At 37.9% G+C, this 115,343-nt stretch carries 74 protein-coding genes and 1 tRNA gene (1 of these 75 cut by a window edge); 37 read left to right on the forward strand and 38 right to left on the reverse strand.

Annotated elements, in window-relative coordinates; all coding sequences use genetic code 11:
- Positions 1 to 178: 178 nt before the first annotated feature.
- From surE to dnaG, 4 genes are all read right to left on the reverse strand, one after another.
- A complete protein-coding gene (surE, locus tag MM236_RS00495) occupies positions 179 to 964 on the reverse strand; it encodes a 5'/3'-nucleotidase SurE (RefSeq protein ID WP_241272959.1) in 786 nt (261 codons plus the stop codon).
- A 5-nt stretch (positions 965 to 969) separates the two neighbouring features.
- Positions 970 to 1,605 carry a hypothetical protein gene (locus MM236_RS00500; RefSeq protein WP_241272960.1) on the reverse strand — a complete coding sequence of 212 codons (636 nt, stop codon included), beginning with the start codon at positions 1,603 to 1,605 and terminating at the stop codon, positions 970 to 972.
- Positions 1,606 to 1,673: 68 nt separating this feature from the next.
- Positions 1,674 to 2,891 (reverse strand): bifunctional 3,4-dihydroxy-2-butanone-4-phosphate synthase/GTP cyclohydrolase II, encoded by a 1,218-nt coding sequence (locus MM236_RS00505; protein ID WP_241272961.1) that lies wholly within the window; start codon positions 2,889 to 2,891, stop codon positions 1,674 to 1,676.
- An 87-nt stretch (positions 2,892 to 2,978) separates the two neighbouring features.
- The gene (gene dnaG / locus MM236_RS00510) at positions 2,979 to 4,922 is read right to left on the reverse strand and encodes a DNA primase (RefSeq protein WP_241272962.1); all 1,944 of its coding nucleotides are present in this window, start codon (positions 4,920 to 4,922) and stop codon (positions 2,979 to 2,981) included.
- A gap of 497 nt (positions 4,923 to 5,419) precedes the next feature.
- On the opposite strand from dnaG, the gene MM236_RS00515 reads away from it, so the two are divergent.
- The 6 genes from MM236_RS00515 to MM236_RS00540 all read left to right on the forward strand — a co-directional run bounded on the left by MM236_RS00515 (position 5,420) and on the right by MM236_RS00540 (position 12,891).
- Positions 5,420 to 6,514, forward strand: a complete 1,095-nt coding sequence (locus MM236_RS00515) for an Mrp/NBP35 family ATP-binding protein (RefSeq protein ID WP_241272963.1) — start codon at positions 5,420 to 5,422, stop codon at positions 6,512 to 6,514.
- 69 nt (positions 6,515 to 6,583) lie between these two features.
- Positions 6,584 to 6,826: a NifU family protein gene (locus MM236_RS00520; RefSeq protein ID WP_241272964.1), complete on the forward strand. Its 243-nt coding sequence runs from the start codon at positions 6,584 to 6,586 to the stop codon at positions 6,824 to 6,826.
- A gap of 19 nt (positions 6,827 to 6,845) precedes the next feature.
- The gene (locus MM236_RS00525) at positions 6,846 to 9,914 is read left to right on the forward strand and encodes a M43 family zinc metalloprotease (protein ID WP_241272965.1); all 3,069 of its coding nucleotides are present in this window, start codon (positions 6,846 to 6,848) and stop codon (positions 9,912 to 9,914) included.
- A gap of 54 nt (positions 9,915 to 9,968) precedes the next feature.
- Positions 9,969 to 10,742, forward strand: a complete 774-nt coding sequence (locus MM236_RS00530) for a PASTA domain-containing protein (protein WP_241272966.1) — start codon at positions 9,969 to 9,971, stop codon at positions 10,740 to 10,742.
- Positions 10,743 to 12,584, forward strand: coding sequence for a T9SS type A sorting domain-containing protein (locus MM236_RS00535; RefSeq protein WP_241272967.1), 1,842 nt, complete (start codon positions 10,743 to 10,745; stop codon positions 12,582 to 12,584).
- Between the two features lie 4 nt (positions 12,585 to 12,588).
- Positions 12,589 to 12,891 (forward strand): rhodanese-like domain-containing protein, encoded by a 303-nt coding sequence (locus MM236_RS00540; RefSeq protein WP_241272968.1) that lies wholly within the window; start codon positions 12,589 to 12,591, stop codon positions 12,889 to 12,891.
- A gap of 194 nt (positions 12,892 to 13,085) precedes the next feature.
- Here MM236_RS00540 and MM236_RS00545 read toward each other — a convergent pair whose 3' ends face one another.
- Both MM236_RS00545 and MM236_RS00550 read right to left on the reverse strand, forming a co-directional pair.
- Positions 13,086 to 14,201, reverse strand: a complete 1,116-nt coding sequence (locus MM236_RS00545; protein WP_241272969.1) for a site-2 protease family protein — start codon at positions 14,199 to 14,201, stop codon at positions 13,086 to 13,088.
- Positions 14,191 to 14,823, reverse strand: a complete 633-nt coding sequence (locus MM236_RS00550) for an HAD family hydrolase (RefSeq protein ID WP_241272970.1) — start codon at positions 14,821 to 14,823, stop codon at positions 14,191 to 14,193. The genes MM236_RS00545 and MM236_RS00550 overlap by 11 nt, the downstream gene beginning before the upstream one ends.
- 214 nt (positions 14,824 to 15,037) lie before the next feature.
- On the opposite strand from MM236_RS00550, the gene MM236_RS00555 reads away from it, so the two are divergent.
- Positions 15,038 to 15,114 (forward strand) — tRNA-Ile (locus MM236_RS00555).
- Here the strand turns inward: MM236_RS00555 and MM236_RS00560 are convergent.
- A complete protein-coding gene (locus MM236_RS00560; RefSeq protein WP_241272971.1) occupies positions 15,077 to 15,496 on the reverse strand; it encodes a hypothetical protein in 420 nt (139 codons plus the stop codon). The two genes, MM236_RS00555 and MM236_RS00560, sit on opposite strands and share 38 nt — an antisense overlap.
- Before the next feature lie 54 nt (positions 15,497 to 15,550).
- Here MM236_RS00560 and MM236_RS00565 point away from each other — a divergent pair, with 54 nt between their 5' ends.
- Positions 15,551 to 15,733, forward strand: a complete 183-nt coding sequence (locus MM236_RS00565; RefSeq protein WP_241272972.1) for a GIY-YIG nuclease family protein — start codon at positions 15,551 to 15,553, stop codon at positions 15,731 to 15,733.
- A 177-nt stretch (positions 15,734 to 15,910) separates the two neighbouring features.
- Here the strand turns inward: MM236_RS00565 and MM236_RS00570 are convergent, their stop codons facing one another.
- Positions 15,911 to 16,801 (reverse strand): glycosyltransferase, encoded by an 891-nt coding sequence (locus MM236_RS00570; protein ID WP_241272973.1) that lies wholly within the window; start codon positions 16,799 to 16,801, stop codon positions 15,911 to 15,913.
- A gap of 75 nt (positions 16,802 to 16,876) precedes the next feature.
- Positions 16,877 to 17,662, reverse strand: a complete 786-nt coding sequence (locus MM236_RS00575; RefSeq protein ID WP_241272974.1) for an FkbM family methyltransferase — start codon at positions 17,660 to 17,662, stop codon at positions 16,877 to 16,879.
- 371 nt (positions 17,663 to 18,033) lie between these two features.
- Between MM236_RS00575 and MM236_RS00580 the strand changes: the two genes are divergently transcribed.
- Complete coding sequence (locus tag MM236_RS00580) at positions 18,034 to 18,399, forward strand: hypothetical protein (RefSeq protein ID WP_241272975.1); 366 nt, start codon at positions 18,034 to 18,036, stop codon at positions 18,397 to 18,399.
- Positions 18,400 to 18,652: 253 nt separating this feature from the next.
- On the opposite strand, the gene MM236_RS00585 is transcribed toward MM236_RS00580, so the two are convergent.
- From MM236_RS00585 to MM236_RS00595, 3 genes are all read right to left on the reverse strand, one after another.
- Positions 18,653 to 20,242, reverse strand: coding sequence for a RagB/SusD family nutrient uptake outer membrane protein (locus tag MM236_RS00585; protein ID WP_241272976.1), 1,590 nt, complete (start codon positions 20,240 to 20,242; stop codon positions 18,653 to 18,655).
- A gap of 12 nt (positions 20,243 to 20,254) precedes the next feature.
- Positions 20,255 to 23,272 carry a SusC/RagA family TonB-linked outer membrane protein gene (locus MM236_RS00590; RefSeq protein WP_241272977.1) on the reverse strand — a complete coding sequence of 1,006 codons (3,018 nt, stop codon included), beginning with the start codon at positions 23,270 to 23,272 and terminating at the stop codon, positions 20,255 to 20,257.
- A gap of 297 nt (positions 23,273 to 23,569) precedes the next feature.
- Positions 23,570 to 26,329, reverse strand: coding sequence for a DUF5695 domain-containing protein (locus MM236_RS00595; protein ID WP_241272978.1), 2,760 nt, complete (start codon positions 26,327 to 26,329; stop codon positions 23,570 to 23,572).
- 489 nt (positions 26,330 to 26,818) lie between these two features.
- Here MM236_RS00595 and MM236_RS00600 point away from each other — a divergent pair, with 489 nt between their 5' ends.
- Positions 26,819 to 27,697: an AraC family transcriptional regulator gene (locus MM236_RS00600; RefSeq protein WP_241272979.1), complete on the forward strand. Its 879-nt coding sequence runs from the start codon at positions 26,819 to 26,821 to the stop codon at positions 27,695 to 27,697.
- Positions 27,698 to 27,756: 59 nt separating this feature from the next.
- Here the strand turns inward: MM236_RS00600 and MM236_RS00605 are convergent, their stop codons facing one another.
- Positions 27,757 to 28,671, reverse strand: coding sequence for a dihydrodipicolinate synthase family protein (locus tag MM236_RS00605; protein WP_241272980.1), 915 nt, complete (start codon positions 28,669 to 28,671; stop codon positions 27,757 to 27,759).
- 174 nt (positions 28,672 to 28,845) lie between these two features.
- Here MM236_RS00605 and MM236_RS00610 point away from each other — a divergent pair, with 174 nt between their 5' ends.
- Positions 28,846 to 30,645 (forward strand): DUF885 family protein, encoded by a 1,800-nt coding sequence (locus tag MM236_RS00610; RefSeq protein ID WP_241272981.1) that lies wholly within the window; start codon positions 28,846 to 28,848, stop codon positions 30,643 to 30,645.
- Between the two features lie 360 nt (positions 30,646 to 31,005).
- A complete protein-coding gene (locus MM236_RS00615) occupies positions 31,006 to 34,071 on the forward strand; it encodes a beta-L-arabinofuranosidase domain-containing protein (protein ID WP_241272982.1) in 3,066 nt (1,021 codons plus the stop codon).
- Between the two features lie 338 nt (positions 34,072 to 34,409).
- Here MM236_RS00615 and MM236_RS00620 read toward each other — a convergent pair whose 3' ends face one another.
- Positions 34,410 to 36,752: an alpha-L-arabinofuranosidase family protein gene (locus tag MM236_RS00620; RefSeq protein ID WP_241272983.1), complete on the reverse strand. Its 2,343-nt coding sequence runs from the start codon at positions 36,750 to 36,752 to the stop codon at positions 34,410 to 34,412.
- A gap of 315 nt (positions 36,753 to 37,067) precedes the next feature.
- Here MM236_RS00620 and MM236_RS00625 point away from each other — a divergent pair, with 315 nt between their 5' ends.
- The 3 genes from MM236_RS00625 (at position 37,068) to MM236_RS00635 (ending at position 40,950) form a co-directional block, all read left to right on the forward strand.
- Entirely contained in the window at positions 37,068 to 39,308 is a 2,241-nt protein-coding gene (locus MM236_RS00625; protein WP_241272984.1) for a S9 family peptidase, read from the forward strand.
- A 165-nt stretch (positions 39,309 to 39,473) separates the two neighbouring features.
- Positions 39,474 to 39,938, forward strand: a complete 465-nt coding sequence (locus tag MM236_RS00630; RefSeq protein ID WP_241272985.1) for a DinB family protein — start codon at positions 39,474 to 39,476, stop codon at positions 39,936 to 39,938.
- A 430-nt stretch (positions 39,939 to 40,368) separates the two neighbouring features.
- Positions 40,369 to 40,950 (forward strand): hypothetical protein, encoded by a 582-nt coding sequence (locus MM236_RS00635; protein ID WP_241272986.1) that lies wholly within the window; start codon positions 40,369 to 40,371, stop codon positions 40,948 to 40,950.
- Between the two features lie 184 nt (positions 40,951 to 41,134).
- Here the strand turns inward: MM236_RS00635 and MM236_RS00640 are convergent, their stop codons facing one another.
- Positions 41,135 to 42,052, reverse strand: a complete 918-nt coding sequence (locus MM236_RS00640; protein ID WP_241272987.1) for a LysR family transcriptional regulator — start codon at positions 42,050 to 42,052, stop codon at positions 41,135 to 41,137.
- 111 nt (positions 42,053 to 42,163) lie between these two features.
- Here MM236_RS00640 and MM236_RS00645 point away from each other — a divergent pair, with 111 nt between their 5' ends.
- From MM236_RS00645 to MM236_RS00740, 20 genes are all read left to right on the forward strand, one after another.
- Positions 42,164 to 42,466, forward strand: a complete 303-nt coding sequence (locus MM236_RS00645) for a hypothetical protein (protein ID WP_241272988.1) — start codon at positions 42,164 to 42,166, stop codon at positions 42,464 to 42,466.
- 30 nt (positions 42,467 to 42,496) lie between these two features.
- The gene (locus tag MM236_RS00650; RefSeq protein ID WP_241272989.1) at positions 42,497 to 43,465 is read left to right on the forward strand and encodes a sodium-dependent bicarbonate transport family permease; all 969 of its coding nucleotides are present in this window, start codon (positions 42,497 to 42,499) and stop codon (positions 43,463 to 43,465) included.
- A 424-nt stretch (positions 43,466 to 43,889) separates the two neighbouring features.
- The gene (locus tag MM236_RS00655; protein ID WP_241272990.1) at positions 43,890 to 44,546 is read left to right on the forward strand and encodes a hypothetical protein; all 657 of its coding nucleotides are present in this window, start codon (positions 43,890 to 43,892) and stop codon (positions 44,544 to 44,546) included.
- A 73-nt stretch (positions 44,547 to 44,619) separates the two neighbouring features.
- Positions 44,620 to 45,645: a LacI family DNA-binding transcriptional regulator gene (locus tag MM236_RS00660; RefSeq protein ID WP_241272991.1), complete on the forward strand. Its 1,026-nt coding sequence runs from the start codon at positions 44,620 to 44,622 to the stop codon at positions 45,643 to 45,645.
- Between the two features lie 229 nt (positions 45,646 to 45,874).
- On the forward strand, positions 45,875 to 49,018 hold the full coding sequence (locus MM236_RS00665; protein ID WP_241272992.1) for a SusC/RagA family TonB-linked outer membrane protein: 3,144 nt from the start codon (positions 45,875 to 45,877) through the stop codon (positions 49,016 to 49,018).
- A 23-nt stretch (positions 49,019 to 49,041) separates the two neighbouring features.
- Entirely contained in the window at positions 49,042 to 50,547 is a 1,506-nt protein-coding gene (locus MM236_RS00670; protein WP_241272993.1) for a RagB/SusD family nutrient uptake outer membrane protein, read from the forward strand.
- Between the two features lie 127 nt (positions 50,548 to 50,674).
- Positions 50,675 to 52,999 (forward strand): GH92 family glycosyl hydrolase, encoded by a 2,325-nt coding sequence (locus MM236_RS00675; protein ID WP_241272994.1) that lies wholly within the window; start codon positions 50,675 to 50,677, stop codon positions 52,997 to 52,999.
- A gap of 330 nt (positions 53,000 to 53,329) precedes the next feature.
- On the forward strand, positions 53,330 to 54,220 hold the full coding sequence (locus MM236_RS00680; RefSeq protein WP_241272995.1) for an ROK family protein: 891 nt from the start codon (positions 53,330 to 53,332) through the stop codon (positions 54,218 to 54,220).
- Between the two features lie 24 nt (positions 54,221 to 54,244).
- Positions 54,245 to 55,660, forward strand: coding sequence for a sugar MFS transporter (locus MM236_RS00685; protein WP_241272996.1), 1,416 nt, complete (start codon positions 54,245 to 54,247; stop codon positions 55,658 to 55,660).
- Positions 55,657 to 57,957, forward strand: a complete 2,301-nt coding sequence (locus tag MM236_RS00690; protein ID WP_241272997.1) for a GH92 family glycosyl hydrolase — start codon at positions 55,657 to 55,659, stop codon at positions 57,955 to 57,957. Before MM236_RS00685 ends, MM236_RS00690 begins: the two co-directional genes overlap by 4 nt.
- A 108-nt stretch (positions 57,958 to 58,065) precedes the next feature.
- A complete protein-coding gene (locus MM236_RS00695; protein WP_439648005.1) occupies positions 58,066 to 59,046 on the forward strand; it encodes a glycoside hydrolase family 43 protein in 981 nt (326 codons plus the stop codon).
- 601 nt (positions 59,047 to 59,647) lie between these two features.
- Positions 59,648 to 59,881 carry a hypothetical protein gene (locus MM236_RS00700; protein WP_241272999.1) on the forward strand — a complete coding sequence of 78 codons (234 nt, stop codon included), beginning with the start codon at positions 59,648 to 59,650 and terminating at the stop codon, positions 59,879 to 59,881.
- 590 nt (positions 59,882 to 60,471) lie between these two features.
- Positions 60,472 to 60,705: a hypothetical protein gene (locus MM236_RS00705; protein ID WP_241273000.1), complete on the forward strand. Its 234-nt coding sequence runs from the start codon at positions 60,472 to 60,474 to the stop codon at positions 60,703 to 60,705.
- Positions 60,706 to 60,754: 49 nt separating this feature from the next.
- Complete coding sequence (locus MM236_RS00710; protein WP_241273001.1) at positions 60,755 to 61,936, forward strand: HlyD family secretion protein; 1,182 nt, start codon at positions 60,755 to 60,757, stop codon at positions 61,934 to 61,936.
- Positions 61,937 to 61,939: 3 nt separating this feature from the next.
- Complete coding sequence (locus tag MM236_RS00715) at positions 61,940 to 64,144, forward strand: peptidase domain-containing ABC transporter (RefSeq protein ID WP_241273002.1); 2,205 nt, start codon at positions 61,940 to 61,942, stop codon at positions 64,142 to 64,144.
- 35 nt (positions 64,145 to 64,179) lie between these two features.
- Positions 64,180 to 67,641: a CLIPPER-2 domain-containing protein gene (locus MM236_RS00720; RefSeq protein WP_241273003.1), complete on the forward strand. Its 3,462-nt coding sequence runs from the start codon at positions 64,180 to 64,182 to the stop codon at positions 67,639 to 67,641.
- A 2-nt stretch (positions 67,642 to 67,643) separates the two neighbouring features.
- The gene (locus tag MM236_RS00725; protein WP_241273004.1) at positions 67,644 to 68,615 is read left to right on the forward strand and encodes a PorP/SprF family type IX secretion system membrane protein; all 972 of its coding nucleotides are present in this window, start codon (positions 67,644 to 67,646) and stop codon (positions 68,613 to 68,615) included.
- A gap of 6 nt (positions 68,616 to 68,621) precedes the next feature.
- Entirely contained in the window at positions 68,622 to 70,547 is a 1,926-nt protein-coding gene (locus MM236_RS00730; RefSeq protein ID WP_241273005.1) for an OmpA family protein, read from the forward strand.
- A 255-nt stretch (positions 70,548 to 70,802) separates the two neighbouring features.
- On the forward strand, positions 70,803 to 71,534 hold the full coding sequence (locus MM236_RS00735) for a LytR/AlgR family response regulator transcription factor (protein ID WP_241273006.1): 732 nt from the start codon (positions 70,803 to 70,805) through the stop codon (positions 71,532 to 71,534).
- 756 nt (positions 71,535 to 72,290) lie between these two features.
- Positions 72,291 to 73,022: a LytR/AlgR family response regulator transcription factor gene (locus MM236_RS00740; protein WP_241273007.1), complete on the forward strand. Its 732-nt coding sequence runs from the start codon at positions 72,291 to 72,293 to the stop codon at positions 73,020 to 73,022.
- A gap of 296 nt (positions 73,023 to 73,318) precedes the next feature.
- Here MM236_RS00740 and MM236_RS00745 read toward each other — a convergent pair whose 3' ends face one another.
- From MM236_RS00745 to MM236_RS00770, 6 genes are all read right to left on the reverse strand, one after another.
- On the reverse strand, positions 73,319 to 73,972 hold the full coding sequence (locus MM236_RS00745) for a hypothetical protein (protein WP_241273008.1): 654 nt from the start codon (positions 73,970 to 73,972) through the stop codon (positions 73,319 to 73,321).
- Positions 73,973 to 74,189: 217 nt separating this feature from the next.
- The gene (locus MM236_RS00750; RefSeq protein WP_241273009.1) at positions 74,190 to 76,151 is read right to left on the reverse strand and encodes an OmpA family protein; all 1,962 of its coding nucleotides are present in this window, start codon (positions 76,149 to 76,151) and stop codon (positions 74,190 to 74,192) included.
- Between the two features lie 4 nt (positions 76,152 to 76,155).
- Positions 76,156 to 77,124 (reverse strand): PorP/SprF family type IX secretion system membrane protein, encoded by a 969-nt coding sequence (locus tag MM236_RS00755; protein WP_241273010.1) that lies wholly within the window; start codon positions 77,122 to 77,124, stop codon positions 76,156 to 76,158.
- A 6-nt stretch (positions 77,125 to 77,130) separates the two neighbouring features.
- On the reverse strand, positions 77,131 to 85,968 hold the full coding sequence (locus MM236_RS00760) for an Ig-like domain-containing protein (protein ID WP_241273011.1): 8,838 nt from the start codon (positions 85,966 to 85,968) through the stop codon (positions 77,131 to 77,133).
- Between the two features lie 304 nt (positions 85,969 to 86,272).
- On the reverse strand, positions 86,273 to 88,444 hold the full coding sequence (locus MM236_RS19730; RefSeq protein WP_241273012.1) for a T9SS type A sorting domain-containing protein: 2,172 nt from the start codon (positions 88,442 to 88,444) through the stop codon (positions 86,273 to 86,275).
- Between the two features lie 266 nt (positions 88,445 to 88,710).
- Entirely contained in the window at positions 88,711 to 91,026 is a 2,316-nt protein-coding gene (locus MM236_RS00770) for a sensor histidine kinase (RefSeq protein WP_241273013.1), read from the reverse strand.
- A 142-nt stretch (positions 91,027 to 91,168) separates the two neighbouring features.
- Here MM236_RS00770 and MM236_RS00775 point away from each other — a divergent pair, with 142 nt between their 5' ends.
- Positions 91,169 to 93,109 (forward strand): tetratricopeptide repeat-containing sensor histidine kinase, encoded by a 1,941-nt coding sequence (locus MM236_RS00775; protein WP_241273014.1) that lies wholly within the window; start codon positions 91,169 to 91,171, stop codon positions 93,107 to 93,109.
- Between the two features lie 59 nt (positions 93,110 to 93,168).
- Here MM236_RS00775 and kdsB read toward each other — a convergent pair whose 3' ends face one another.
- The 3 genes from kdsB to MM236_RS00790 form a co-directional block, all read right to left on the reverse strand.
- On the reverse strand, positions 93,169 to 93,900 hold the full coding sequence (gene kdsB / locus MM236_RS00780) for a 3-deoxy-manno-octulosonate cytidylyltransferase (protein WP_241273015.1): 732 nt from the start codon (positions 93,898 to 93,900) through the stop codon (positions 93,169 to 93,171).
- 136 nt (positions 93,901 to 94,036) lie between these two features.
- Positions 94,037 to 96,478 (reverse strand): GumC family protein, encoded by a 2,442-nt coding sequence (locus MM236_RS00785; protein WP_241273016.1) that lies wholly within the window; start codon positions 96,476 to 96,478, stop codon positions 94,037 to 94,039.
- Between the two features lie 3 nt (positions 96,479 to 96,481).
- A complete protein-coding gene (locus MM236_RS00790; protein WP_241273017.1) occupies positions 96,482 to 97,294 on the reverse strand; it encodes a polysaccharide biosynthesis/export family protein in 813 nt (270 codons plus the stop codon).
- Positions 97,295 to 97,618: 324 nt separating this feature from the next.
- Here MM236_RS00790 and MM236_RS00795 point away from each other — a divergent pair, with 324 nt between their 5' ends.
- The gene (locus tag MM236_RS00795) at positions 97,619 to 99,187 is read left to right on the forward strand and encodes an ArnT family glycosyltransferase (protein WP_241273018.1); all 1,569 of its coding nucleotides are present in this window, start codon (positions 97,619 to 97,621) and stop codon (positions 99,185 to 99,187) included.
- Between the two features lie 155 nt (positions 99,188 to 99,342).
- On the opposite strand, the gene MM236_RS00800 is transcribed toward MM236_RS00795, so the two are convergent.
- From MM236_RS00800 to MM236_RS00865, 14 genes are all read right to left on the reverse strand, one after another.
- Positions 99,343 to 100,311, reverse strand: a complete 969-nt coding sequence (locus MM236_RS00800) for a polysaccharide deacetylase family protein (protein WP_241273019.1) — start codon at positions 100,309 to 100,311, stop codon at positions 99,343 to 99,345.
- Positions 100,312 to 100,817: 506 nt separating this feature from the next.
- Entirely contained in the window at positions 100,818 to 101,951 is a 1,134-nt protein-coding gene (locus tag MM236_RS00805) for a glycosyltransferase (protein ID WP_241273020.1), read from the reverse strand.
- Positions 101,952 to 102,257: 306 nt separating this feature from the next.
- Positions 102,258 to 103,409, reverse strand: coding sequence for a hypothetical protein (locus MM236_RS00810; protein ID WP_241273021.1), 1,152 nt, complete (start codon positions 103,407 to 103,409; stop codon positions 102,258 to 102,260).
- A gap of 844 nt (positions 103,410 to 104,253) precedes the next feature.
- A complete protein-coding gene (locus tag MM236_RS00815; protein WP_241273022.1) occupies positions 104,254 to 104,643 on the reverse strand; it encodes a hypothetical protein in 390 nt (129 codons plus the stop codon).
- A 19-nt stretch (positions 104,644 to 104,662) separates the two neighbouring features.
- Positions 104,663 to 105,040, reverse strand: a complete 378-nt coding sequence (locus MM236_RS00820; RefSeq protein WP_241273023.1) for a hypothetical protein — start codon at positions 105,038 to 105,040, stop codon at positions 104,663 to 104,665.
- Positions 105,041 to 105,515: 475 nt separating this feature from the next.
- On the reverse strand, positions 105,516 to 106,340 hold the full coding sequence (locus MM236_RS00825) for a glycerophosphodiester phosphodiesterase (protein ID WP_241273024.1): 825 nt from the start codon (positions 106,338 to 106,340) through the stop codon (positions 105,516 to 105,518).
- A gap of 290 nt (positions 106,341 to 106,630) precedes the next feature.
- A complete protein-coding gene (locus tag MM236_RS00830; RefSeq protein ID WP_241273025.1) occupies positions 106,631 to 107,269 on the reverse strand; it encodes a hypothetical protein in 639 nt (212 codons plus the stop codon).
- On the reverse strand, positions 107,269 to 107,838 hold the full coding sequence (locus MM236_RS00835; protein ID WP_241273026.1) for a hypothetical protein: 570 nt from the start codon (positions 107,836 to 107,838) through the stop codon (positions 107,269 to 107,271). The genes MM236_RS00830 and MM236_RS00835 overlap by 1 nt, the downstream gene beginning before the upstream one ends.
- Positions 107,839 to 107,866: 28 nt before the next feature.
- The gene (locus MM236_RS00840) at positions 107,867 to 108,583 is read right to left on the reverse strand and encodes a TIGR04255 family protein (RefSeq protein ID WP_241273027.1); all 717 of its coding nucleotides are present in this window, start codon (positions 108,581 to 108,583) and stop codon (positions 107,867 to 107,869) included.
- Between the two features lie 404 nt (positions 108,584 to 108,987).
- On the reverse strand, positions 108,988 to 110,091 hold the full coding sequence (locus MM236_RS00845) for a glycosyltransferase family 4 protein (protein WP_241273028.1): 1,104 nt from the start codon (positions 110,089 to 110,091) through the stop codon (positions 108,988 to 108,990).
- Positions 110,092 to 111,696: a glucosamine inositolphosphorylceramide transferase family protein gene (locus MM236_RS00850; RefSeq protein WP_241273029.1), complete on the reverse strand. Its 1,605-nt coding sequence runs from the start codon at positions 111,694 to 111,696 to the stop codon at positions 110,092 to 110,094. It abuts the gene before it with no gap.
- A gap of 142 nt (positions 111,697 to 111,838) precedes the next feature.
- On the reverse strand, positions 111,839 to 112,951 hold the full coding sequence (locus MM236_RS00855) for a glycosyltransferase (protein WP_241273030.1): 1,113 nt from the start codon (positions 112,949 to 112,951) through the stop codon (positions 111,839 to 111,841).
- A 50-nt stretch (positions 112,952 to 113,001) separates the two neighbouring features.
- Positions 113,002 to 114,660 (reverse strand): asparagine synthase-related protein, encoded by a 1,659-nt coding sequence (locus MM236_RS00860; RefSeq protein WP_241273031.1) that lies wholly within the window; start codon positions 114,658 to 114,660, stop codon positions 113,002 to 113,004.
- A 10-nt stretch (positions 114,661 to 114,670) separates the two neighbouring features.
- Positions 114,671 to 115,343 carry the 3' portion of a glycosyltransferase family 2 protein gene (locus tag MM236_RS00865; RefSeq protein WP_241273032.1) on the reverse strand. It continues 215 nt past the right edge of the window, so only the last 673 of its 888 coding nucleotides appear in the window; its start codon lies beyond the right edge, outside the window — the gene reads right to left on this strand; it ends in the stop codon at positions 114,671 to 114,673.

A 115,343-nucleotide genomic window follows, 5' to 3' on the forward strand; every position in this document is an offset into this window, starting at 1 on the left:
TTCAAAAAGTGGCCACTAATAAAACCGTTTACAAGAAAGAAAGAAAGAAAGAAGCAAGTTTTTAGTTTAAAAAATTCATAGATTTTATAATCATTTCAAAAATTAGATCTTTGAGAAAACCCAAAATTTTATAGCAGTCTAAACAAAAAAAAACGAGTCCTAAAACCCGTTTTTTTTATCATGAAAGTTCCTCCCAATTCCAATCTTCATTCATTTGATTGATCGCGTGATGTGCAGTCAGGTCATACTGACAAGGGACAATGGATACATAGTTGTTGGCAATAGCCCACTCGTCATTGTCTTCTCCTTTGTCAAAATTGACGAAATTACCCGCCATCCAAAAATATTTTCTGCCATTTGGGTCAAACCTCTCAGAAAACTCTTCCTGCCATTTGGCATGTGCCTGACGGCAGATTTTGACACCTTTGATATCTTCGTTTCTTTTTGGTGGAAAATTGACATTCAATGCTACACCTTTAGGAATTCCATGATCCAAAACCTGCTTGGCAATTTTGTAAACGTATTCCTCCACATGGCTGAAATCAGCTTTGGAAGAGTAATCACACAAACTAAAGCCAATCGAAGGATAGCCTTCCAATGCACCTTCTATCGCTGCCGACATCGTTCCTGAATACAATACGGAAATGGAAGTATTGCTTCCATGGTTGATCCCACTAACGACCAGGTCTACTTTTCTGTCCTTGAGTACATAATGCTTTGCAAGTTTTACGCAATCTGCTGGAGTTCCACTTGATTTGTAAGCTTGTACATCATCAAAAATCTCTTCTTCCTCCAATCTTAATGTCTCACCGATCGTAATCGCATGCCCCATGCCCGATTGGGGACTATCAGGAGCTACCACGATTACCTCTCCCAACTTCTTCATTACATTTACCAATACTCTAATTCCCTTGGATGTGATTCCATCATCATTTGATACTAGGATCAAAGGTCTTTCTGACATAAAATTTATTTTATTTGATTATAATAGGCCGTAATTCTAAGGAGGTCTCCCCTCTTGTCATGCGCCAATCTATTTTTTCTCATGTAAAGCTTCACTTCATCTTCCCTATCATCGAAGAAATCCATCAAGTCTTTTTTCTTTTGGGAGTATTTCTGGATTGCTCCGTCCTTAAAAAAGTAAAAATTGAATGCCAATCTGTGCCCTCCTCCCATCATAGGCCCTCCCCACATAGGATTCATCATCATTGGGCCATACATCCCCATTGATCTATTGTCTGTGGTCACATATTCCCTGCATAATAATGCTACATCATCTCCTTGGGTTAATACTTCAAATAATACAGGGGTTTGGTAATCTGTAGCCAAGGCATATGGTAAAGAGTAAAATGTTCTGATTCCACCATACACTTCATCATAGATTTCAAATTGAAGCACGTTTGATGCGCCAAATGTTTCGATGCTCTCTCTTTGCAATTGAACAATATTGTTTTCTAAGTCATATTGAACAAATCCTGTATATTCTCTACCATCGGTTGCGACGATTTTCCCCTTATGCCAAATCTGGGAAGGGAATTTATTTTGTGCCCAAGTATTGATACTTATGAAAGTGATGAAAAAAAGAAATATTGGAATCCTTTTCATATTTTAGGTCATTTTGATGTTAACTTTTTTATTAACGACAAAAAACGCAAATTGGTTGAATCAGCCATTTACTTCTTAAGGATCGAATGACCCATTTGATCTCTTTTGGTTTCCAAATACTTTTTGTTGTGTGGGTTAGAATCTATTTCTATTGGTAACTGCTCGACAATTTCCAAACCGTAGCCTAGCAAACCTACCCTTTTGGTCGGATTATTTGTTATGAGTCTGATTTTGCTAATCCCCAAATCTCTTATAATTTGGGCACCTACACCATAATCTCTTTTATCCATTGGAAAACCCAAAGCAAGATTTGCCTGAACTGTATCCATTCCCTGCTCTTGGAGCTTGTATGCTTTTAGCTTGTTGATCAATCCAATACCGCGTCCTTCTTGATTCATATACAAAACTACCCCTTTGCCTTCTTTTTCCACCATCTCCATAGCGCGGTGCAATTGAGGTCCACAGTCACATCTACATGACCCGAATATATCTCCTGTAACACAAGATGAATGCACTCTTACCATCACAGGTTCATCCTCTGCCCATTCACCTTTGATCAAAGCCATGTGAATCTCATCCGTATTGGTCTGTCTATATGCTATCAAATCAAAATCTCCAAAGTCAGTTGGCATTTCTACACCAATTTCCCTTTTGATCAATGATTCATTTTTCAATCTATATGCAATCAGATCTTTGATAGAAACCAATTTGAGGTTGAAGCGCTTAGCTACTTCAAACAAATCCGGAAGTCTTGCCATGGTGCCGTCTTCATTCATGATTTCGACCAAAACACCTGCTGGCTGTAAGCCAGCCAATCTTGAGAAATCAATTGCTGCTTCCGTATGTCCTGCTCTTCTCAATACACCACCTCTTTTGGCTTTGAGCGGAAAAATGTGACCTGGCTTTCCAAGTTCATCAGGATGGATCGAATCGTCAACTAGCGCTCTGATCGTTTTGGCACGATCGCTTGCCGAAATCCCTGTAGTACATCCATGTCCTACCAAATCCACAGAAACAGTAAATGGTGTCTCAAATGCTGCAGTATTGCTACCTACCATCAATTGAAGGCCTAATTTCTCACATCTATCCTCTATCAATGGCGCACAGATCAAACCACGACCATGCGTGGCCATAAAATTTACAATCTCTGGAGTAACTTTCTCTGCCGCACATACAAAGTCGCCTTCATTTTCTCTATCCTCATCATCTACTACGATGATTACTTCTCCGTTTTTGATGGCTACTATTGCTTCCTCAATGGAATCTAACTGACGTTCTTGGGTCATAATTATAATATTGAATGCTTTATATTAGGGTTTGCAAAATTACGAGCTTTATCGGATTAAAACCGAAGAACTCCAATTTAAGTTTGGTCAATTGCTAATTACTATGCCTAATTGCTTATCTATCTCTGTTTGATAGTGCTTTAGCTCCATGTAAACTTTAAGTCTTTCATCCATTATTTCATTGGATTCTTTTTGATCTTGGGCTTCCTTTATTTTACTTCTCGCTTCTTCCAACATCTTTTTGACGACTTTTTGCTTCAATCTCAAAATATTGTCATAAACTGATTTGGCCAAATCATCAGCTTCGCTAATAGTGAAAATTTGGAATCTTTCTTCCCAAAGTTTTGAAATTTCATGCTTCCTCGAAATCATGGTAATAATTTCATTTCTCACTTCTGCATCTTGGGAAGTCAAAAAATGCTGCGGCTGAGGCAAAATCCCATTAGCTAAAGCTTCTTTGTAAAGTTTGAGGATTTTATTGAATACAGGTGTTTCAAAAACCAACTCTTGTGTTTCTTGCAAGAGATATTCACAAACACTTAATTCCTCCGAAACCATTTCAAACCCATAGTTTACAAGCATACGCATCATTTCGCGCTCTTGAGCTTCCAGCTGGGAAGAAAAAGATATTCCCTCCTCTTTGGTAGGAAGAAAATTTTCAAAAGGTGTTTCTTGGCTTTCATCATCCCTTTGGTCTCTGAAGTATTGGTCTTTTTGAACCTTTAGGATGATTTTGTTCAACTCCACTTGAATGATCTCCTCCTCTATCTCAAGCAAATTGGCAGATTGGCGAACATATACAGACCTGATGATAGGATCTGCTATTTTGGAAAGACTTGCCACGACTTGCTTGATCAAGTCAGCTCTTTTGATTGGATCATTAGAAGCTTCATCAGCATGCAAACCTATTTTGAAAGCAATAAAATCTTGGGCATTTTTTTCTAAATAATCGGTAAAAGCCTGCGAACCGACTTTTCTAGAATAACTATCAGGATCATCACCATCTGGAAATACAACAGCTTTGACATTCAACCCACCTTCCAAAAGCATGTCTATACCACGGAGAGAGGCTTTGATCCCTGCAGAATCTCCATCAAATAGTACAGTTACATTATCCGTAAATCTTTTGATCAGTTTTATCTGATTCTCTGTTAGGGAGGTACCTGAAGATGCTACTACATTTTCGATGCCCGAAAGATGAAGAGACACCACATCTGTGTAACCCTCCACCAAGTAGCAATTGTCTTTTTCCCGGATAGATTTTTTGGCCTGAAACATTCCGTAGAGCACATCACTTTTGTGATAGACATCTGTTTCAGGAGAATTGATATATTTTGGTTGCTTTTTGTCTTGAGTGAGGATTCTTGCACCAAACCCTATCGGTTTTCCACCCAAATTATGGATAGTGAAAGTGACCCTTCCCCGAAATCTATCATAAACCCGAGTTGGATCGCCTTCTTTTTGCAAAATCAAGCCTGCCTTGAGCAAAATCTCCTCAGAATGCCCAGCCGCTTTTGCAGCTTTCAGAAGATGATCCCATCCATCAAGCGTGTAGCCAAGATCAAACTTTTCAATGATCGATTGACTAAACCCCCTTTCCTTGAAATAACTTAGTCCTATAGCACGTCCCTCTTCTGTTTGCAGGTTTTGGACGAAAAAATCTTTGGCGAAATTCAAAGCAATGTATAAGCTTTCCTTTTCATTATAGGCCTGAATATCCTCAGGAGTGCTAGTGTGGTCTTCTTCTACCTCAATACCATATTTGACTGCTAGATGCTTGATGGCTTCACCAAAACCAAGCCCCTCGATATCCATGACAAATTGTATTGGGTCTCCTGCCTTTCCACAGCCAAAGCATTTATAAATCTGCTTGGCTGGAGAGACTGAGAAAGAAGGGGATTTTTCATTGTGAAAAGGACAGCAAGCCCAAAGATTTTGACCTTTCTTTTTCAGAGGCACGTAATCGTTGACGACATCTTCAATATCTGCTCGTTCTCTTACTTTTTCGGTCGTTGCTCTACTAATTCCCATTAATCATTCACTTGAAAGTTCAAAGATAAAAGTATTCCTGCAAAACATAAGAATGTATTCCGAGAAACTATTTGGCTCAGTTAAAAGTTAGATTTTGGTATATGATTATCCGCAATTACACCAGAAGGTAAATAAAACAATTGGGTCAAGCGGATAATTGTCTACGGATGACAGTCGACAGCAGCTGAATTCAAAGTTTGTACCTAATTAAATATGGATACTGGTGTAAAAGCGGATATTCATATTTTAGTATATGGGTATACGGAACTTTACCACTAAATAAAGAAAAGCCTGATTTAGCTTAGATCCGATATTAATTGATGTTAGATACTCGTAAATACTGAACATAAGCAAGCAATCAACCTTGGAATTAAAGCTACTGGTAAAGTAGCTGATAATCATATCATACTAAATCAAAAATTAAATAATAGCAAGAACAGTAGTTTTATTTAGAACAATTATAGACTAACTTGCGTCAAATTCAGAAAAAACCGTCCATGAGCTTTAATAAAGAACAAGTCCTTCAGGCATTATCAAAAGTAGAAGACCCAGATTTGAAAAAAGATCTGGTAACCCTGGGGATGATTCAAAATATTGAAATAGAAGGGAATAAATTGAGCTTTAAAGTGGTATTGACCACTCCTGCATGTCCTCTCAAAGAAGTAATTAAAAACAATTGCCTAGAGGCGATTGAAAATTCACTTGGTGCCGATGTGGAAGTTGACATTTTTATGACTTCCAATGTCACGACTACTAGAGACAATACGCCTCTTTTGCCGCAAGTGAAAAACATCATTGCAATCGCATCAGGAAAAGGAGGTGTAGGCAAATCTACGACAGCGAGTAATTTAGCTGTGGCATTGGCAAATTCTGGAGCTAAAGTTGGATTGATAGATGCTGACATTTCTGGGCCTTCTGTCCCAACGATGTTCAATGTAGAGGCCGAACAGCCATCCGTAAAACAAGTCGATGGAAAAAACATCATCATTCCAATAGAACAATATGGCGTAAAATTGATGTCAATTGGCTTCTTGACTCCTTCTGATTCGGCAGTAGTATGGAGAGGGCCAATGGCCAGCTCTGCATTGAAGCAATTTATAGCTGATGTGGAATGGGGAGAGTTGGATTATTTACTTATTGATCTTCCTCCCGGAACTTCCGACATTCATTTGACAATGGTGCAAACCATTCCTGTGACTGGCGCCGTAATTGTCACTACACCTCAGAAAGTAGCATTAGCCGACGCCACAAAAGGATTGACAATGTTCAGACAGCCACAGATTAATGTTCCAATCTTAGGTGTTATCGAAAATATGGCTTATTTTACGCCTGAAGAGCTTCCTGACAACAAGTATTATTTGTTTGGAAAAGAAGGAGGAAGAAGATTGGCTGAGAAGTTCTCCGTACCATTCTTGGGAGAGATCCCAATAGTACAAAGCATAAGAGAAAGTGGTGATACTGGCTATCCTGCAGTGTTCAAAGAAGGAATAACAAAAATTGCCTTCTCAGAATTGGCAGAAGCGGTCGCTAGGCAAGTGGCAATAAGAAACGCTGATAAAAGCAAAACAGAAGTTGTCCATGTGAATGGATAATGAATATCAAGAATTAATCAAAAATTTACGTTTTACAACGTCTATCAAAGTAGTAAATTGAATAACATAATGGAAATGAACGAGAAAATAGAGGAGGCATTGGATAGCATTAGACCATATCTAGAGGCTGATGGAGGAAATGTTAGAGTAGTAGAATTGACGAAAGATATGGTTTTGAGACTGGAACTAACAGGTGCTTGTAGCTCATGCCCAATGTCAACGATGACATTAAAAGCAGGAGTAGAAGAAGCCATCAAAAGGGCTATACCTGAAATTGTAAAAGTAGAGGCTATCAACGTTGCCGTTGTGTAAAACATAAGTATAATAATTTATGAACAGGATATTTCAAAAGCTTTGGATAAGATTTGGCTTATCCTTTTCATTTATATTTTTAAGTTTCAATGTTTTTTCTCAAGGATTTTTTGGTCAACCATACAAGCATATTCATGACGAAAAATGTGCTTCAGTACATATAGAAAAACTTCAAGAAGAAGCACTTGGAATCTATGGAAGTAGGGAATATTTCGAATCATGGATGGTTGGAAAAAAAGCAGAGATATCCAAAAGACCATCAATTCAAAATCGTCTTCAGAATGAAAGTAGGGTAATTCCAGTTGTAGTACATATCATACACAATGGGACACCTGTAGGCCAAGGAGCAAACATCCCCCAATCACAGATTGAGGCTCAAATAAGATCCTTGAACGAGGATTTCAGAAGGGCAAACCAAGACCAGAATCAGACACCATCCGAATTTTTAAATGTTGCTGCAGATGCAAATATTGAATTTGTATTGGCAAAAGCTGATCCCAATGGCTTTCCTACCACAGGTATAGTCAGAGTACAGGGGACCAGAACTGTATATGGCATTGATGACGCTTCCATAATTTCATCCATCTCTTCATGGCCCACAGAAGATTACTTAAACATATGGGTAGTTCCGCTTTCACAACCATTCATAGGATATGCCACATTTCCAGTATCCGACTTGCCTGGTTTGAATTTCGCTCCCTCACCAGCAGAGTTTGATGGCGTCACAGTAGATTACAGGTATTTTGGTGAAGGTGGCAGTGCCGTTAGTGGTTCACGAGGTAGAACGGCAACACATGAAGTTGGTCACTATTTAGGCTTAAGGCATATCTGGGGAGATCCCAATACTGGTCAAGATGGTTGTTTGGTGGATGATTTCGTTGATGACACACCCAATCAAGACGCAGACAATAATAACTGTAGAATCAATAATCCAAGATTTTCATGTGGTACACGTGATATGACTGAAAATTACATGGATTACACCCCTGATGCTTGTATGAATTTGTTTACCCAAGGACAAGTTGACAGGATGAATGTTGTGTTGGAGTTTAGTCCAAGAAGAGGATCTTTAATTAATAATTTTGCTACACAAGAACCTATCTTACCGAATTTAGATCTGTCTGTAGAAGAAATTGTAAACCCAAAAGATCTCATTTGCTCAAATGTAATTGTGCCAGAAGTAGAATTCTTAAATAGAGGTTTGAATGTTATTAGTTCTGCAAGAATCGAGATTTCATTAAATGACAATATTGTAGAAACAAGAGATCTGAGTTTAAATTTGGCTACAACCGAATCGATAACAGTTTCCTTTAATCCTATTACTCTTATTGGAGATGGTCAAACGGAATTCAAAGTGAGGATTATTCAAGTAAATGGTGGTATTGATGCAAACATCTCAAACAATGAGCGTACGAGTGTCCCAATTTTACAAACTGAAATTAATCTCCCTTATTCTTTGGATCTTTCTGATGCAGGAAATGATTGGGTTATACGAAACCCTGACAATTTATTTACTTGGGAAAATGTGACGCTTCCAATTTCTGGTGTGAATCAAAACTTACTATTTATCAGACACTATGAATATGAAGCTCCCGGACAATTGGATTTCTTTATTTCTCCCACAGTCAATTTGACTAATTTTCCTAATGCTCAACTGACATTCAACTTAGCACACGCCCCATTTGAAAACCCTAGTTTGTCAGACATTCTTTTTGTAGCCGTCTCTACAGATTGTGGAAACACATTTGACATCATTAACCCTCCATATAGTAAAGACAGAACCTTTCTTCAGACCTCCACTCCCACCCCGAATGAGTTTATCCCAACGAGCAATGCTCAATTCAGAAGAGAGGTTTTAAACCTTTCTGCTTTTTCAGATTTCGATAATGTTAGAATCGCATTTATCACGAGAAATGGCTATGGAAATAACATCTATTTAAAGGACATCGAAATCCTATCTGAAGAAACTTACAACTATAAATTAGACTTGAACAGATTGGTAAGTCCCGGGCCAATTAATGATGGCTCACAATCATCTGAAGTAATTCAATTAACCAATTCTGGAAACTTACCTGTTAATGGATTTTTAATCAGCAGAAGAACTAATAGTGGAAGCGAACAAACATTTATCGCAAGAGGTCAGAATATAGAAGTAGGAACCACCACTACGCTAGAATTGCCAAATTCTATAGTAAATACTGGAGTTTCTAGACTTGAATATTTAATTGAAAATCCGAATTTTGACCAAAATTTTGGTACTTCATCTAACCTTACTCAGTTTACTCTGAAAAATGAAGCTACCATAAGGTCACCATGGAGACAAAATTTCGACGGAATAGTTTCATTCTTACCATGGTCAGCTATCAATGTAAACACAAATGAAAATACTTGGGAATTGATTTCACTTCAATCAGGATCTCAAAACAATGCTGTAGTGTTGGAAGGAATCGGTTCTGAAAACCCAAATTGGTTTGGATCACCGGTTTTTGATCTGAGTGTGAGTAGGCAAGCAAGTATTTTTTATGATCTCGGTGCTGGAAACCAAAGTGAAACCACCATATTCAAAACAATGGTTAGTACAGATGGCGGTGTCACTTATCAAGAGATAAACCGTAAAACCGGAACAGAAATCAACACAGTAGAAAATGGCGAATTTAATCCGAATGTTAGAGAAAACTACAGGAGAGAATTCGTAAATCTAACTGATTATGCTGGTTCAGGAGCCGATTCAATTAGGGTTGCATTCGTAATTGAAAACGGCACAGATACGAATGGCTCTGTTTATTTGGACAATATAGAACTATTCCTTTCTGCAAATGAAGACCCTGTTGATCCGGGACTTGGCAACACAGTAATCTTCCCTAACCCTGCTCGCGACATATTCAATATTGCCTTCAATTTTGCGACATATGAATCAGTGAATATTCAGGTATTCTCGTCTACAGGTGCTCTTGTTCAAGATATAGATTATCCAAATACCTTGAACCAAACGTACAGTTTCTCTAGCCAACTTTTCTCTAAAGGTGTGTTTATAGTAAAAATCACAAGTAACTCAATAACCGAAACCAGAAAGCTTATTATACATTAAAAAAAATTAAATATAATTTTACCTTTGTACGTTAGTTACAAAAACATTCACTTCATGGACAATATCAAAGATTCACTCAAAAAAGTCAGTATTCATATTGGCTTGATTTTAGGGGTAATCATTTTACTGACTTTTATCTTCTTAAAAGTATTTTTACCATCCTTCACCAATCACGGTGAGACCGTGTCAGTTCCTGACTTAGATGGTTTTGAATATAGTGAGATTGAAAGTTATCTTGAAAACAGAAATCTGAGATATGAAATAAATATTGACAGTGGGTTCAATGCTGAAATAAAACCACTGACAGTTCTCAAGCAAACACCAAAGGCAGGAACAAAAGTAAAATCTGGTAGAAAAATCTACCTGACTTTGAATTCCAAAAATGCCCCAATGATCAAAATGCCAAACTTGGTAAATAGCCAATTGAAAAATGTTCAGGAAATACTGTCAAATATAGGTTTGGTAAGAGGAGATATTAAGTATGTTCCGGATATTGGCCAAAACGTAGTATTGGAACAAAAATACAGAGGTAGAAATATTTCTGAAGGGTTCGAAATAGCAAAAGGTTCACAAATAGATCTTGTCGTTGGTGATGGCCTTGGCAATCAGATACTGGATGTGCCTAACTTGATAGGAATGGATGAGGTAGATGCTGAGTTTTTGATTATCGGTTCAGGTTTGAGAATGGGAAGAATCAATTATGTAACGACAGATACAGTTCCCCAAGGCACGATTATTAGACACTTGCCTCCATCAGGTGCAGAGGTCAAGTCCGGTGAACCAATAGATTTGTGGATATCAGAGTTAAACAAAGACACTAATTTTTAAATGATTTGTAAAATCTCAAAAGTACTTTTTTTCATTTCAATACTTATTTCGATAAGTATCAATGATACTTTTGGCCAATTTCAACAGTTGGTTACACCAAAGAAGGTAGAAGCAAAAAGCATAAACTCAGCGCGGCTATCTGATGACATCAAAATAACTCTTCCCTTTTGGGATGACTTTAGTGATCCAGAGATCAGGGAAGATCTCTGGATCAACAATGGCGTTACCCACTCCTACACCACAGCCAACCTCCCTCCAAGTTTGGGAGTAGCTGTATTTGACGGTGTGGGAGAAAATGGGAGTCCTTACAATACGAATCCAATAAACCAAGGAATCACTGATGAACTTCAATCAAGACCATTTGACCTAACAGAACTTAGTGAATCGGAAAAAGAGACAGTTTTTATCAGCTTTTTTTGGCAAGCGGGAGGAAAAGGTGAATTGCCTGACATCAACGATTTTCTGGCGCTACAGTTTTTAAGTCAAACAGGCGTTTGGCAGACCGTATGGGAACAAACAGGTGCATTGGAAGCAGAACAATTTTTCTTCACACAAGAAACTTTACAAATTACAGAAGAGTATCACCATGATTCCTTCCAATTTAGATTTCAGGCAAGAGGAAGGGCATCAGGCCCATTTGATACCTGGTTGATAGATTATGTTTATCTCAATTCAAATAGAAATGAGACAAACTTAAACTTTACAGATAGAGCTTTGACAGGAGTAAATACTTCAGTCTTTGGGAAGTATAGTGCCGTACCACTGATAGAGTTGCAGGCTAGTTCTGAAAACTACCTTGAAGCTACCAGCAATGAATTCAATAATCTTGAAAATCGCTTTAGAGCCATGGAATTCACTGTAGAATTCAGAGATAAAGAGAGCCAAGAATTGATTCTGAAAGTGAATAACAACACCCCTTTTAATCCAGTACCACTGGCTTTGGAAAGAAGAAGCTTTTCAAGTAACCCTATTCCCGGCCTGCCCTTACCTGAAGATGAAACAGACTTGGAATTGGTAACTTATCTGAGTTCAGGGGATGAATCCCTCTTTCAAATCGTAGGAGGTGACACACTTAGATTTCCAGAAGTTGATTTTAGGAAAAATGATACTGTAAGATCTACCATAGCGATTCGGGATTACTTTGCCTATGACAATGGAAGTTTAGATTATTCTGCTGGAATCAACCAAAGATCAGGTATGTTGGCACAGCGTTTTGAAAAAACCCAAGAGGCCTACCTGAAAGGAATCAGCATAAACTTCAGTAATTTCACACAATTCGGAAGAGGTGTAAATATGATGGTTTGGAATGATCTAAATGAAGATCCTGTATATGTATTAGAAACAGTGATACCTGACAAAGAAAGCTTGCCAGAATTTTCGTTTTTTGAGATAGACAAAAATATCTTACTAAATGATGAATTCTATGTCGGGTTTATGCAGTTTACCAATGAATTTATCTACGTAGGCTTGGATAAAAGCAGTGACAATGGGGAAGAAATTTTCTTCAACATAGCAGGTACTTGGCAACAGAATGAGCTTGTAACTGGCTCTTTGATGATGAGAGCCCATCTATCAGAGACTCCACCTAACGAAGAGCCAGAGATAACACTGCCAGAAAAAATACTTATCTACCCTAATCCTGTATCTGATTTTCTCAGGGTAGAAGGCAATTCATTTGAATTGATTCAGGTATTGGATCCATATGGAAGAGCAATTAAAATTGAGATTCAGGATGCTGAAAAAGGTAAAATCCTTAATTTTGCAGGAACAAAGCCTGGATTGTATTTAATCAATATAATGGAACAGGGAGTACCAAAATCATATAGAATTTTAGTCAAATAAAAAGATGGAAGATATTACAGTTGAAGATTTAAAACAAAGAATCGAAAGCAAAGAGGAATTTGTATTCATTGATGTAAGGGAAGAATGGGAATATGAAGAAGACAATCTGGGAGCTTTAAATATCCCATTGGGAGCCCTTCCACATCAACTAGGGGAAATCGAGCAATACAAAAACCAGGAAATCATCATTCATTGTAGATCAGGAGCAAGAAGCGGAAATGCCAAAAAGTTTTTGGAAACCAAAGGCTACAACAAAGTGAGAAATGTATTGGGAGGAATCAATGCATACAGGGAGTTTGAAGATTAATATTGAAAAATTAAGTGACTTTATGCTATTTTGTCGTCAACGGAATTGATATAGATTGATATTGGATATTGGGATATTAACTTATACAAGCCTGAATTTAAAATTCAAAGCTTTTGCTGGCAAAGTAACAAATACTTTAAAAAAATAGGGAATGGCAATTGATATAAACGTCAATTTCCCATTCCCTATTTGTCTTATTGGAAGATAAATGGCTGGGGAGTAAAGCACAATATGAATATCACAATGGCGATTAAACCAATGATTTTTCTCTTCTGATCCAACTCTTTATTTCCTGAAACCTCAGGATGGGAAAGTCCCATTACCCTTCCCAACAAAAAGGCAAAAAACAACCAACCGGAATAACCCTGAATTTCAGGAAATATAAAAGCAATAAGATATTGAAAAGCTGCCATCATCAAGATGATCATCCATTTGGTTTGTTCAGGTATTTGGGCCTTGCGGAAACACACATACAAGAATCCCAGGTACAAAAGTAAAGTCCAAAATATGGTACTTAATGGTGCAAAAGGTGTCAGAATCCCGAGGCCAGCGTAAAACACAAAAGCTATGTAAGCCCCCAAAGAGATCATCTTATGATTGCGTGGAAACAAGCCGAACACCACATGTCCACCATCCAATTGGCCAATAGGAAGAAGATTAAGTGCAGTGAAAAACAGTGCCAAATAACCTGCAAACAAGTACGGGAAATGGATAATCTCAGACATGTTTGGCATTTTCTCAGGATCAGCCAAGGTTTTTTCCATTATGTAGAAAAGTAAATTGTAACCCATTTCGAGATTCAAGTAACCTTCCTCAGCTGAATGCCCTTCAAAATCTGGGTCTAAATATTCAGGATGTATTTCATATATATAATCTGCTTCAGGCAAATTGGTAAATCCATAAACAAGTACAAATAAAGCAATTACAAAACCTGCAATAGGTCCTGCAACACCAATATCAAAGAATTTTTTTCTAGAATTTATAAAACTTTTCATTCGGATAATTGCACCAAATGTACCCAATGATGGAGATCCTAAGAAACCAAACCAAGCAGGTATAAAATATGGCAAAGATGACTTTACTTTATAGTGAATGGAAGTCAATAAATGACCCAATTCATGTACTAACAAAATCCCTATAAATGGTATGGAGAAATGGAGCGATTTGATAAAGTATTCCCAATCTAGAAAGCGTTCATCCTTTCCTAAAATACTTTTCCCAAATAGCCACTCCCCTCCTGCAAAGGTAGTCGCTATGATTGTCAATATAAATAGAATCGAATGGGTGAAATATTCCTTTTTAGAGTACATTTTCAAAAAAACTGATTAACCCTTTTGGGTGGTTGATAAGATGTGTCTGATAGCCAACTGTACGAGCTCCTAATAAGTTCTCCTCAAGGTCATCAAAAAACAAAATTTTTGAAGGGTCAGTATTGAGCTTGTTGGCTACAACCTCATAAATCTCCTCGCTTGGTTTTGCCAATTGGAGATCATGACTAAAATACACCTCATCAAACAATGGATGCAAAGAAGGTAAATCATGATGTTCAGCCAAAATTTCATTGACTTTTTCTATGTGTATTTCATTGGTATTGCTCAATACCGCCAAACCATAATCCGATCTTAGACTTTTGATCAAGTCTATCCTTTCTTTGGGAATATCCTTTAATAAACTATTCCAGATTTGATTTATTTGTGTATCCGACCAATCCTCTTGAAAATGTAATCTAACCTCATCACGAAATTTTTCGGATGAAATCAAGCCTTTTTCATATAGCTTATGAAAATTACTAGGAAAAAATAATTGAACTAGATGATTTTTATTTTCAGGGAGCAATTTATTTAACTCGTTGAATGTAAACTGATAATCGATATCAATGATTACATTTCCCAAATCAAAGAGCAAAAAATCTATATTTTTCAAGTTTTTCATAAAGATTAGAGTTGTAAATTTAAGATCAAATATGTAACATTGCAGTCCCAATTGCAAGGTACTTATCTAGAAAATTATACTAAATAGATTAATTGCATTTTTGGTTTAATTGAGGATCGATAACCATCCAGAATCAGTTGGTTAGATTTTCCGACTCTCCTCCCCAAAGCTTTCGGGATATAGGGACAGGAGGTCACAAATAAAAAAGTAAATAGGGCCTATAGCTCAGTTGGTTAGAGCTTCTGACTCATAATCAGGAGGTCCCTGGTTCGAGCCCAGGTGGGCCCACCACACTGTCCAAAGTCGAAATTTTCGACTTTGGACTTATTTTTTTAGACTCTAACATATTGTTAATCAGGTAGAAACAGCGAAGTACTTCATTGACAAAAGTGGTTCGATGTTGCTTCCCGTCAAAACACCAATTTTTGGGGTAGATCGAACCAACTATACGCCTTTTCAACTCCGAATCAGCTGTAACATACAGATTATCAAGGCTTGAAGCCAATTCCAGAATACTATCCAAAAACCTAATGGGCTGCTGGTCCAGCGGAGGTGCAATCTTGTCCAACTCAATTTCCAGACTGGTTATTTCAGCATCAAAATCCCGTTTCATTTCCTTGTAATCTTCCGGGGTTATGGCCTCGTTTAAAAGCAATTTTCTAGCCTTGGCCATTTTTTCGTTTTCCTGATCAATAAGATCGGCAATTTGTTTTTTACTTTATATACCATGATATCATTTTTCTACATCCTTCATAGCGACAAACTCAATCGATTCTATTCTGGTTTGACAACTATTACCGTGCAGGAAAGGCTTGAAAATCACATCAACAAAGTGTACTCAAAAACAAACTTTACACAGAAAGCTGATGACTGGACTGATTTTATCGCAATACCTTATCAAGACTTCTAACAGGCTAGAAAAATAGAAATACATGTCAAAAAAATGAAATCGGATACCTATAACCGTAAACTGAAAAAATATCCAAAGTTGAATAACAAACTCTTGGAAAAATTCAAAAGCTTCCTATCGGCCCAATACACTATCAAAGGGGCTTGTCAAAACTTATCAATCGATGGGCAGGTATCTTTAAAATGAAACTTTCCTTTTTTTAATGTAGGCTTTGGTCAGTGAATAATACATTTTTAAGTAGGTAAAATAATCATACTCCTTTAAGACACTCATCTTCAATATTTTGACAGCAGTGCTTATTGGAAGTCTTGTACTGCAAAATTTAGCCATAAACCTAAAGCTTCTTTTTTCACAGGTCACCATTTGCTTTTTGGTTAAATTCAAAGGGTTTAGCGGCAACGAGCCACGCAGTTTGTCGTGGATATAGATGATATTTTCAAACCAATATTGATCAAACGATCCTTCAGAAAAGTGTTCCAAAAGGATATCGAATGCGACATATGCCTCATATCTTGCATTGACTCTGATTGAAAAGTCTATATCGTAACCATGGAAACCTTTAAGATCATTATCAAAAGGGATTTCTTCAACCACCTTTTTTCTTGTAGCCATAAATACACCATCAATACAGGCAACTCTGGCATGTAGGTCATTTCCACCATTGAGGAAATGTAGAGTAGGTTTTTGGTTTTTATGCTTATAGTGCTGGATTAGGTTTATTTTAATCAAAAGACCTTCCAGCCCTTGGCAACCCCAACCAGTAGGCATCTTGGGTTTATAGGCACAACCTGCTATACCCACCAACCCTGCCTTTTGGTTTGAGTTAAAAAAGTTGACAAGATTTTGACCCCAATTTTTAGTCTTGAATGCCACATCTTCATGAACAAAACAGAGTGTTTCGAATTTTGCAAGCTTTGCACCTTCATTATATACCTGGGTAATACTTTTAGGGTCTATCGTATTGTCTATTGAAATAAGCTCAAAAGGTACTCCTATGGTTTCTGAAACATTTGATTGGAATTGTTCCAATTGATCTTTTCGTACTGAACAAACAATTATACTTATCATGAAAATTCTGAATGCTTTTATCCGTAAACGTAAAAGTCAGCTGTTTTGTCTTATCGAAATGCGTACAATAACAATTTATCGATAACAAAAGACTGTAATCGCCATATCAAATCTCTCGCAAATCAAAGTTTGATCTACAAAGGGACGGTTACGGGCGCTAGATTCCTTTATATGATATTTAAAACCTTCTTTGCTGACAATCTCGAGGAGTTCATGAAGTGTCTGAGGTTTGTTGATATCATTGTGGTATTCAAAGAATAAATGGTTGGCGTTTTTTAGTTTTCCTTTGCAGGATCTGATGACTTCATCCTCAGCTCCTTCAATATCTATCTTGAGAAAATCTATTTTTTCGTCCAAAAGAGCTGATAGCATGACGGTGGATACCTTTACAACTGGCTGTTCAGAGTGTTGGAATAGTTCATTTACCCTTCCCCCCATTCCACCATCAGATTGGAAGCTCAAAACAGTTTCTTCTGTCCAAATTGCTTTTTGATTAAGGTTGACATTCTTAAGCCCAAAACTTTCTACATTTTCCTTCAACAAATCAAATAAACCGGGATCAGGTTCAAATGCATGGATTTGATGATTCGGGTAATTTAAGGAGAAAAAAAGTACACTTAGCCCCATGTTCGCACCGCAGTCCAAGATAATTCCATTTTCTTTTTCCAATGGTTCGAACCTGTATATTTCTTCCTGAAAAATCTCCAAGTAGGTATTGTAAAAAGCCCTTGCGTGATGGAATTTAAATGTTGGCCCGAACAAATCAGTTTGTCCTGCGGAATCATATGATAGATCCTTTATTCTCTCAAGTTCAACTTCCAAAGGGTCTCTAACTATCGTTTTTTTCTTCTTAAAAAACATCTTTAGTAATACTTATGTAGAACAATGGTAACGCTATTATTTTACCTATGTTTCACATTCTAAAATGATTTAAACAAATTTAGTAGGTTCAAATTTTATCCACATTTTAAGAACAGACTTGAATATAGGAAAAGCAGAAAAATCACTTAACGAGAATTAACTCATATTTGTATTTATTCTAAAGATGTGTCTAACCCATATCATTTCACTAAGGACTGACTCAGCCAATCAAAGTGGGAAAGCTTTCTATAAAAAAACAGAGGCCAAATGAAATTACACGGTTCAATCTTTACACCTCTTCATCGATCAGGGGAGTACCTTCTCCGGGTTTCACACAGGATGATGCCATCAAGACATCAAAATAGGAAAACATGACAACACCTGAGAAGTATCCATATGAGGTGGAACAAAATGCTTCCAAGACTGAAATGCCCAATTGGCATTCCTATTTTTACGATCCTAATTTGGATATACATATTGACAGTGCACTATTTTATAACCAGGTGTTGAATATTACTCAACAGGAGCTTGCCATCAACGGGTTTGAAGCTCAGGTATTGAATACCAAAAACCTTCAGTTTGAGGTACTCCAAAAAATCATTGAAACAGAAAGCAGGATCAAACTTTTGGTAGGCATGTTTCATGATCCAATTCCCCAAAGTTCCAAAAAATTCAAAGAGATTGGAACTCTTAGAAATCAAACTGAAGCAATTGAACGCAAAAGTGAGAATCTATAGGGCCTTGGGAGGAGGTTGGACGAACAAGTAGCTATGATGAAGCCATTTTTTTTGATAAAGGATATCTTCCAGAAGATGGAGTGATATCCTTTTTCTTTTTGGTTTAAAAATTTAATTAAAAAACACCTACAGTATTCTGTAGTCACTGAATGCAAGTCATTTTGTCATAGCCCATTACTTGATCAACTAAATAAAAAAAACTACCATGCGATAATTTTGCATGGCAGCTTTTTCAATAGATAAACCAAAATGACTAATAACTCGGGTTCTGTGTAAGGTTTGGGTTGTTATTGATCTCTGTCTCCGGTATTGGGAAGATAATTTTATTCTGTGCTTGTGGATGCGGTCGGTGGTTGAACCAACTCTTGGTTTGGAACACTCCAAAACGGATAAGATCTTGTCTTCTATGCGCTTCGGCTGCAAACTCCCAACCGAGTTCATCCAAGAACCCTCCAAAGGGAATGACGCCTGAATCCAGGTCAATACTTCCATCCAAATTTTGGTAGCCATATTGATACCTACTATTACCTTCCAATACAGCTGCGGTAACAGTTGCTTTTGCAGGATTGGTATTGGCAAATGCCCTTGTCCTCACCTCAGACACCAAGCTTGCAGCTTCTGCACCGTTGCCTGTTCGAAGCAATGCTTCCGCTTTCATCATCAACACATCGGCATATCTGAAAAATGGAAAGTCATTGTCCAAACTACCTGTAGCACTTGGCTTAATTTGGTATTTACCAATTCTATAGCCATCATTGGACGCTGTGGCTGCAATACTTGGCACTTCTTTTCTATAAGTGATTACCACTTCTCCAGTATTTGCGTGGCGCTGAGGGCCCTGGATCCAAGTATCATAAAGCCTTCCATCTTCTGCATCATAACTATCTATAAACTGTGGTACTGCACAGTTTCCTCCCCAAGGACCTGCTTGCATCCCATAGACGAACCTACTCAGTGGATCCAAAGTCTTCATGTGAACTGTATTTCCCTGTCCAAAAATCTCATCATAGGGGATTGCAAAGATGATTTCTTGGTTGTTTTGATTTTCCCAATGAAAAACATCCGAATATACTGGATCCAAAGAATATACGCCTCCTGCGATGATTTCATCACAAACCTCAATAACTTTTTGCCATTGGGGTGTACCTGTGTAGACCTCAGCATTGAGGTAAATTTTCGCCAATAGGGTCTTTGCAACCCAATAGTTCATTTGTCCATAAGTATTGCTTGCGTCCTGACTTAAGGAAGGTAACACATTCTCGATTTCTTCGATGATGAAATTGTATAAGGTTGTTCTATCACTTTGCTCCGGAAGGCTTACATCCCTAAAATCAGTTACAATTGGCACATTACCATGGTTGTCAAGTAATAAGTAATATGCAAAAGCACGCACCCCTTTAAGTTCAGCTATTACCGCTTCTCTTCCCTCTGAAATTTGGATTTCCCCATCTTCAATCTGGGAAATCACCCTATTTGCAGTAGTGACACTTCTATAGGAACTGTTCCAAAGATTTGTCGGCTGCCATTGAAGCGGTGTCCAGGTATGCTGATGCATTCTGACATAAGTACCTCCATCATACCAGCCATTTGGCCTAGCAGGTGTAACGATAACATCTGCGGATTCTTCTTGTACATCAAAATGTCCTTGCCAACCCATCATCAATGCCCTCAAGGAACCATAAACTGGTGCGATAATCGCTGGAATATCCCGCTCGCCCGGTCTGAAATTTTCTGCCAATACTTCCGAATAAACTTCCTCATCGAGGTTGAGACAGGATTGCAGAGCAAAGCTAATACTTACCAAAAAAGCGGAGCCTAAGATTATTTTATTTATAATTTTCATGATTTGATCCTTTTAGAATGAAATATTTAGTCCCAAGGTGAATGTTCTTGTAGTTGGATACTTGTCTCTTTGGTCATTTCCAGGTGCAAATCCCAAAATACTGACACCCTCGGGATCAATCCCCTGATATTTTGTGAGCACAAACAAGTTTAAACCTGAGGCATATACTCTTGCATTCTTCATAATCCCCCTACCTGGAAAACTATATCCAAAAGTCACGTTGTCCAATTTGAGGTAGTCACCACTTTCTATGTAATGGCTCACATAAGCCAAGTCAGAGTTAAGTCTCTGGCCATAAACTGGATCATAGGCTGTGTTGAGCATATTGTAGGCAATGTTTTTAGGGTTTTCATAAAACATCCTTTGAAAATTCAGAATATTATGTCCAAAAGCCCCTCTCATATTCACTTCCAAATCAAACCTTTTGTAAGTAAAAGAATTATTGAATCCAATAATGTGCTTTGGAATACCATTTCCATAAAACTGTCTGTCTTCCGGAACTGCATCTGTAATCGGGATTACCTCACCTTCTCGGTTTTCAATCAACCAAAGCCCATCTTCATTGACCCCAACAGATTTCCAAACGAAAAACTGTCCAATCGGTCCTCCCACCTCCACACGATGGGTATAATCCTGTATCGGCTCTCCTGTACCTCCATCATTGAAAAATTCCCTTGAAACATCAAACTGCTCATTGGAAAGGTTTACAAGCTTGTTCCTATTTGTAGAATAGGTGAAGTTAGAATTCCAGACAAAATCCCCTTTCTTGATTGGCGTAAAATTCAGCAAAAACTCCATCCCTTCATTCCGCATCGTACCTGCATTCAGCATGATATTTCCCGTGAGGTAAGGAGGAACTGGCACTGGGAAATTGTAAAGAAGGTCATTAACATTTCTTCTGTAAAAATCAATGGCACCGCTAACCCTGTCTTGAAAAAAACTGAAATCTACCCCTACATTGTATTCCAATTTCTTTTCCCACCTTAGATCTGGATTGAAGTTTCTGGTAGGAATAAAACCCTGAACCCAATTTCCACCTACATACGCACCTTGTCCCCTATCAAAATTATAACTTATCTGAGACAAATATGGATTGCCTGCAATTGTCCCTGTTACTCCATATCCTGCCCTAACTTTGATTTCATTCACGTTTCTAACTCCTTTGAGGAAAGGTTCATTGCTGATTCTCCAGCCTACAGAAGCAGCAGGAAAAGTACCCCATTGGTAATTGGCTCCAAACCTTGAGGAACCTTCTCTTCTAACACTGGCCATGAATAGGTATTTGTCATCAAAGTTGTAGGTAAACCTTCCAAAGAATCCAGCCAATTGCCATTTGTTTTTGGTACTTCCCATAGCGGCTTGACCATTGGCCAGTGCTGCCCCTGCACCCAGATTATTCCAAGTATAAAGGTCTGTGGGGAAATTCCAGTTGCTTGCTTCAAATGCTTCATAAACTGCATCCTGCCAACTATATCCACCAAGAACAGTAAAATAATTTTTACCGATAGACTTACTATAGTTTCCAGTTAATTCTACGAGATTTTCATTATAAGCATTCGCAGATCTATTTGCTGAACTATTCCTGTTGTTCAGCCAAGTATCGGTATGATTGAAGGTAGTAGCTCCACCAAAAATATTGTTGTTCTGCACATTGGAAACAAGAAGTTTCAGATCCAAATCATCAATGGGATTATAATTTAGCGTTCCACTCATTCGCATCTCATTGTTTCTGGATTCTGAGGAGTATTCATAAATTCTTGAAATGGGATTTTCATAAAAATACCCATCCCTTTCTTGCCAGTTGCCTTGCTCATCACGAACCCTGTCAGTGGGGTTTCTGATCATGGCCTGTCTAAATGCATAGCCATCAGCGCCTCCTCTAGCGGCTTTTATCACTCTATTGATCACTTGTACATTAGCTCTTAGTTTGTCGCCAAACATACTGTGGTTCAAATCTGCTCTAATAGTAAGTCTTTCTTGACCTGTTCTCTTGAAGATCCCATCCCAATCTCTGTAATTAATTGATCCAGTGAAATTGGTAGTACTATTTCCTCCAAAAAATGTCAGGTTGTGGTTGTGGCTAATTGGTGTCTGAAGCATCTCACCTATCCAATCTGTATTTCCTCCATAATCTGTATAGGCAATCCCTTCTTCTGCGATCAATCTTCGATAGTCATCCCCAGTCAAAAGCTGTGGCCTCCTTTGAATCGTCTGTACACTCACATAGTTGTTGTAGTTTACTGTATTTCTACCCGCACTATTTTTTCTGGTAGTAATCAAGACTACGCCACCTGTTGCCCTGGTTCCATAAATAGCTGCTGCCGAACCATCTTTGAGTACATCTATAGACTCAATATCTTCTGGTGCGACAGTATTCATGTTTCCCGGGATGCCATCAATCAATATAAGTGGTTGATTTGTGCCATTGATAGAGTTTAGGCCTCGAAGGTTAATCTCTGTGCCTGCTGCCGGATCTCCACTGGGTGTGGTCACGCGAAAGCCTGCTACTTTCCCCTGAATCAGCTGGGCTGCATCCCTGACCGCACCTTTGACGAAATCTTCCTCTTTTACACCTCCGATAGAACTTGTAACATCTCCTTTTCTCATAGTTCCATAACCTACGACGACTACTTCATTCATGGAGGTAATATCCGGATTCAGTTTGATTTCAAATACAGCCTGGTTGGCGACAGCAACTTCTTGTGTTTCAAAACCTACGAAACTGAACACCAAAATCCCTCCATTGTCAGGGACATCAAGCGTAAATGAACCATCTATATCAGTAGCTGTTCCTCTAGTAGTACCTTTCAGTACTACACTTACACCAGGCATGGTAAGTCCATCTTCGGTAGAATAAACAGTCCCACTTATAGTCTTATCCATGGAGCTATTAGCTCTTGCATCTACAACTCCATCCGAGGACCTGGAGTCATCCAACATACTCGAAGCATAGGTCTGTGTACTTCCAAAATGAAAGGAAAGTATCAGTCCTATGGCAACGATACTTTTTAATTTAGTAAAGTTTTCCATACTGTAATTGGGTTGATCTTTAAGTTAATTAACCCCTTATAATGAGACCTCTACATCTAAAAAAGTCTCAAGGGATTACTTTATAAATGTACTTAAAACACTTATCAAAAAATTCAACAAAAGTAACTTAAACCTATACTATATTAGCTCATTTTGATATAATACAGAACAAACTTAAACACCTAAAACTTTTCACAACAATTTAAATTGGACTGGACAAAAAGAAACCTACCGAAATTGTATTCCGGCAGGTTTCAACCCTATTGAAAAAAGAAAAACATAGCTCTTTAGAAGTGTCTATTTCAGACTGATTATCAATTCTTTTTGTTCAGCTCCCAAAGGAAGAATGTATGCACCATTTTTTAGTTTCTCTAATCCCAAATCCCAATCGCTTTTCGTAGGGTGGGATATTCTAAAGTAGGCATTCTTAGTGATGGCATTTGCCTTATCCAAAAACAAATGTAGCTTACTTGATTGTGGATCATACTTAGCTTCGAGAATGTTCCCCGATTCCAGTTTTACAAGTAGTTTTTCGGTTGCCAAAAACAATTGCTTTCTTCCTGCCGAAGTCAATGCCATCTTTACAAAACCATCTTTTTCTTGGACGTTGCCACCAAATCCCAGCCATCCGAAAGTCTTATCATGAAGTAAGATCGACTTGGAATTCACGGCATAGCCAAAAAATCCCGAACCATAATCTCCACTGTAAGGATCTATTGCCAGCATTTCAGGATAAGAGTGAAATGCAGCAGGACCAAAACCATCCTCTGTGACATTGGCAACTCCACCCAACATCCCTGCATACCCGACTCTCAAAAGATAAAGATCCTCGGGATTGTCGATGTATTCCTGCATGACAGGAATGGCATTCAATGCAGACCCATAATGGTGAAGCTGTCTTTCGATCCTTTGGATTTTCCCTCCGTATTGGAAATCCCAATATCTTCTTGCTGAACCATTGTAACCCCAATGTGGTACTGTGGGCATGTATGCCAAAATTGCATTTAATGTCACGTCTGCTTTTTCATCCATCCCAAAATATTTCGTCCACATATACACTTCTTCCTGTCCTGTAGAATCCCAAGGCATCTCACTCCCAAAAGGGTAAGCCAAAGCTGACCAAACATCCGCTCTTGCCTTCATGGCCCCTTCAAGTTCTTTGGCAAACGACTCCATTCCCTCATTCTTGAGATCATCCAGAAGCATCAGGAACACTGTACCTTCCATCTGACCAAATTGGGCATAATGGGGTGCCAGTTCTACCATTGCCATTGATGTGCGGAATGCACTTTCCAGATACCAATCCCAAGTTTGTGGAAGTGCAAAACCTTCATGATATCTCAATAGTCTGTACATAATCCAATGTGCAGCTGCCACATGGGGATAATTGTAAGAGCGTCCTGGGGAATCTGAATGTTCCTTGTCCCAAGCAGCCCAAGTACCATAATTGACATTTTCACTGTAAGTTCCAGCCGGCATCTTTTCTGGCTCATAATAGAACACGCTCTTTTTTACACCGTATTTATTCTCTCCTTCACTGTACTGTATGCCACCCCAGAGAGTTTCGTGCATAAATTTCCCGAGCTTCTCCACTTCCTCCACATTCGGATCCAGTAATTGTTTCATAAAAGCTGCAAGCCAAGAACCCGCCCCAGCCTCATCACTCAAGCCTGCTATCCATACCCTGGAGTCCTCTACTACTTGGGCTTTTTTCTCATAGTCATAAGAAATCACCGAATTGTGTCTTCCAAAGGGATCATCTTCATTTTCGTACCATTGCTCTTTGGTTAGGAAACTTCCCATTTTCTCTATCAACTCAGTTTCTGAATCGATTACTTTATAAGATAATACTTGCTTAGTTCCGTCAAGGTAAGTGATTTCGACTTTCGCCCTTCCCCACTGCTTCCCTTCCACATCAAATGCCAGCCATCCGTCAGCATCCTTTTCGGGATTCTTTGTGATGGTCAATGCGCCTTTTGGAGAAACAGTCATTTCTTTGATGGGTTGTGGTGCTTTCAAACGCAAGCTTGCCTTTACATCTATTGGCACTACATAGCCGGGCAATCCAACTGCCACCGGTCTATCGTTGGCAACCAAAGTCGGTTCAATTGACCTGAGGTCATCTGCCAACAAAAATTCCAAGCTGCTCCTGTAGCTTTCCCCTGGGGCAATGACAACTGAGGATGGCTCAATCCATTGGTCGGCATTTTTCCATTTCCCCTCAGCTTTGGCTTTGCTATGGACCACCCAATCATGAAATCCCTCAAATGTGATGTTTCTTGGGGTCTGATCATCCAGCAATGGACTGTAAGCTTCAAAAGCGGCATTTTCCTTTGGAATTACCAAAAGCACAGGTGCTTTTCCATGTAACCTTACCACCTGAAGGTATCCTGCATCCCCTCCTATATAAGGGTCATAAAATACCTTTTCCAAATGGGCATCCTCAAGACTTTTTTTGTGCAAGATATTATCGAATATCATGGGAACTCCCAAATACCCGATCTCAACTGGCTTTCTGGATTCATTTTTCAACTCAAAGGAAAGAATTAATGAATTTTTCCCCATTTCCCAAGTTCTTGTAACGGCCAATTGATCACGCTCTCTAAGATTTGTGCTCACCAAGGAAACTGACTTTTTGGAGGTCCCTTTTTTCGCATTTGTCGATAGCTCTCTTTGGTGTGCACTTGAAAAGCTCTTCCACGATTCCCCTTCTGCAAAACGGTACATGAGGTTGATATCGCCAAGATGATAGAGACTGTCTCTGCTTCTAATGTCCAAAAGTTCGGAAGGAACAAAGTCAAAAAGGAGATCAACCTTAGGGTTCAAAGAGGCTACTGTATGGCTACTATTGAGCAATCCCAATTTGAAAATATCATTTTCTAGGTAGGTTTTCTTAGTTGTCTCCAATGTTTGTGGCTTTGCCTTGATACGATCCCATATATCTTGTGCAGATGTTGGGATCGAAAAAATCAGTGATAAGAATAGCAGAAATGGAAATTGTCTTGATTTGGCTTTCTGACTCCTAATTTGGCGCTGAATGTATTCTAATTGTGTCATGCTTAACTAATGGTTATGATATTGCCTTAGAAAAACAAATCTTTGGCTCTTATACAAATGTAATTAATACACTTATCTTACAGATATAGTCTATTACCCATTAATAACACAATATTAACATTGGAGCATTTTGTGGATTAATTAAATCAAACAACTGAAATTTTAATGATTTTATCCACAATGGTATCATACTAATAAAATCAAAGATGAAATAAAAAACCTAAAGGTTTATTTTTCACTGTAAATCCAGAGATGCTTAAAAAATAAGGGTTTTCTATACCTCAATTGGCCAATACTAATACAATATTAATGTAACCCTATTTTTAACAAGCTCATTTTCATATTATTAATAATCAATATCATAACTATATTAATCCAATCACCCTTGACCCGTCATTTGTTCACATCAGTGGCATCTACAAATTATAGTTATGGTATTGCAAGAATCAATTGTTTTAAAACCAATAAATAACCCTAATTAAAAAAATCATGAAACCACTACTTTACCAAGTTGCGAGAAATATTGACGAACCAGTCAGGGTTCTCAAAGAATGTCATCAACATTTCTATGACAACCTCCATTTCCATTCCGAATATCAGATCATGACGATTATAGAAGGAAAAGGTACTTATTTTATCGGTGATTCCTTTGGCAATTTCAATTCTGGTGACACATTTATAATTGGTGCCAACCTACCCCATTTTTTCCGAAGTAATCAAGAATATTACAGTCCAGAGAACGGGCTTCTTTCCCAGAATATATCAATTCTATTCTCCCCAGATGCATTGGGTGAGAAGTTTAAAGATCTTCAGGAATTTCATGTTATCAAAAGGTTTCTGGAAAAATCCAAAAGTGGACTTTTTTTGAAAGGGGTAGCACGTAAAAAACTTTTGAAGTCCAGCAAAAAAATCACAGAAAAAAATGGATTTGACAGGCTTATCTATCTTTTCAAAATCTTCAATTACCTCTCTCAAACTGACGATTTGGAAACATTAAGTCATGTAACGTATGACACCGAAATAAAGGCTGGGGACACTGAAAAAATCAATTCTGTGATTGGTTTTCTCCTTGATAATTTCACTAGGGACATTTCCCTTGCTGATGCCGCAGACGTGGCCAATTTAAGTGTAAATGCATTCTGTAGGTATTTCAAAAGACATACAAGGAAGACTTTTTCACAGTTTTTGAATGAAATTAGAATCGGCAACGCATGCAGACAGCTAGTAGAAGAAGATCTCAGCGTAAAAGAAGCTGCTTTCAAATCGGGCTACTACAATATTTCCTATTTCAATAGACAGTTTAAGACGATCACAGGTTGCACTCCATCTTCCTATTGCAGGAATATAAATATCAAACACGTTCATTAAAACAAATCCCGATGAAAAAGCAATTTTCATCGGGATTTGTTTTTGGAATTTAGCTGGCTTTAACCTACCAGAATATTATAGTTTTCCAGAACAGGTCTGCTGTCAATTCCTTCTTGTATCAACTTTACAATCTTAGCCTTTTCTTCACCTACCAATTCCAACCTTGGTGCCCTTACTTTTGCCGAGCCTATACCAGTCATTTCTTCTGCAAGTTTGATGTATTGCACTAATTTGGAATGGATATCCAATTCCAGCAATGGCAAAAACCATCTATAAATCTCCAGTGCTTCGGTAGTTTTGCCTTCTTTGATCAGATTGAACAAAACCACTGTCTCTTTTGGAAATGCACATACCAATCCCGCCACCAGTCCGTGGGCTCCCATAGTCAGGCATTCCATGGTCAAAGTATCCACTCCACATAAAATCTTGTAACGGTCTCCGAACCTAGTGATCATTCTAGTAACATTGGATACATCCCTTGTAGACTCTTTGACTGCTTGGATGTTTTCATAAGGCAAAAGTTCTTCAAAAACATCCAATGTTACATAGGTTTTGTAATCTACCGGATTGTTATAAATCATAATCGGCAACTTTGTGCTTTTGGCTACTTCGGCAAAATATGTAACCAATTCTCTGTGGTCTGGCGTATAGCGCATGGGAGGTAACAGCATAAGCGCATCTACCCCCATCCTTTCCGCTGCTTGAGCACAGGCTATTGCCTTTCTGGTCGATCCTTCAGCAATATTCAAAACCACAGGCACTCTTCCCTTCACATAGGCAATGGTCTTACTAGTAAGCTCCATCTTTTCTTCATCTTCCAATACACTGGATTCCCCTAGGGTTCCACCAAGTATGATTCCAATGACCCCAGCACTAATCTGTTCTTCAACATTGTCAAAAAACAGCTTATAGTCAATACTGCCATCTGCGGTAAACTTTGTTGTCACGGCAGGTAAAACTCCATTCCAATTCATTTCTTGTAAATTTTTGATCCTTTTCAAAATTACGACATGAATTCCCAAGAAAATTGCACAAGATTAATCAAGACTTATACAATATTGGCATTGCCGATTTTGGATCATATTATTTGTTAATTTCCACATACAAACAATCTATATAGTTCATTTTGACCAATTAAAATCAGACCAATGAAAGACTATTACAAAAAGACCAATCCCCAGGGAAACAAGAGAAAATTTTCAATGGAAGACTTGCTATTTCCGGCCCGGCAAAAAGTAAAAATTGGGATGTGTTTTTTCCTGTGCATTTTTATGATGCTCCCATTTTCCACTTTTTGTCAAGGACTATATGCTGAATTAGAGTCTTTCAAGGCTGACCTTTCTTCCCTCAATAGAAAATATACCAACAGACATTCAGAAGAATACTTTGAGCGAATAGACCTCCATTATTCAAATTGGCTTAACAAACTTGAAGATCTCAGGTTTGAAGATCTTGATAGGGATTCCCAAATTGATTTTCTCGTTTTCAAAAACAAGCTTACCAAAGACCGATACTTTCATCAACAAGCCTACGAATCATTTAAAAAAATCATGCCTGCTTCTTCATTCTCTCAACCTTTGGTTGATTTTTACATTCAAAGGAGAAAAGGAAAAAAGCCAGATGCCCAAAAATTGGCTGCAATTTTTAATGAAACTACAGCGAAAATCAAATCTCTTCAAGTAAACACAGAAAGCAGCAAACCATTTGAAAGTTGGCAGAAAGCTGAGTTGGCCAGTGATGCCATCCAAAGCTTGCAAAAGTCAGTCGAGGAAGCTTATGGATTTTATAATGGTTATGACCCTGAATTTTCTTGGTGGATGGAAAAGCCTTTTGAAGCGCTGAATGAAAGCCTTACTGCTTACAAAACTTTCCTCAAAGGTCATTATAAGAACACACTTGTCAAAGATGATGGCAGTGGAATTATTGGAAAACCGATTGGTAAAACTGCATTGGAAAAGGAATTGGAATTCGAATTTATTCCCTATTCACCCGAAGCCTTAATTGCAGAAGCGGAAAAACAGTTTGTTTGGTGTGAAGAAGAAATGCTCAAAGCCTCTAGGGATTTGGGCTATGGGAATGACTGTAAAGCTGCAATAGAGTATGTCAAGAACACTTATGTCCCGCCTGGAACTTGGCCTGAAGACATCAATTTTTTGGCAGAAGAAGCCATTGGTTTTCTGGAGGAGCGTGACCTGATCACCATTCCTGATTTGGCCAAAGAAACTTGGCGAATGCGAATGATGTCCCCTGAGGCCCAGCGGATCAACCCCTTCTTTTTGGGAGGTGAGGTGATCCAGATATCATATCCTACTTCATCTATGAGCCATGAGGAAAAGATGATGAGTATGCGTGGAAACAATCCACATTTTTCACGAGCCACAGTTCAGCATGAATTGATCCCTGGACATCATCTGCAAGGATTTATGATGCAGCGACACAAACCATACAGAACACTTTTCTCAACACCATTTTGGATTGAAGGATGGGCTTTGTATTGGGAGATAGCACTTTGGGAGAAGTCTTTTCCCAAGTCTGCCGAGGACAGAATAGGCATGCTTTTCTGGAGAATGCACCGCTGTGCGAGGATCATTTTCAGTTTAAACTATCATTTGGAAAAAATGACTCCCCAGGAAGCCATTGACTTTTTGGTAGATAAGGTTGGGCACGAGCGCGCCAATGCAGAAGCAGAAGTCAGAAGATCTTTTGAAGGAAGCTATGGCCCTCTGTACCAGATTGCCTATATGGTCGGAGGACTTCAGCTCTATGCCCTCAAAGATGAATTGGTAAACAGTGGGAAAATGCCTGAAAAGGAATTTCATGACTCAATCCTTCACAACAACAGCATCCCGATAGAAATCCTACGGATTGTATTGAGTGGGGAGGAAGTGAAAAAGAATTATAAAACCAATTGGAAGTTTTTGGAAAACTTAGAAATACCTCACCAATAGAAAAAGGAGGGAAAAACCTCCCTCCTCTTTAATAGTACTGTAAACCCTAAATTTTATTAGATCTAGCATTTTGAAACAATGCTCTTGATGAAATCTGCTCTAGAATCACGTCAAAATTTCAATCAAATCAATCTGTCTACAAGATAGGAAATCTTATCCCTCCATACTTTCACAAAATCGGCTCTTACCAATACAATATTCACCAATTTGACCTGAAGAAAATTTTGAAAAAAATTAAGAATTAGCACTTAGAGTCAAGGAAGCATATTGGGTAAAATAGTATGACTGTTGGCTAAGATAGCCTTACTGGCCAAGGTTTATTTTTGATATTTTTACATGAATAATCCAAAAAGTAAAATAATGAAAAGGCAATTTATAAATGTACAATCCATCCTATTTTCATTCATCCTAGCCATCTCAATAAGTCCTTTGGCTGCGCAAAGTGGCGATCAGATTCTGGATGGAATTGGGGAGACTGGGATGGTTGCAAGGTATTTGTTCGATGGGGATGTCAAAGACTGGTCTAGGAATAACCTCCACGGGGAATTTCATGGAAAAGAATCCTTATTCGTAAATGACAGCAGGTTTGGAAAAGTCATTTCCCTCAATGGGAATGAAGATGCCTACATTACGATACCTTCGGATGGATTGGCTGATATAGAATCCATCAGCATTTCCGCTTGGGTCAACCTACGCTCGGAGGAATCTGGCCAAATACTCTTTGATTTTGGAAATGGTGCTGACAAACACTTTGTCACCGTACTCACAGGTACTAAAAACCAAAAAGGATTTCATGCTCTGATAAGCACCTCAGAGTCAGAGAAAAAAGAAATTCTAACTCAGAAAATCGAAACAAACAAATGGGTTCATATTGCAATCGTAGTGGATGTTCCCGGCAAATCATTGGTAGCTTACCTCAACGGAAAACAAGTTGGCCAAATAAGTGACACAAGATTTAATCTCGGGGAAATCTTTAAAAATCAGACTTTGGCAAAAGAACCACTCTATATCGGAAAATCAAAGCTGCCGGAAGGAAATGCATTGAATGCATTGATTCATGACTTTCGTATCTACAGAATCCCTTTAAGCAATAAGCAGGTTGGAATGATCTATAATAGAAACACACAAAACCTAAATGAAGGGGTTGTAAATGAAGATAAGAAAGAGGATGATCTCCAAAAATTCCCTGAATCACAGCAACAATTGTTCAACAGTTATCTAATTGGCATTTCGGATGTGGAAGTTGAAACAGGAATCGGTGAATTACCAAGATTGCCAACCTATGTCGAAGGAACCTATAAAGATGGGATAAAAGGCCCTAAAGTACGTGTAATTTGGCCAGCCGATACAGACAACAGTGTAGTACTCAACCCTGGAAACTACACCTTAACAGGCCGAGTTTCTGGTACCGACCTTCAGCCAAAGGCTACAATTAAAGTAAAGAGCCAAATCAAACCTCCCACTCCAATTTTACAACTGGAGACATTTAGCTTAGCCCAGGTTTCTTTGAAAGCCGATTCTTTTGGAGATGATACAAAATTCATTGAAAACCGCGACAAGTTTATCACAACATTGGCAGAAACGAACCCAGATTCCTTCCTGTATATGTTCCGTAATGCTTATGGGCAAAAGCAACCTGAAGGTGCTACTCCACTTGGTGTTTGGGACAGTCAGGAAACAAAGTTGAGAGGGCATGCTACTGGCCACTATCTGACAGCAATCGCCCAAGCATACGAGGGAACTGGATATGACAAAAACTTACAGGAAAACTTCCTGGAAAAAATGGAATACATGGTCAATACCTTGTATGAATTGTCAATGTTATCAGGAAATGAGAAAGCACCGGGGATTCCATTTGTTTTAGATCCAAGGGCTGTGCCCGCTGGTCCTGGGAAAGATTCCTATGATTCCGACCTTAGTGAATCAGGTATCCGAACAGATTACTGGAATTGGGGAAAAGGCTATATCAGTGCCTATCCACCAGACCAATTTATCATGCTTGAGCAGGGAGCTAGTTACGGTGGGCAGAATTCACAGGTTTGGGCGCCATATTATACACTTCACAAAATCTTGGCAGGATTGATCGATATCTATGCTGTAAGCGGCAATAAAAAAGCACTTGATGTAGCCACTGGCATGGGCGATTGGGTACATGCCCGACTGAGTAATGTGCCAACCGAACAACTTGTAAAAATGTGGAACAGCTACATTGCGGGGGAATTTGGTGGAATGAATGAATCAATGGCCCGACTTTATCGAATAACGGATAAAACTGAATACCTGGAAACTGCCCAGTTGTTTGACAACATCAGGATGTTCTTTGGCGACACGGCCAAAACACACGGACTCGCCAAGAACGTAGATGTTTTTCGTGGACTTCATGCCAATCAGCATATTCCGCAAGTAGTAGGAAGCATAGAGACTTACCGTGCTTCCCATAAACCTGAGTATTACAAGGTCGCTGAAAATTTCTGGTACAAGACGGTGAATGATTACACGTACAGCATTGGAGGGGTGGCAGGTGCACGGAATCCGGCAAATGCCGAATGTTTTATTGCACAGCCTGCGACACTGTATGAAAATGGCTTTTCTTCAGGGGGTCAAAATGAAACCTGCGCCACCTACAACATGCTGAAGTTGACAAATGAACTTTTCCTCTTCGACCAGCGTGGGGAGTTGATGGATTACTACGAGCGTGGTTTGTACAACCATATTTTGGCATCCGTAGCAGAAGACAATCCGGGAAACACCTATCATGTACCGCTTAGGCCTGGTTCGATCAAGCATTTTGGGAATTCAAAGATGACTGGCTTCACCTGCTGCAATGGAACAGCCATAGAAAGCAGTACCAAACTGCAAAGTGCCATTTACCACAAGGGGAAAGACAATAAAAGCCTCTATGTAAACCTGTATATTCCTTCGACACTAAATTGGGAAGAACGCAATGTCGTAGTGGAGCAATCCACAAGCTTTCCTAAAGAGGATGAGACCCGATTGACGATCAATGGGAGCGGCAAATTTGACATCAAAGTGCGAGTGCCAGGTTGGGCCACAAATGGCTTTTCTGTTAAAATAAATGGAAAGACCCAACAACTTGAAGCAAAACCAGGCACTTACCTGACTATCAGTAGAAAATGGAAAAAAGGGGATACCATTGATTTAAAGATGCCATTTCATTTCTACCTAGATCCGGTGATGGATCAGCAAAACATCGCCAGCTTGTTTTACGGTCCTGTTTTACTGGCAGCCCAAGAACCTGAAGCTAGAAAAGAATGGAGAAAAATAACTTTGGATGCAAACGACATCAGCAAAACAATAAATATGACTGACAAGCCTTTGGAATTTACCATAGACGGGGTTGTTTTCAAACCATTTTATGATTCTTACGAGCGTCACTCGGTTTATTTGGATTTCAATTTAAAGTGATTGAGGATATTTTCGCCGAAGGATTCTAATCTATTGAATTACATCATCCTCTATTCTACCAAGAACCTAAATATTATAATTTTCTTCACATTTAAATACACATAAATATTGGCTATTTGTGTTGAGATTAAAGGTTGAGCGAAAAAAAAACAAGGTGATGGCAATGCAGAGAAAAATCAAATAAAAAAGTTTAAAAACCACATTAAGATAAAGGCCAAATTGAATTTTCAATTTGGCCTTTATGATGTTTAAATTTGCTTTACAGCTTTACAGTTTAACCTTTTGTTGCCTAGGTCAAAATCTAGAAATTTTCCTCCGAGCCCATCCGTTTTTAACCTCTATTCAAGAGGAAATTTATAAATAACCGAACTTATTTTCGGGACATTGATTTTGCCATCCAACAAAGAAACAGGATTTGATACAAGGGTGATTTTCTCCTCTGATTCATCATTGAAATCCATGTCATCAGAAGCTGTAACAATATACATCTCCCCTTTTGCCAAATTTACGTTTTCACCCAAACCAATTCCCAGCTCGTAATCTTTAAAATTGGCATTCACTACAGCCAAGGTTAGGAATTTCTTGTCTTTCGTCAAAGCAGCTGCCACATCCAACGGACTTTGGTTTCCTTCCAACTTTAGAGGGATCGTCCCAAAATGATGTCTGTACATCTTCAACACCAATCCTGTGCCTTCCATCCAGCTTCCTGTCTGTGTGGCCTTAATCGCACCAATAACGTTGACCGTCTGGGCATAATTTGCCATGTAGTAAATATCTGATTGTCTCGAAAACTCATTCAGGCCTGCTGCAATACCCAGCGCATCCCTAAGGAAGTAACGGGTTCCCAAAAGACCATGGACATGTGGTCCATACCAGTAATTCCACTCATCCATGGCAATTTTCAATATTGGTTTTTCGGCATTATCGCTCCTCTTTCTGTGTTCATCTGCCACCTCCTTGATCAGGTCGGAAAGCTGCCTGGCATGTGTCAGCAATCCACCAGAATGCCAATCTTGTTTATAAATATGCTCACTGATGTAATCCATATTGTCCAGACAATGCTCATACATCATATCATTCCAGCGGCCTGGAAAACCTACCCCGATCAGTTCTATATTTGGATCGGCTTTCTTCATTGCTTCTGCCACTTCATTATGCTTAATTACATATTCCTCTACAGGTATGTTTCCTAGTTGCCAATCTCCAAACATTTCATTGCCTACTGCCCATAGTTTTACATTATATGGTTCTTTATGGCCATTTTGAGCCCTCCATTTACCCATTTTTGTCGAGATATCACCGTTGACATACTCGACTTCTTCTGCTGCCATTTTTGTTGTCCCCAAGCCAGTATTGACGGCTATGTTAGCATCGGCTCCCAAAAGCTCGCACAACTCCATAAATTCATGGATCCCCACATCATTGGTCTCCAAACCATCCCAGGCACGCTCGTAGCGGGTAGGTCTTGCGTCACGATCCCCCAAACCATCTTTCCAATCATAGCCACTTACAAAATTACCCCCTGGCCAACGGTAGATGGGTGCATCCAGTTCTTTCATTAATGCCAAAACATCAGCCCTGAATCCTTTCACATTGTCTGAAGGCATCAATGTGGCTGCCAACAAACGCATTTTTCCCGAACCTTTGGCCCTCACCCCCAAACCACCATTTTCCACCTCTCTCGACGGTTGGAAGGAGAAAGCTACTTTGGTATGGCTACCAGACTTTTCAGTGGATGAAATTTCTACCGCCTGTTTTTGGTCTCCCGACAACCAGAAAATTTCTGGTTTTACATTTCCCGGAATATCCAACAAAAAGTAACCTTCATAAGCTTTAACCTTAAACTTTAGATTCCTTTGTTCCAACCCCTTGAATTCAGTGGAATTCAATGCTATCAAAGGTGTTGCGTTTCCTGAATACTTAAATGTACTATCATGGATGGCATGCGACCCTATTACCTTCCATGGACTATTTTCCGATCCTGGTGCGTAAAAAAACTTTCTATCCTCCAACAATTCCGCCCAAATCCCACCGTAGATGCATTTACCCATGTGCTCAATAAACTGACCATAAATGTAGTCTTCCATAGGTTCTCTCTGTGCTGACAGGTCAATCTTGACAGCTGGGTTCAATTCGGCAACCTCAATTTCCTGAACTTCTACATTCCTCAGGTACAAGGCTCCTTTTGCAGGCCCTTCTTTCCCCAATATGCTTTCTACCAAAAAGCTATCAAAGCCTTCGGTATTGAACTCATAATCAAAGGAAATCCAATCTGTAGTACCTACCAAAACGGTATCATTGTCTAAAGTTATCTGTCCCAACCTGAGCCCAGCACCTCCCTTTTCACCCTGGCTCTCCACATTTTCAGCTTTGATTTCCCCTTTCACCTTGTATTTACCATAAGGTTTCAGCTGGACTTTTCTATACCACCTGGAAACAGTAAAGGAGTCTGTCTCAATAGCCAAAACACCTGGTGTATTATTCTCCAAGTCGATAATTTTGTAATTTCCCTTTGGACTCCAATACTCTATTTCCCATCCATTCAAGCTGTCTTTATCTATTCCCATGCTTGGTGATAAATCAATGATTCCCGAACCCTTGGGTGTATGATGACATGAAAACATGCTGATTACCGATACCGCAATAAACAGGATCAATAATTTATCTGAATTTTTACTCATTTTTTGTGATTTTTTGAGGGCCAATAAGCTGAATATAGTGTTGATTAAAAGTAAAAAGTATTTCATTGATAGTTTAACACAATACTATCCATGAATAACACCAGATTCTCAAGATGTCAAAATAACATCTGTGTTCATTAGTCAAATTAAGCAAGGTCTAAAATAAGACGCATTTAGCAGAAATTTGAAATGGAAACATTGATAATATAGTATCAATTTTGGCTATGATTAGAGAAATATACAAGTTAAAAATCAAGTAATTTTACGTGTATAGCATATGGCATATAAAATTAAACCCCAACAAAAATTTCTATAATGAAAAACCACTCTTTAATTATCTGCCTTTTCATCATCAAATTATTATTGCCAAGTATCAGTTCTGCACAAGGGGAATTAGTGGATTATCAAAGAGCCCAAGAACTTAAAGAGAATATCAAGGATAAAGTATATTTTTCACCTACACAGATTGTATGGCAAAACAAAAATCTTTTGACCTATTCAATACAATCTGAAAATGGAAAAGGATATTTTGCATTTGATATCGACAAGAAAGAGAAGAAACCTTTATTTACTTCAGCTACTTTTTTTAAATCACTTTCAGACTCGGCCAAGACCGAAATCAATAAGGGAAACTTGCAGATTTCTGACATCATTATCAAAGATGGAAGCTTTGAGTTTCGACACAACAATACTATTTGGAAATGGAATGAAAATTCCGAAAAACTAGAAAAAACAAGAATAATAAGTGGTAATAACAGCTATTGGGGAAGCAGGAACAATGAGTTGGGAGAAAGAGCTACAAAATCCGAAGACAAGTCCAATGAGGCATTTATTAGAGATTACAATGTATTTGTAAGGGATATATCATCTGGAAAAGTCAAACAATTGACCTTCGATGGAATGCCTGGAGAATATTATTCCTCATCGATCCACTGGTCTTCAGACAGCAAGAAAATAGCATTGTTTAAATTTCGTCCCAGCGAGGTTAGGAAATTGACTTTGATAGCATCAGCACCCGAAGATCAATTTCAGCCAAAGGTTTTCGAACGGGATTATTTGAAACCTGGGGATGCATTGCCCATCCGTACGCCTGTAGTTATTGATGTGGAAACGGGCAATTTATTCTTGGCTGACATCAGTCAAATGAACAAGCAATATGCACTTTCACGATTGAAATGGAATAAAGAAAGTAATGCAATCACATGGGAATACAACGAAAGAGGTCATCAACGATATACTGTTTTTGAGATGGATGCCAAGAATGGAAAAGTGAGGCCATTGATTGAAGAGTTAAGCGATACATTTATTGATTATAGTGGGAAGAATTTCAGGAAAGATTTAGACGAAAAAAATCAGATAATCTGGGCTTCGGAAAGAGACGGCTGGAGACACCTATACCTTATAGACTCCAAAAGTGGCAAAGTAATCAACCAAATCACAAAAGGCGGATGGGTAGTACGGGATGTATTACATGTAGATGAAGATAAGAGCTTGATCTACTTTACCGCCAGCGGGAAAAATAAAGGAGAAGACCCTTATCATACCCATCTTTATCGTATAGGTCTGGATGGAAAAGATCTTGTAGCTCTAACCAAGGAGGATGCCAACCATGAAATCACACTTTCTGAGGATAAAAAATATTTTGTAGATAAATACTCTAGGCAAGACCTTGCCCCTATCACTGTAATTAAGGATACTAGAAATGGGGAGATAATATCCAATTTGGAAGAGGCAAATGTAGAACAATTGGAGAAAGCCGGCTGGAAAGCACCAGAGATATTTGCTGCCAAAGGGCGTGACGGCAAGACAGATATTTGGGGCTTGATTATCAAACCAAGCAATTTTGATCCTTCCAAAAAATACCCTGTAATAGAATACATATATGCAGGTCCTCACAGTTCGCATGTTCCCAAGTCATTCAATCCAAACTACTATGGTCTCAATGAGCTTGCTGAACTTGGATTTATAGTAGTTCAGATCGATGGGATGGGAACTTCCAACAGGTCGAAGCATTTTCACGATGTAGCGTGGAAAAATCTAAAAGATGCTGGCTTTCCCGACAGAATCCTTTGGTTGCAAGCAGCACAAAAGGACAGATCATACATGGATTTGGAGCGTGTTGGGATCTTTGGAACCTCAGCAGGTGGTCAGAATTCCACGGGAGCTTTGCTGTTTTTTCCAGAGTTCTATAAAGTCGCTGTATCTTCCTGCGGCTGTCATGACAACAGAATGGACAAGATTTGGTGGAACGAACAATGGATGGGACTTCCAACAGGTGATCATTACGAAGCATGCTCCAATGTCAGCAATGCCAAAAACCTAGAAGGAAAGCTTCTCTTGATGGTTGGGGAAATCGATGACAATGTTGATCCGGCATCTACCTATCAGCTGGTTGATCAACTTGTGAAGCACAACAAGGAATTTGAATTTATGATGTTTCCAGGCATGGGACACAGTTCTGGGGGTGAATATGGAGAGCGCTTGAGAAGAGACTTCTTTGTCAAAAACCTATTGAACACTACACCACCTGATTGGAAATCGTTGGGCATAAAATGAAATGAAAAATGAAGGAATGAAAGAACATTATTTATTTCAAAACCTCAAATTCCACTTTGGGATTCCTAACTTTGAACAAAATCACTCTGCAACACCAACGACTCCAAAGAACTAATGAAAAACACGATCTGCCTTCTATTGATGTCATTTTGTTATTTCCCAATTATGGCACAAAATTATTTCGAATCCCAATACCCTCACGTCTGGGAGAGAGCGATTGAATATACGCTAGAAGTGGCCAAAGCTATGCCTGAGGAAAATTACAACTTCAAACCCGAGGCAGAAGCTATGACGTTTGGTGGCCAAATGCTCCACATAGTTGACAATATAAGCTTCCTCACAAAGCTTGTTTCCGGCAATACCATAACTTTTTATGATCGATCCAAGTCAGAAGAGTTAAGCAAGAGTCAGATCCTCGACATCCTTACAAATGCAAATGCTTATGTTGGAAAACTGATTGCGGAAATTTCAGAAAATGACCGAAATGCAGCCATTGAATTTCGAAATGTAGAAATGAGTAAAGAAAACATTTTCTACTTATTGAGAGACCATCAAGTCCATCATCGTGGCCAATGCATTATCTACCTTAGAATAGCTGGGGTAAAAGCTCCACCATACGTGGGCTGGTAAATCTGCATTTTCGAAAACAGGACAGGCTAGATTTTATTTTAAAGAGAATACAAAAAACATCCCTTCGTACAGGATATAGAGGTGGATATAGCCTCAATACTTCATATTCATCCAAAGAAATTATCGAAAATCAATCCATCAACTTACAAGTAGCCACTTAAAATAGTGTATTCAGTTCAAATCCATCAGCAGTTGACCATAAACTGTCGTCTGTTGACGATTATCAGCATGATTTATATGTTTTAATAAACGTACTTGTACACAAGCGGATAGTCATATTATTTTTTCTTCTCGATTGAAAAAATTAGATCATAAAAATCTCATTTTAACATATATAAATCTCAAAAATAAATTAAATCACAACATGAAAAATCATGTGTTTTTTACTTAGATTTCGTGAATTTATAACCCTCAAACTCTTAGATAATTTATGCTTAGACAGCTACTAACAATTGCATTAATCTTTACTCTCCAAAGTGCTTTTGGTCAGCAAAACAAAGAAAAAAGTAACCTGGGTTTTCTTCTATCTGGAGCCCTTGAATTTGGTGGTGAACCAGTAGCTTCTGTTTCATTCACTAATGGGGATGTTATTGAAATGAACGCAGGACAGGGGGGCACAATCTCAGTCGGTCTTGAATACAAGGTACCTAAATTTGAGCAGCTTAGGTTTCGGGGACTTATTGGCTTCAAGTATCTTACAACACCTGCTGAAAATGCCAACATAAGGCTAACAAGAATTCCGCTAGTGCTCACTGGCAACTATGTGATCAATGACACATGGAGGTTTGGTGTCGGTATCTCTCAACATCAAGCCATCAAATTCAATGCAGGGGGAGTTGGAACAAGCTTTGATCTTAGCTCCAATTTAGGCCCAGTATTCGAATTTGGCTATAAATGGGTAGCACTTTCCTACACTTTAATGCAGTATTCAGATAATTCAAATGCTACTTATTCTGCAAATGCTTTTGGGGTTACTTTGTCCCATGCCTTTGCATTTAATAAACAAAAGTAAAATCGATGAAAGTTAATCACCTCTAAAAAAAATAACATCTGATAAATTACTTAGAAGCTCTAAAGTTTAAAAACATGATTATCTGCTTTCTTACCTGCAGACAACCAAAATGATACTTCAGCTTTTACTAGAGAAGGAAAAGCATGGAGTCTAGGTAAAGCTGCTAGTCTCCAACCAATAAACCCTATATCAAATCCGAAAAAAAACTTTGGCTAATAGTCTCTTTCTCTTTGATCAAAAAATCCAGATAATTTTTGGGAAGTGGCATATGTTTCTTTCCCTTTAGCCAAACCAATTTCCATTTTGTCGTAATTGGAAGCCCCTTGACCGGAATTATTTTCAACTGCTTTAAATGGAGTTCATTTTTTATTCCAATTTTTGGCATGATTGAATAACCTAGACCCGCAAGCACTGCCTGTTTCACGGCCTCATTGGAGGTCAATTCCATTTTCTTTTGGATTTTTATTTTATTTCCTTCTATAAACCTTTCCATTGCATATCTTGTCCCTGATCCAGCTTCACGAAAAATCAAAGGCATTTCATTTATCACTTGCTCTGGAATGTTCTTCTGCCCTATTTTTGAAGAGGCATTCCCTACTAGGTAAAGTTCGTTATCCAAAAGGTCAAGATATTCCAAGTTGAGATCTTTAGGCAAAATCGAAAGCAAAGCAAAATCAACCTCATTTTTTTCAAGACTTTCCACTACTTTGCTTTTGTTTGTCACATCCATATTCAGTTCAATGGATTTGTGTAGTCTCATAAAATCCGCCAAAAAATATGGCATAACGTATTTACCTGTGGAAACGACGGCAATTTTCAACCTTCCGATAAGCTCACCTTTAAAGGCCATTGTTTTACTGTCAATTTCCTGAACTTGGTTAAGAATATTCTTTGCCAGTTCTGCGATCTCAAAACCAAACTCTGTAATCTGAACTTTCCTTCCCAACACTTCGGTAAGGGGTATATCAAACTGATCCTGAAAATTTTTTAGTTGGATCGAAACTGCCGGTTGAGTTAGGTGAAGTTGTTCTGCAGCTTTGGTGATCGAACCTGTTTCAACTACTTTTTTGAATACAAGAAGTTGATGAAGTGTATAATTCATAATAATTATTTATGATTTCAATAATAAAGTTAAATAAAAATTAATGAAAATATTGCCACAAATTTGTCCAGCAAAAAATAAAAATGACTGAGAAATCAAACAAAATCTAAAATGAAGAAAAAGATGGATTTCAAACTTATAGAAGGAGCATTCAGCTCAAGTGAAGCTAAGGAGATAATGGATCAATTATTCAATGATAAGATAAATTTTCATGTAAGAAAAAGCTTCAATTCAAGTATCAAGTATGGTATCAAGGATCTCCATTCTGAGGAAAGGATCAGGACTCTAAAGAGGGAAATAAAAAAAACCAGTGAATTTTTGGATCAGGAAGAAGTCAAAGGTAGGACTTTTCTTATTAATGCAAACATTGAATTGCAAAGTGCTAAAGGATCAGAAAGCGATAAGCTTATATAAATAATACTCAAAACCGTAAGCCTTAAAACAATGAATTTCAGCCTACTTGTTGAAAACCTGACCAATCCTGCACTGCTTTTTTTTGTATTGGGTCTACTTGCTGTATTGGTAAAAAGTGACCTGGAAATCCCTCCAAATTCTTCCAAATTCATTAGCCTATATCTTCTGTTCGCGATTGGATTCAAAGGCGGTCAGGAATTGGCACATGAGACTTTAAACTTGGAGATACTTTGGTCTATAATTTTCGCATTGGCAGTAGCATCTTTTATTCCAATCTATACTTTTTTTATTCTACGGAGAAAACTCAGTATTTATGATGCTGGGGCAGTGGCTGCAGCATATGGATCCATCAGCGCTGTTACTTTCGTGACGGCCGTGAGTTATCTAGAGATTCAGGAAATGGTTTTGCATGGCCACATGGTAGCAATCATGGCATTGATGGAAGCTCCTGCCATCGTAATCGGGTTGTTATTGATTTCCACATTCAGCGAGAATAAAACGAAATCAGAAAAGGTCAAAAAAAGAGTCGTTTTCAAACATTCTTTGACAAATGGAAGTGTGTTTTTGATTTTGGGGAGTTTATTGGTTGGTTTTTTGGCCTCTGATGCCCAGGCAGAAGGAATCAAACCTTTTACCAATGATATTTTCAAAGGTTTTCTAGCTATTTTTCTTTTGGACATGGGAATAGTAAGTGGAAGAAAACTTGGTTCCTTCTTCTCCTATGGTTGGTTTCCCTTGGTATTTGCGATTATCATTCCATTGGCAAACGGAGCTGTGGTAGCTCTACTGAGCTCGATGGTTACGGATGATGTTTCAAACAGGTTTATGCTGGCAGTATTATCAGCTAGTGCTTCCTATATTGCTGTCCCAGCAGCAATGAAGATGACAGTACCGCAGGCAAATCTCGGTCTATTTTTACCGATGGCACTTGCGATTACTTTTCCAATCAACATTACCTTAGGTATGCCACTCTACTTCCTACTCGCATCCCAATTCTAATAATCTTAAAAAAATGCTACGTCATTCCATTTGCAATTTATTTCGGAAAGTGATCTTGGGGAATTTTAAAACTGACATCAATAAATATATTATGTCTATCCGCTTGATTGCACGTAGCCAATCAATAGAATGTTTGATAAATGATTTGAGGTTCTATTGACAGTTGACAGTTGTCTGTTGACGAGAATCCGCAACACATAGTGCCTCTTCTGAGCCAACGTGCAACATTGCGGATACTCATAAAATATATTGTTGTCAGTTGATTTTTTTAGTGCTGGAGTTTATCTTGGATATCAAAATAGATGCTATATATTTCCTGCAGCTATATCTTCTTTTGGAAGGATGAATTCCTAACAGCAGGAATTTTTTTCCTCTAGGATTAAGATGGACATTCTATATCACCTCATTTGTAAATGAAAACTTTATGCAAAGGAAACCCAAACCGAAAAAAGGGTATTTATACTTAACTTATTTGGTTTTGACTTTGGTATTTTACTTCAATCAAGTAAGCGCTCAAACTACCAATAAAAAATTCAACTACAAACAAGGCTCCGTTACCTTGAAAAATGGCAAAACCATCTATGGTAATGTTGCAAATATCAAACATGGGTTTAGAGATCAGTTATTGGATAAAATAAGGATAAAGCCAAATGATAAAAGCCTATCTAAAAAATATCGCCCAAGTAAAATCTCAGGGTTTTCTATGGGCGATCGTAAGTTTGTAAGTTGGCGGGTAAAAAGAAACAATGCGCTTTTGAAAGAAGCTTATAGCATTCACTCAGGAAAAAAACATAAGGTTTTTGAATTGCAGTCAGAAGGATATTTAAGCATTTATTTAGAATACTTTCTTGATGACGATTTACAAATCCAGTCTGTACCTTTTTTCTTAAAAAGGGATGAAACGATAATGGTACGAGCTACCCAAGGTGTATTTGGCTTAAAAAGGAAGTTTTTGTCAGATTACTTTGCGGATTGCCCTCAGTTGGTTGACCTTATCGATGAAAATAGTATTACCAGTCCGGATGAGGTTGCTACATTTTATAATAATTTCAAAGAGGAACAACTAAAGCTAAATAGATAGCGTGAAGAGGTGGACTTAATGCCATTGCGGATAATTTTAATTAAAGTGTTAAATTTGAGGCTGACAAAAAATTATGGCAAAGAAAAAACACTCAATCAAGCAAATTGCAAATGATCTTGGGATTTCTGCAACGACTATCTCTTTTGTGCTAAATGGGAAAGCTAAAGAAAATAGAATAAGTCAAGCATTGATTGATAAAGTTAAGAGTCATATTAAAAAAATAGGGTATCAACCCAACCAATTGGCTAAAAGTCTAAGGACAGGAAAATCCAACATCATTGTCTTTATGGTAGAAGATATTTCCAATCCATTTTTTGCCACTATCGCCAAATTGATAGAAGACGAAGCCTCAAAACTAGCTTATAAGATTATTTATTGCAGTACCAATAATGATCCTGAAAAGACGGTATCACTGATTAACCTCTTCAATAATCTGCAAGTTGATGGATACATAATTACACCTCCAAATGGACTTGACATCGATTTTATGAAAGAACTCTGCGAAGAGGAGGCTCCTATTATTTTGTTTGACAGGTATATTCCGGAAATTGATTGTAGCCACGTAGTCATCGCTAATTATGAAGGAACCAAACTTGGGTTGCTGCACTTAATTGACAGTGGATTCAAAAAAATAGGTTTTATAACCATAGATTCAGACCAATCACAGATGCATGATAGGCGTCAGGCTTACGAAGATATTTGTGAAAAACAAAACATGCCAAAATGCATCTTAAAACTACCATTTGATCTACTTAAATCAGATGTCGAAAATGAACTGGTTGAATCATTTTTAAATGCTAACCCTGATTTGGATGCTGTATTTTTCGCTACAAATTACTTGGCAATTCGTGGGATTAAACTTCTTAAAAACAAAGGTGTAGAAATCCCAAATGATTTGGCAGTAATGGCATTTGATGACAATGATTTCTTTCAATTCAGTACACCTTCTATCTCCAGTATAGTACAGCCAAAATCTGAAATCGCAATGAAGCTTATTGACCTGATGTTTAAACATTTGAAAACAAAATTAGAAAAAAGGACACCAGTAAAAATTGAGCTTCCAGTCTCCGTAAAAATCAGATCTTCAACAATAAAATAGTACATAAAAATGTATTATTAAAACTTTTCCTATAGGCATAAGCCTCAATTATATTTTTTGTATTAGACAATATTTGTACCCCTTTCATTTTTAAATAATAAATCAAAAAAAACATATATTGCTTTCATTTATAGCTAAAAGGATTTAGCTTTGATCAACTTCTTTATTCTTAAAGAAGCACATTCAATTAATATACTATGTAAATTTTATTTACCACAACCCAAAACCAATGAAAACAACCCACTTAAACATTCAAAAATTGAAATTTCTCTTGAAGAAATTTATTTCTACCAACCAATCGAGCCTGATACTGGCTTTAGCCTTTTCCCTGAACTTGATAAATTCGGGTGTCACTCTGGGATTTCAAGACCAAACAATAATTGTCAAAGGTGTGATCACCGATGATTTGGGAGAAGTAATCCCGGGTGCAACCATCATGGAAAAAGGAACACAAAACGGAACAGTGACTGATATTGATGGAAATTACCAGATCACTGTCAATTCAACTTCTGCGATCCTTGTGTACAGTTTCATGGGAATGAAACAGGTAGAAAGAGCAGTTGGTGATCAGACTACTTTGGACATCCAGATGCAGGGCGATGAACAAGCTCTGGAGGAAATTGTAGTGATCGGATATGGTTCCCAAAGAAAATCAGATCTTACTGGGGCCGTATCATCGGTAAGCTCATCCAACCTTCAAGAAAGACCGGTCACAAACGTCGAACAGGCATTGGCAGGTCGGGCTCCTGGGGTAAATGTTTCGAGTAATTCGGGAAGACCTGGAGGACAGACGAACGTTAGAATCAGGGGTAACAACTCAGTGAATGCGAGCAACAGCCCATTGTATGTAGTAGACGGTGTAATTGGAGCTGGCCCCATTAATTATCTAAACCCTAATGACATAGCATCGATGGAAATCCTAAAGGATGCTTCAGCTACAGCCATTTACGGTGCCAGAGGTGCAAACGGGGTGATCATAGTGACCACCAAAAGAGGAAGCAAAGATGGTGGCCAAATCAGCTACAACAGCTTCTATAGTATGGGAGAAATCGCCAATAAAATAGATGTATTGGACTCAGAGCAATTTCTGCAAGTAGAACAAAATTCCTACAACAATGCGCAAAAATATGATCCTGATGGTTGGGCGTCTGGCAGATACACTGATCCAATGACTTACAGGAACAATCCCGACTTGTTTGATGCCAATGGAAACCCCCTGTACAATACTGATTGGCAAGATGAAGCGACACGTCGTGCATTTAGTCAAAACCACAACTTGTCCCTAACAGGAGGCAATGAGGATAATTCATATGGAATATTTTTGAACTTTGCGGATGAACAAGGGATCATTAAAGAATCTTTTCTAAAAAGATACTCTGGGAGATTTGTCATGGATGGTAAAGTAAAGGAATGGTTGGATGTTGGTGGTAGTCTGACCTTCAACCATGTGGAAGAAAACAGGGTCGATGGCTCAGTTGGGGGATTGAGTCCATTGAGGATGATGATCGAAACCCTTCCCATCATACCTGTCCAGTATGCCGACGGAACTTTCGGAAGCAACATAGATTATCCCAACATGGAGGGTGGAGAAAACCCTGTCAACTTACTTCAAAACAGGCAAAATATTCACAACACCCAAACTATCTTAGGTGATGTACACAGTACGGTCAAGTTCAATGAAAACCTGCAGTTGCGAAGTAATATAGGTGTCAATGTGAACAATTTTCAAGAGAACTGGTATTCGGGTAAAGACTTGAGGCAATTAAGTGCTGACTTCAATGGTGAAGCTTGGGTTCGAAACACAAGAAGTAATTACTGGCAATTTGAAAACTACCTAAACTACGAAAAGGAATTAAACGAAATGCATGCCATCAGTGGCTTGGTAGGGATAAGTTGGCAGCAGTTTGACTACTTTACCAGCAGAGCAGGATCAAGGGGATTTACTGATGACTTTTACCAGTACAACAATCTGGGCCTAGGATCCGATCCTCTTACACCTGAATCCAACAGGTACAAATGGGCAATGAATTCATATTTTGGGAGATTCAATTATAACTTAGCAGGAAAGTATCTCTTCACGCTAACAGGAAGACTGGATGGATCATCCAAATTTGGAACAGGAAATAAGTTTGCATTTTTTCCATCAGCAGCCTTTGCTTGGAGAGTATCAGATGAAGACTTTATGGAGCAAGTGACTGCAGTATCTGATTTGAAGTTGCGAAGCAGTTATGGTGTTACAGGAAACTCTGAAATTGGGGTGTACCAATCTTTGGCAAGCATGGGGAATTCTACTGCCATTATTGGAGGGCAAAGAGCACCTGGAGTTGGTTTGGGAACCTTACCCAATCCAAATTTGAAATGGGAAAAAACTGCCCAGTTTGATGTTGGGGTAGAATTCGGAATGTTTAACAATCGGATCCTCTTGGAAGTCGATTACTACTACAAGAAGACGACAGATATGCTCTTGAGCGCTCCAGTTCCTACAAGTAGTGGCTTTGCAAGCATTTATACAAATATCGGAAGTATAGAAAACCAAGGGTTTGAATTTGGCATCAATACGGTAAATGTAGAAACGAGCAATTTCAGCTGGACTACCACATTCAACATTTCCACAAATCGAAACAAAGTATTGGCTTTGGGTGCTGCCAATGATGACATTTTCCCAAGTCCATTCTTTCTTTCCAACACAAATATCCTTCGAGTAGGTCAACCAGTGGGTTCTTTCTATGGATTGGTGAGAGAAGGAACATGGGGAACTGACGAGGCTGACGAAGCAGCCATATACGGAATGCTTCCTGGTGATGTTAAATATAGAGATGTAAATGGAGATGGACAGATCAACAACAGTGACCGGGAAATCTTAGGAAATGGTATTCCAAAAGGGTTTGGTGCATTGTTTAACACATTTCAATACAAGAACTTTGACCTGACACTTGACATCCAATTCAGTTATGGCAATGATATTTTGAATCTATCCAAACATGCTGCTGAAGACAGAACCGGTCAAGCCAACAGTTTCGCTACTGTTTTGGAAGGCTGGACTCCTGAAAACCAAGAGACAATGGTTGCCCAAAACAGACCTTCAAGTTCCTATTTCCAATCAAACATTGATTCAAGAATGGTGGAAGATGGTTCATTTATCAGAGGACGAAACATCTTATTGGGATACAATTTCTCACCTGACTTGTTGGAAAGGCTTCGTATCAAGCAGCTTCGGCTATATGCATCAGTCCAGAATTTTTTCCTTTTGACTGAATATACAGGCTTTGATCCAGAAGTATCTACCTATGGAGATGCTTTTGCGCAGGGTATCACTTTTTACGATTACCCAAAACCACGAACATACACGCTGGGAATCAACATGTCATTTTAAAAACACTTCAAACTTGAAATCAAATGAAAAAATCGATATATATTAACTTGAAAAACATACTTCTGTTTTCGGGTTTACTTCTATCTAGTTCATGTATGGACTTTTTGGAAGAGAGAAATGAATCTAATTATACACAGGAAAATTATTTCCAGACGCCAGAACATGCCGAAGCGGCAATAAACCACCTATATAGCAGCTTGCGCTTTATTTCCAATGGTGCCGGAACTTACGGAGAAAGTCCATTCATGAGTTTGGAATTCCCAACTGGATTAGTCAATACTGAAGTGGGTCAAAGCCAATTCAACAACACTTTACGCAACCTGACCACCAATACGGAAAACAATTATTTCAATGTTTGGTGGGAACAGTCCTACAGGGCAATTGCCAATGCAAATTTGGCAATTGAAAGAATCCCAGATATTCTTATGAATGAAAATACGCAGCAAAATTTAATTGCCGAAGCTCATTTTTTCAGGGCTTTCAATTATTTCAATTTGGTAAGGCTTTTTGGAGACATTCCTTTTATTACTGTCCCGATTGATGCAGATTCAGAACTCCTGTACCCTAGCAGATCTTCGCAGGAATCCATCTATGAACTGATAGTTTCTGACCTACAGATTGCAGAAGAAAGTAGCATCCCAGCCAGCACCACCAACGGTAGAATCAGTCAGGGAGCTATCAAATCTTTATTGGCACAAGTTTACTTGACTATGGCTGGATATCCACTTCAGGCAGGTGACAACTATTATACCCTTGCTGCCGAAAAAGCCAAGGAAGTAATTGACCAAGGAACTTATAGGTTATTTGACACCTACGATGACCTGCACGATCCAAGTGTACAGCTTAGTGGAGAGATTATTTTCAAGAATCAATATCTTATTGGTTTTGCAACCAGTGGGATGACTGCTTGGCTTCTTCCACGCAATAGAAACATTTCCCAGTTTTCCGATGAATTTGGTGTCATGTTCCCGACCCCGGCATTTATAAATTCACATGAGCCCGAAGATTTAAGGATTGCGGAAAGAGGATTTTACTATACCTCCTACCCTAGCATCAATAATCCAAGCCAAGAAGTGTCATTTGGAGGACATTATATATACAAATATTTTGATGAAGAAGCTGTATTGAATACCGCCCAAAGTGAGTTAGGCTTTATCTTTATCAGGTATGCAGAAGTGCTATTGACTTTTGCAGAAGCGGGATTTGAAGCATATGGAGCAACATCAGAAGTATTGGATGCTGTCAATGTAATTAGAGAACGTGCAAATTTGGAATTATATACCGCTGGAAACCTAACCAGGGAAGCCATTTGGAAAGAACGTTTCCACGAACTCGCCTTTGAGAATAAAACTTGGTACGATATGATCAGAAGAAGGATGGTGATGAATCTAGCCACTGGGACATTTGAGAATTTTGTTGGTCATTCCTTCACATATGGGCCTACACTAAGTGAAAAATACCTCCTATTTGCAATTCCTCAAAGAGAAATTGACAACAACTCAAACCTTACCCAAAATCCGGAATGGTAAATTAATATTGGGATTTAGCTTCATATAAGACAAGCTAAATCCCAATATGATCCATCCTCTTTCAAACAAAAGACATCATGGATTAAGGAGATGACAAATAAAAAATCACACTATCAATATTCTTAAAATGAAATTTAAAACTCCAAAAAACATCAAAGGATATTTATCTTTTCTTTGGTGCATTGCCATTATCTCTACGCAAGTCAATGCGCAGGATTTCCATGTTGAAGAGCAAGATCCGGTGGACTGGGTCAATCCGCTTATTGGAACAGATTCCAAACCTAGTTTTTCCAATGGCAATGTTTACCCTGCAATAGCTTTGCCTTGGGGAATGAATTTTTGGACTCCCCAAACGGGTGAAATGGGCAACGGCTGGGCATACACTTACAATGCTGATAAAATCAGGGGATTCAAGCAAACACATCAACCCTCCCCTTGGATGAATGATTATGGACAGTTTTCCATCATGCCAGTAACAGGACAATTAAAAATTGACGAGACTGAGAGAGCGAGCTGGTTTTCGCATAAAGCCGAGAAAGTTAAGCCTTATTATTACAGCGTTTATCTTGCCGATTATGATGTTACGACAGAGCTTACTCCGACAGAAAGGGCTGCAAGCTTTAGGTTTACATTTCCCAAAACAGACAGTGCATACATTGTTGTAGATGCTTTTGATAAAGGATCTTATGTAAAAATCATCCCTGAAGAAAGAAAAATAATAGGCTACACCACCAAGAACAGTGGTGGTGTTCCTGAAAATTTCAAAAACTATTTTGTGATTGTCTATGACAAAGATTTTTCATTCAAGCAAACCTTCTCTTCTGGTGAACTGGCGGATGATTTGGAAATTGGAGCCAATCATGTCGGTGCAGTGGTAGGTTTCAAGACAAATAAGGGCGAACAGGTACATGCCAAAGTAGCATCTTCATTTATAAGTTTTGAACAAGCTGAGATCAACCTTCGGGAAATTGGTGAAAAAGGTTTTGAACAAGTCAAAGAAGAAGGAAAAGAAATATGGAATAAAGAACTCGGAAGGGTAAAAGTAAATGGTGGTACACCAGATCAATTTAGGACCTTTTACTCCAATCTATATAGAACATTACTTTTCCCAAGAAAATTTTATGAGATAGATGAGGATGAAAAGGTAATGCATTACAGTCCATACAATGGTGAGGTTTTGCCTGGATACATGTTTACAGATACTGGATTTTGGGATACTTTTCGTTCACTTTTTCCATTTCTGAATGTGATGTATCCAAGCTTGAGCGCAAAAATGCAAGAGGGTCTGGTAAATGCATACAAAGAAAGTGGATGGCTACCTGAATGGGCAAGCCCAGGACTGAGGAATGTGATGATTGGCAACAATTCAGCATCAGTTGTCGCTGATGCATATCTGAAATTGAATGCCCAAAACCAGGTTGATTATGATATAGAAACTTTGTATGAAGCTTTGATTCATGGGGCAAACAATGAAGGACCATTGACCGCTGTAGGTAGAGCTGGTGTATCTTACTACAATGATTTGGGTTATGTCCCATATGATGTGAACATCAAAGAAAATGCTGCCAGAACTTTGGAATATGCTTATAACGATTTCACAATCTATCAATTGGGTAAGGCACTGAACAAGCCAAAAGAAGAGGTTGAATTGTATAAGAAAAGAAGTCAAAATTACAGGAAGCTTTTTGATCCTGAGACGAATTTGATGCGAGGAAAACTAGAAAACGGTGAATTCATGAGTCCTTTTAATCCATTCAAATGGGGGGATGCTTTCACAGAAGGCAACAGCTGGCATTACACATGGTCTGTTTTTCATGACATCCAAGGTTTGATCGATTTGATGGGTGGCAAACAAGAGTTTGTGAAGCAATTGGATACTGTATTTACCTTGCCTCCAATATTTGATGAAAGCTATTACAGAGGAGTCATCCATGAAATCAGGGAAATGCAAGTAGCGGATATGGGTCAATATGCCCACGGCAACCAACCTATCCAACATATGATTTATCTCTACAATTATGCAAATGAACCATGGAAAGCACAGTATTGGGTTAGGGAAACAATGGATAAAATGTATCTCCCTACACCAGATGGATATTGTGGCGACGAAGACAATGGCCAGACTTCGGCTTGGTATGTCTTTTCGGCATTGGGATTTTATCCAGTAAGTCCTGCTACTGATGAATACATCATAGGAAGTCCTCTCTTTGAAAAGGTCGAGTTGGAATTGGAAAATGGAAAGACAGTTTCGATCCAAGCTGCCAACAACAACAAGAAAAATCGCTATGTACAAACACTGAAACTAAACGGTAAAACCTCCACAAAAAACTACATCAAGCATGGTGATTTGATGAAAGGATTAAAAATAGAATTTGAAATGGGTGACGAGCCTAACAAAAATCGAGGGATAAAACAAGAGGATTTACCATTCTCTCTTTCAACCCAAAAATAATATGATTATCCGCAATTACACCAGAAGGTAAATAAAACAAGATCAAGCGGATAATCGTCGACGGATGACAGTCGACAGCAGCTGAATTCAAAGTTTGTACCTAATTAAATATGGCTACTGGTGTGAAAGCGGATATTCATAAAATATAATATGATTATCCGCAATTACACCAGAAGGTAAATAAAACAATTGGATCAAGCGGATAATCGTCGACGGATGACAGTAGACAGTCGACAGCAGCTGAATTCAAAGTTTGTACCTAATTAAATATGGGTACTGGTGTGAAAGCGGATATTCATATAGTATAAACAGTTAAGTACAGAAAAGTAAATGATTGATAATTTAATATTGGGAGCCGATATAGGCGGCTCCCATATCACTACGGGTGTGATAAACCCCAAATTAAACTGCTTAGTTTCAGATAGTATTTACCGTTTGCCAATCGATTCCAAATCCAATGCAGAAAACATCCTTGATCTCTGGTCTGAAGCTATCCATGTACAATTAGTCAAATACTCCCAAATCGATCAAATCGCCTTGGCTATGCCGGGACCTTTTGATTATCAAATAGGTGTGTCGTTGATTCAAGATCAAGGCAAATACCTTTCTTTATATGGAATGAACATAAAGCAATATCTAGCGAAGCGCTTAGCATTGAATTCCGAAAATATTGTTTTTGTAAATGATGCAGTAAGTTTTCTTTCAGGGGAGATTTATGCAGGAAAAGCCAAATCTGGCAAATCAATCATCGCACTGACTCTTGGTACTGGCTTAGGTGCTGCTGAACATAAAAATGGACTGACCCGTGATATTGCTTTGTGGCAGGAGTCATTCAGGGGTTTTAAAGCAGAACACTTCTTTTCGACAAGATGGTTTATTGAAAGATTCAATCAGATTACCGGGGGAAAGGTAGACCATGTAAAAGCCCTTTTGGAAGTTAAAGACCAGCAGGTTTGCATTGATATATTTGAGGAATTTGCCGATAATCTCTGTGAGTTTCTTACCGGATGGATTGGAGATTCTGAATTTGATTCATTGGTTTTGGGGGGAAATATAAGCAAGTCATCAAATCTTTTCTTACCCAAATTGGAGCAAGGGTTAAGCCAGAATGGTGTTCATTTGGACACTTGGGTCAGCGATTTGGGAGAAGAAGCACTTTTGATTGGAGCAGTGTATAATGGTATCATTTCAAAAGAATCCAAAGAATTAAAAAATGATTAACAACAAATAGTACAATTTATCCATATGGCCATAATACCCTTGCAACACAGCAAAGACAATACTATTCCCTCAGCATCCGGACATTCTAATTCAGGGCCATTATTTTTGGTTACTGTCTTGTTTTTCATGTGGGGAATTATCACATGCATGAATGACATATTAATACCCCATTTCCAGCAAGTTTTCACTTTGAAAAACTGGCAGGCAATGCTTGTACAAACAGCATTTTTTGGTGCTTATTTCTTTATTTCTTTACTCTATTATATCATTTCAATCAAATATGGAGATCCAATCAGGCAGATTGGGTACAAGAAAGGGATTATCATCGGACTTGCAATAGCAGGAATCGGATGCTTGTTGTTTTATCCAGCTGCAAGTTTGGTCTCCTATTCCTTCTTTTTATTTGCATTATTCATTTTGGCCTCTGGTATTACCTTACTTCAAATAGCCGCCAATCCTTACGTCACCATCTTGGGTAAGCCCGATGGTGCCAGTAGCAGGTTAAACATGACACAAGCATTTAATTCTTTGGGAACTACCATTGCTCCAATTCTTGGAGGTTTTCTGATTTTTAGGGGAGTTTCTGAAAATGGTCTAGCAATAGATCTTGTCAAACTTCCTTACCTCGGACTAGCACTGACACTTTTCATCTTGGCTTTGGTATGTTGGTTTGCAAGGCTCCCAGAGATCGCTACAAATCAAAAGCTGCTTCAACAAAAAGGCGCTATGAAATTCAACCATTTGAGATCTGGAATCATAGCAATTTTCGCCTATGTAGGAGCTGAAGTCTCTATTGGTAGCAATCTAATTAATTTTGCTCAGCAAGATAATATTGCTGGTTTGGATGAAGCATCAGCCAGTCATTACTTGGCTTTGTTTTGGGGTGGGGCAATGGTCGGTAGGTTTTTTGGAGCTATTGCCTTGGGATCGTTCAGAAGTAATTTGCAACGTTTGGCTCTTATCTTGGCAAGTGGATTTGTCGCCCTCCTAGCCTTATGGCTTACCTATGGATCAGAAATAGCTGGCTATGGATCATTGATCATCATGACCAATATAGCTGTAATATTATTAGGTAAATTTATCCCCCAGCGGACCTTATGGATGTTTGCTACAGTGACCATTTTACTCTTGCTGAGTGGTATTTTCTTACAGGGGCATCTTGCATTATGGTCGGTAGTAGCTATTGGAATATTCAATTCCATTATGTTTCCGACTATCTTTTCTTTGGCGGTCAAAGGTTTGGCGGAATACACTTCACAGGCATCATCATTATTGGTGATGGCAATCGTAGGTGGCGCTATTATCACGCCCTTACAAGGTTTGGTTGCAGATATATTTGGAAGTATCCAATTGGGATTTATAGTACCATTAATTTGCTACCTTTATATAGTTTATTTTGGTTTTTACGGATATATACCATCAATAAATAAAAACATATGAAAAAGAGTTGTATAATATTCTGCATCTTTTTATTGACATTTAGCTTACAGGCCCAACAGTCAAAAGAGTCTTTGATTCATTATGTAGATCCATTTATAGGTACTGCCAAAATGGGACATACATATCCAGGGGCTACTGTACCTTTTGGAAGTGTCCAATTAAGCCCTGATACTGATACAATACCATATGCTTTCCAAAACAAATACAATCCAGAAGTATATAGGTATTGCGCAGGATATCAATATGATGACCCAACAATCGTCGGTTTTAGCCATACACATTTCAGTGGCACGGGGCATTCTGACTTGGGGGATTTTTTGATGATGCCTACTGTTGGGGAACTTAGGTTGAACCCCGGCACTGCTTCTGAGCCTGACAAAGGCTATAGGTCGAGGTTTTCACACGACAAAGAATCTGCTGAGCCTGCCTATTATCAAGTTGAACTTACTGATTATGATATAAAGGCCGAATTGACCAGTAGTACCAGAGTCGGCATGCACAGATATACTTTTCCTGAAACCAATCAAGGCCACGTAATACTGGACCTGACTGCAGGTCTTTATCCATATGAAGGAAAGAATGTTTGGACTTTTCTTCGAATAGAGAATGACAGTTTGGTGACCGGTTACAGACAGACTCATGGATGGGCAAGAACCAGAACCGTATACTTTGCCCTCAAATTCAGTAAGCCGTTCAAATCATACGGAAATGAAAAGTATGATGAAAAACAAGTGTACAAAGGTTTTTGGGGAAGATTTGATCAATCAAATAACTTTCCGGAAATAGCTGGAAAAGAAATCCGTGCGTTCTTTGATTTTGATTTTGAAGATGGTGAGGCCCCCTTGATAGCAAAGATGTCCATCTCCCCTGTCAGCACAGCAGGTGCACTTGCAAACATGGAGCAAGAAATTCCACATTGGGATTTTGATCAAGTAAAGAATGAAGGGCAGCAATTATGGGAACGGGAATTAAGCAAGATCAAAGTGTATATGGTCGATCCAGATGACATGGTTAATTTTTACACCAGTATGTACCATGCTTTTTTGGGTCCTACAGTCTACATGGATGCAGATGGCACCTACAGAGGGCTAGACCAAAATGTTCATCAAGCTGAGCATTTTACCAATTATACAAGCTTCTCACTTTGGGACACCTACAGGGCGCTTCATCCTCTTTTCAATATTGTACAGCAAGAGCGCAATGCAGACATGATTAACTCGATGCTGGCACATGCTGACCAGAGTGTCCACGGAATGTTGCCTATTTGGTCTCACTATGCCAATGAAAATTGGTGTATGATCGGTTATCATGCTGTGTCAGTCATCGCTGATGCCATGGTAAAGGGGGTAAAAGGATTCGATCACCAACATGCACTTGAGGCAAGCATAAAAACCTCAAACACAACTTATTTCGATGGTATTGGAGATTATATCGACCTTGGATATGTCCCTGAAGACAAGAGTGGCTCGTCCGTTTCCAAAACCTTGGAATATGCGTATGACGATTGGGCTATATCTCAAATGGCCAATTACCTAGGCCAAGAATCCATTGCTTCCCAATATAGAAAACGATCAAAAGGTTACACTCACGTCTTTGACAGCAAATCCGGATTCATGCGTCCCAAACTATCAGATGGAACTTGGAAAGAGCCATTTGATGCTCTTGACACACATGGACAGGGATTTATAGAAGGGAATTCATGGAACTATAGCTTATATGTCCCACATGATCCTGAGGCGCTTATAGGATTAATGGGGGGAGAGAAATCTTTTGTAAATAGGCTCGATTCATTGTTCAGTATGGAACTGCCCGAAAAATATTTTGAGCAAACGGAAGATATTACAAAAGAGGGAATCATAGGAAATTATGTCCATGGAAATGAACCTTCGCACCATGTAGTTTACCTCTACAATTGGACAAAACAACCATATAAAGCCCATGACAAAATAAGAAACATCCTAAAAACCATGTATCAAAACAGTCCGGATGGACTGGGTGGCAATGATGACTTTGGACAAATGAGCGCTTGGTACATTTTCAGTGCCTTGGGATTCTATCCCGTAGCACCAGGCTCAACACAATATGCTATCGGCAGCCCGCTTGTAAAATCAGCCTCCATACCACTGCCAAATGGGAAAACATTCAAAATAATCACCAAAAACCAAGGAGAAGACAAAGTTTATGTCAAAGCTGTATATTTAAATGGCAAACAAATAGATAAACCGTTTATAGAACATAGTGATATTATGGATGGAGCTACATTGGAGTTTCACATGCAAAACAAACCAGCAAAATAAAAATGACCTGAAATGAAAACAAATTTCACAACCCCCTTACTAAAATTTACAATACCAATCTCATTGAAAGCCAATGCATTGATCGGTATTACATGTAGCCTATTTCTGATGAATGCTTGTGAGCAAAAGCAAACCGAAGAAAGCAATGATCAAAACAATACCCTCGAAACACAGGACAAAAAAACTTCTGGCAATCCGATAATTGAAGGCTGGTACGCAGATCCAGAGGCCATAATATATGATGATACATATTGGATTTTCCCTACTTTTTCGGCTCCCTACAAAGAGCAATTACATTTTGATGCCTTTTCTTCTGAAGATTTGATCAATTGGGAGAAACATGAAAAAATCCTTACAGCAGAATCTGTCGAATGGGCCGAGAAAGCCATGTGGGCACCAGGCGTGATAAAAAAAGATGACAAATACTATCTGTTCTTTGGAGCAAATGACGTGCATGAAGGGGAAGTTGGAGGAATCGGAGTAGCAGTAGCAGACCGGCCAGAAGGACCATATGCGGATTTGTTGAGAAAGCCTTTGATTCAGGATATCGTCGGTGGTGCACAGCCCATTGATCAGTTTATTTTCAAAGAAAATGACGATACCTATTACATGTATTACGGAGGCTGGGGACATTGTAATGTGGTAAAATTGAATGATGATTTCACAGGTTTGGTGCCATTTGAAGATGGGACTCTGTACAGGGAGGTCACTCCAGAAAACTATGTGGAAGGGCCATTTATGTTTAAAAAGGATGGGAAGTATTACTTCATGTGGTCCGAGGGCGGTTGGACTGGCCCTGATTATAGAGTAGCATATGCAATAGCAGACAGCCCTTTTGGGCCATTTGAGAGAGAAGGGATCATCTTGGAGCAAGATCCTGAAGTGGCTACAGGAGCAGGTCATCATTCTGTTTTGATTCATCCTGATGGTGAGCACTACTATATGGTCTACCATAGAAGACCCCTTTCTGAAACTGATCAGAATCATAGGGTTACCTGTATAGAACCTATGACCTTTGACAATAATGGTAAAATCAACCCCGTGAAGCTAACCTTTGAAGGAGTAGAAGCACATAAGGTTATGAATTAATCAAGGCCTCTCAATACTTCCGAGTTAGTCAAAGAAAATGCCTTCGAATATTCACTTCCTGTAGAAGTGGATACCGAAGGCATTTTTTTCTTATATGTATACTTCTTAGCCACTAGCAAAATAACTTCTTATACAAGGAATCTATCTTGCTGTTGATTAACAACGCAAAGTACAAGTATCTTCTGTTGACAGTTTACAATTTGCAACATAATGGTTTGCTCACTTCATAATTGGTGAAAAAAGAGGGTAATCAAAATTAAACCACCCTCCATTATTTACTAAAAGAAGAAATTCATTATTCTCTTCTTCATTATGGCCAAAACCTCATACACGGGATTTGATTAATGTAGCACATTAATTTATTGATTTGAATAATTGGACAGAAATACAATTTTATATTAGCCAGCAACAAAAAATACCTCATCACACCCAACCTGCCAAAATGCAGATTCTTGTATTTTTTTACTTTTATTTATTTTTTTTTAAATCCAATAGATCCAACCCAAATACCTGCTTCGTATATCCCCACATGCTAGCATAAAAAAGGGGACGCCGAAAACCTTCAATAGAGTAGGTCACTAACTAACTAAATTTAATTATTATGAAATTCCAAGAAATGAATTCCGAAGAATTGAAAGAAGTAAATGGGGGATTGTTAGGTGGACTTTTGGGTTCACGAAACAGAGGAGAATCTGCTTCCCAAACAACATTAATCGGTGGAATTGGCCTTAACCTTTCCAGCGAATCTGAGTCCAGAGATGGAGACAGAGATTCATTTGGGTTAGGTCTTAACCTAAGTAATATTGGGTTGTTTGATTCTGCGAACAGAAGATAAAAACAAAGTAAAAATAACAAAAACACAGTTGGAAGATTTTTCCAACTGTGTTTTTTTTTGTCCTTAAAATTATTTCCCCTACCCCTTCTTTCCCTATTTTAATTGAGTATCTAATATCAATTATTATTAGATCTGAGCTAAGTCAGGTTTTTCATTAGCTATTGGCAAAATTCCGAAAATCCATTTTTAGTATTTGGAAAGTCTTTTACCCAAAAATTATCCCTAAGAAAGTTTTACACATAGATGCAAATTCTCAATTTGATCTTGTTTAAATGTTCCATAGTAAAAATATTTTATGACTATCCGCTTTCTTGCACGTAGCCAAACAATGGGTTGTTGGATGAACGATTTGTGGTTCTGTTGACTGTGAGCTGTTGTCTGCTGACGAGTATCCGCAACTTATAAAGGTACTTCTTACCCTACGTGCAACATTGCGGATACTCATAAAATATTTTATTTTTTGATGTAATTATTCAATTCATAAAATCCAATCGAATTCACTCCTTCGTATATCCCTACATGCTAGCAGACCAAGGGGATGCCGAAAACCTTCAAAAGAGTAGGTAACTAACTAACTAAATTTAATTATTATGAAATTCCAAGAAATGAATTCCGAAGAATTGAGAGAAGTAAATGGTGGATTGTTGGGTGGACTTTTAGGTTCCAGAAACAGAGGTGAATCTGCGTCACAAACTACCCTAATCGGTGGTATTGGCTTGAACCTTTCAAGCGAATCAGAGTCAAGAGATGGTGATAGAGATTCTTTTGGCTTTGGATTGAATCTGAGCAATATAGGTCTGTTTGACTCTGCAAACAGAAGATAACATAAAACACAGCTAGTGGATCATTCCACTAGCTGTAATTTTTACAACTATGAAAACGAACCACAAAAACATCTTCCCACCTGAAATTCTGGAAAATACTACCAGTTATTTCTTCAAAAGATACGATTCTAAATCTATCGTGCTTTACCAAATGGTTTTGCTATTGCTCATAGCAATCTTCATTTCCATATTTATCATCAAAGTAGATGTGAACGTGAATGGCGTTGGGATGATCAAGGCTATTGACAACAAATCTGATCTGAGATCGATTGTGACTGGCAATATTGATTCTGTCTTTGTAGTAGAAAATTCAAGAGTGAAAAAAGGAGACAAAATCTTCACAGTAAAGACAAATATTTTAGAGGAACAGTCAGGAAACACCAAGAGACTTGTTTCAGAATACCAGTCTCAAATAAACGATTTGACTTTCTTGATCCAAAAAACAAATCGATTCGAATGGGGAAGTATTCCTAAGCTGTCCAATCCCAACTACCAACAAGAGGCAAATTTTTTCTTCCAAAAACTCAATGACCTCAAAGAACAGTTTGAGCTCAATAAAAAAGAATTCAAAAGATCAGAATTGCTTTATGAATCTGGTGCCATTGCCGAAGCGGAATTTGATCGCAGCAAGCAGCTTTATGAAAGTTCCAAAAACGCAGTGCTGGCTTCATACTCCCAGCAAGCTGCACTTTGGCAGAGTAACTTAAATCAAATCAGATTACTGCTTCAAGACCTGAAATCAAAGGATGCTCAGATCGATGAAGAAATCAAGTTTTATACAGTAGAATCTCCTGTGGATGGATTTATCCAAGACATCAGACAGCTTTTCCCAGGTGCAAGTGTCGCTTCTGGAGAAACATTGGCAGAAATCACACCTGACGGGGATTTGATCGCGGAAGTCTATGTGGAACCAAAAGACATTGGATTTATCAACCCCAATACTCCAGTCAAGTTTCAGGTAGATGCTTTCAACTACAATGAATGGGGATTCTTAGAAGGAAACATAGAATCAATTTCCAATGATGTATTCATCCAGTCAGATGGAAAACCATATTTCAAAATACGATGTGGATTACCAATGGAAGAAATGAGTCTGAAGAATGGATACAAGGGACAGTTGCTCAAAGGGATGACTGTACAAGCAAGATTTAGCTTTACGAGAAGGAGAATTGTCAACCTACTGTTTGATAAAGTTGATGATTGGGTGAATCCAAACATAGCCAGCAACTAAGATATGTTCAATTTCAATTACTTCAAAAACAGGGATTTCAAAAAGACAGAAATTCAACAGCACGACCTTACGGATTGTGGTGCTACCTGTCTTGCCGCTGTTGCCGCCTATTATAACTTGGAAGTTCCTATCTCAAGGATCAGGCAAATCGCCTACACCGACCAAAAAGGGACAAACCTATTGGGAATGATAGAAGCCGCAAAGCAATTGGGCTTTGATGCAAAGGGGGTCAAAGTAAACAACAATCAGATCTCCGAACTTCCTGGGCCTTGTATCGCTCATGTAATCGTCCGTGGCCGTCTACACCATTATGTAGTAGTTCTCAAATCCTCAGACTTGGAGGTGACAATGATGGATCCTGCCTTCGGTAAAGTCCAAACAATTCCTACAGAGGAATTTTTTACGATTTGGACCAATGTCATCCTGCTCTTGGAGCCAAACGATGCTTTCGAAGCGAAAAATGAAAAATACAGCGTAGGAAAGCGCTTTTGGTTTTTGCTAAAGCCGTATACATTTATTTTCACCCAAATCCTGATAGGTTCTGTATTTGCAGTCATTCTAGGCTTGGCCACTTCCCTGTACATTCAAAAAATCATTGACAATGTACTTCCCAACAACAATGGCAATCTTCTGAACCTAATGGGTGTATTGATGATCGCAATTATTTTGTTTAGTGTTATTTTGGGACATTTCAAAAGCATCCTAACCTTGCAGACAGGACAAAAGATCGATGCAAAACTCATATTAGGCTACTACAAACATTTGCTCAAACTTCCACAGCAATTTTTTGACACCATGAGGACGGGGGAAATAATCTCCAGAATCAATGATGCTGTCAAAATCCGGGCATTCATCAATGATGTAATCGTAGGCTTTATCGTCAACATTTTTGTGCTGATATTTTCATTTACCCTGATGTTTGTCTTTTATTGGAAATTGGCTCTTTTGATGTTGGTTGTGATCCCTCTTTACGTCATCATCTATTATTTTTCCAACAAAGTCAACAAGAAAACCCAAAGGGAGTTGATGGAGAATTCCGCAGACTTGGAAGCCCAGCTCGTGGAGTCACTCAATGCAGTAAGCACCATCAAAAGATTTGGAATTGAAGACTTTACAAACTTAAAAACCGAAGGAAGATTTATAAATCTCCTCAAATCCATCTATGAATCAGGTACCAATGGCATTTGGATAGGTAACCTCAGTGGATTGGTCACTTCTGTTTTTACTGTGGTTCTTCTATGGGTGGGGACATCTTTTGTCTTACAAAACGAACTTACGGCAGGTGAACTCCTTTCATTCTATGCCATTATGGGATATTTCACTGGCCCTGTTGCTTCCTTTATTAGTATGAACAAAACAATTCAGGATTCACTGATCGCTGCTGACCGGCTTTTCGAAATAATGGACATTGAAACAGAAAGTGATGAAGGCAAAGTCCGAATCAGTGAGGAACAAATCGGAGATATCCAATTCAAAGATGTTGAGTTTAGTTACGGTTCCAGAAATCAAGTATTCACCGGGCTAGATCTTGAGATTGAGGCTGGAAAAATCACTGCAATTGTTGGACAATCTGGGTCGGGTAAATCAACACTCACATCCATTATCCAAAAAGTCTATCCGATATCGAGTGGACGCGTGTATATCGGCAAGCAAAACCTGGAGTATATCCATGAAGCCTCCCTCAAAAAACTGATTGGTGTAGTTCCTCAAAACATTCATCTTTTTGCAGGAAATATACTTGACAATATCGCTGTTGGGGACTTCAACCCAGACTTGGACAAAGTGCTGACCATCTGTCAAGATTTGGGCATACTCGAATTCATAGAAGAACTGCCCCAGGGATTCAAAACCTATATCGGTGAGAATGGTGTGAGCCTTTCAGGAGGCCAAAGACAAAGGTTGGCGATTGCAAGGGCACTTTATAAAGATCCTAGCATCCTGATATTTGACGAAGCCACTTCAGCCTTGGATTCAGAATCAGAAGCATTTACGCTCAAGACCCTCTATAACCTCAAAGACAAAGGAAAAACAGTGATCCTAATCGCCCACAGGCTTTCTTCAGTCATCAGTGCAGACAAGATTCTGGTTATGGACAAAGGCTCCCTAATCGAATCTGGTGGACATACTGAGTTGCTAGAAACTAAAGGAACTTATCACCGAATGTGGCAAAAGCAAATGCCTGATTTCCAAATTGACACCAAAGGATAAAATAGTATCATTGAAAAAACATAAACTCCATACCGATGTTCAGAGCCTTTCTGATATTTACATTAATCTTATTCATTGGAAACACTAGTTTCCTGAAGGCACAATTCGACCGAGAATTTGCAACGGAAGTTTCATTCCAAGAAAATGTAAACAATGGCACAAACGCAGTGGATGGACAGCTCGATACATTTGCCAGACTAACTTCGAATTCTGGCTTGGCCTTGGGAATTGGGGCAAGTGTTGGGATATTGGAAATCAATTTTCCTAATAGTATTCCTGCCAACACAAGCTCTTATATCAAACTTGATTTTGACATTGAAGTCCTTCGGGCGCTCCTAGGGGGGAGCCCTTCTGGACTGGGTACAAATCTTTTACAGAATGACCTATTTGGAAACCATACGCTGGAAATTCAAGCAAGAAATGGCAATGATATCATATTGTCTGGCAGTACTGCCACACCTGAAAACTTCACTGGTGAGGAACTCAGGGTAATTGTAGATGAAAATGGAGAATTCTACATCAGTATCAAACCCAGTCAAACTTACCAAAGTATCCGTCTAATCGATCGTTCTAGCGCTCTTTTGGGTTTGGGAATTCAGAATTCGACTGATATTTTTGGGGTATTTATTGTTCCCCAAAACCAAGATTGCATAGCTCCCCTTTTCACAGGACTCAATTTAAACAACTTCAATTTGGTCAACCTCCTGGGAACGCAACCAGTTGAGGATCCTGAAAATATATTAAACAATGACCCACTCACTTTTTCAGAATTGAACCTTACAGCTGTCAATCAAGATGCTTCCATTGAGCAATTTGTAATATTCTCTGACTTTTCACCCGCTGGATCCTATTTCTCTTTGCGATTCAGGTTTGGTGACGACAATATCGGGACTCAAGATTTGTCACGTGTTATCATCAAGGCATTTGATAATTCAGAGCAAGTCTCAGAGCAAAGTCTCTCTGACATAGTCAATGCCGAAGCCATCCAAAGACTGCAAAATGGAGAATTTGTCGATATACTTTTCCAAATTGATGATCCTGCCAATAAGATTTCGATAAGTTATGAAAGAAACAGTGCAGGACTTGGTGATTTGCCAAGCCTACAGTTAGCCTCAATTAGTCGAGGACTTCAAAAACCAGAAGCAACTGAAGAACAGCTAGAAATAGAAGTTTGTGAAGGAGAAAACGTACAACTTTCAGCCAATACTGCAGATGATCTTTTGCTTCGATGGTATGACGTACCCGAAGGAGGTGCTCCTTTGGCAGAGCTTCAAGTTGACATGCCTTTTACAAGTCCTGAAATCACTGAAAACCAAATATTCTATGTAGCATCATATGATCCAAATTGCCTTTTGGAATCTGAGCGTGTTGCCATTTCTGTCATTCTCGCTCCCACATTGATGGAAGGAGATATTATTGTCATTGGCAATGAAGATGTGACCTGTTTTGGGGATGAAATTCAATTAAGTCCTCAATTAATCGAAGGAGTTACATTTGATGAAAATTTGATCAATTATCGCTGGTACTTGGATGCTGCATTGGAAAATGAGATTACAGAAAATCTACAAATTTCAGAAATCAATTTCAGCATCGGAAATGATGGTGTATTGACTATTTCCAACCTGAAAGAAGAAGACAACATCTCTACTTTTTACTTGTCTATTCAGATAGATAACCTCTGTGAGGACACTCTCCCTCCTATCCAAGTTCCAGTGGTTTTTGCAGAAAACTGCCAAGAATTTTCTATCAACAAATCAGTAAGTCAACCAACTGCAATGCCTGGTGAAGTTGTTAACTTTTCAATAACTGTCAAAAATGAAGGTGTTAGGGATTTGCTTGATCTCGAAATCAGGGATATCCTTTCCAACCAATTGACATTCGTATCAGCCTCTGTACTTGTCCAATTGGCTTCCAACAATACCATTATATGGAAGATCCCTACCCTATCTGTGGGACAATCTACCACTTTGACTATAAGCGTAAGGCTAAATGAAGGTTTGGCTTCAGGCACAATTATCCCAAACACGGCCGTTGGAAGATTGGAAAATGATATAGAAAATACAAAAGAATCAAATACTGTAGAAATACTGGTTACAGAAGCGGTCATGCCACAGCTTGAAATCGAAAAAAGTGTAGATGCAGAAGAAGCAACTGTAAATCAAGAATTAACATACACCTTGATTGTAAGAAATACTGGAAACACTACCCTCAACAATATAGAAATCATTGATCAAATCCCCCAAAATACAGTTTTCCAAAACGCTGATAACGGCGGAACTTTGACCGGTGAAACCGTAACCTGGGCTATTGAACTTTTGGAATCAGGGGAGTCTTTAGAGCTTATACTTGTGGTATCAATCGAGGACAATACGCAAGATGGGACTATCATCACAAATCAAGCTCAGGTTCGGAGTGATGAAATTCCACAAGCTATTCTTTCACAAATTGTCGAAACAAGGGTAATTTCTGATGAAGAACCAGATACTGATACTAATGTGATGATAACCAAAACTTTGCTAAACAGCAGTGAAGTGTCGGTGGGATCTGTACTCGACTTTTTGATTGAGATCACCAATATTGGAACCGTATCAGCTGAAAACCTATTGGTTCAAGACCTACTTTCTGAAGATCTACTACCAATTTCAGCAGATGGTCCTTCCGAGATCGTTGGGCAATTGGTAACATGGAATATTCCAGCATTGGTTCCTGAAGCAACCCTCCAGTTTACCCTACAGGCCTTAGTAAGAGAAGATGCACAATTAATTGTAAATTCTGTAGAAGTATCAGGAGACAATTTTGACGAGAAAACTGCAGAGATCACACCTGTACCTGTCCAAGAAAATGAAGTAAACCCTGAAATAAATTTAGAACTCTCAAAAGCAGTTGAAAAACCTTCTGTCCAAGTCGGTGAGGTTTTCAGCTATACTTTAACACTCTCCAATCTAGGCGATGATATTTCAGGAGAGACAGGCTTTTTTGTGGTGGATTCACTGCCCGAAGAAGTTGAGTTTTTAAGAATCAGAAATCAGGAAATGATGGCAGAATTTGATCCTGCATCCAAGACACTGATTTGGGAAGTTCCATCACTCTTGAGTGGAGAAAGCAAAACTCTCGAAATTGAAGTCAGGGCATTAGAGGCTTCTTTGGAAGTGGTCAACCGAGCTTTTCTTAAAGATGTGATAGAAGGATCACAACGAATCATTCAGACAGTAGAAGTCCGACACGAGCAGTTATCGTACAAAATAGCCAATGTAGTCACACCAAACGGTGACGGGAAAAATGACAGCTGGAAAGTTCAAGGCTTGGAAAGCTTCCTAGATTCTTGGGAGGTAGTAATTTTCAATAGATACGGTATCGAACTTCACAGAGAGTCACAATACACTGACGGCTGGTTTGGTGATGGACTCAATGCAGGTACCTACTTCTACCAAATTAGAGGTATCAATCAAGAAGGAAGAGAGTTGGTTTTAAGTGGATTTATCACGTTAATCAAATGATAATGACAAAATTAAAATTACATATAGCTTTAATTTTTACAATTCTCTGTTTTGGGTTCAACACACAAGCACAACAAATACCGCAGTTCAGTCAATACATGTTCAACCCAGTCTTTATCAATCCTGCCTACGCGGGATACAAAGAGCAACTGTACGTTCAGAGTTATTATAGAACCCAATGGGCAGGTATCGAGGGAAGCCCAAAAACCTTGGCGATAGCTGCAGATGGTTTTTTGGAGAACAATCAACTTGGTGTGGGGTTTCATGCCATGAATGATCAGCTAGGAGCCAATAGGACCAATTCATTTTATGGGAATGTTGCTTATCACCTTCAGCTATCAGAAATCCAGTTTTTGAGTTTTGGTGTTGGTCTGGGCTTTGTAAATTCCTTTTTGGATGGGTCGCTATTGGATGGGATAGATCAAGATGACCCAGGAGTTCCCATGGGTGGAGAAAACATTTCCTATCCAGAATTAAAAACCGGTGTGTTTTATTATGATGAAACAGTGTTTTTTGGATTGGGGGTTGATAATTTATCTTCTCTGTTTTTTGAGCCGGATCAAGGTGACGTTTTATTGAACAATGCCGTCCAAGCAAATTTATATACTGGATTTTGGTTTGACTTGAGCAATGAAGTCAGTACAAAAAATACCCTCTTGATTTTGGATGATTTTAAAACTCCTGCCAGGGTAGATATAAGTTCTAGTTTCTTGTTTTACGAGCAGCTTTGGCTGGGGTTGACATATCGAACCGCTGTGGATTATGCCAAAAGAACAAATCCGGAAAACATCAGGAGAGGATCAGCCATAGTAGGCATGGCGCAAATCTGGTTAACCAATGGTCTTCGGATAGGTTATGCTTATGACCACCAAATCAATGGAATAAGTGTTGGTGCTTTTTCCACTCACGACATTTCAGTTGGCTTTTTGTTCCCACAGCGGAGACCAAAATCATATTCACCCAAATACTTTTGAGACAACATGAAATCAATAAAAATCATAGCTCCACTTATATTTCTCCTTTGCTTGTCTGGCAATGTCGATGCTCAGGTTTTCCAAACGATGGAAAAACGGAGACTGCAGGAAGCACAGGAAGCTTATCAAAGTGAAGAATATCTGCGTGCAATTGAACTTTATAAGAAATCCTTGAGTGTAAAAGAAACTAGAGAAGCTGTTCAGGGTTTGGCAATGGCAAATTATCACTTGAAAAATTACGAAGGTGCGTCGGAAGGTTTTTACTATCTCAAAGAAAAGTATGCACTTTTGGGTGAGGATATTATTCCCTATTTCGAAACCTCAATCAAGCTCAATGATTTTGCACAAGCAAGGATCATTTACCAATTGAGTAGGTTTTCAAATAGGATACAAATCTCACAAGCTGACCAAGATCGAATGCTTAAAATACTGGACATCAATGAAAATCCCAAGGCTGACAATACTGTGACTTCCATCGTCCCATTGGAAAACCTCAATTCCAAAAACAGAGATTTCGCTCTGGTATTGAATGGTGATACACAGTACTTCGTATCAAACAGACCCGAAAAGTTTTTCGAAGGTTCAGCAAATGCTTTTGAGAATCTGACATACAAAGTATATCAAGGAACTTCCGAAATGGGAGTTGGACAAAGTCCAAAAGTTGTTGAATTTATTGAAAACAAAGAACAGCATGGTGCAATAACATTTTCTGAAGAATTTGTCTTTTATTCAGCAAGTGAAATTGAGGTGAAAAAGGGGTTAAAAAGTCTTCTTTCATCAGGAAAAGAGATCACTTATCCAGAAATTTTTGCAAGGGAAATTCGGAAAGATGGTCAATATGGCCCTGAATTCAAGCTTTGGAAAAGCAATTCTGGCAACTTTGCCATGATCGATCCACATTGGGATTCAGAAAGTCAGATTCTGATTTTCTCTTCTGATATGCCTGGGGGTTTCGGAGGGCTTGATCTTTATTACATGAAATATTTAGGAAACCAAAAATGGTCGAAACCAACCAATTTGGGAAAAAACGTCAATAGCGACAATGATGAGAGAAGTCCTTTTGTGAATGATTCCAAACTCTATTTCTCCAGCAAAGGACATGGCGGCTATGGTGGCTATGATGTCTTTTTTTCCAATATTTCACCAAAAGGATATGACCTACCAGAAAACATGCTTTTCCCAATTAATTCATCAGGAGATGATTTGTTTTTCTCAATCATCACAAACACAGCAGAAGAAACAGCATTTGTGAGTTCCAACAGGAATGGAATTGATGATATTTTTCAAATTATACTTCGCAATAAATCCACTCATAATCTTGAAGTGAGGTTGTTTGACAAGGATTACAACACACCGCTTTCAAATATGGAAATAAAGCTTTTCGATGGAAATCAAACAAATGATTTCCAGACTGATAGATCAGGTGAGTTTACGTTGACTACAAATCAGGAAAACAAAAGAGACTTTGTATGGATCACTTTGCATGGCTATGAACCAATCAAAGCAACCTTACCAACCGATTCTACACCTTTGGAGAAATCAAACTTGGGAATGGTCAGGGTGAATGAAAAAAAACAAGTTTTGCTCAATAAAGGGTTCGATTCCTCTGATCAATTGCTTGTGGATGAAAACTTAGAAAAGCTGGAAAGATTATTCCTTCTCTTGCAGTCCAATCAGGACTTGGCAGTGGAGATTTTCAGCTACACAGACACGAGGGGTTATGCTTATGCAAACAAAAGGAAATCAGACAAAAGAGCAGCAGAAATCAAATCCTTTTTGGTCAAAAAGGGAATCGATAAAGAACGAATCCAAACTACAGGTGAGGGTTCAAAAAACCCCATTAATGATTGCTTGCCGGGCTTACCCTGCTCGGATGAAGAACATAGTGAAAATGACCGAGTGGAATTTCAAATCTCAAAATCTGAAAAGTAACATGAACAGTATCATTTAGAAAAATAAAGATATATGATTATCCGCAATGACAATAGTCGACTGTTATCAGACCACAGCTGATTGATTTGAACTTCAAACAATATTATAAATGACTAAAGTTGAAAAACGGATAATCACAATAAAGATTTTACCAACTTAAAATCAAGATCTCAAGCTATCTCTTAAAGAAATCAAAAAACACAATCTTTTCTCAAAACCAATCTAAAATTTCTAAAAAAATAAAAATTGAAAAAAATGAAAAGAAATAGGATTTTACTGATTGAGGAAAATATGATCTTGGCAGAGACCTTGAGGGAATTGTTGATTTTAAGTGGATTTGAAAACATCAAAATCCTACCAAATGGAAATGGGATTGAGGCGGTATTGGAAGCTTTTGAGCCGGACCTGATTTTGATGGCTGTGATGCTTCAGGACGAACAAGATGGGATTGAAATTGCCAAAAAAGTAAGATCTATATCTTGTACACCTATAATTTTCATTTCGGCATTGAATGATAAAGAGACGGTAGAAAGAGTAAAAGAAGTCAAACCAGAAGCTTTTATATTGAAGCCATTTTGTAAAGAAACGTTGATGATAACGATAGAAATTATACTCAACAACCATTATTCAAGGATCAATTTTCACCAAGAGCTCGCAAGTCAGATTGAAAATTCAATTTTTTATATAAGAGATCGGGGATGGCTAAAAAAGATAAATGTTCATGAAATAGATTTTATAAAAACTGAAGGGAACTACACCAAGATAATTGTGAAAGACAGAGAATTTACCCTTCGCTGTTCTACCAAAGACCTTTTGAGCAACCTTCCCATTGGTATTTTCTTAAGAGTTCACAAATGCTACATCATCAATCTCAAAAATGTCGATGCCATCAACTGCAAAGAGTTGAAAATCGGTAATCATCATATTCCGATTGGAAAAAATCATTACTCAGAGATTCAAAGCCACATCACCAAAATCAATTCATAACTAAATTATTATTTTTACTATAAGTATCCACAATGTGATACGTTGGCTCAGAAGAGATTTTATGTGATACTGATTTTTGTCACTGGACAACAGTCAACGGAACCTCAAATCATTTATCAAATATTCTGTTGATTGGCTACGTGCAAGAAAGCTGATATGATTATCCGCTTGTGTACAAGTACGCATATTAAAACACATAAATCATGCTGATAATCGTCAACAGACAACAGCTTACGGTCAACTGCTGATGGATTTAAACTGAATACATTATTTTAAGTGGCTACTTGTATGTAGGCGGATATTCATAAAAGCTGATATGCGTAAGTTATAAATGCGAATCAAATTGATTTTTATTCGTAATTACTTTTAGATCTTCGAAGTCGGAAATAGGCCAAAAAAAGCCAAAAAATACCAACTAGTTGGTATTTTTTAAAGAGCAAATAATAAGTATTTTTGTTTTTAAATAATAGTACATTTCAAGAATCATGTTTTATTAAATAGAATTAAATCAATAATAAATATACATGATCGTGATTTGACTTTACAGAAAAAACATTAAATTATCAGAAATAGCCAACAAACAATCGGTCAAAATTAATTTATCTTCAATAAACATATAGTTTTTTACCTAAACTATCAAAAAACATCCATTTATAATGTTTTTGATGTCGTTTATTTGTTATTTTTGACCAATTATCACCAGAACAAAAACTTCTTTTTATTTCACCCAATTCAGGAGTTCAGAATCAAAAAAAAATGAAAAGAAATAGAATTTTATTAGTAGAAGACAATGTTGTTTTAGCTGAAACAATTAGAGAGTTGTTATTAATAAGTGGATTTGACAATGTGAACACGCGACCTAACGGAATAGGGATTGAAGAAGTCTTGGAATCATTTGAGCCAGATTTGATTTTGATGGACATAAAATTGCAAGATGAGAATGATGGTATCATGGTAGCCAAAAAAATCAGAGCTTTAAAACCCACACCGATTATTTTTATCTCATCTTTTAACGACAAGGCTACCATCGAAAGAGCTAAAAATGTGAATCCCGAAGCTTTTATTTTGAAGCCATTCAGCAAGGAAACTTTAAATATCACGATCGAAATAGTGCTCAACAATCACTATACGAAGACCAATTCCGCCATGGAAACAGAAAACCAGGTAGAAAATGACATTTTATACATCAGAGATCGTGGATGGTTGAAAAAAATAAACGTTTATGATATTGACTTTATAAAAACTGAAGGTAGCTATACCAGGATCATTACCAAAGACAAAGAGTTTACCCTGAGAAGTCCTATCAAGGATATCATTAGCAATTTACCCGTTGGGATTTTTATCCGTGTACACAAATCCTTCATCATCAACCTCAAAAACATAGACGCCATCAATTCAAAAGAATTGATAATTGGAAACCACACTATACCGATTGGAAAAAACCACTATTCTGAACTTCAAACCTACATCACCAAGATCAATTCTTAAAGGTCAGAAACTTCGGTTCCACAATTTCTCATAAATTCAAAAAAAAAATGGAAGTGTCTTCTATGAAGTACACTTCCATCATTAATCTTTATATGATTATACGCTTCTTTGCCAATAGCTTTAATTCCATGGTCGATTACTTGCTTTTGTTCAGTATCTAAGAGTATCTAATATCAATTTATATCGGATCTAAGCTAAATCAAGCTTGTCCTTAGTTAGTGCCAAAGTTCCGTATATCCATAAATATTTAATTGACATTTTTACAATCTGAAATATGATGTCCATTTCAAAGAAAATCATCCAAGATCAACTTCTTCAATCCTTTCATAAATCAACCTCAATTCATTGTCTAGCTTGGAAATACTCACACCCATGTAATCAACAAATTCTTTTTTGTCACAATCGCTGTCCAGGTCTGAATAGATATCATAGAGCCCAATGAGGTTAGCTACGTGATTCATTATTTTGTGTGATATGAAATACCTGACCTCTGTCAAAACAACTTTTTGCTGGATAGTCAAATGGCAAAGTTTTTTAATGTTTTTTTCCAAACGCGAATTTTCTACTGCATTCATGTCTTTTGGGAAATTTCGAAAAACACTTTCTTTCTTTTCCACATCATTGTACTTTAATGCGATCCCCGTCATTTTTACGGAGGAATTACTATGAACTCCTGGTTTACCTACTATCGATATTTTTATGGGTTCTTGATTTTCGAATGAAATAAAATTGATGATTTCAGAGAATGATTTGTTGTGAGATATACTTTTTTTGATTTTTCTCAAGACCCTAAACCTTTCAGACTCAAACTGGATATGATCAAGGAATTCTTTAAAATCAAAACATATGTTTTCTCTGACTTCTAGTATCTCGTCAAGACTTTTGGAAGTCGTAATGTCACCTGTTTTGATATCAACTTCCCAAAAACCTATTTCTACTTGATTGGACATATATTTTTAATGAGTTTATCTGTTATTTTTTTTGGTGGTTAATACAAACAGCTTTACTAAAAGTGATTATCACTATTCATTATTAACCTAATTCAAGCTACAAAACATTACCTTAAGTCTAAAAATCAACCTAAGCAATTGTAATTAAAAGACCTATTTATGTCATTGAATTGAAAATAAGAGCTAAATGGAAATCATTCAGCTCTTATTTAGGATGCTATAGGTCAATTATCTTGAATTCAGTTCTTCTATTTAATTGATGTTCTTCTTCGGTACATTCCATCCCTACCCCACAATTATTCAAAAGTTGCTCAAAACCAAATCCTTTTGCTTTGATTCTGGTTTCATCTATCCCTTCGCCAATTATAAAATCAACAGCAGCCTTTGCTCTCTTTTCAGAAAGCGTTTGATTGTACCTTCTAGCACCACGGGCATCTGTATGCGAATGAAGTTCTATTTTCAAAGTTGGATTTTCACTCATTATTTTCACCAAGTTCTTCAAGGAAACTTTTGCATCTTCCCTGATATCCCATTTGTCAAAATCATAGAAAATATTCTCAACCGAGTAAACCTTATTGATTACTAATCTATCCAAATACACCGCTACAGATTTTTCTTTTTGAATCCTTTCTTCTTGGCTTCCCTCTACTACGTTTTTGTAATCAGATCCAATATAGCCTGTCGCAGAAGCCGTCAAATCATACGGTTGAAGAAATGGTACCTTAAAGGTAAAATTACCTTCATCATCGGTGATATACCTTAAGTTCACCCCATTCTCTTTATTTACAGCGGTAACTACTGAATTGCTGATCGGAGTGCTGTCATTTTTATCCAAAACGGTTCCGGTCAACACAAAAAATTCTTCATAGTCAAGAATCACTTGATAGATATCGTCACTACCTCTGCCCCCTACCCTGTCAGATGCCATATAGGCTTTTTTGCTATTCAACTTGACAAATGAAAAATCATCCCTGTTGGAATTGATTGGGCTCCCGAGATTAATTATCGAATCGGCGTTTTCACTATAATTCTGAACTCGAAAGACATCAAGACCACCCAGTCCAGGATGTCCATTGGATGAAAAATACAAATCTTGGAGTTCGTCAATAAAAGGCGATCTCTCATCACCGAAAGTATTGATCTCTGAACCCATATTTTCAGCTTCTGTCCAAGTTCCGTCTTCCAGTTTCTTGATTTGATAGAGGTCTGTTCCTCCATATCCACCTGGCATATCTGAGGCGAAATATAGAACTTGTTCTTTTTCGTCCCAGAAGGGATCGATCAGCATATACGCTAAGCTTGAGTTTATCGGCAAAGCCTTTTCGTCAGAAAATGTTGAATCATTTATCATTTCCTTATAAAAGATCCCAGGAAAGACTGTCAACTCTACCTTTTTTACAGTGAATTTTTTTGATTCTTTAGGTATTGGGGATTTGGTATAAAAAGCAATTTTTGGAGATTCATAAATTGGACCTATATGAAAACCGTAATGATATTCAGGGTTCAAATCCACATTTTTGACTGCGTTTGAGGTAGAATCATAATCGGCTTTGTAAACTGACAAAAATCCATTTCCAGTCCAACCATATCGCTCACTTGAAAAAGAATTTTTGTAATCAATTTTTCCTTCAAGGTCATCTATTCTATCCGAAACAAAAGAAAATTCCTTATTCACCAACTGAACTCCAAATTCTGAAAAAGAAGAATTCACACCTTTGACAGGTTCTATTAAATTTTCTGTATTTGCATTGACAAGATCCTTTCCTTTTTCTATAGCAATCTTAACTGATTCTATTTCTTCTTGAGAAATTTCACCTTCTTCATTTTCTATGAAAATATCAATATTGGATTTTGCCTCAGAAAACTTTGCATTTGCAGCCAATACCTTTGCAAAATTAAAGTAATCAAGATTTTCAAAGGATTCCATTTTCGACAACTTCGAATACCAAGCTTCTGCCTGTTCGAAATCCCTACTTCTTACATTACTTTCAGCAATTCCTCGAGCAGCGGACGCATTTTCCATCTTATTCCATGAATTCAAATAGTCTTCTTTTGCCAAAGAGAAGTTGAGCATCCTTTCATTTTCCTTGGCAGACTTGAGATGTTTATCCTTTATCGTAGCGCATCCTACCACAAAAAAGAGCATCAAATATGTAATTATTGTATAATTCTTGATCATATTTTTAGAAATTTCTAGGTGAGATTGATTTTATCCTTTTTGCCGGAAATAAGTATCCAATAGAAATGTCATGTGTGGAAAAGCTTCTTGGATCAAAACCATTGATGGAATGATCATAAGCGTATCCTACCCGAAGTCCTTCTGTGATGTAAATTTCAATCAAACCAATAATGGAGGTGTTTTTCTTCAGTTGGTCATTCAGAGCCCTATCTGCATAATCTACAGCTGTCCTGTATGAAGCTCCAAGCCAGAATTTCTCAAGAAAAACAAAAGAAGCATTCAAATCCAATCTAGATGGAGACCTGAAATCATCCATAAACATAAATGATGGTCTGAAGGCGACGTTGCTACTAATATCTATCCAAGTACCTGCTGAAAGATTGAAATGTGATCGGGGCTCTACAATCATGTCACCATTATCGAAATCCAACAGAGGAGACATCAAATTGTCAACTGCCACTCCCAAGAAGAAATTCTCATCATAATAGAACAAACCCGCTTTGAAATCAGGATACATTACTTGATTTTTTCCAATCGGAACGGTAGGATCATCTGAGTCTCCAGGCTGTAGCATCGCACCATCCAGCATGGAATTTACGATTCCAATACCAACACCAAAACTCAGGAATCTACTTTCTGAGAGTCTAAGGTGGTAGGCAACATTGCCATAAAACCCACTTGTCTTCTGAGCTCCAATCCTATCCAATACTGCCACTACTCCAAACCCCAAATTTTGGTTTGGCAAAAAACCATCTGCTCCAAGTGCCAAAGTTTCGGGACTCCCTTCGACTCCCGCCCATTGCTTTCTATAATAACTTTGCACATAAAGTTGCTCCTTGTAACCCGTGTATGCTGGGTTTATAAAAAGCGGATTGAACATATATTGGCTGAATTGAGGGACTTGCTGCCCCATCAATTCAGTAAAACTCAAGGCAACTAAGCCAATGATTATTAAAAACTTAACTCTTTTCATATTCAATTATCTTAAAATTGTAACATATCCAGTGAATACTTGCTCTCTGCCTTCATGGTCGATAGCTGTAAGTTGATAGAAGTAGGCGCCTTCTGTCAAATTCCCTCCATTCCAGTCATTGTCATAATTGTCAGTCCTAAAGACTTCAACACCCCATCTGTTGACTACTATAAGTTTGTTGGTGCTAAAGAAGTGTGTAATTCCCTCTATCACCCAAGTATCGTTGATACCATCACCATTTGGCGTGAATACATTTGGAATATTCATCTCGATTTGGACATGTGTGATTGTAGCATCATTATCTTCCACATTTATATCAAGCTCCCTTGATGCAACTCTCGCTGTATTGGATATTTGCCCAGAATTCTGTGCCTCTACATTCAAGGTCATTTCCACTTCGCCAGAAGCTTCCAATAGATCAATTTCCCATCTCAATACCCTTGTCGTGGCATTGTAAGTAAAGCTTCCTGTTGAAACTTGTGCATCGACAAACCTCACTCCCAGCGGGATAAAATCTGTGACGACAACTTCAGTGGCATTTGCTTGGGAATTATTGGATACTTTGATAAAATAGTTGAATGGCATACCAACCATGACCATTGGTGAGGATACTGTTTTTGCAATACTTAGATCCACTACATTGATGACAACTTCCTCAGCGTCCACAATTACCTCTTCGAAATTATCCCCAGAAACAATCACTCTATTGACTATGCCACCTGCTTCCAAAGTGACCACAGCAGAGATTCCAATGTTTATAGTTTGATTTGGCTGAAGTTCTTCAAAATCCCAAGTAATCTGATCACCATTGATCTGACCATCATGTGACATGTTAATGATTGTCAAACCAGCTGGCAAACTGTCTACTACTGTGATGTTATTGGCAGCAAACTCTCCTTCATTACTAATTCTAATTGTGTAATTGATAATGTCACCAGGAGAAGCTGTTTTTATGTCAGATGTTTTTGTTACTGATATGATGGTGGTATCATCAAGGATTGTAACATCCTCTGGTTCTGACTCAATTTCATCCTCCTCTATTGAAGGGCTTGTGACCACCGCAATATTTCTAATTACATAATTAAGATCAAGATTTTCATCAGTGGACAATACAAGGTTCAACTCCACGCTTGCACCTGCTGACAAGGTGCCAAGGTTCCAGTTTACCGTACCTGAATCATTCACGCCACCATTGTCGGCGGACACGAATGCGGTTCCTGCTGGAAGCATGTCGCTTACCATCACATCAAGCGCATCACTTGGGCCGTTGTTGCTTACTGTTATTGTGTAACTGATATTTTCTCCTGCTATTACAGTCGGACTGCTGGCTGTTTTGGTGATGGTTAGATCAGCGGCTGTCTCTACTTCTACATCCTCAGGATCGGATTCTTTTGGTCCATCTTCATCCGTTGGAGAATCTACGATTGCGATGTTGCTGATTGTTGTTCCTGCTTCTAGCGAAGTTTCGGTCGACAATACAAGATTCAATTCCACGCTTGCTCCTGCTGACAAGGTGCCAAGGTTCCAGTTTACTGTACCTGAATCATTCACGCCACCATTATCGGCGGACACGAATGCGGTTCCTGCTGGAAGCATGTCGCTAACCATTACCTCAAGCGCATCACTTGGACCGTTGTTGCTTACTGTTATTGTGTAACTGATATTTTCTCCTGCTATTACAGTTGGGCTGCTGGCTGTTTTGGTGATGGTTAGATCAGCGGCTGTTTCAACCAATACTTCCGAAGGATCACATTCTTTTGGTCCATCTTCATCCGTTGGAGAATCTACGATTGCGATGTTGCTGATTGTTGTTCCTGCTTCTAGCGAAGTTTCGGTCGACAATACAAGATTCAATTCCACGCTTGCTCCTGCTGACAAGGTGCCAAGGTTCCAGTTTACTGTACCTGAATCATTCACGCCACCATTATCGGCGGACACGAATGCGGTTCCTGCTGGAAGCATGTCGCTAACCATTACCTCAAGCGCATCACTTGGACCGTTGTTGCTTACTGTTATTGTGTAACTGATATTTTCTCCTGCTATTACAGTTGGGCTGCTGGCTGTTTTGGTGATGGTTAGATCAGCGGCTGTTTCAACCAATACTTCCGAAGGATCACATTCTTTTGGTCCATCTTCATCTGTTGGAGAATCTACGATTGCGATGTTGCTGATTGTTGTTCCTGCTTCAAGAGAAGATGAAGTGGAAAGCACCAAGTTCAACTCCACGCTTGCTCCTGCTGACAAGGTGCCAAGATTCCAGTTTACTGTACCTGAATCATTCACGCCACCATTGTCGGCGGACACGAATGCGGTTCCTGTTGGAAGCATGTCGCTTACCATCACATCAAGCGCATCACTTGGACCTGCGTTGCTTACGGTTATTGTGTAACTGATATTTTCCCCTGCTAGAACAGTTGGACTGCTGGCTGTTTTTACAATGGTTAGATCAGCGGCTGTCTCTACTTCTACATCCTCAGGATCGGATTCTTTTGGACCGTCTTCATCTGTTGGGGAATCTACGATTGCGATGTTGCTGATAATCAATCCTGCTTCTAGCGAAGTTTCGGTCGACAATACAAGATTCAATTCCACGCTTGCTCCTGCTAACAAATTGCCAAGGTTCCAGTTTACTGTACCTGAATCATTCACTCCTCCATTGTCGGCGGACACGAATGCAGTTCCTGCTGGAAGCATGTCGCTTACCATTACCTCAAGCGCATCACTTGGACCTGCGTTGCTTACTGTTATCGTGTAACTGATATTTTCTCCCGCTAGAACAGTTGGACTGCTTGCTGTTTTGGTGATGGTTAGATCAGCGGCTGTCTCTACTTCTACATCCTCAGGATCTGATTCTTTTGGTCCATCTTCATCTGTTGGAGAATCTACGATTGCGATGTTGCTGATTGTTGTTCCTGCTTCAAGAGAAGTTTCGGTCGACAATACAAGATTCAATTCCACGCTTGCTCCTGCTGACAAGGTGCCAAGGTTCCAGTTTACCGTACCTGAATCATTAACTCCTCCATTTTCGGCGGACACGAATGCGGTTCCTGCTGGAAGCATATCACTTACCATTACCTCAAGCGCATCACTTGGACCTGCGTTGCTTACTGTTATTGTGTAACTGATATTTTCTCCTGCTATTACAGTTGGACTGCTGGCTGTTTTTACAATGGTTAGATCAGCGGCTGTCTCTACTTCTACATCCTCAGGATCTGATTCTTTTGGTCCATCTTCATCTGTTGGAGAATCTACGATTGCGATGTTGCTGATTGTTGTTCCTGCTTCAATAGAAGATTCTGTCGACAAAACAAGATTCATTTCCACGCTCGCTCCTGCTGACAAAGTGCCAAGGTTCCAGTTTACCGTACCTGAATCATTCACGCCTCCATTGTCGGCGGACACGAATGCTGTTCCTGCTGGAAGCATGTCGCTTACCATCACATTAAGGGCATCACTTGGGCCGTTGTTGCTTACTGTTATTGTGTAACTGATATTTTCTCCTGCTATTACAGTTGGACTGCTGGCTGTTTTTACAATGGTTAGATCAGCGGCTGTCTCTACTTCTACATCCTCAGGATCGGATTCTTTTGGTCCATCTTCATCTGTTGGAGAATCTACGATTGCGATATTGCTGATTGTTGTTCCTGCTTCAAGAGAAGCTGAAGTGGAAAGTACCAAGTTCAATTCCACGCTTGCTCCTGCTGACAAGGTGCCAAGGTTCCAGTTTACTGTACCTGAATCATTCACTCCACCATTATCGGCTGAGACGAATGTGGTTCCTGCTGGAAGCATATCACTTACCATTACCTCAAGCGCATCACTTGGTCCTGCGTTGCTTACTGTTATTGTGTAACTGATATTTTCTCTTGCTATTACAGTCGGACTGCTGGCTGTTTTTACAATGGTTAGATCAGCGACTGTCTCTACTTCTACATCCTCAGGATCGGATTCTTTTGGTCCATCTTCATCTGTTGGAGAATCTACGATTGCGATGTTGCTGATTGTTGTTCCTGCTTCAAGAGAAGATGAAGTGGAAAGCACCAAGTTCAACTCCACGCTTGCTCCTGCTGACAAAGTGCCAAGGTTCCAGTTTACTGTACCTGAATCATTCACTCCACCATTGTCGGCGGACACGAATGCAGTTCCTGCTGGAAGCATGTCGCTTACCATCACATCAAGCGCATCACTTGGACCGTTATTGCTTACTGTTATTGTGTAACTGATATTTTCTCCAGCCAATACCGTAGAACTTGCTGCTGTTTTAGTGATGGTTAGATCAGCGGCTGTTTCCACCAATACTTCCGAAGGATCACATTCTTTTGGTCCATCTTCATCTGTTGGAGAATCTACGATTGCGATGTTGCTGATGATCAATCCTGCTTCTAGCGAAGTTTCGGTGGACAATACAAGATTCAATTCCATGCTTGCTCCTGCTGACAAGGTGCCAAGATTCCAGTTTACTGTACCTGAATCATTCACTCCTCCATTGTCGGCTGAGACGAATGCAGTTCCTGCTGGAAGCATGTCGCTTACCTTTACCTCAAGCGCATCACTTGGACCGTTGTTGCTTACGGTTATTGTGTAACTGATATTTTCTCCTGCTAGTACAGTTGGGCTGGAAGCGGTTTTTGTGATATTCAGATCAGCGGCTGTTTCAACCAATACTTCCGAAGGATCACATTCTTTTGGTGAATTTTCATCTGTTGGCGACTCGACCACTGCGATGTTGCTGATGATCATTCCTGCCTCTAGCGAAGATTCGGTCGACAATACAAGATTCAACTCCACGCTTGCACCTGCTGACAAGGTGCCAAGGTTCCAGTTTACCGTACCTGAATCATTCACTCCTCCATTGTCGGCGGATACGAATGCAGTTCCTGCTGGAAGCATGTCGCTTACCATCACATCAAGCGCATCACTTGGACCGTTATTGCTTACTGTTATTGTGTAACTGATATTTTCTCCAGCCAATACCGTAGAACTTGCTGCTGTTTTAGTGATGGTTAGATCAGCGGCTGTTTCTACTTCTACATCCTCCGGATCGGACTCGATAGGACCTCCTTCATTATTGGTACTTGACGCTAGAGCTGTATTTGAAATAATCGTACCTGAAGTCAAATCAGGCAAAGTACTAAGAACTAGTTCCAAAAATATCTCACCACCAACTTCCAAATTATCCAAATTCCAGGTAACTATACCATTTTCAAAAACACCTCCATTGCTTGCCGAAACAAATTCAGTTCCTTCAGGTATTTCATCTGTCACAACAAAATTCTCGGCAAACATCAACCCTGAATTTGATACGGAAATTGAATATGTGATATTTTCCCCTGCTAGAACAGTTGGACTGCTGGCTGTTTTGGTGATATTTAAAAATGACTCACAATTTTCCAAAACAACCGTAACTGCCAATCTCTCCGAACTTTCACATCCTGATACTTCATCCGTTTGACTGGCATAATAGGTCTCTCCATTCACCAATGGTGTGTTTATGGGTAAAACATTTCCATTCTCAATCGCATCATACCAAACAATGTCATTTCCTACAACTTGAAGTTGAGCGATGGTTGGACTATCTGAGACACAAAACTCTTGAACCACCATGTCTGTGGTAGGAGGAAGAATATCTACTACAGAAACCGTCACTGCAGTTCTTTCCATACTTTCGCAACCATCCTCAATCGTTTGACTGGCAAAATATGTTTCTCCATCCACCAAAGGCGTTGTTATTTCCAACAGATTCCCGTCCGTAGCTGCATCATACCATAGAATATTCTCCCCTTCAATTTCAATGGAAACTAAAGTCGGGTTGTCTACTGCACAAAAGTCCTGCTCAGCCTCCGCGACTGGAGGGTCTGTAGCATCTATAATGATATGTAACTCTCTTCTCTTTGAGTCTACTTCACAGCCATATCTGATTGATTGTACATATACAATCAATTCGGTAGGCCCTTCTATCAGTGCTATAGCAGCAGGAGTAATTTCCTCATCCCCATCTGCTGTTGTGTAAAACTTAACTTCCTCACAGTCAGAGGTAATTACATCAATCAAATCACCCTCGCAAATTTCTAATTTCCAAATTTCTTCATCTTCGTCAAAAAACTCTCCATCAATAGGACTATTGGTGATCAATTCTACTTCAAAAACCCATAATTCCTCTAAAACACTCGCTAGACCCCCGTACAATATCTGAATTCTATCAAATGGCACATCAGTCACGAGTGATAACTCTCCTACACTTCCTCCCCCTAATATTGTCAATGATAGCAATGATGAAGAAAGCGCAACGGGATCTCCAATTGCTTCATTTCCCAAAAATCTTTGTATCCTGAAACCTTCCAGAACTGCCAAATCCAAAAGTCCTGTTAGAATTCCAATTTTGATATTCAAACTATCACCAACAAATGCAGGATAATTGTATGCAATTTCAAGTCTGGAATAAATATTTACACCAACAGCATTTGTGAGCGTTGCATAAGTATCAAAATCACCATCTACTGCAAGTTCCGGATCAAACACACCTGTCAAACCACTCGCAACATCCAATCCTCCGATCAACGACAAGAAACCTGTCTGTATTTCGAATAAATTCGGTTCGCAAACTGCTGCTGTATTGCTTGTTTCATTGAAATATGCTCCATATACCCTGACAGTTTGAAGGGTATTCAAAAGTGGAAGTAATCCAACCTTAATCGCATCATAAGATACCGCCTGACCTGAAAAATTTGTAGGTGTATAGGTGAAGTTAAATTCATTGAATCCGTTCAAAACAGAAACTAAATTTCCATCAGCCAATACCCTCGGCCCCACAGGCTCCCCATTGTCAAAAGCTTGTACATAAACACCTGCAGCCACTTGTGCAACTCCACCAAGCTCTCTACCAAGCTTGATTGTCACAGGGTTGCCAGCAGGAATTTGAACATTCCATTTCAGCATTTGGGAAGTTTCTCCTGTCAAACCTAAAAGTGAAGTCCCGACAGTTTCTTCCAACAAAGAAAAAGTTGAAAGATCTCCATCTACCGCATTAATTGGATTACTTACCAACCCCAATTGAATACCTAGCAAATTACTTTCAGTAACTTCCTGACCATCATTGGAAAATTGTGGAATATAGACCAATGGACAATCGTCCAGATCAAGAACATTTACGACTATATCTACAAAATTCTCACAATTGTCACCAGTCGCGGAAGCTCTGTAGACAAATCTTCCACCACTTAAGAATGGACCTGCTATGTCCGGACCTGTAAAGGGCGCTCCACTCAATCCTTGGTAGGTCGTAGGTACCTCCGTATTGTCTGCATTGATTGCAAACGCTTCCGGCAATTGTAAGCTTTCACCCAAAACAACATTGAAAACCTGCGAACCATTTACAAAAACCCGAGGATCAGGATCAATATCAGCTGTTACGGCAACCCGAGCTGACTCCTCTGGACAGTCTGCTCTTGTAATACCAGCATAAAAAGTTGTTCTCCTACTGAGATTTCCAACAAAGTAATCATTGCCAGTAAATAAACTTGCTCCTCCTATCGGCTGAGCATACCAATTGACAATATCACCTGGCTGTGAAAGCACACTAAAAGTAACCTCATCTGTATTGCACACCAACAAGTTGGCGTCACCTTCATTTTCGAATGTAGGCCTTCCGGGGGTTTTTACTACGTTATGGATCCTTAAAGCTTCCAGGACATCCAAGTTCAGAACGGTAGACAACCTAACTTCAAGTCTATCAAACTCCTCCCCTGGCTGAATGGGTATATTCACTTGATTCCCATCTGATAAAAGTCCCAGTAAATCCAACTGAAGAATTCCAAGTAAATTTGTATTGAGGTCTCCCAAAGTTTCGTTGAAAACCACATCAGAGCCATTATAGGCTATGAACCTGATATCACCCAAAAGATTGACATCCAAAAGTGATGGTGTTCCACTGATTGTCACTTGTATTTCATCATTCGGTGCTGTATCACCACCAAAATAAAAGAATTGGGAAATTGTCCCGCCTACACTCAATAATCCTGGACTGATTGAAGAAAAAGTATTTAAGTTTCCATCAATTGCATTTTCCGGATCATTTACACCAGAACTACCCAATCCCAACAAATCTACATTAATACCGGCTGCATCAAAAGAAGTGAATTGAGCTTGAACACAAGGATCCTCTCCTTCCAAAGTGAATGCATTGTAAACGTCCAAGGTATATTCTGAACCTAAGCCGAGCAAAGAAATGGAATTGTTGGAAATCCTTACCCTATCATATTCTTGGTTTGGTTTGATTGCCAAAAAAAAGTCACCATTCTGATCTGTGACTAACCTTGCCATATCGGTATTAAATCCTCCAATGTCTGAACTAGCTCTATTTAATACAGTTGAACCACCTGAATTTCTTGCTTGAACACGAATTTCTTGACGACCCAATAATAAAGAGCCGAGAACATCTGCCAAAGCATCTCCCAAACTCCCCCCTAACAGTGCCCCTAGCAAATCAGAGTCCCCATCAATTCTAATATAAGTAGTAGTATTTGCTGACAATGTCTGCGGAAATTTTAATTCAATAACTCCATTGTAAGATGAAAGACCTGCCAATAGACCTGGAGAAGCCAGTAACCTCGCAAAAGTCCCATCATCATTCAGCGCATTGTTTGGATTTACAACTGTAGCTGTAAAACATGGCGAAAGTCCACCAAAGCCACAACCAAGTAAGCTTGTCATCTTATTATTTCCACTAGTAAAGGTCACCTCGTCTGCAAGGGACTTTACAATCTGTGCATTCAGCGCATTTGAAAAAGCAAATACTGCAATAAAAAGAAATACATAGATTTTAAAAGAGCGTAGATTTTTAATCATATTAAAAGCGTTTTTTTATGATACAAGATCAAATCTACCGAATGCGAAAAGACGAAAATTGGTGGTGGGTTCTTTATGTCATTGTAAGGAATTTATTTGTAAGCGTAGCAATATTTAATTCTACATACACAATACATTCTGATTAAAAAAAACTTATCTAAATACTCAAACAGCTGTTAAATAATGTATTATGAGTTTTTACAGCTTGATTATTCCAAAAGAATCAAATAGCAAATTATGATTGGACACTTCTTTGGCAGCAAGGATGTAAATAAACCATCATGCTGTGGATACTCACAGTTTCTTATTTTAAAATCTTTGCAGCAAACATTTGTGTTGGACCAAAAACTTGAAGAATATAGAGGCCTCTCTTAAGAAAGCCCAAATCCGTTATAGTCAATTTTGAAGTCATAGCTCCTTGATCTATATCCTGTTCAAAAACGACCTTGTTTCCTTCTATAGAAACTATCCTTACCGAGACTATATCACCAAACTCACTTATGTGCAAAATATTTATTTCGTTTATAAATGGATTAGGATAAACTTTCATTTTGCCAAAACTTGAATTCATCTGAGGCATATCCACCCTCAAAAGTGATGAATGGAACTGTACTTTATGATCAAGATCTTTGTGAACTAATCTATAATAATTGTTTTTGCTTGGAATGGAGTCTGTTACAAAATATTCATTTTCCCCAATTATAACTGGAATTTTGGAAATTGTCTGAAAATTCAGGTCATCTTGTGACCTTTGGACTTCAAAATAACCTTCCTTAATTTCTGATTTCCAAGTAATAAAAACTTGGTTGTTTTCTCTGATTTGGGCTTTAAAATGAGTGATTTCTTGAGGAAGTATGATAAATTCAGCTTCAAAATTAAAAGGTTTTACATCCAAACAGCCTAATTGATTGGTGTATGCAAGATAAAACTCGTATGGATCAGGATCTCGGAAAACCCAATTATCTACGGTCAAAACGTTGTTTTCGTCAATTGAATAAGTAGTCCCATCAAAATCGACCATTCCATCATAAATCGGGATTGTCATTGCTTCATCCAAATACCATGAAAATTCCCCCGGCAAATCATCATTTTCATAATTGGGTATCAGTGTAATCGGGTTCAGCCCCTCGTAGTAAATAAAGCGATCACCATCCCTCCTCGCTTCTCCTGTAGGAATCACATCAATATCCTCTTTTTTTGGAACATCAATCAATGTAAAAGCTATAGAAGTCGGTTCAGTCGCATTCAAACACCCCCTTCGGAATGTCAAGAGATCGATTTGATATTCTCCTGGAGGCAAGTCTTCTGGCAGTACAACAGATTCGTTGAATCCTAGCAGTTGATTGCCAATTTTCCATTCATAAGTATCTCCCGGGTAGGTATTTTCTTGAATGAAAGTCAAAGGTTCACCAACACAGAAAATAAAGTCATCTTTATTTTGTATTTCAATATTTGCACTGTGTTCTGATCTGGAAATATCAAAAACATGAAGGCGACCCAATCCGCTCAGCAGTCCAGTTCCCAAAGAGACTTCAATGCGGTTGAAAGCTTCATTGGTAGGAAAGGACAACCTGTATATATCAGACTCACCTGGAAGTAAACTTAGCGATATAAATGTCTGCAACAGCTCCATGTTTTCTACCAACAGATTATCCATGTAAGTATTGATTGCAAACTGCTGGGTCAACAGCGAAAGATCCAAAAGACTTCCCGGATTTCTAAGGACCACATGAACAGAATCTCCAGATCTACTCCGATCATCAAAAAGTGCCGTCAAATGCGTTTTATTAAATAAGCCAACATTTGCTCTCAAGTCTGCATAAGTCCCAAGGTTTCCATCAAATGCTGCCTGTGGATTGGACACAGGATTCATACCACCGACTATGTTTGATGTACTTCCATACAAATAATCTTTTACCAAATCACAAACAGAAAGTTCATCAGAGAGATAGTACACATCGTAAACATCTAAGCTTAATCTAAGAGAAAGTGCTCCTTCCAACCGAATTTCAATCCTGTCATAAACAACAGGTATTCCACCTGCATTTACAGGCGTGAATATTACTTCTGAAGTTTCCACTCCTGCCAGCAATCCGGTCAAGGAATTTAATGTAAACCAAGGGCTCACAGTCGTCCCGCCCAAATATGCCCTTACTCTTACTCCAGTAAGTAAATTTAAAAGTCCAGAAGGTTTTCCAATTTTTATTCGAGCTGGGGTACCAGCGGCAACAGGACTGGGAAAAATAGGCCTGACAAAAGAATTTCCAATCCCAGTAACCACGAGTGTTGCATTTGTCCCTACATCAGAATCAATTGCATTTTGAACGTTATTTATACTGCCAAGTAAAGAGCTACCACTATTTGCTCCTGCATTTGCATAGATCCTTGCATTCTGAGCAGAGGTATTGCTATGCACCGAGCAAATCAACACCAGAAAAAAGAAAATCAGGCCGTACTTTAATCCAATAACTTTCACAATCACAGTGGGTTAGAAAAATGAACACACACTCGATTGCAGAAATGCTGATAAGTCAAGTGCTTTCCACGAAGATCATGAATTTGATTAACTAAAATTCCAGCCTGAAATACTGCACAAATTCAGGCAAATAAAATACGTTTTAATTTATTCAAACAACATAAAAAAATATTCTAAATCGATACAAACAAAATATAATATTTTAGTTAGTTACATTTACATAATTTTGGATAACAAAAAATCAGCTAATGATAACAAATTATGCTCTAAAAGATCAAAGTTACCGAAGTTCCTTCATTTTGGACGGAATCTATCAGTATTTCACCTTCATTCAATGCGACAAATTTCTCTACTGTTACCAATCCCAATCCAAAACCCTCGGTATTTTGAGCATTTGAAGCTCTATAAAAGGATTTGAAAATACTCCCAAGCTCAGACTTAGGTATTCCTATTCCGTTATCCTTGATGACAACATAGAGTGATTTATGTTTACCCATGACTGTAAGCAAAACGGGTTTGTTCTTACCATATTTTATAGCGTTGTCCAAGATATTTTCTATTACCCGCTGCATTAAGATTTTGTCCCAATTGATGGATTCGTCTTGAGAAAGGGTAGAATTGTATATCACATGATTTTTGAATCGTGACTTGCTGACGATTTCCTCCAAGAATTGATTGATATTGACTTCTATCAAATTCACAGGGAATTCTCCTTGATCCACTCTTTCAGATTCCAAAACTTTCACCACCAATTGATCCAAATTTTGTACTTCATTCTCCACACGGAGGAATTTATCCAAAATCACACTTCTGGATTTTTCAACATCAATATCATTTTTCAAGTAAAATTTCCCAATATCAATACTTGATTTGATGATTGCCAAGGGCGTTTTAAACTCGTGTGAAACCAATGAAATGAATTGTGATTTGAAGAAATTGACCTCTTTTTCCTTTTCCAATGCCTCCCTTAGTTTGATTTCATGCTGAATCCTCGTGGTCGTATCCCTAGCGATCACAGATATCTTACTCACTTCCTCGTCGCTATTGTACAACAAATCGAGTGAAACATCAATCCATTTATCAAGGTTATCAGTTTCTATCTTTTGTAAACTTTGATAATGCGCCTTACTAATCTTGAACTGTGGTTGGAATGTCTCTTCCACCAATCTGTAGATCAATGTAAAAGAATCTTTCCCTAAAATTTTCTTTACTGAAGGTGACATATATTCTATGGTCATATCCTTATTCAAAATCAATACGATATCACTCGTTTTCTCTAGGATATTGGAAAATAAAAATTCCTTCTCCTCTTTCTGCTTTATGATATTTTCCTTTTCGTTCTTCTCCTGAATGGCTTGTACGATCACATTGTAAAATGAAATCAAAGGCTTGAGTCTCTCGACTAAATTTTGGCTAAATCCTTTAGCCCTATTAGCCAATCCAATCATCGCAATGGTTTTGTCATCTTTGCAGATTGGAATACCCAAAAAATTGGAAAGGAATGGGTGACCAGATGGCCGGGCAATTTTCCCAAACAAAGCCGAATCATTAATTATTACAACTTTTTGGGTTTTTATACATTGATCAATAAAATTGCCTGGATGATCAAACAAGAAATTATTCATCCTATACTTCTCAAATAAATTAAAAGATTCCTTAGAAAACTTTGAGATGTCAGACACTGCATCCAATTTCAGTAAAGGGTATTCTGAATATCTGTTTGTAATCTGGCCTATAAATCCCAATTCAGCACCAGACATTTTGAGGATAAATTCCAATAACTTCTTGAGAGTGACCTCATCCTGTTCATTGATAAAAAACTCATTCTGAATTTGGACTAATCCGCTCAAAATTTCATTGTTCTTTTTCAATTCATACTCAGCCCTTTTTATTACTTCTATTGGCAAAATGTTGATACCAACACACTTTTTCCCTTCGATTTCAATTTTGGAAAATTCCAAATCAAACCAATTGGGAATATCTTCTCCCAATAGCATCCTTGCACGAAGCTTAAATTCTCTTTCGGAATCACTTAACCAATCTCTCACACTTTCAAATTCTTCGCGCCTGTTGAAAAACATTTCCAACTGGAAACTATTGGTCATTTTACTATATGGAAAAGGAACCATGTCCAGCAGACATCCATTTGCAACCAATACATCCTGCAATTTTTCATCAAAAATTACATAAGGGTTTTTGATGTTTTCCAATACTTCCAAAATCGATGTGTTTTTATAAGTCAACCTCCTCCTACCTACCTTGAGTAAAAGAAAGCCCTTGATCTGCTTATTGACTTTATCCATCCAAAAAATATCTTTCACCTCGTGCTGCTCACCATAAATGATCACATATCCTTCGTTTTTCACATCGTCCTGATGTGTAAGCTGTGATTTTTTTGAAGGAAAATTCGATCCTTCCAAATTGAGGAGATTTGACTCAAAAAACTTCAGATCACCAATTACCCTTAAAATATCATCCCCAAAACTAAAAACAAGACGCTGACTATGACTAACCAATTGGCCAGTTTCATAGTCAAAAGCATAATCTTCATTTTTTAGTGAACTTACTATCCCTTCTTCCATTTATCATATTTTTTCAAACTAAAATTGAAAATACTAAATTTTATTTATAGTTTATTCTTAAAATAAATCAATTTTTAATTACTTAAATAAATACAATTTATTACCTGTAAATAGTTTTATTTTAACCTATTCTAGCTTAAATTTGAAGAACATTGATCCGCAAATGGCTTTATCTACCTTATCATTATTCTGTTTATTAACAATAAATTTTACAGTTTTCGATTCAAGAAATCCAATTGAAGAAAATACCCCAGAAAAAACGCTTCAAGAAATAAAAAATCCTCAATCTATCGAAGAAATCGATTCCTTGAACAACCATGCGTTTTCATTAAAGGGGAGTTTTCCGGATTCACTTTTTCTCTATGCTACTATCACTTTGGAAGCAAGCCGAAAAATTGATTATCAAAAAGGTATAGCTCATAGTTTATCAAACTTTGGCGTATATCATTACCAAAAATCAAATCATGGACAAGCTTTAGATAATTATCTGAAAGCCAAAGATATTTTTACCAAAGAGAAACTTTTCAACAAATCAGCGAGTACGAGCAACAATATTGGATTGGTCTATTTCAGAGAGAAGGATTACAAAAAAGCCTTGGAATACCACCAAGAAGCTATTGAAATGGCCGATGAAAATGAATCTATTACCAATGTTGCAAATTATAAATTAAATAAAGCCCTGGCATTGAATAAGCTAAATTCTTTTGAAGATGCATTACCTACCTACTTTGAAGCTATCAGGGATTTGGAAAAAACAGGGGAGAATATTTACATTGCAAACGCTTACCTGAATCTAGGAAATCAATTTGGTGCAAATGGCAAACTGGATTCTGTCAAAAAATATTTTGACAAAGGTCTTGAATTAGCTGAAAAAACCACTGATTCCGAAATCCTATCCTTTGCCTACACAAGTCAAATTAAGTATTATGTAGTCACGGCAAAACCAAAAGAAGCACTTCATTTTGCAGAAAAATCTCTTTCGAATGCATTGAAGTCTGGATCTATCAGCACAATTGCTGACGCTTACCACACTATCGCCGGATTGCAGGAAGATTCGGGAAATGAAAAAGGGGCTTTGGAAAATATTCGCAACCACTACATTTATAAAGACTCTCTTCGACGAAACGAACAAACGTTAGAAATCGGACGAATCGAAGCACAAAAAAATCTGGAAACAGAAAAAGCTTTGTTTGACTTGGAATTGGAAAACAACCAAAAAAGCAACCAACAAAAAGCCCTGATCATCAGCCAATTGATATTTTTGATATTTGCTATTGTGGGACTTTTTATTTTCGTTTCCAAAAACCTAAAAAAGTCCAAAGAAAAGAATCTACTCCTCTACAATAAAAATACAGAAATAGCCAAACTTGCAGAAAATCTAAAGCAGCTAAACAACCATCAAAACCAAATTTTTGGAATTATCGGACATGATCTCAAAGGTCCTATCAATTCATTGATAACAGTCACCGAAATGATCGCAGACAATGACTTGAGCCAAGAAGAGCTGAACGAAATCATGCCTCACATGAATAATGAAATCCGGAGAGCTGGCTTGACTTTAGAAAACCTTTTGCACTGGGCACTCAGCCAAAAAGAAGGTGAGTCTATACATCCTGATATTTTCAATTTGAAAAAACTCATTATCGAAATAATCTCTTCGCTCCAATACGCCATCGATCACAAACAACTCAGTGTCAATCTAGATATTCCCGAAGAATTAAACCTCTATGCCGATCAACAAATGATAGAGATTTCGATCAGAAATTTGATTGCCAATGCAATCAAATTTACAAAAAAGAAGGGGGCTATAGCTTGCAAAGCTTATTCAGAAAACAACCAAACGCTCATTATAATTGAGGACAATGGCACTGGAATAGATTCAGAAACGCTACAAAAGCTTAATCAAAACCAACTGATATCAAATTTTGGAACCAATAAAGAAAAAGGGACTGGATTGGGGCTGGCTTTGTGTAAGGGATATATTGAAAAAAACAAAGGCACCCTTGAAATAAAAAGTAAGCCAGGAGTGGGAACAAAAGTCAAGCTTATTTTTGAGTTACCGAAAGCAATGTCAAACCTTTGAGGTTTCAAAAACCTCGAAGGTTTTAGCACAGAAATTCTCTCTTGATAATTAGCATCTTTTCAAAGGTTTGGGAAATGGGTTTGAAAATAGGAAATGGCTTTTTCAAGATCCTCTGGAATATCAATTGCAATGGCTTGGTGGGTGGTGGGAACCATCTTAATTTTCACACCATGTTCCAAAAGTCGCAGCTGCTCTAGCATCTCGATTTGTTCCAATTTGGATTTTGACCAACTGGTAAACTGTAAAAGAGCATGCTTTTTATATGCATAAATCCCTACGTGTTTCCAATATTGAAAACCCTCAGATTTTTCCCTAATATAAGGAATTGGTGATCTGCTAAAATACATTGCATTGGAGTCTTGGTCTATGACCACTTTGACGGCATTAGGATTTTGGGCATCTTCAATGGAGATATTAAACATCATGGATGCCACTTGAACTGTCGGGTCGTCAAAAGCACTTATCAAATCACGCAATGACTTTTGATCTTGGAAAGGTTCGTCACCTTGCACATTTACGACAATGTCTGTGTCCATGTCACAAACAGCCTCAGCGATCCTATCAGATCCACTTTCATGGGCTGTGGTACTAAAAAACACTTGCCCTCCCACCTCTTCTATTTGCTTTTGGATCTCTTCATGGTCAGTCACTACGATCACTTGATCAAAAAGTCCAGTCTCAAGTGTACTTAAATAAGTTCTTTGAATGACTGATTTCCCACACAATTCCTTTGTTAATTTAGCCGGAAACCGTGTGGAAGCAAATCGAGCTGGGATTAGTGCTGTAATCATGTATCAGGGTAGTTTTTGGATTAGTGAACTTAGGCAAGGAACTAGAAAGAACAACACAGGATGCAACAATTTTCTAACTGTTCCAAATTGCATTATCCTGAACTTTGCTTTTCATAAGTTGCAAACTTACCAATATTTATTTCACTTTGAAGTAAGAAATGAATCTAATAAACCAATTTTTAGCTTGGCTTGGCTTTCTTTCATCTCCATAATAATTGTACATATATTTATTATTCTGCGAATAAATATAGGCGTTTCCATACCCATAATTGTACCCCTTGTAGTTGTAACCTGGATCCTCAATACCATTAAAAACCCCGTAGATATTCTTTACTTGCTTGTTGAGAAACAGGTCATTGATCATCACCAAGTGGTTCTTTAGTGTATAATCTTGCCTAACTACATATAAGTTCAGATCGAAAAGCCTGGTAAGATCTATCGTTTCGGAAACCAATCCCAATGGAGGAGTGTCAAAAACGACCATCTCAAAATTCTCCTCAAGATAAGCTAGAAATTCTTTTAGTCGTTGGGTTTGAAGAAGCTCAGCAGGGTTTGGGGGAATGATTCCCGACGGAACAAAGAAGAGGTTTTCACTGGATGTAGACACCACGATTTCATCCATCGAAGCCTTTCCTATCAAGAAAGTAGAAAGACCAATTTTTTCTTTATGCCCAAAATAAGTTGCGATTTTTGGCCTTCTCAAATCCGCATCAATAACAACTGTTTTCTTTCCTCCCAAAGCCATAATTGCCGCCAAATTTATAGAAGTAAAGGTTTTCCCTTCACCAGAAACGCTCGAAGTCACCAAAATCTTTTTTGAATTCTTGTCAGCTGCAATATAGTTGATGGCAGATCTGAGGGATCGAAAAGATTCAGCTACTGCTGATTTTGGATGCTCCAAGACTACCATGTTTGTAGCTTTGTCACTTTTGCCTATGATCGACAGTTGAGGAATCATGAAATTCTTCTTCAAATCCCGCTGGTTTCTGATTCTCTTATCTAGGACATCCCTGAGAACTACAAAACCAAAAGGCAAAAAGAAGCCTAAAGCTATCGCCATCAAATAATTGTTTTGCTTCTTTGGAAACACTAAGGTGCCTTTCTGGGCATAATCCATGATCGCATTGTCAGATACATTCGAGGCTTTTGCGATTCCTGCTTCTGCTCTTTTCTCCAGAAGGTAGGTGTAAAGGTTTTCCCGCAATCGATACTCCCTAAAAATACTGGCATAAACCGACTCCGACTCTGGAAGCCCAGAAAACTGCTCATCATAGGTCGCAATATTGGACAATACCAAAGCTTTTTTCTTCTTGGTGTTTTCGATCAAGTTCAATACATTTTCCAACAGTGCTTCCTGAACTTTTTCCATTTGAACATCAATTTTCTTGATTTCCGGATGAATTTCATTGACGGATGCGAGCAATTTCCTTCTTTCCTGAGACAAAGTAACCAAAGATTGGATAAGACCATTGAGTAAAGGATCGGGAATACCCACTACCGAAGGGGCTATGATCTGGGAAAAATCACTGGTTTTTTGCTCCATGTATTCCTTCACCGAATTGTAATAGGAAATTTGGAAATCAAGCTCTTGAACCGAATCATCCAATTTGTTGATTCTTCCCAAAACTTCAGAAAATTCCTCACTTACATTGATCATTTTATTCTTGACTTTGAAATTTTGGAGTTCTCGCTCCTTATTTTTCAAAGAATCCTCCAAAAAGCCAAGTTGCTCTTCGATAAATTTCAGGGTGTTTTCTGTATTTCTATTTTTCTCTTTCAGCTCTTGCTCTAAATGCGATTCCATCAGGGCATTGATATAATCCCTACCTTTGGGAACAACTGACGTAATCATCCTCAACTCAAGCACAGAAGCACCTGAATTGACAAGTTTGATCTTGATATTTTCAGTCATTTTTTCCACCAAACTAGTAGGGCTTCTCAGTGTAAAAATAACCACATCCCCCACTTTCCCAGGATTGATCAAGTGAACCTTAAACTTCATCTTCACACTTTCGATTTCCTCCCCAAATGTCAATACTTTGCCCAAAATAGCTCCATCGACTTGTGCATATGCAGGATTAAAATCGAAGAAACTACCTACTTCAGGCTCTATTTTAAACGTTTTGTCAGAAAGGATGTGAAGCTGTAATGGAACATCCTGTATTTGCATATGGTCCCAATCCACTTCTACATGGATAGGAGTATTGTTATAAAGTTCAATGGTTTTGATGTTGGTCTTTGCAAAGTACTCTACATCAAAATGCAATTTGGACAAAGTCTCCCGAGCGAGGTTTTTTGAAGACAACATCAGGATTTCATTGTCAAGATTGTTTTGGTTGGAAAAAATAGCCGACCTATCTAATATCCGTGTTTCTGGTTTGACAGTATCTCGGATGACCATTGTCCCATACACGGAGTACTTGTCTTCGGTATATCTATGGAAAAAAAAGGTAGCTACAAGAAAAAAAACTATAAAAACCAAGTACCAAGGCCAAAACCTCAAGTACTTGGAAATCAAATAGCCAATTTCCATTTCACTCTCCTCGCTGTCAAGGTGGTTTATATCAAACTTTTCCATAATCTATAAATTCCCCCTAACTAACCCGAATATCAATAAACCAGAGGCCAAAAATGTAGCAAACAGCTGAAGACTTGAAGACAAGTTATCTGCATTCCCCAACTGCCTGATTCGCATAGGCTCTAAGTATAAAATGTCATTTGGCTGGATAAAATAATAAGGCGATGCCAACAAAGCCCTGTCATGCAAATTGATTTGATGGATTTTGGTACCTCCATCATATTGGCGAATGATAAACAGCTTATTCCTTTTTGCAAGTATATTGGATTCACCTGAAGCAGCAAGCGCATCAAAGATCGTAGCCCTATTTCTCAATATCACATTCGTTCCACTTCTCCCAAACTCCCCGATAGTAGTGTATCGGATACCCGCTGTCCTCAATTTCACAAAAACATCATCTTTGAAATAAGCATCAATAGCCTGCTGGACTTTCTCTTTGGCATCCTGCTCGCTCAATCCTGCTATTTGGATTTTTCCAAGTTTGGGCAATTCAATAAAGCCAGATTCATCGATGGAATAGCCTGTAAAAAAAAACAAATCTCCACCTGCCCCTGCACCCATCATCCCTCCTCGGATATTTCTTGTTCCCTGAAAAGTGAAAGCTTCTGTAAGCTCAGGATTGGAACTCGCAAAATCAATATCAACGATATCGAATGGTTGAAGGATGTATTTGTACTCTACTTTGGCATATGGAATAAACTCATCAAGATTGATAACTTCGTTTTCTGGTAAATTCTGAAGGTAGGTGATTCTTTTATTGCTAATGCAAGAGCTTGCTATTAGGATCAATAAAACTGTGTAAGCGAAATGCTTCATGAATGGGTGAGTAATTGTACTTTGAAACCAAATATAGATAATAAAACAATATCTCAAAGTATTTTCAAAGGCTCATTTTCCACCTAAAAACACTCTCAAAAGAACCTAAAAATCAGTTGAAAACCCATACTACATTTCATATAAAATATTATGTTTTTCATCAGTAATAAACAGCAATTCTGAGTATTCAAAAAAATATGGAGACCCGATAAAAAAATCAAAAAAAAGATTGATTCTTTCTTTACAAGAGATAAGTGAAAAAAACCAGATGTAAAGAAGCTAAATTCATATTGCCCAAATAGGTATTGATAGTATATTTGAATCATGAGTTTTACACCCAATCAAAATCAAATCTTGCTTATCGGAAGTAGTTTGCTCGTAGCATTTTGGATTTTTGGTTATGATGGAATTACATTTAGTGATGATATTTATTATATCCTGACGGGGCATGCATTTTGGAATGGGGAAAATGTATTGAATTCATATCACTTTAGCAGCAGGTTTGGATCTTACTTCCTATCTGGACTAGCGACCAAATTATTAGGTCTAAATGACAGGTTTGCCTCCCTGCCCACTCTCTTAGCATATGTTTTTTCTCTATTTGTAATCATCAAATCCCTTAAACTCCGTCAACAACAAATCTGGGCATCAGCATTTTTTGTAACCCACATTTATTTCCTTCATTTCCTGCCAAAAGTATATCCTGATGGTCTTCTTGTATTTTGGATAGTTTTGATTCCATTTGCTTCTATTTATAGAACTTTAAAACCTATTTTAAGCGCATTTATTTTGGTTTTAGCAATGTTAATTGGTTTTATGACCAAGGAAACCATCATTTACTTATTCCCATTTCCTGTGATCTTATTTTTATTGGATTGGAAAGGAAGAAAACCAGTCAAATTCCATTTATGGGTTGGCTTGTTCAGTGTGATTTTGGGAAGTTTGTATTTAGGATATTATTGGTATGTATTTGGGGATGCTTTTTACAGGATCAACACAGTCAACGCCGGTCACTATATTTCAGAATTCACTTACAATGACAAAGGCTGGCAATCTGTACTCAAAAGGCTTACAATCATCCCAATGGTGACATTTGTCGAAAGATCGTACTGGATTTGGTTAATTCTTGCGATACCGGGAATGTATTTGGGATTGGTGAAAAAGCAGAAGGTAGCATTTGAATATTCATTGGCATTGATTTGTCTCCTGCTTGGTTTTTGGTTTATGACCACTAACCTAGGTTTTTACAATCCCATTTATCTGAACCCAAGACATTTAATTATCTTGATTCCAATACTTGCTGTTTTGATTGGTTTTGGATGGAAATATTGGCTAGAAAAAAATGTTTCTAGCACCTATTTTGGCATTGCGATTTTGCTCGGAGCTGCTATAGGCTTTATTGTAGGTGACTATAAAAATAGTGCGTTTCTAATTGTATTTGGTTGTGCTTTGATTTTTATTGGAAAAAGTAAACTTTGGCTCAAAAAATCATTGATTTGCTGCATGCTTTTGATTGCTGTGATTTTGAGTTTTCAATATCAAAGGCAATTGAAAAACTACCCAAAATTTATGCAGGAGCTTCAAACTGCTGTTGCTTCTCCTGATCAAAAAATCCTAGTGGTTAACAATTTTGTACATTTTAGCAGGGAAGTCCTGCTTCCAAATGACAGCATCAACCAAGAAAAACTCTTTGCCATCGAAGAGATCAAAAAGTTTGAAAATCTCGTTCCTGACGATTTTGGATTACTGATATACAATTATTACAAACACGCTTACCCGCAAGAAGGACCAGATGTGGAAGCTTTTTTGGAATTGACAGAAAAAATGGGTTACAAAATCACAGAAAAAAAGGAAAGTCAGTGGGTCGTTTTTTATTCATTCTCAAAGAATTGATTTTTTATAATTGATACTTCATTTCTTGTGAACTTCGTGAAATCCTTTGTGTACTCCGTGGTAAATCCTAACCACCAAGAGCACAATGGTTGCACGAGGGACACTAGTTTTTTTTTATAATTGATAATTCATTTCTTGTAAACATATTGCAATTTCTATTTATTCAAAAAATCACCAAAACGCTGCATGGACATAGATTTCATGCCATACTTATTTTTCAAAAATAGATAATGCGCAAGAATCGATTCCAATTCCCCCAAAGCTCGCTGTGGATCAACGGCAAAATTATGGGGATGCCACCAAAGGTGATAAACTTCTTGATTTTTGGCTGCCGAACTCATTTCTTCTTTGATCCTTTGAATCCTCCTTGCGTTGGTTAATGGAAATTTTTGATTTATTGGTTTCAAGATCCTAGAAGCAGGCATTAGCTTAAGCTTCTCTTGCCATACAATTACCTTTTCAACATCATAAGATGACCTTTCCCCAAAACCAAAATAGCAATCTAGCGACCTCACGGCTTTTTTCAACAATCCTTCATGCTGTGTTTCTTGCCAATACCATTTTGGTGGATTGACCCGAACTTGCTCAAATCCCTCTTCCCAACAAATATCCATATAAAAGGGATTGATATGGTTTCTTGGAAAAACCAAGGATTTCAGACTCAAATCAAACTTATCTTTTGCAATCTTTTGAGCTGCTTGCAAATCTGCCCTAAACTGCGATGGTGTCTGCCCTTTGGATAGTGTAAAATAATGTGAAAAAGTATGGGATCCGATCTCCTGACCAGGAAAAGTCATGATTTCCTTAATAATTTCCGGAGCAAAATGACAGGTAGAATCAAGCTTTTTTGATCTAACCCATTGATATGCTGAAAGATTTTGATCTTTGTATGAAGGCAGCAATGAAGGTTGGTAGCTATTCCACTCTTCTTCATTTTCGGCAAAAAGCATCCCAACGGTTGCCCATGTCGCTTCAATATTGTATTTCTCAAAAAGCCTTAGAATATCCGGAATCAATTGTCTGGTTTTTAAAAAATATTGTTTATCAATTTTCTCATTCACCTTATCAAATACCCCCCAGAGGAGTTCGAAATCAAGAGAAATGGTGAATATTGGGTGGTTCATGGAGGAGAGGATTTTAGATTGGGGATTTTAAAATTGGAAGATTGGAAGATTGGGAGAATTTGTCTGTCTTAGAGGGTTTTTAAAATTGGGTTGGAAGGTTGGAAGGTTTGAAAGTTGAAAAGTTGGGTTAGCAAGTGGATTGGTCATTTCGAATTTACCTCACTTTAGGGAGGTTACCTCACTTTAGGGAGGCAAGGTAGAAATCTCGAACTGATTCCACACAACAGAGTCATTTTTATACTTCTGTCACGTCCTGAAAATACTTGACACTTTTTCTATTGATTTCTCTATATATCTGATAGACATTCAATTGCCTCCCGATAAGGATGCGGGACAGGCTTTTCAGGGCAAAAGTGAATCAAATATTTACTATTCCATTGGGTTGAAACCCAATGTTAGTGTCAATTACCCTTTCAGGGCATATTGTATTTTGAAACTTTTGTCTCTTTTGTCTCTTTTGTCTCATATCGCACGTCTTGTGTCTCATGTCTTTCCTCTTTCACCCTTCATCCTTTTGTCCCAGTCTTCCTAAACTCTGAATAAACTTCCTCCAATTGCATCACCATCTTTTGCAAAGAAAATAACTCCACCACTTTTCTCCTTGCTGATTTTGACATTTCTTGATGGGTAGTGGGATTATTGATCAAATTAAGTGCAAATCTGGCCAATTCCTGATATTCTTCCACTTCGCAAATAAAGCCTTCTTCGCCATGCGAAATGACTTCAGCGATTCCTCCTGCAGCAGTGGAAACAACAGGAATTTCGCAGCTCATAGCCTCTAGCATAGCTACTGGCAAACCTTCATATTCCGAAGAAATCATAAATAGATCCATCATCGATAAAAAAGGCAAAACATCTTTCTGCAATCCTACCAGATGAAAATTACTTCCTTTACCTGATTCTTCGATCTGTTTTTCGATCTGTTCTCGCCATGGACCCGCTCCTACTAGAACAAAATGAACTTCAGGTTCACTTTTCAATATTTCTAAGGCTTGCTCAACCCAAAGCCAAAGTCTTTTTTGCATTCGAAATACAGCTACATTCCCTATCACAAAAGCTTCTTTGGGAATGGAAAGAGACTTACGGATTCTACTTCCTTCCTCAGTATTCCTTACAAACTTATCTTTATTGACACCATTTTGTATCAATTTCAATTTAGGTTTCTCTTCGATTTTGAAAGGACTTAAAATACTATTCAAACGAAATGAAAGTGCCACTTCATTCGAAACCGCAATTGCAACATCTTGTTTCTTGAATGTCAAGCGATTTGCCCAATAAGTGATTTTCTTATACCTATCCCAAGTATTGTGTTCTGTATATACCAATGGAATATCCAATTTCCTCACCACAAACCTTCCCAAAATCCCAGCCCAAGGCAAATGAGCATGGATAAGGTCTATCTTATTTTCAATTACATATTTTCTAACAAGGGAAATTTGTTTAAACAAGCCTAGGTTAGATGATGGTAAAAAACTCACATTTATCCCAATCTGCTCCATTTCCTCTACAATATTTCCTTCACGATGGTAAAAATGGATACATGAAAACTCAAAACTTTTCTGGTGCACAGCTGCTGTTTCCAGAATCAATTTCTCCGCCCCTCCCCGTCCAAGGGATTTTATCAAGTGTAGTATTTTCAAGTTTGTTTTAGATTAAGATTTTGGAGAGAAGTTTCTCGCAAAGTGTCTAGTCCTGAAATTAGTTGACACTTTTTTTATTGATTTCTCTTTATTCTCTTCAGGTATTCAATTGCCCCTTCAGGGCAAAAGTGAATCAGACATTTACCATTGCATTGGGTTGAAACCCAATGTTAGTGTCACTTGCCCTTTCAGGGCATATTCTCATTTCTTTGTCAAGCATTAAGTCTCACAACGTGTCTTGAATCTTTTGTCTCACATCTTGTCTCACATCTCACGTCTCACATCTCATATCTTGCCTGTATCCTCTCACCCCCCTCTTGGCACATCGTACTGGGTACTTTGTACTTCAACCTCCTCCCTGCGTCTTCTTTCTTCTTCGACGATTCTGTTATATATAAGGGCTCTTTTCTTGAGTTTATTTGTTTTTTGCCAATCGAGAAATGCAATAATCACAAATAGCATGAAGTACATGATTTGGCTTTTTTGCCTGATAATGATCCCCAAATTGGACATGATAAAGGTCATGGAGATGGAAATGGAGATAAATACCACGCCTGCCATCTTGACCATCGCTGGTGCATCTTTGATGTATTTGATAAAGTCTTTGTTGATGATACGGGTGAACATGTAGAGATACAACAAATTCTCAAATGACACAATGATCCCCAAGAAATTTGGAGAATCTATAAAAAGTGGCCTAAACCAAAAGGTGAATAGCTTCATGGGTAGATTGTAGTTGGACATATCTACTGCCGAACCTGCAGAGTAACTCAGCCTGTGGGCATTGAGTGCTGATTCTTCTTCAAATGACTCTAGAAAGTTGTTAGGATCATAGCCTAGGTAGAGGAGAATCTTATCATACATGATGATGCTGAAAACCAAACCAATTACCGAAACGAGTACTTTCTGGTAAATCGGGACTTTTTCTTTTCCCAAGACAAATCCAACCGCCATCCCTATCAATACCGCAACCAAAATATGTGGTCTGACCATGTAGGAAACATAAGCACCGATCAACAAATGTGGGATTCTCTTTCTTGGCTGGGACAATCCATAGATCAACAATCCCAGACCTCCAAAAATCACTGCTCCTTTTCCCAAAGATGCTGTCCAAAAGTGCATATTGGGAAGAAAAAGGATGATGGTAATGACATCATATCCTCTGATCTTTAAGTTGAAGCGAAGGTTCTCTTTGAAGAAAAGATAAAAATAGATAAAACCAATAAAACCAAACCAGGTGAACAAAAACATGGTCATCTCAAAGTTGAAAAAGAAATAATTCACAAATGGATAGGCAAGCCACTCCATAAAATCGGTTCCTGTATTGAAGGCGTCAGACCAATTGTCCCAACCGTTTTTTGCCCGATAATAATATAGCTTGGAATCTGATCTATTGAATAAGGTGTAGGTATAATATACTCCCCCAAAAAACATGTGATACCAAAAGAGCTTGTTCATAAAACTCACCTTCAGATAGGGATGGTCTCTCTGAATCTTACCCAACAAAGGCTGAGTAATCAGAAATAGAAATATGATTAGAAAGAGAGCGCCAAACATGAATTGATATAATTATCCGCAATGATACCAGAAGGTGAGATTTTACCTGAAATCATGGGGGTGATCGTTAGGAGGTTAGTAGTTGATTGGTTAATGGTTAATTAGTTGATTGATTGTTGGTTGATTAGTTATTGGTTAATTGGTTATTAGTTAATTGGTTATTGGTTATTGGTTTACAAAGTGATTGGTTTTAAATCATTTTGTAATCTAATAGTAATGAACAGGTAATACATAAAATTTAATCGATGAGCATGCAAATTAAGCCGATTTTTTGATTTTATTTTGAGTAAAAATATTTACTTCTGTTAAACTCGATTGAATAATTTTTGAAAGAAATTGTATTTATAGACCCCAACTGACTGGGTTTAGTTTGCAACTAAACCCTAATATCTTCCTGCTACAATCCATGTTCTCCTTTTTCACCACAGAACATTCTATGCAAGAAAAGTGGGGTAAGTTTGCAGTGAAAACAAAGTAGGGGTTTCGGGCTGTGGGGACACAGCCCGAGGTAAGTACATGATACATGAAATTTAATCGATGAGCATGCAAATTAAGCCGATTTTTTGATTTTATTTTGAGTCAGAATATTTACTGCTGCTAAACTCGAATGAATACTTTTTAAAAGAAATTGTATTTATAGACCCCAACTGTCTGGGTTTAGTTTGCAACTAAACCTTAGTATCCTCCTGCTACAATCCATGTTCTTCTATGTCACCACAGAACATTCACTTATGACGATCTTTTTTTAAAGTTTATCAAAAACAATTTTATCCATATTCTCACTTAGACTGAGACTATAAAGATTTTTAGTTTCAATACACCGCAATACTTTTTTGTATAGGAAAGCTTTAGATTCATCTGTAATATTTTCACTACCCCAAGCTCCTGATTTAGCATGGACAAACATCAGGTAAAGTGAATTATTCTTTATAATCAAAAGATAGTAAAACCTAAAACCACCACGACCTCCTACTCTTTTATTGAGGTATGGTGTTTCATTACTGTTATTAAGCCTTGTTCCTGAGAGAAGCTCTTGAGTTGATTTCCCGAAAAAATAGCGTATAGCTTCTTGTTCAATTGTTTTATACGAGTTTTTTGATTTTAATTTTTCAAATTCTATCTTAAAATCTTCCAAACAATACAGGTTCATGGTCTTAGACTAAGGACAGTTTTTTAGTGGTTTCGACAAACCCTGGCATTTCAGGAAGGAAAAAAAATACTGATTCCAAGTCCTCACATGCTACTTTTAATTCGTCTAAAGCTTCTTTAAACGCTTTGATCTCATCTTTTGCAACACTTTTTTTTCTTAAACTATCCATCAATAAATATTGACGAATCAAAGTCATCCTTAAGTCTTTAGCTGATGAAATCAAATCATTCATTAGCATTAAACTTTCCTCATCAAGATTATCAAACCATGTCAATGATTCAAACCCTTCAATTATATTCCAAAGCTTCTCGGTTTTTGCATAAAGGGTTTTCTTAAAGTCTAATATTTTATCCAAAAGCGAATTTATCTTTTCCTCTTCCAAAAGAGGTGATTTTTTCTCGTGAAAAGAAAAATCCCTCACTTGAAAATACGCTTTTTCTATTTTAACCCTATTTGACATACAATCCATATTCAATAAAAATCAAGTTATGTAAAAATACAAAATATCTGAGAATTTAATTGTTAAAATTTATACAATTATGTTTCTATGTCGATTAGTTAAGAAACCAGACCTGCCAGATTTAAATCTTTTATTGGTTTTCCCTGCCAAACAAGAGACCTGTTCTAATTTAATAAGAAACCTGGCAGGTCTTATCTAAACGGCATTGAATAATGTATGAATCATTCCAAAACTAATTCGGTCTGTGAAGACACAAACCGAGGCATAAAAACCACCATGTTATGTGGCCCCACAGAACATTCTATGTAAGTAAAGGGGTTTAAGTTAGTTGTGAAGACTCAGTAGCAGTTTCGGTATGTGAGGACACAAACCGAGGATAACAACGAAACCTTTATCTCTAATCTTTCCTTTTCAATTTGAGTAATTCATTTGGGTAATCGGTATAGATTCGTTCCACTCCCAACTCCAACAGTGACTCCATCACTCCTATATCATTCACTGTCCATGCCCCTATTTCCATACCGGTTGCCTTTACCTTGGCTACCTTTTCTGCGGTAATTCCGGAATAATGGATAACCAAAGCCTCAAACCCAAATGCTTTCGCAGTCTCAATATCTTTGTCAATCGCTGTATCTGGAAGCCTATCCCAAAAAACAGGAACTGAAGAATTTTTCGATTTCACTTTTTTCATCAACTCAAGGTTGGCATCATTAAAACCTACCCAAGCTGCTGCCTGATATTTGTCAATCAGCTCAAATACTTCATCCACACAATCCATCTTTGGTTGGATGGAAAGTCTGGTTTTCGATTGTGAAACAATCAATTGTAGCACATCTTCCAAAAGTGGCACTGTCAACTTGGGCGATTCTTCCAAAGAAAGCTGATGTCTGTTTCTAAATTCCCAAGCGATATCAACAGATGCTATTTCATCAAAAGTATGTGCCGCTATCTCCATATCCACTCCCGAAACTCTCTTGAGATTCTTGTCGTGCGTGACCACCACCTTGCCATCAGCAGAAAGAAACACATCCAATTCAATCCAATCAACTCCCAATTCCAAAGCACTAACAAAAGCAGGCATGGAGTTTTCCGGAAACTCCGAAGAATTTCCCCGGTGTGCAGTCACACCATTTTGGAGAAAAGCTTGCTGCGCTGCAGCAGTGACAAAAGTCAATTGCTGTATCCATATGCACAGAATGAATATTTTCAGGAGATTTTTCATGCTGCAATTTACCCGCTCTCAACCTGGTTTTGGTTAGGAATTTATTATGGAATTGTTAGGGATTTTGGATTTAAAGATCTGTTAGACAAAATATGGTTTTCGGGCTGTGGGGACAAAGCCCGAGGGGAAGCTGTGAAAATCCAGTAGGAGTTTCGGTCTGTGAGGACACAAACCGAGGTTGAAGGGACTCAAACCGAAATTGTATTTAGACTCCAACCGACTAGGTTTAGTTTGCAACTAAACCTTTATATCCTCCTGCCTCAATCCATGTTCTGCGTTCCCACAAAACATTACAAGAGGTATTTATCGGTAGGAAGAATCGGGTAGTTGCATTTTTCAACTCTTGCATATTGGGCAATCAATGCTCTGGCTTCATTGGCCAACTTCTTTTTAAACCTTTTTCGTTCTCTTTCATCATGAATTTCATACAAATACATTCCCTTTTCAATCAAGAACCACCTAACAGAAAAATGCCAATAATTCCACCTCATTGGTGTATGAAGGATTTTGCATTGAGCTCGAAAAAGTTCAAAATTATTTCCCATAGAAAAATCTGCAATTTGGTTTTCTATTTTACCAATCAATACCTTCCAAAAACCTCTTTCTGAGTCTAAAGTAAAATGGGTCTCAAAAATTGGAACAGGATCAACTTCAAAATCAGGACTACAGTATTTTGCATAACTCTCTTTTCCCAAAGTTGTTAGTTCTATTTGAATATGCTTGTAAGTATAAGAACCGAGTAAACTTGTAGACAAATCTTCAATGTGCTCTCTCGGGCTGCAAATAGTTTCTACTTTTAACTTACCCGTATCTGCATTTACAAGGTTTTCCTTTTCCGAAGTATACCTGATCAGATAATATGGGGATAGATCACAAGAAATCCTCTTGAATTTAGAACAAGGTAAAATTTCTGTTGGATATAAATTCATCAATAGTGAAATTCTAATTCAGGTTTATAAACCATCAAATTGGAAAAGGCTATTTTAAATGACTCAAAATCACCTGCAAAACTTGGCAATTTATCATCATTATTGAACACTGCAAAGGTTATCTCCTCATAATCATATTCCTCCAAATCTAAAAAATGACTAATATATACTGTATAATTTCCTTTTAGAAACGTGTAATAAATACAACAATCAAAGGTTAATTCCAATGACATTTTATCAGGATCAAAAGTCAGTAAAAAATTCAAAGACTTTGTCATTTCTTCTTGGGCAAATTCAAACTCAATTTCGCTGAAGGATTCAATATGTTTTTCAAACTGCTCTTTGAAATCCGTATAATATTTTATAAATTTTTTATTGAGATGACTACGCTTGATTCCTTCATCAGAAATAGAATTATGAATCTGTTTTATTTTGGCACTATGAAAGAATGGGGTATTAACAGAACCTTGATTATAAATATAAGCTCCTGTTGAATAGCTATCAGCGTTGCTTCCAAAAGAAAAAATGCTCTTATTTATAGAACTTATTTTGTTAATTGTATTTTTCATAGTCGACATAATTGATTAAACATTTAATTCAATAAATAGGTTTTAATTCATTCAAAAAACGTTCATTCAAAATATCGAAAAACACTTTTTTTTCTTCAGAATGTGCATTTGAAATGATTTGGAGTAATTCATCTAAATCGGAAATATTTACATCTCTAATAACATCAATATCGATATTTGAAATCTTTGAAACAATGTTGTCTGACCCTATCAAATTTAGATTATTTGCTAAATTCAAAACTATAATAAAATTATTCTCAAAAAACTCAGACCTGAATATAAAGTTTTCAGATTGGATTTTTGGCATTCCAAAGGAAAAACTAAATTTGGTGATATCATGTATATCCATATTGGGATATTCACTAATGTAACGTAAACCTATCCTAAGATAACTTTCAATTCTTTTTGTATTATTTATTTGCACGAGAACCTTTTTCACTTCGTCAAAATACTCTTCCCACCCCAAATAAGATTCTAGGCAATTGAAAACCATAATATTTGGCAAGAATTCAATCTTTATCTTCTTATTAAAAAACAATGCACTTCCACTAATAGATAGTTTTACATTACTTTCTAAGACAAATGGAGTACTGTGCAAATTCGGTCTATTTGCATATGTATAGTCGTCATCCAATGATTCGAAAAAAATCCCCAACAAAATATCAAAAGGAAGTTTGGAGGAATATCTCACTTCAATTATAGAGTCCTTGATTCTATCTGGTGATATTTTACTAGGCAACTTCATATTGTAAATTCTCCTTATATTGGACAAAGGTCAAGTCTCAAAAATAATAAATTGTTATAAATATAAGTTGTTTTCATTGTAATCATAAACATTTAGCACTTTTTAACTTTGAATCCAAAAAGGCTCGGGTAGGTATATCACCCACAAGGAAAGTAAGTTTTAAACTTTTGATTTGATTCCTTGCACAACAAAACTAATAGTCTCTATAACATGTGGGAAATGATCGGTAAGAGCAAGGAAAATCCAATCTAATCAAGTTTCCCAAACCCATGTTCCGTGTCCTCACAGCCCCATGTTCTGTGTCCTCACAGAACATTCATGCTTAACGCTAAACAACATTTCGGGCTGTGGGGACACAAACCGAGGTTAAAACGTCGGAGTAAATGCAGTTTCTTACTCAGAGGCTAATTAACCAATCTCTCATACAGCTCCTCAAATTGTTTGGTGTTGACTGCTTCGTCATGGGCTTGAATTGCCTGCCTCCTTGCTTGATTTGCAAGTTTCTGCCTAATTAAATCATCTCTTTGAAGACTGAGGATTTTGTCTGCAAACTGGTTTGTGTCATAACTATCGATCAATACTCCTGAACTCCCATCTGAAATCAACTCCTCTGTGCCAGGGATTTTTATTGCTACTGTTGGGGTTTCTTGAATAGCCGCTTCTACTACTACTCCCGGCACACCTTCTACCAATGATGTCAATAAAAGCAAATCTGCTCCAGCAAGGATCTCTCTTACTTCCTTCTGGTAACCACAAAAGATAACTTGTCCACTTATCGCCAAAGTTTCACTTTTTGACCTTAAAACAGCTTCTTGTGGCCCTTCCCCTACCAAAAGCAACTTGACTTGCGGAAGCTCTTTCTTTAATTCAGCCAAAACGTCCAAACTGAAGGTTACATTTTTCTCCAAACTCAAACTTCCAACCTGGACAATTATAAAATCATCGTTAGAAAGTCCCCATTTTCCAATCAACTGATGCCTTGAGTTTTCCTTGTTGAAAATAGCCGTATCAAACCCTCTTTTTATGATCGAGCACTTCTTGGTGGATAGTTGTAAGGTTTGTTGCAAGTCTGCCGAAGCATACTGACCTACTGACACAAAATGATCAATCCGCTTTGCCAATAAACCATAAATCCACTTGATCAAAGGTCTTTCATTGATCCAATAAGAGAAAATAGAAATGTTACGGTAAATAAGTTTCGATCTGTTGCTTCCTGTCATTGCCAAAGATGCGTACTTGAAAGTATCCGAGCCATTGGCTTGTACAATGTCTGGCTTGATTTCTTTTATCAACTTCTTTAGGCTAAAAATCAATTTTACATCAAACCTTGATTTTTTTTCTGTCAAATCCAGATTGACTCCACCTTCTATACTTAGATTTTCAGGATGTTCATACAACCCTACAAACCAAACTTGATGTCCTCGCTGAATTAACTTTTCGGACAATCTTTGTGCAGAGATCTCTGCTCCTCTTGATTTGCGGGAAGTGACGAGTTGGATTATTTTCATCTATCTTCTGAAAGAATCTGTTACCAAAAAATTTTCACTTCTATTGATGGTGTGGGTACCTTTCAAGTCTTTTTGCCAATCAGCCTCTACGACTTCTGTTGTTACTTCCTCATATTCAAAAATATTCCATTTGATAATTTTTTGAATCTTGACTCTATGTCCATAATGCTTGGCTGAATCTTGTGCAGGTCTGTACCAGTCCCCATCTTTCTCAAACAAAGCACCAGCTGGCCTACTCGACTTCACATCAGAAACTATTGGATTTTGAGGGTGTGATATCCAGTTTCCATTCACAAAATCTTCCGAGTAGTAAAGATACAATTCATCAAAAGATGAAGTAGAAGGATGTGCTTTTTGGTTAGCAAATAACCAATACAAACCATCTTTTTTGCAAATTGTAGGATCATAAAGCTTTTGATCTAGCATCTTTTCATTAAACAATTTCCAATCATAGGGGGATTTTTCAGCTTTATATAATCTCAATCCTGCTTTTGCGGCACTTTCTACGTACATCCAAAACGTTCCATTCTCCTCCCATACAAATGGATATGAAAGGTGATAAGCTTCTTCTATTATTGTTTGGAAACCACTTACTTTATCATTTTCAATTTTGGCTATTGCTATGCTTCCTTTATTCTTTTTGTAGCAATATTGCTCTGCAAAAAGCCATGCACCTCCCTCTTTTTCGATCAAAAATGGATCAGCAAGATAATTGCCCTCAGGATTTGATATTTTAACTTTTTTACCTGAATCTTTTTTACTTAACCATATCTCCCAAACTTCTTTATTGAAAAACTCATGGAATTTTCTATAAACGTTTCTTTTTGACCAAGAAAAAAACAAACTGATCATCCTCAAATTCCCAGGAGGTTTAAATAACTCTGGATTTGAAGGAGCGATGCTAAGCGCTTTCTTCTTCACTTCTTCTCTCCAAGCCAAAACACCAATGGAATTTATCCTCGTCAACTGCCTTGGAATAAAAAACAAACTTTTCCAATATACCTTATTCGCATTTCTATGAACAGAAAGTGGATCCGTCCTACTCAATGATCTGTAGATCACATTTCCTGCATCCAATTTATCAGTCAAAATCTGTAAAACCGAACCCGTTTCATTCCAGCCCAACATTACTTCCCAAAAACAAGGAGGTCCACCTTTATTGACCAAATTATCTCCATGATGATAGGACCAAATCCCCAATTTCGGAATATCCAAAAGCTCTCCCTTCAAAACCCTGAATCCCAAACGAATCAAAACATCTGGCTCTTGCTCCTTGATTTCTTCTAAATCTTGGTTTTCAAAGGAATCTGAAAATTTCTTTTGGACGGGATTAACCTTGATTACCTTAGGTTTAAAATTCTCGATTTCCAGAATATTTTTCCTCTCAAAAGCATTTGGAATTGTCTTGAAAACTGTCCTCTCAATTTTGGAAAACACTCGGTATAGTAAAGGTGATTTTTTTCCCGAAGGTTTTGGTTTTTGGTTTAAAACAATAAACCTGACATCTGCCAGGTTTTGATGGATAATTACTTTCACCATCTCCCAAGCCCATGCAGGTACAGATAAATTATCAAGTAGTAGTCCTATTTTGAGCTTATTCTGCATATTCGTTTCATTAAACAGTATTTCGGTCTGTGAGGACACAGACCGAGGAAGTGCTGACAACCATGTTCTGTGTCCTCACAGAACATCCTTTTTCTTTTTTAACCAAACCCCATGTTCTGTGTCCTCACAGAGCATTCCGACCTCAATTACTATCAAAAAAATCCTTTAACACCTTTTCGTATTCGTAAGCTATTTTGCTGATTTCAAAGCGCTGTATAGCTTCTTCTCTCGCTGATTGTCCCAATTTCTTCATCTTATCAGGTTCTGCAATGGCTTCCATCATCTTGGCAGCCAAAACTTCAACATCCTTTACAGGATAAACCAATGCACTCTGATCAGCTTTCACGGCTTCCAAGTTCATGGGGATATCGGAAGCGATGATGGGAATTCCTGACATCATGGCTTCTACCAATGCTCCTGAAAACCCTTCGTACCAAGATGGAAAAACAAAGCAATCTGCATCATAAAGTTTCTCGGTGACATTTGAGATTACTCCGGGGAGTGAAACTTTGTCTTTCAATCCAAGCTGCTCTATCAATTTCTCAAGTTCAGAGCGGTGGTTTCCTTCTCCATAGATCACCAAACTGCTCTTTGGATATTTCCCATTTACTTTCCCAAAAGCCTCAATCAATTCCCCGAAGCCTTTCACTTGTAATAAGCGTCCGAAGGAAATAAACCTAAAAACATCTCCCTGACTTGCCTTCCAAACTTGCATCGGAACAGCTCTTCCCCTATAGACTACAATAGATTTCGACAAGGGAACTCCCAATGTCCTTACATGGGATTCGGCTATATAGCGAGAATTGGAAATATACCGCTTCGGAATTCCTGCCGTCATGCGATCCAATGCCCAAAAGAATTTGAATTTTAAATGTTGAATCACACCTTTTGCTCCAATACGATTGGCACTGTAACTATCGCTTACAAATGTACCTATCAATGGAATTCCTGTTCTAAAGCTTATTAGTCTTGCAACTAAATTGGCTCTTAAAAGAGAGGAAACCAACAAATCGGGCTGCTCATTTTCCACCAATTGCTTTAAGCGAAAATACCCCTTCCAAAAATCATATTTCCCTTCTAAATCCAAAAACTCCAATGGAATTCCTGCTTCAAGATATTCTTCTCGAAGGTCATGTCTTGGGTATAAATAAACTACCTTAAAATCAACCTCTTTCGAAAAAAACGGCAAAATCTGTAACAGGCTTTTTTCTGTACCTGCATTGATTAATGTGTCTTGGATGAAGAGGATTTTCAATTACTATTATTTAATTTAACAAATAGAATATTTCAGATAGAATACTCAGATTATTCTGTACTAAGTTTTTCATAAACTTTTACTATTATGAATATTCTAAAAAGCAAACGTATTTTTGGGACTTCTTCCTTTTTATATTTGCTAAAAAATTTTTTGATGTTTTTTGGAATATACTCTTTTAACCAGTTTTTAGATTTAGGATTAACTACATTTGAATTATTATTCAGGTCGTTTAGTATTTTGCTTATCTCTACTGAATTCAAACCTAACCTCGACCAGTCCCTTTCATGAACACTATTCAAATAACTACAAATTAAACCTTTAAATGACTCGCTTAATATCACATTCATATCTCCAATAGACGTTTTCCTAGCAAAAGGGATATCAGGAAAATATTTATTTATTAGATGCCTAGTAAGCTTTTTATCTAGAAGGATTTTTGACTGAATTTTTTCAGAATACTCAACAACTTTATTGTTAAGTAAAGGATTATGAATTTCAACAAAAGCAAGTTTTAAATCAGTTAAAGCACTATTAACATATTGCTTTCTAAAGTTTCTTGCTAATCTCAAAGAATAATTTAAGTTCTTTTCATTTTTATCTTCTATAATTATATCAATATCTTTCTGATCAGATAATAAAAGATTATTCAAATTTTTAAAATCATTTACTAACTCACATCCTTGGGTTTTTCTTGCCATTCTTGGAGAGTGTGATTTTGAAACACCAAAATTATGATCTCCTCTAACGATATTTTTTACCCTGCTATTTTGAAAGTCTGACCATATTTTAAAACCATCCAAATAGCCTGAAATATGATCTACTCTTCCTTCACCATACTTCAAAAACCTATCAAATATTTCATTTACGTTTAAAGATTCATTTTCTAAAGGTAGAATATGATGCTCAAGACCACATTTGTTAGTCAACCTAATTGCTACATTAACATCACTATCCTTTTGTTTTAAAAATTCTTTAAAAGTCCATGTATAACACCTCAATTGATTTGGTATAGCAATAAAATGTAAAAGAATTCTACTTTCTATTCCACCGGACAAAAGATGGCCTGTACAATTACTTTCAATAGTTACCTGATCAAAGCTACATTTAAAACATGATTCAATAGATGGTAATTTTGTATTGTCTGAATAATATTGTTTTTCAATATTTTTAATTTCAATATTATTATTATCGAAGTTATACTTCAACAAAGAATTTCTATTAAGAAAGTTTATTCTCTTATCCCAACTATTATTAGGTCCCAATGTCCCAGAGCTTAACATCCACGGCACTACTTTTTCATTAAATTCAAAATTTCCTAAAAATTTAATTACGGAAAATTGGCTAGATGAAAATGCAAAAAATTCATCATTACTAAAATACCAGATTGTTCTCGACCCTGTAGAATCTGAGAGAAGCTCTAAATTTTCAGATTCCTTTCGAAAAATAAAATAATTTCCATCTGGCACAATCCCCATCTTTTTCCATTCACCAATCTCTGCAAAACCAAGGAGTCCATGATTAATATCCAAATTCAATTCTTCGAAATATCCGATAATAGAGTGGAACGTTGTTGTGTTTTCCAGCTCTTTTAAAGTATGTGAATTAGAAAATTCATTTTTTATCCATCTTTTTAAATTCAAAAGAGATGAATCATATTTTGTTTTTATTCGAGGTGATTTGAAGAAAATTGAAACTATTTTTGCCATAATTGGAAAATCAAATTGACTTTAAAGGGTAAAAAAAATTGGACAAAAAAGAACTTTTTGAAACAATCCAACGGCTTAGAGAACTAATTCTTCTGGGGTTCAATCTATATGCCTTCCAAAAACATTTTGAGGCCTGACTATATTTACCAAATCTTAAAAAGCAAACGCCAGCTACTTGTAAGTATGATGAATAAGTAATAGAGTTTTTTTTAAAATATTCACTATGCTTCTCAAGTAAAATTAAATTTGAATTGAGAATTTCTTTAAGGTTGGAGCTTAGGCCAGATTTATTACCTACAAAATGTAAAAGTGATGTGTATTCTACAAATCCATATGAATACTTTCTAATATGTAATCTCAAAAACAAATCAGTATTCTCTCCATAATGTAAGTTCGGGTCATAGCTTCCTACGGAAAAAAACAACTCCTTTTTAATACAAAAAGCTCCTGGTAAATAAACTCCTTTTGGCATATCATTTTTGTCACAAGGATAATTCTTATGCATTTTCTTAATTTCCCAACTTTTCTTTTCTTCAGAGATCAACTTTACCCAAGAAAAAACAACATCAAAACTTGTTGTTTTTATTTTTTTGCGGAAATGATAAATACTCTCTTTAGCTAATCGATCATCTGAATCAAGAAATATTAAATAATCGCCTTTTGATATTTTTGCTCCATGATTT

Source organism: Belliella calami, assembly GCF_022549695.1.
Classification (GTDB): Bacteria; Bacteroidota; Bacteroidia; order Cytophagales; family Cyclobacteriaceae; genus Belliella; species Belliella calami.

Bases quoted from the DNA above. Each gene is read 5' to 3' on its own strand.
- surE (WP_241272959.1), bottom strand. From the start codon at position 964: ATGTCAGAAAGACCTTTGATCCTAGTATCAAATGATGATGGAATCACA.
- MM236_RS00500 (WP_241272960.1), bottom strand. From the start codon at position 1,605: ATGAAAAGGATTCCAATATTTCTTTTTTTCATCACTTTCATAAGTATC.
- MM236_RS00505 (WP_241272961.1), bottom strand. From the start codon at position 2,891: ATGACCCAAGAACGTCAGTTAGATTCCATTGAGGAAGCAATAGTAGCC.
- dnaG (WP_241272962.1), bottom strand. From the start codon at position 4,922: ATGGGAATTAGTAGAGCAACGACCGAAAAAGTAAGAGAACGAGCAGAT.
- MM236_RS00515 (WP_241272963.1), top strand. From the start codon at position 5,420: ATGAGCTTTAATAAAGAACAAGTCCTTCAGGCATTATCAAAAGTAGAA.
- MM236_RS00520 (WP_241272964.1), top strand. From the start codon at position 6,584: ATGGAAATGAACGAGAAAATAGAGGAGGCATTGGATAGCATTAGACCA.
- MM236_RS00525 (WP_241272965.1), top strand. From the start codon at position 6,846: ATGAACAGGATATTTCAAAAGCTTTGGATAAGATTTGGCTTATCCTTT.
- MM236_RS00530 (WP_241272966.1), top strand. From the start codon at position 9,969: ATGGACAATATCAAAGATTCACTCAAAAAAGTCAGTATTCATATTGGC.
- MM236_RS00535 (WP_241272967.1), top strand. From the start codon at position 10,743: ATGATTTGTAAAATCTCAAAAGTACTTTTTTTCATTTCAATACTTATT.
- MM236_RS00540 (WP_241272968.1), top strand. From the start codon at position 12,589: ATGGAAGATATTACAGTTGAAGATTTAAAACAAAGAATCGAAAGCAAA.
- MM236_RS00545 (WP_241272969.1), bottom strand. From the start codon at position 14,201: ATGTACTCTAAAAAGGAATATTTCACCCATTCGATTCTATTTATATTG.
- MM236_RS00550 (WP_241272970.1), bottom strand. From the start codon at position 14,823: ATGAAAAACTTGAAAAATATAGATTTTTTGCTCTTTGATTTGGGAAAT.
- MM236_RS00560 (WP_241272971.1), bottom strand. From the start codon at position 15,496: ATGGCCAAGGCTAGAAAATTGCTTTTAAACGAGGCCATAACCCCGGAA.
- MM236_RS00565 (WP_241272972.1), top strand. From the start codon at position 15,551: ATGATATCATTTTTCTACATCCTTCATAGCGACAAACTCAATCGATTC.
- MM236_RS00570 (WP_241272973.1), bottom strand. From the start codon at position 16,801: ATGATAAGTATAATTGTTTGTTCAGTACGAAAAGATCAATTGGAACAA.
- MM236_RS00575 (WP_241272974.1), bottom strand. From the start codon at position 17,662: ATGTTTTTTAAGAAGAAAAAAACGATAGTTAGAGACCCTTTGGAAGTT.
- MM236_RS00580 (WP_241272975.1), top strand. From the start codon at position 18,034: ATGACAACACCTGAGAAGTATCCATATGAGGTGGAACAAAATGCTTCC.
- MM236_RS00585 (WP_241272976.1), bottom strand. From the start codon at position 20,242: ATGAAAATTATAAATAAAATAATCTTAGGCTCCGCTTTTTTGGTAAGT.
- MM236_RS00590 (WP_241272977.1), bottom strand. From the start codon at position 23,272: ATGGAAAACTTTACTAAATTAAAAAGTATCGTTGCCATAGGACTGATA.
- MM236_RS00595 (WP_241272978.1), bottom strand. From the start codon at position 26,329: ATGACACAATTAGAATACATTCAGCGCCAAATTAGGAGTCAGAAAGCC.
- MM236_RS00600 (WP_241272979.1), top strand. From the start codon at position 26,819: ATGAAACCACTACTTTACCAAGTTGCGAGAAATATTGACGAACCAGTC.
- MM236_RS00605 (WP_241272980.1), bottom strand. From the start codon at position 28,671: ATGAATTGGAATGGAGTTTTACCTGCCGTGACAACAAAGTTTACCGCA.
- MM236_RS00610 (WP_241272981.1), top strand. From the start codon at position 28,846: ATGAAAGACTATTACAAAAAGACCAATCCCCAGGGAAACAAGAGAAAA.
- MM236_RS00615 (WP_241272982.1), top strand. From the start codon at position 31,006: ATGAAAAGGCAATTTATAAATGTACAATCCATCCTATTTTCATTCATC.
- MM236_RS00620 (WP_241272983.1), bottom strand. From the start codon at position 36,752: ATGAGTAAAAATTCAGATAAATTATTGATCCTGTTTATTGCGGTATCG.
- MM236_RS00625 (WP_241272984.1), top strand. From the start codon at position 37,068: ATGAAAAACCACTCTTTAATTATCTGCCTTTTCATCATCAAATTATTA.
- MM236_RS00630 (WP_241272985.1), top strand. From the start codon at position 39,474: ATGGCACAAAATTATTTCGAATCCCAATACCCTCACGTCTGGGAGAGA.
- MM236_RS00635 (WP_241272986.1), top strand. From the start codon at position 40,369: ATGCTTAGACAGCTACTAACAATTGCATTAATCTTTACTCTCCAAAGT.
- MM236_RS00640 (WP_241272987.1), bottom strand. From the start codon at position 42,052: ATGAATTATACACTTCATCAACTTCTTGTATTCAAAAAAGTAGTTGAA.
- MM236_RS00645 (WP_241272988.1), top strand. From the start codon at position 42,164: ATGAAGAAAAAGATGGATTTCAAACTTATAGAAGGAGCATTCAGCTCA.
- MM236_RS00650 (WP_241272989.1), top strand. From the start codon at position 42,497: ATGAATTTCAGCCTACTTGTTGAAAACCTGACCAATCCTGCACTGCTT.
- MM236_RS00655 (WP_241272990.1), top strand. From the start codon at position 43,890: ATGCAAAGGAAACCCAAACCGAAAAAAGGGTATTTATACTTAACTTAT.
- MM236_RS00660 (WP_241272991.1), top strand. From the start codon at position 44,620: ATGGCAAAGAAAAAACACTCAATCAAGCAAATTGCAAATGATCTTGGG.
- MM236_RS00665 (WP_241272992.1), top strand. From the start codon at position 45,875: ATGAAAACAACCCACTTAAACATTCAAAAATTGAAATTTCTCTTGAAG.
- MM236_RS00670 (WP_241272993.1), top strand. From the start codon at position 49,042: ATGAAAAAATCGATATATATTAACTTGAAAAACATACTTCTGTTTTCG.
- MM236_RS00675 (WP_241272994.1), top strand. From the start codon at position 50,675: ATGAAATTTAAAACTCCAAAAAACATCAAAGGATATTTATCTTTTCTT.
- MM236_RS00680 (WP_241272995.1), top strand. From the start codon at position 53,330: ATGATTGATAATTTAATATTGGGAGCCGATATAGGCGGCTCCCATATC.
- MM236_RS00685 (WP_241272996.1), top strand. From the start codon at position 54,245: ATGGCCATAATACCCTTGCAACACAGCAAAGACAATACTATTCCCTCA.
- MM236_RS00690 (WP_241272997.1), top strand. From the start codon at position 55,657: ATGAAAAAGAGTTGTATAATATTCTGCATCTTTTTATTGACATTTAGC.
- MM236_RS00695 (WP_439648005.1), top strand. From the start codon at position 58,066: ATGAATGCTTGTGAGCAAAAGCAAACCGAAGAAAGCAATGATCAAAAC.
- MM236_RS00700 (WP_241272999.1), top strand. From the start codon at position 59,648: ATGAAATTCCAAGAAATGAATTCCGAAGAATTGAAAGAAGTAAATGGG.
- MM236_RS00705 (WP_241273000.1), top strand. From the start codon at position 60,472: ATGAAATTCCAAGAAATGAATTCCGAAGAATTGAGAGAAGTAAATGGT.
- MM236_RS00710 (WP_241273001.1), top strand. From the start codon at position 60,755: ATGAAAACGAACCACAAAAACATCTTCCCACCTGAAATTCTGGAAAAT.
- MM236_RS00715 (WP_241273002.1), top strand. From the start codon at position 61,940: ATGTTCAATTTCAATTACTTCAAAAACAGGGATTTCAAAAAGACAGAA.
- MM236_RS00720 (WP_241273003.1), top strand. From the start codon at position 64,180: ATGTTCAGAGCCTTTCTGATATTTACATTAATCTTATTCATTGGAAAC.
- MM236_RS00725 (WP_241273004.1), top strand. From the start codon at position 67,644: ATGACAAAATTAAAATTACATATAGCTTTAATTTTTACAATTCTCTGT.
- MM236_RS00730 (WP_241273005.1), top strand. From the start codon at position 68,622: ATGAAATCAATAAAAATCATAGCTCCACTTATATTTCTCCTTTGCTTG.
- MM236_RS00735 (WP_241273006.1), top strand. From the start codon at position 70,803: ATGAAAAGAAATAGGATTTTACTGATTGAGGAAAATATGATCTTGGCA.
- MM236_RS00740 (WP_241273007.1), top strand. From the start codon at position 72,291: ATGAAAAGAAATAGAATTTTATTAGTAGAAGACAATGTTGTTTTAGCT.
- MM236_RS00745 (WP_241273008.1), bottom strand. From the start codon at position 73,972: ATGTCCAATCAAGTAGAAATAGGTTTTTGGGAAGTTGATATCAAAACA.
- MM236_RS00750 (WP_241273009.1), bottom strand. From the start codon at position 76,151: ATGATCAAGAATTATACAATAATTACATATTTGATGCTCTTTTTTGTG.
- MM236_RS00755 (WP_241273010.1), bottom strand. From the start codon at position 77,124: ATGAAAAGAGTTAAGTTTTTAATAATCATTGGCTTAGTTGCCTTGAGT.
- MM236_RS00760 (WP_241273011.1), bottom strand. From the start codon at position 85,968: ATGATTAAAAATCTACGCTCTTTTAAAATCTATGTATTTCTTTTTATT.
- MM236_RS00770 (WP_241273013.1), bottom strand. From the start codon at position 91,026: ATGGAAGAAGGGATAGTAAGTTCACTAAAAAATGAAGATTATGCTTTT.
- kdsB (WP_241273015.1), bottom strand. From the start codon at position 93,900: ATGATTACAGCACTAATCCCAGCTCGATTTGCTTCCACACGGTTTCCG.
- MM236_RS00785 (WP_241273016.1), bottom strand. From the start codon at position 96,478: ATGGAAAAGTTTGATATAAACCACCTTGACAGCGAGGAGAGTGAAATG.
- MM236_RS00790 (WP_241273017.1), bottom strand. From the start codon at position 97,294: ATGAAGCATTTCGCTTACACAGTTTTATTGATCCTAATAGCAAGCTCT.
- MM236_RS00795 (WP_241273018.1), top strand. From the start codon at position 97,619: ATGAGTTTTACACCCAATCAAAATCAAATCTTGCTTATCGGAAGTAGT.
- MM236_RS00800 (WP_241273019.1), bottom strand. From the start codon at position 100,311: ATGAACCACCCAATATTCACCATTTCTCTTGATTTCGAACTCCTCTGG.
- MM236_RS00810 (WP_241273021.1), bottom strand. From the start codon at position 103,409: ATGAACAAGCTCTTTTGGTATCACATGTTTTTTGGGGGAGTATATTAT.
- MM236_RS00825 (WP_241273024.1), bottom strand. From the start codon at position 106,340: ATGAAAAATCTCCTGAAAATATTCATTCTGTGCATATGGATACAGCAA.
- MM236_RS00830 (WP_241273025.1), bottom strand. From the start codon at position 107,269: ATGAATTTATATCCAACAGAAATTTTACCTTGTTCTAAATTCAAGAGG.
- MM236_RS00835 (WP_241273026.1), bottom strand. From the start codon at position 107,838: ATGAAAAATACAATTAACAAAATAAGTTCTATAAATAAGAGCATTTTT.
- MM236_RS00840 (WP_241273027.1), bottom strand. From the start codon at position 108,583: ATGAAGTTGCCTAGTAAAATATCACCAGATAGAATCAAGGACTCTATA.
- MM236_RS00845 (WP_241273028.1), bottom strand. From the start codon at position 110,091: ATGAAAATAATCCAACTCGTCACTTCCCGCAAATCAAGAGGAGCAGAG.
- MM236_RS00850 (WP_241273029.1), bottom strand. From the start codon at position 111,696: ATGCAGAATAAGCTCAAAATAGGACTACTACTTGATAATTTATCTGTA.
- MM236_RS00860 (WP_241273031.1), bottom strand. From the start codon at position 114,660: ATGGCAAAAATAGTTTCAATTTTCTTCAAATCACCTCGAATAAAAACA.